The 113911-nt window shown below is 62.7% G+C and carries 98 protein-coding genes and 1 riboswitch (2 of these 99 only partly in view); of the genes, 52 read left to right on the top strand and 46 right to left on the bottom strand.

All coding sequences use genetic code 11. From position 1 onward, the window contains the following. On the top strand, positions 1–289 hold the final stretch of the coding sequence (locus ACCQ08_RS11790; RefSeq protein ID WP_239809487.1) for a LysR substrate-binding domain-containing protein. It extends 686 nt beyond the left edge of the window; only the last 289 of its 975 coding nucleotides appear in the window; its start codon lies beyond the left edge, outside the window; it ends in the stop codon at positions 287–289. Between the two features lie 155 nt (positions 290–444). Continuing rightward, positions 445–1428 (top strand): tripartite tricarboxylate transporter substrate binding protein, encoded by a 984-nt coding sequence (locus ACCQ08_RS11785; protein ID WP_312461539.1) that lies wholly within the window; start codon positions 445–447, stop codon positions 1426–1428. A gap of 221 nt (positions 1429–1649) precedes the next feature. Here ACCQ08_RS11785 and tyrS read toward each other — a convergent pair whose 3' ends face one another. After that, the gene (gene tyrS, locus ACCQ08_RS11780; RefSeq protein WP_312461538.1) at positions 1650–2882 is read right to left on the bottom strand and encodes a tyrosine--tRNA ligase; all 1233 of its coding nucleotides are present in this window, start codon (positions 2880–2882) and stop codon (positions 1650–1652) included. Between the two features lie 247 nt (positions 2883–3129). Between tyrS and ACCQ08_RS11775 the strand changes: the two genes are divergently transcribed. Together ACCQ08_RS11775 and ACCQ08_RS11770 are read left to right on the top strand one after the other, a co-directional pair. After that, positions 3130–4494, top strand: coding sequence for a peptidoglycan DD-metalloendopeptidase family protein (locus ACCQ08_RS11775; RefSeq protein WP_373449874.1), 1365 nt, complete (start codon positions 3130–3132; stop codon positions 4492–4494). A 78-nt stretch (positions 4495–4572) separates the two neighbouring features. Beyond that, entirely contained in the window at positions 4573–5694 is a 1122-nt protein-coding gene (locus ACCQ08_RS11770; protein WP_373449873.1) for an anhydro-N-acetylmuramic acid kinase, read from the top strand. 3 nt (positions 5695–5697) lie between these two features. Here ACCQ08_RS11770 and mdtD read toward each other — a convergent pair whose 3' ends face one another. The 4 genes from mdtD to rplM all read right to left on the bottom strand — a co-directional run bounded on the left by mdtD (position 5698) and on the right by rplM (position 8613). After that, a complete protein-coding gene (gene mdtD, locus ACCQ08_RS11765; protein WP_313335310.1) occupies positions 5698–7122 on the bottom strand; it encodes a multidrug transporter subunit MdtD in 1425 nt (474 codons plus the stop codon). 100 nt (positions 7123–7222) lie between these two features. After that, the gene (gene erpA / locus ACCQ08_RS11760) at positions 7223–7588 is read right to left on the bottom strand and encodes an iron-sulfur cluster insertion protein ErpA (protein ID WP_021026899.1); all 366 of its coding nucleotides are present in this window, start codon (positions 7586–7588) and stop codon (positions 7223–7225) included. A 192-nt stretch (positions 7589–7780) separates the two neighbouring features. Continuing rightward, entirely contained in the window at positions 7781–8173 is a 393-nt protein-coding gene (gene rpsI / locus ACCQ08_RS11755) for a 30S ribosomal protein S9 (protein WP_021026900.1), read from the bottom strand. Positions 8174–8184: 11 nt separating this feature from the next. Further along, complete coding sequence (gene rplM / locus ACCQ08_RS11750) at positions 8185–8613, bottom strand: 50S ribosomal protein L13 (protein ID WP_230780412.1); 429 nt, start codon at positions 8611–8613, stop codon at positions 8185–8187. Positions 8614–8947: 334 nt separating this feature from the next. Here rplM and ACCQ08_RS11745 point away from each other — a divergent pair, with 334 nt between their 5' ends. Then, positions 8948–9835: a 23S rRNA (adenine(2030)-N(6))-methyltransferase RlmJ gene (locus ACCQ08_RS11745; RefSeq protein ID WP_312410947.1), complete on the top strand. Its 888-nt coding sequence runs from the start codon at positions 8948–8950 to the stop codon at positions 9833–9835. An 85-nt stretch (positions 9836–9920) separates the two neighbouring features. Here the strand turns inward: ACCQ08_RS11745 and ACCQ08_RS11740 are convergent, their stop codons facing one another. The 5 genes from ACCQ08_RS11740 to ACCQ08_RS11720 form a co-directional block, all read right to left on the bottom strand. Continuing rightward, positions 9921–10763: a septal ring lytic transglycosylase RlpA family protein gene (locus tag ACCQ08_RS11740; protein WP_373449872.1), complete on the bottom strand. Its 843-nt coding sequence runs from the start codon at positions 10761–10763 to the stop codon at positions 9921–9923. Between the two features lie 71 nt (positions 10764–10834). Next, positions 10835–11662 (bottom strand): methylenetetrahydrofolate reductase [NAD(P)H], encoded by an 828-nt coding sequence (gene metF / locus ACCQ08_RS11735; protein ID WP_373449871.1) that lies wholly within the window; start codon positions 11660–11662, stop codon positions 10835–10837. A 23-nt stretch (positions 11663–11685) separates the two neighbouring features. Continuing rightward, positions 11686–12888 (bottom strand): TlyA family RNA methyltransferase, encoded by a 1203-nt coding sequence (locus ACCQ08_RS11730; protein ID WP_373449870.1) that lies wholly within the window; start codon positions 12886–12888, stop codon positions 11686–11688. A 394-nt stretch (positions 12889–13282) separates the two neighbouring features. Beyond that, positions 13283–14713: an adenosylhomocysteinase gene (gene ahcY, locus ACCQ08_RS11725; RefSeq protein WP_312410961.1), complete on the bottom strand. Its 1431-nt coding sequence runs from the start codon at positions 14711–14713 to the stop codon at positions 13283–13285. A gap of 74 nt (positions 14714–14787) precedes the next feature. Next, positions 14788–14885, bottom strand: a riboswitch (S-adenosyl-L-homocysteine riboswitch). Positions 14886–14903: 18 nt separating this feature from the next. Then, positions 14904–15608, bottom strand: a complete 705-nt coding sequence (locus ACCQ08_RS11720) for a response regulator (protein WP_239809496.1) — start codon at positions 15606–15608, stop codon at positions 14904–14906. A gap of 112 nt (positions 15609–15720) precedes the next feature. Between ACCQ08_RS11720 and cobG the strand changes: the two genes are divergently transcribed. From cobG to cobJ, 4 genes are read left to right on the top strand one after another with little or no spacing between them, the layout of a single operon-like run. Then, on the top strand, positions 15721–16995 hold the full coding sequence (gene cobG / locus ACCQ08_RS11715) for a precorrin-3B synthase (protein ID WP_373449869.1): 1275 nt from the start codon (positions 15721–15723) through the stop codon (positions 16993–16995). Further along, positions 16995–17624, top strand: a complete 630-nt coding sequence (locus ACCQ08_RS11710; RefSeq protein ID WP_312410968.1) for a precorrin-8X methylmutase — start codon at positions 16995–16997, stop codon at positions 17622–17624. Before cobG ends, ACCQ08_RS11710 begins: the two co-directional genes overlap by 1 nt. Further along, on the top strand, positions 17614–18375 hold the full coding sequence (cobI, locus tag ACCQ08_RS11705) for a precorrin-2 C(20)-methyltransferase (protein WP_373449868.1): 762 nt from the start codon (positions 17614–17616) through the stop codon (positions 18373–18375). Before ACCQ08_RS11710 ends, cobI begins: the two co-directional genes overlap by 11 nt. Next, a complete protein-coding gene (cobJ, locus tag ACCQ08_RS11700; protein ID WP_312463510.1) occupies positions 18369–19172 on the top strand; it encodes a precorrin-3B C(17)-methyltransferase in 804 nt (267 codons plus the stop codon). Before cobI ends, cobJ begins: the two co-directional genes overlap by 7 nt. Here cobJ and ACCQ08_RS11695 read toward each other — a convergent pair. Beyond that, positions 19142–19900, bottom strand: a complete 759-nt coding sequence (locus ACCQ08_RS11695) for a cobalt-precorrin-6A reductase (protein WP_373449867.1) — start codon at positions 19898–19900, stop codon at positions 19142–19144. The genes cobJ and ACCQ08_RS11695 overlap by 31 nt on opposite strands. On the opposite strand from ACCQ08_RS11695, the gene cbiE reads away from it, so the two are divergent. The 4 genes from cbiE to cobF are packed head-to-tail and all read left to right on the top strand — an operon-like array spanning position 19899 to position 23249. After that, on the top strand, positions 19899–21092 hold the full coding sequence (gene cbiE / locus ACCQ08_RS11690) for a precorrin-6y C5,15-methyltransferase (decarboxylating) subunit CbiE (protein WP_373449866.1): 1194 nt from the start codon (positions 19899–19901) through the stop codon (positions 21090–21092). The two genes, ACCQ08_RS11695 and cbiE, sit on opposite strands and share 2 nt — an antisense overlap. Beyond that, positions 21089–21568 carry a cobalamin biosynthesis protein gene (locus ACCQ08_RS11685; RefSeq protein WP_312463507.1) on the top strand — a complete coding sequence of 160 codons (480 nt, stop codon included), beginning with the start codon at positions 21089–21091 and terminating at the stop codon, positions 21566–21568. Before cbiE ends, ACCQ08_RS11685 begins: the two co-directional genes overlap by 4 nt. Next, positions 21565–22413, top strand: coding sequence for a precorrin-4 C(11)-methyltransferase (gene cobM / locus ACCQ08_RS11680; RefSeq protein WP_373449865.1), 849 nt, complete (start codon positions 21565–21567; stop codon positions 22411–22413). The genes ACCQ08_RS11685 and cobM overlap by 4 nt, the downstream gene beginning before the upstream one ends. After that, positions 22410–23249 carry a precorrin-6A synthase (deacetylating) gene (gene cobF / locus ACCQ08_RS11675; protein ID WP_373449864.1) on the top strand — a complete coding sequence of 280 codons (840 nt, stop codon included), beginning with the start codon at positions 22410–22412 and terminating at the stop codon, positions 23247–23249. The genes cobM and cobF overlap by 4 nt, the downstream gene beginning before the upstream one ends. On the opposite strand, the gene ACCQ08_RS11670 is transcribed toward cobF, so the two are convergent. The 5 genes from ACCQ08_RS11670 to kdpF form a co-directional block, all read right to left on the bottom strand. Further along, complete coding sequence (locus ACCQ08_RS11670; protein WP_373449863.1) at positions 23231–25921, bottom strand: DUF4118 domain-containing protein; 2691 nt, start codon at positions 25919–25921, stop codon at positions 23231–23233. The two genes, cobF and ACCQ08_RS11670, sit on opposite strands and share 19 nt — an antisense overlap. Before the next feature lie 25 nt (positions 25922–25946). Then, complete coding sequence (gene kdpB, locus ACCQ08_RS11665; RefSeq protein WP_373449862.1) at positions 25947–28034, bottom strand: potassium-transporting ATPase subunit KdpB; 2088 nt, start codon at positions 28032–28034, stop codon at positions 25947–25949. Then, entirely contained in the window at positions 28031–28729 is a 699-nt protein-coding gene (gene kdpC, locus ACCQ08_RS11660) for a potassium-transporting ATPase subunit KdpC (protein WP_369459699.1), read from the bottom strand. Before kdpC ends, kdpB begins: the two co-directional genes overlap by 4 nt. Positions 28730–28808: 79 nt before the next feature. Then, positions 28809–30518, bottom strand: coding sequence for a potassium-transporting ATPase subunit KdpA (gene kdpA / locus ACCQ08_RS11655; RefSeq protein ID WP_373449861.1), 1710 nt, complete (start codon positions 30516–30518; stop codon positions 28809–28811). Positions 30519–30638: 120 nt separating this feature from the next. Continuing rightward, positions 30639–30734 carry a K(+)-transporting ATPase subunit F gene (gene kdpF / locus ACCQ08_RS11650; RefSeq protein ID WP_027010947.1) on the bottom strand — a complete coding sequence of 32 codons (96 nt, stop codon included), beginning with the start codon at positions 30732–30734 and terminating at the stop codon, positions 30639–30641. 246 nt (positions 30735–30980) lie between these two features. Here kdpF and ACCQ08_RS11645 point away from each other — a divergent pair, with 246 nt between their 5' ends. Both ACCQ08_RS11645 and ACCQ08_RS11640 read left to right on the top strand, forming a co-directional pair. Next, positions 30981–31979 carry an acyltransferase family protein gene (locus ACCQ08_RS11645; protein ID WP_373449860.1) on the top strand — a complete coding sequence of 333 codons (999 nt, stop codon included), beginning with the start codon at positions 30981–30983 and terminating at the stop codon, positions 31977–31979. Between the two features lie 216 nt (positions 31980–32195). Continuing rightward, positions 32196–33821: a peptide chain release factor 3 gene (locus tag ACCQ08_RS11640; RefSeq protein WP_312463609.1), complete on the top strand. Its 1626-nt coding sequence runs from the start codon at positions 32196–32198 to the stop codon at positions 33819–33821. 946 nt (positions 33822–34767) lie between these two features. On the opposite strand, the gene ACCQ08_RS11635 is transcribed toward ACCQ08_RS11640, so the two are convergent. Next, positions 34768–35793, bottom strand: coding sequence for a hypothetical protein (locus ACCQ08_RS11635; RefSeq protein ID WP_373449859.1), 1026 nt, complete (start codon positions 35791–35793; stop codon positions 34768–34770). A gap of 1577 nt (positions 35794–37370) precedes the next feature. Between ACCQ08_RS11635 and ACCQ08_RS11630 the strand changes: the two genes are divergently transcribed. The 8 genes from ACCQ08_RS11630 (at position 37371) to ACCQ08_RS11595 (ending at position 48507) form a co-directional block, all read left to right on the top strand. Beyond that, a complete protein-coding gene (locus ACCQ08_RS11630) occupies positions 37371–39179 on the top strand; it encodes a GBS Bsp-like repeat-containing protein (protein ID WP_373449858.1) in 1809 nt (602 codons plus the stop codon). Between the two features lie 90 nt (positions 39180–39269). Next, positions 39270–40991, top strand: coding sequence for a hypothetical protein (locus ACCQ08_RS11625; protein WP_373449857.1), 1722 nt, complete (start codon positions 39270–39272; stop codon positions 40989–40991). 74 nt (positions 40992–41065) lie between these two features. Then, positions 41066–43207 (top strand): hypothetical protein, encoded by a 2142-nt coding sequence (locus tag ACCQ08_RS11620; RefSeq protein ID WP_373449856.1) that lies wholly within the window; start codon positions 41066–41068, stop codon positions 43205–43207. A gap of 280 nt (positions 43208–43487) precedes the next feature. Then, positions 43488–45212 (top strand): hypothetical protein, encoded by a 1725-nt coding sequence (locus ACCQ08_RS11615; protein ID WP_373449855.1) that lies wholly within the window; start codon positions 43488–43490, stop codon positions 45210–45212. A 23-nt stretch (positions 45213–45235) separates the two neighbouring features. Continuing rightward, positions 45236–46210 carry a glycosyltransferase family 2 protein gene (locus tag ACCQ08_RS11610; protein WP_373449854.1) on the top strand — a complete coding sequence of 325 codons (975 nt, stop codon included), beginning with the start codon at positions 45236–45238 and terminating at the stop codon, positions 46208–46210. Further along, complete coding sequence (locus tag ACCQ08_RS11605) at positions 46210–46617, top strand: GtrA family protein (protein ID WP_373449853.1); 408 nt, start codon at positions 46210–46212, stop codon at positions 46615–46617. Before ACCQ08_RS11610 ends, ACCQ08_RS11605 begins: the two co-directional genes overlap by 1 nt. Positions 46618–46695: 78 nt before the next feature. After that, on the top strand, positions 46696–47703 hold the full coding sequence (locus ACCQ08_RS11600) for an acyltransferase family protein (RefSeq protein ID WP_373449852.1): 1008 nt from the start codon (positions 46696–46698) through the stop codon (positions 47701–47703). Positions 47704–47724: 21 nt separating this feature from the next. Then, the gene (locus ACCQ08_RS11595; protein ID WP_373449851.1) at positions 47725–48507 is read left to right on the top strand and encodes an HAD-IIB family hydrolase; all 783 of its coding nucleotides are present in this window, start codon (positions 47725–47727) and stop codon (positions 48505–48507) included. A gap of 106 nt (positions 48508–48613) precedes the next feature. On the opposite strand, the gene ACCQ08_RS11590 is transcribed toward ACCQ08_RS11595, so the two are convergent. Further along, positions 48614–49060: an energy transducer TonB gene (locus tag ACCQ08_RS11590; protein WP_373449850.1), complete on the bottom strand. Its 447-nt coding sequence runs from the start codon at positions 49058–49060 to the stop codon at positions 48614–48616. A gap of 295 nt (positions 49061–49355) precedes the next feature. On the opposite strand from ACCQ08_RS11590, the gene ACCQ08_RS11585 reads away from it, so the two are divergent. The 3 genes from ACCQ08_RS11585 (at position 49356) to ACCQ08_RS11575 (ending at position 53959) form a co-directional block, all read left to right on the top strand. Beyond that, positions 49356–50798, top strand: a complete 1443-nt coding sequence (locus ACCQ08_RS11585; protein ID WP_373449849.1) for an NAD-dependent succinate-semialdehyde dehydrogenase — start codon at positions 49356–49358, stop codon at positions 50796–50798. Between the two features lie 378 nt (positions 50799–51176). Next, complete coding sequence (locus tag ACCQ08_RS11580) at positions 51177–52481, top strand: hypothetical protein (protein ID WP_373449848.1); 1305 nt, start codon at positions 51177–51179, stop codon at positions 52479–52481. Positions 52482–52648: 167 nt separating this feature from the next. After that, positions 52649–53959 (top strand): hypothetical protein, encoded by a 1311-nt coding sequence (locus tag ACCQ08_RS11575; RefSeq protein ID WP_239809520.1) that lies wholly within the window; start codon positions 52649–52651, stop codon positions 53957–53959. Between the two features lie 110 nt (positions 53960–54069). Here ACCQ08_RS11575 and ACCQ08_RS11570 read toward each other — a convergent pair whose 3' ends face one another. The 3 genes from ACCQ08_RS11570 to ACCQ08_RS11560 form a co-directional block, all read right to left on the bottom strand. Beyond that, positions 54070–55104: a hypothetical protein gene (locus ACCQ08_RS11570; protein ID WP_239809521.1), complete on the bottom strand. Its 1035-nt coding sequence runs from the start codon at positions 55102–55104 to the stop codon at positions 54070–54072. A gap of 438 nt (positions 55105–55542) precedes the next feature. Then, a complete protein-coding gene (locus ACCQ08_RS11565) occupies positions 55543–56499 on the bottom strand; it encodes a lysylphosphatidylglycerol synthase transmembrane domain-containing protein (protein ID WP_373449847.1) in 957 nt (318 codons plus the stop codon). Between the two features lie 12 nt (positions 56500–56511). Further along, entirely contained in the window at positions 56512–57549 is a 1038-nt protein-coding gene (locus tag ACCQ08_RS11560; protein WP_373449846.1) for a glycosyltransferase family 2 protein, read from the bottom strand. Positions 57550–57769: 220 nt separating this feature from the next. Here ACCQ08_RS11560 and ACCQ08_RS11555 point away from each other — a divergent pair, with 220 nt between their 5' ends. Genes ACCQ08_RS11555 through ACCQ08_RS11545 form a run of 3 tightly spaced genes read left to right on the top strand, consistent with a single transcriptional unit; the run spans position 57770 to position 61649 of the window. After that, positions 57770–59305: an ArnT family glycosyltransferase gene (locus ACCQ08_RS11555; protein ID WP_373449845.1), complete on the top strand. Its 1536-nt coding sequence runs from the start codon at positions 57770–57772 to the stop codon at positions 59303–59305. Beyond that, positions 59302–60312 (top strand): NAD-dependent epimerase, encoded by a 1011-nt coding sequence (locus ACCQ08_RS11550; protein ID WP_373449844.1) that lies wholly within the window; start codon positions 59302–59304, stop codon positions 60310–60312. Before ACCQ08_RS11555 ends, ACCQ08_RS11550 begins: the two co-directional genes overlap by 4 nt. Further along, the gene (locus ACCQ08_RS11545; RefSeq protein ID WP_239809526.1) at positions 60309–61649 is read left to right on the top strand and encodes a UDP-glucose/GDP-mannose dehydrogenase family protein; all 1341 of its coding nucleotides are present in this window, start codon (positions 60309–60311) and stop codon (positions 61647–61649) included. Before ACCQ08_RS11550 ends, ACCQ08_RS11545 begins: the two co-directional genes overlap by 4 nt. Before the next feature lie 87 nt (positions 61650–61736). On the opposite strand, the gene ACCQ08_RS11540 is transcribed toward ACCQ08_RS11545, so the two are convergent. The 3 genes from ACCQ08_RS11540 to ACCQ08_RS11530 all read right to left on the bottom strand — a co-directional run bounded on the left by ACCQ08_RS11540 (position 61737) and on the right by ACCQ08_RS11530 (position 65459). Then, complete coding sequence (locus tag ACCQ08_RS11540; RefSeq protein ID WP_239809527.1) at positions 61737–63233, bottom strand: amino acid permease; 1497 nt, start codon at positions 63231–63233, stop codon at positions 61737–61739. Positions 63234–63367: 134 nt separating this feature from the next. Beyond that, on the bottom strand, positions 63368–64237 hold the full coding sequence (locus tag ACCQ08_RS11535) for a D-hexose-6-phosphate mutarotase (protein ID WP_373449843.1): 870 nt from the start codon (positions 64235–64237) through the stop codon (positions 63368–63370). A gap of 157 nt (positions 64238–64394) precedes the next feature. Further along, on the bottom strand, positions 64395–65459 hold the full coding sequence (locus tag ACCQ08_RS11530) for a type II asparaginase (RefSeq protein WP_373449931.1): 1065 nt from the start codon (positions 65457–65459) through the stop codon (positions 64395–64397). 469 nt (positions 65460–65928) lie between these two features. Between ACCQ08_RS11530 and ACCQ08_RS11525 the strand changes: the two genes are divergently transcribed. Together ACCQ08_RS11525 and ACCQ08_RS11520 are read left to right on the top strand one after the other, a co-directional pair. Further along, positions 65929–67773, top strand: a complete 1845-nt coding sequence (locus ACCQ08_RS11525) for an ABC transporter ATP-binding protein (protein WP_373449842.1) — start codon at positions 65929–65931, stop codon at positions 67771–67773. 8 nt (positions 67774–67781) lie between these two features. After that, positions 67782–68060, top strand: a complete 279-nt coding sequence (locus tag ACCQ08_RS11520; protein WP_239809530.1) for a DUF2164 domain-containing protein — start codon at positions 67782–67784, stop codon at positions 68058–68060. 79 nt (positions 68061–68139) lie between these two features. Here ACCQ08_RS11520 and ACCQ08_RS11515 read toward each other — a convergent pair whose 3' ends face one another. From ACCQ08_RS11515 to ACCQ08_RS11505, 3 genes are read right to left on the bottom strand one after another with little or no spacing between them, the layout of a single operon-like run. Beyond that, positions 68140–69117 (bottom strand): zinc-binding dehydrogenase, encoded by a 978-nt coding sequence (locus tag ACCQ08_RS11515; RefSeq protein ID WP_312463160.1) that lies wholly within the window; start codon positions 69115–69117, stop codon positions 68140–68142. Positions 69118–69128: 11 nt separating this feature from the next. After that, positions 69129–69806 carry a type 1 glutamine amidotransferase domain-containing protein gene (locus tag ACCQ08_RS11510; protein WP_373449841.1) on the bottom strand — a complete coding sequence of 226 codons (678 nt, stop codon included), beginning with the start codon at positions 69804–69806 and terminating at the stop codon, positions 69129–69131. Positions 69807–69823: 17 nt separating this feature from the next. Further along, positions 69824–70459, bottom strand: a complete 636-nt coding sequence (locus ACCQ08_RS11505; protein WP_373449840.1) for a TetR/AcrR family transcriptional regulator — start codon at positions 70457–70459, stop codon at positions 69824–69826. Between the two features lie 248 nt (positions 70460–70707). On the opposite strand from ACCQ08_RS11505, the gene ACCQ08_RS11500 reads away from it, so the two are divergent. Next, entirely contained in the window at positions 70708–71199 is a 492-nt protein-coding gene (locus ACCQ08_RS11500; RefSeq protein WP_373449839.1) for a nuclear transport factor 2 family protein, read from the top strand. 61 nt (positions 71200–71260) lie between these two features. Here ACCQ08_RS11500 and ACCQ08_RS11495 read toward each other — a convergent pair whose 3' ends face one another. Beyond that, positions 71261–71917, bottom strand: a complete 657-nt coding sequence (locus ACCQ08_RS11495) for a TetR/AcrR family transcriptional regulator (RefSeq protein ID WP_373449838.1) — start codon at positions 71915–71917, stop codon at positions 71261–71263. A 144-nt stretch (positions 71918–72061) separates the two neighbouring features. On the opposite strand from ACCQ08_RS11495, the gene ACCQ08_RS11490 reads away from it, so the two are divergent. The 8 genes from ACCQ08_RS11490 (at position 72062) to ACCQ08_RS11455 (ending at position 79341) form a co-directional block, all read left to right on the top strand. Beyond that, entirely contained in the window at positions 72062–73408 is a 1347-nt protein-coding gene (locus ACCQ08_RS11490) for an NAD(P)/FAD-dependent oxidoreductase (protein WP_373449837.1), read from the top strand. Then, the gene (locus tag ACCQ08_RS11485; protein WP_373449836.1) at positions 73405–74157 is read left to right on the top strand and encodes a DUF1365 domain-containing protein; all 753 of its coding nucleotides are present in this window, start codon (positions 73405–73407) and stop codon (positions 74155–74157) included. Before ACCQ08_RS11490 ends, ACCQ08_RS11485 begins: the two co-directional genes overlap by 4 nt. Further along, positions 74154–75425, top strand: coding sequence for a class I SAM-dependent methyltransferase (locus ACCQ08_RS11480; RefSeq protein ID WP_373449835.1), 1272 nt, complete (start codon positions 74154–74156; stop codon positions 75423–75425). Before ACCQ08_RS11485 ends, ACCQ08_RS11480 begins: the two co-directional genes overlap by 4 nt. Next, a complete protein-coding gene (locus tag ACCQ08_RS11475) occupies positions 75418–75987 on the top strand; it encodes a chalcone isomerase family protein (protein WP_373449834.1) in 570 nt (189 codons plus the stop codon). The genes ACCQ08_RS11480 and ACCQ08_RS11475 overlap by 8 nt, the downstream gene beginning before the upstream one ends. A 12-nt stretch (positions 75988–75999) precedes the next feature. Continuing rightward, positions 76000–77289 (top strand): MFS transporter, encoded by a 1290-nt coding sequence (locus ACCQ08_RS11470; RefSeq protein WP_373449833.1) that lies wholly within the window; start codon positions 76000–76002, stop codon positions 77287–77289. Between the two features lie 2 nt (positions 77290–77291). Beyond that, positions 77292–77867 carry a DUF3833 domain-containing protein gene (locus ACCQ08_RS11465; protein ID WP_239809541.1) on the top strand — a complete coding sequence of 192 codons (576 nt, stop codon included), beginning with the start codon at positions 77292–77294 and terminating at the stop codon, positions 77865–77867. After that, positions 77867–78658 carry an SDR family NAD(P)-dependent oxidoreductase gene (locus ACCQ08_RS11460; RefSeq protein WP_373449832.1) on the top strand — a complete coding sequence of 264 codons (792 nt, stop codon included), beginning with the start codon at positions 77867–77869 and terminating at the stop codon, positions 78656–78658. Before ACCQ08_RS11465 ends, ACCQ08_RS11460 begins: the two co-directional genes overlap by 1 nt. 134 nt (positions 78659–78792) lie before the next feature. Beyond that, complete coding sequence (locus ACCQ08_RS11455; protein ID WP_239809543.1) at positions 78793–79341, top strand: lipocalin family protein; 549 nt, start codon at positions 78793–78795, stop codon at positions 79339–79341. A 122-nt stretch (positions 79342–79463) separates the two neighbouring features. Here the strand turns inward: ACCQ08_RS11455 and ACCQ08_RS11450 are convergent, their stop codons facing one another. Next, positions 79464–80054, bottom strand: a complete 591-nt coding sequence (locus tag ACCQ08_RS11450) for a DUF3617 family protein (RefSeq protein ID WP_312411101.1) — start codon at positions 80052–80054, stop codon at positions 79464–79466. A gap of 260 nt (positions 80055–80314) precedes the next feature. On the opposite strand from ACCQ08_RS11450, the gene ACCQ08_RS11445 reads away from it, so the two are divergent. From ACCQ08_RS11445 to ACCQ08_RS11425, 5 genes are all read left to right on the top strand, one after another. After that, on the top strand, positions 80315–82279 hold the full coding sequence (locus tag ACCQ08_RS11445) for a cytochrome c/FTR1 family iron permease (protein ID WP_373449831.1): 1965 nt from the start codon (positions 80315–80317) through the stop codon (positions 82277–82279). 130 nt (positions 82280–82409) lie between these two features. Beyond that, on the top strand, positions 82410–83648 hold the full coding sequence (gene sbcD, locus ACCQ08_RS11440) for an exonuclease subunit SbcD (RefSeq protein WP_373449830.1): 1239 nt from the start codon (positions 82410–82412) through the stop codon (positions 83646–83648). After that, the gene (locus tag ACCQ08_RS11435) at positions 83645–87085 is read left to right on the top strand and encodes an AAA family ATPase (protein ID WP_373449829.1); all 3441 of its coding nucleotides are present in this window, start codon (positions 83645–83647) and stop codon (positions 87083–87085) included. Before sbcD ends, ACCQ08_RS11435 begins: the two co-directional genes overlap by 4 nt. Positions 87086–87206: 121 nt before the next feature. After that, entirely contained in the window at positions 87207–88985 is a 1779-nt protein-coding gene (locus tag ACCQ08_RS11430) for an NAD(P)/FAD-dependent oxidoreductase (RefSeq protein ID WP_373449828.1), read from the top strand. Positions 88986–89241: 256 nt separating this feature from the next. Further along, positions 89242–89826: a hypothetical protein gene (locus ACCQ08_RS11425; RefSeq protein WP_373449827.1), complete on the top strand. Its 585-nt coding sequence runs from the start codon at positions 89242–89244 to the stop codon at positions 89824–89826. Positions 89827–89875: 49 nt separating this feature from the next. Here the strand turns inward: ACCQ08_RS11425 and ACCQ08_RS11420 are convergent, their stop codons facing one another. The 4 genes from ACCQ08_RS11420 to pyrC form a co-directional block, all read right to left on the bottom strand. Next, positions 89876–90235 carry a hypothetical protein gene (locus ACCQ08_RS11420; RefSeq protein ID WP_312462962.1) on the bottom strand — a complete coding sequence of 120 codons (360 nt, stop codon included), beginning with the start codon at positions 90233–90235 and terminating at the stop codon, positions 89876–89878. Between the two features lie 334 nt (positions 90236–90569). Next, a complete protein-coding gene (gene htpX / locus ACCQ08_RS11415; RefSeq protein WP_312411123.1) occupies positions 90570–91448 on the bottom strand; it encodes a protease HtpX in 879 nt (292 codons plus the stop codon). A gap of 100 nt (positions 91449–91548) precedes the next feature. Then, positions 91549–92337: a DUF3025 domain-containing protein gene (locus ACCQ08_RS11410; RefSeq protein ID WP_373449826.1), complete on the bottom strand. Its 789-nt coding sequence runs from the start codon at positions 92335–92337 to the stop codon at positions 91549–91551. A 20-nt stretch (positions 92338–92357) separates the two neighbouring features. After that, on the bottom strand, positions 92358–93401 hold the full coding sequence (pyrC, locus tag ACCQ08_RS11405) for a dihydroorotase (protein ID WP_373449825.1): 1044 nt from the start codon (positions 93399–93401) through the stop codon (positions 92358–92360). Positions 93402–93554: 153 nt separating this feature from the next. Between pyrC and ACCQ08_RS11400 the strand changes: the two genes are divergently transcribed. After that, positions 93555–94460 carry an amino acid ABC transporter substrate-binding protein gene (locus tag ACCQ08_RS11400; protein WP_312411130.1) on the top strand — a complete coding sequence of 302 codons (906 nt, stop codon included), beginning with the start codon at positions 93555–93557 and terminating at the stop codon, positions 94458–94460. Positions 94461–94636: 176 nt separating this feature from the next. Here ACCQ08_RS11400 and ACCQ08_RS11395 read toward each other — a convergent pair whose 3' ends face one another. The 5 genes from ACCQ08_RS11395 to ACCQ08_RS11375 form a co-directional block, all read right to left on the bottom strand. Next, positions 94637–95374: an amino acid ABC transporter ATP-binding protein gene (locus ACCQ08_RS11395; protein ID WP_230780669.1), complete on the bottom strand. Its 738-nt coding sequence runs from the start codon at positions 95372–95374 to the stop codon at positions 94637–94639. Positions 95375–95398: 24 nt separating this feature from the next. Continuing rightward, complete coding sequence (locus tag ACCQ08_RS11390) at positions 95399–96070, bottom strand: amino acid ABC transporter permease (protein ID WP_239809555.1); 672 nt, start codon at positions 96068–96070, stop codon at positions 95399–95401. A gap of 1 nt (position 96071) precedes the next feature. After that, on the bottom strand, positions 96072–96827 hold the full coding sequence (locus ACCQ08_RS11385; protein WP_239809556.1) for an amino acid ABC transporter permease: 756 nt from the start codon (positions 96825–96827) through the stop codon (positions 96072–96074). Between the two features lie 124 nt (positions 96828–96951). Further along, positions 96952–97851, bottom strand: a complete 900-nt coding sequence (locus ACCQ08_RS11380) for an amino acid ABC transporter substrate-binding protein (protein WP_312411139.1) — start codon at positions 97849–97851, stop codon at positions 96952–96954. Positions 97852–98145: 294 nt separating this feature from the next. After that, positions 98146–99084 carry a LysR substrate-binding domain-containing protein gene (locus ACCQ08_RS11375; protein WP_239809558.1) on the bottom strand — a complete coding sequence of 313 codons (939 nt, stop codon included), beginning with the start codon at positions 99082–99084 and terminating at the stop codon, positions 98146–98148. Positions 99085–99364: 280 nt separating this feature from the next. Here ACCQ08_RS11375 and ACCQ08_RS11370 point away from each other — a divergent pair, with 280 nt between their 5' ends. From ACCQ08_RS11370 to ACCQ08_RS11360, 3 genes are all read left to right on the top strand, one after another. Then, positions 99365–99949, top strand: coding sequence for a TRAP transporter small permease (locus tag ACCQ08_RS11370; protein ID WP_312836545.1), 585 nt, complete (start codon positions 99365–99367; stop codon positions 99947–99949). After that, positions 99946–101244: a TRAP transporter large permease gene (locus tag ACCQ08_RS11365; RefSeq protein ID WP_373449824.1), complete on the top strand. Its 1299-nt coding sequence runs from the start codon at positions 99946–99948 to the stop codon at positions 101242–101244. Before ACCQ08_RS11370 ends, ACCQ08_RS11365 begins: the two co-directional genes overlap by 4 nt. A gap of 90 nt (positions 101245–101334) precedes the next feature. Beyond that, positions 101335–102372, top strand: coding sequence for a DctP family TRAP transporter solute-binding subunit (locus ACCQ08_RS11360; RefSeq protein ID WP_239809561.1), 1038 nt, complete (start codon positions 101335–101337; stop codon positions 102370–102372). A gap of 104 nt (positions 102373–102476) precedes the next feature. Here ACCQ08_RS11360 and ACCQ08_RS11355 read toward each other — a convergent pair whose 3' ends face one another. Continuing rightward, the gene (locus tag ACCQ08_RS11355; RefSeq protein WP_373449823.1) at positions 102477–103457 is read right to left on the bottom strand and encodes a Bug family tripartite tricarboxylate transporter substrate binding protein; all 981 of its coding nucleotides are present in this window, start codon (positions 103455–103457) and stop codon (positions 102477–102479) included. Positions 103458–104041: 584 nt separating this feature from the next. Here ACCQ08_RS11355 and ACCQ08_RS11350 point away from each other — a divergent pair. Both ACCQ08_RS11350 and ACCQ08_RS11345 read left to right on the top strand, forming a co-directional pair. After that, positions 104042–104341, top strand: a complete 300-nt coding sequence (locus tag ACCQ08_RS11350) for a hypothetical protein (protein WP_239809563.1) — start codon at positions 104042–104044, stop codon at positions 104339–104341. A 226-nt stretch (positions 104342–104567) separates the two neighbouring features. Then, positions 104568–106808, top strand: coding sequence for a protein-disulfide reductase DsbD family protein (locus ACCQ08_RS11345; RefSeq protein ID WP_373449822.1), 2241 nt, complete (start codon positions 104568–104570; stop codon positions 106806–106808). A gap of 71 nt (positions 106809–106879) precedes the next feature. Here ACCQ08_RS11345 and ACCQ08_RS11340 read toward each other — a convergent pair whose 3' ends face one another. The 5 genes from ACCQ08_RS11340 to ACCQ08_RS11320 form a co-directional block, all read right to left on the bottom strand. Further along, on the bottom strand, positions 106880–108838 hold the full coding sequence (locus ACCQ08_RS11340) for a family 2A encapsulin nanocompartment cargo protein cysteine desulfurase (protein WP_373449821.1): 1959 nt from the start codon (positions 108836–108838) through the stop codon (positions 106880–106882). A 14-nt stretch (positions 108839–108852) separates the two neighbouring features. Further along, complete coding sequence (locus ACCQ08_RS11335) at positions 108853–109785, bottom strand: family 2A encapsulin nanocompartment shell protein (protein WP_239809565.1); 933 nt, start codon at positions 109783–109785, stop codon at positions 108853–108855. A gap of 61 nt (positions 109786–109846) precedes the next feature. After that, positions 109847–110125, bottom strand: a complete 279-nt coding sequence (locus tag ACCQ08_RS11330) for a helix-turn-helix domain-containing protein (protein ID WP_021028780.1) — start codon at positions 110123–110125, stop codon at positions 109847–109849. Continuing rightward, positions 110122–111060, bottom strand: a complete 939-nt coding sequence (gene epsC, locus ACCQ08_RS11325) for a serine O-acetyltransferase EpsC (protein WP_239809566.1) — start codon at positions 111058–111060, stop codon at positions 110122–110124. The genes ACCQ08_RS11330 and epsC overlap by 4 nt, the downstream gene beginning before the upstream one ends. Before the next feature lie 48 nt (positions 111061–111108). Then, entirely contained in the window at positions 111109–111582 is a 474-nt protein-coding gene (locus ACCQ08_RS11320; RefSeq protein ID WP_239809567.1) for a rhodanese-like domain-containing protein, read from the bottom strand. Between the two features lie 342 nt (positions 111583–111924). Here ACCQ08_RS11320 and ACCQ08_RS11315 point away from each other — a divergent pair, with 342 nt between their 5' ends. After that, positions 111925–112479: a hypothetical protein gene (locus ACCQ08_RS11315; RefSeq protein WP_312530348.1), complete on the top strand. Its 555-nt coding sequence runs from the start codon at positions 111925–111927 to the stop codon at positions 112477–112479. A gap of 6 nt (positions 112480–112485) precedes the next feature. On the opposite strand, the gene ACCQ08_RS11310 is transcribed toward ACCQ08_RS11315, so the two are convergent. Both ACCQ08_RS11310 and ACCQ08_RS11305 read right to left on the bottom strand, forming a co-directional pair. Next, a complete protein-coding gene (locus tag ACCQ08_RS11310) occupies positions 112486–113823 on the bottom strand; it encodes a sulfatase (RefSeq protein WP_373449820.1) in 1338 nt (445 codons plus the stop codon). A gap of 41 nt (positions 113824–113864) precedes the next feature. After that, positions 113865–113911, bottom strand: the final stretch of a protein-coding gene (locus ACCQ08_RS11305; RefSeq protein WP_373449819.1) for a Bug family tripartite tricarboxylate transporter substrate binding protein. It continues 937 nt past the right edge of the window; the window shows 47 of its 984 coding nt (coding positions 938–984); the start codon falls outside the window, past its right edge; it ends in the stop codon at positions 113865–113867.

Raw genomic sequence — 113911 nt, 5'->3', positions numbered from 1 at the left:
TCTGCAGCCCAAGCGCTGGCTGTTCCTCAACTATGCCCACCAGATTGCGCAGGCCGCCCTGACCGGCCAGGGCCTGGCGCTGGCGCGCATGCCGCTGGTCGCCGATGCGCTGGCCAATGGCGACCTGGTCGAGGTGCTGCCCGAGTTCCGCATGGATTCCCCCCTCGCCTACTGGCTGATCATTGGCCCGCGCAGCCAGCAGCGCCCCGAAGTCACTGCCTTTTGCGCCTGGCTGCAGTTGCAGGCCGCCGCCACGCGCACGGCCATTGGCGATACCTCCGGCAACTGATGGGGGCTGGGGAAAGCCAACGCTGATACGCCCACCCTCTCAGCCCCGGCCAATTCACTATTAGACAAGGCAGAGCACCCTCCCTACAGTCAAAGCGGCTGCCTGCGCGTTCCATACCCGCAGGCAGCCACCTATAACGACACAAGGAGACTGCCATGTTCCACCCTCGCTTTGGCCGCCGGCGGGCGCTGGCGCTGTGTGCGGCGCTGCTCGCTGGCGCGGCCAGCCCGGCGCTGCAGGCCCAGGACTTTCCCAGCAAGCCCATCAAATTCATCGTGCCCTTCGGGCCGGGCAGCGGCACCGATACGTCAGCGCGCTATTACGCCAAAAAGCTGCAGCAGCTCAGCGGCCAGCCGGTGGTGGTGGAGAACAGGCCGGGTGGCAATGGCTTCATAGCGGTCAAGCAGGCCTTGTCGGCCCCGGCGGATGGCTACACGGTCTTTATCGGCAGCAACTCCACCCTGGCGGTGAACACGGCGCTGTTCAAAGCGCTGCCCTATGACCCGCAAAAGGACTTTGCGCCGCTGACGATGATGATGCGCGCGCCGGCCATCGTCGTGGCGCCGGGCGATGCCGATACCAAGCAGCTCAAGGATCTGGTGGCCAAAGCCCAGGCCAGCCCCGGCAAGATCAACTTTGGCGCGGGCTCGGCCGGCTACCAGCTGATGGGTGAGCTGTTCAACGATGTGGCCAAGGTGCAGACCGTGCACGTGCCTTTCAAGGGCGCGGGCGAGGTCGCCACCGCCGTGGCCGGCCATACGGTGGATTACGCCTTTGCCGAGGCCACCTCGGTGCAGGAGCTGATCAAGGCCGGGCGCCTGACGGGCCTGGCCGTCGCTTCCGACAGCCGCGTGGCCGCGCTGCCCAACGTGCCCACCGCCCGCGAAGCGGGGCTGCCTGGCATCGAGGCCTACACCTGGGTGGGGGCGATGGTCAGCAGCAAGACGCCCGAGGACATCAGCGCCAGGCTGGCGGGTTGGTTCATGCAGATTGCAGCCGAGCCCGAAACCCAGCAGTTCTATGCCAACCTCGGCGCCACCGCGATGAGCGGCGGCCCGGCGCAGATGCGCCAGTTCCAGGCCGATGAGATTGCGCTGTGGAAGCGCATTGCGACCCAGGCCAAGATCGAGCTGCAGTAAATCTGCAGGCCGCCTGGCCTAGGGGCGCGGCCCCGGGAACCTGACTGCTCAGCGGCTGGGGCTGGAAGTCAGGCTCACAGGGCTGAGGCCATCCTTGCGGGCTGGCGCATGCCAGCCGCTGCCAAAAAGAGCCATTCAGAAAAAAGAGCCGTTCCCCCACAAAGGGAAGCGGCTCTTTGATCGAACAGCCAGCCCGGCAAGCCCGGCTGGGCAACCCCGCTTTACGCCAAGGTGACCCGGGCAAACTTGCGCTTGCCCACTTGCACGACAAAGGTGCCGGCGGGCAGCTTCAGGCCCTTGTCCTCGATGACCACACCATCCACCCGCACACCGCCGCCATCGATCAGGCGGTTGGCTTCACTGGTGGAAGGGGCCAGGTTGGCCTGCTTGAGCAGCGCGCCAATGCCCAGCGGCGCACCGCTCAGCGCGACGTCGGGGATGTCGTCCGGAATGCCGCCCTTGCTGCGGTTGATGAAATCCTGCTCGGCCGCATCGGCCGCTGCTGCGCTGTGGAAACGCGCGGTGATTTCCTTGGCCAGCAGCACCTTGGCGTCCTTGGGGTTGCGGCCGCCTTCGATCTCCAGCTTGAGCGCAGCGATCTCCGGCAGGCTCATGAAGGACAGCAAGGTGAACCAGTCCCACATCAGATCGTCCGAGATCGACAGCACCTTGGCAAACATGGTGTTGGCGTCTTCGGTGATGCCGATGTAGTTGTTCTTGGACTTGGACATCTTGTGCACGCCGTCCAGGCCCACCAGCAGCGGCATGGTCAGCACGCACTGGGATTCCTGGCCGTACTCGGCCTGCAGATGGCGGCCCATCATCAGGTTGAACTTCTGGTCGGTACCGCCCAGCTCCAGGTCGCTCTTGAGCGCCACCGAGTCATAGCCCTGCAGCAGCGGGTACAGGAACTCGTGCAGGCTGATGGAGCTGCCTTCGTGGAAACGGGTGTGGAAGTCGTTGCGCTCCATCATGCGCGCCACGGTGTACTTGGCCGACAGCTCGATCATGCCGCGTGCGCCCAGCTTGTCGCACCACTCGCTGTTGTAGCGCAGTTCGGTCTTGCTTGGGTCGAGCACCTTGTAGGCCTGCTCCTTATAGGTCTCGGCATTCACCTGGATCTGCGCAGCGGTCAGCGGCGGCCGGGTGCTGTTGCGGCCCGAGGGGTCGCCAATCAAGGTGGTGAAATCGCCGATCAGGAAGATCACGGTATGGCCCAGGTCCTGCAGCTGGCGCATCTTGTTGAGCACCACGGTGTGGCCAATGTGGATATCCGGGGCCGTAGGGTCCAGGCCCAGCTTGATGCGCAGCGGCACGCCCGTCGCCTCGGATTTGGCCAGTTTTTTGACCCATTCCTCCTGTGGCAGCAGCTCATCCACCCCACGCAGACTTACCTGCAAAGCCTCTTGCACACGTTCGGTAACAGGGTAAGTTGTAACAGTCGATTGATTCATATGGGGTTTCTCAGGTTGCCAGCAAAGCCGAGGGCGTTATACTGCGTCCCTTGCGTTGCAGCGTTTTATTCTAGCCGCGTCTGTCAGACGATGTCCCAAGGGGACTTCATCCAGGCCCGCGAACGCTGCACATGAAGTTTTTTTTGTGCCTTCTTGTTAAAAAACCACCCACCGCGCCTGCAGACGCGGTTTGTTTTGGCTCCGTAAACGCAGCCGGCAAGAGGCATTCCATAACCGGGATGGAACATTGAACAACGGATTCATCACCGCTGGCAGCCTCGTCATTCGCCAGTTGGTCAATACCGCCCAAGCACACCCCAAGCGTCTCGCTGCAGCACTGGCCGTCATGTTGATGACCGGTGGCGGCGCCGCTTTCGCTGTGGCAGAGCTGGGCCCCAATCCGTCCGACATGCCTGTGCAGACCGTGGAATACCCCGTCGAGTCGCTGGCTTCGGACATTTCGATTGCAGACCTGGTCGACGGACCGGGTTTTTCTTTGTACCGCACCGACGAGGTGCGCAGCAACGACACGCCAGAGTCCCTGCTGCGCCGCCTCGGCGTGGCTGACCCGGCTGCCGCGGCCTTCATCCGCAGCAACGCCAAGGCCCGCAGCGCCATCATTGGCAAGGCTGGCCGCCAGATCACCGCCGAGACCACCCAAAGCCATGAGCTGACGACCCTCACGGTGCGTTGGGCGGGCGAGAACAGCGATGTGTTCCAGCGCTTCAGCATCCGCAAGGCCGACGGCAAGTTCGACACCTTGACCGAATTCCTGCCGCTGACCCGTGGCACGCGCCTGTCGGGTGGCATCATCCGCAGCTCGCTGTATGCGGCCACCGATGCCGCCAGCCTGCCCGACAACGTCTCGAACCAGATGGTCGAAGTGTTTGCCGACAAGATCGATTTCCGCCGTGCGCTGCGCGCCGGTGACCGTTTCTCGCTGGTCTACGAAACGCTCGAAGCCGATGGCGAAGTGCTGGGCACCGGCCGTCTGCTGAGCGCCGAGTTCCGCAACAACGGCAAGACCCATGAGGCGCTGTGGTTCCAGGACTCCCCCAAGGACAAGGGCGCGTACTACAACTTTGCCGGCGAAAGCGGCGAGCGCAGCTACATCGGCTCGCCCGTCAAGTACACCCGCGTCTCCAGCGCATTCGCGATGCGCGTGCACCCCATCCACAAGACCTGGTCCGCCCACAAAGGCACCGACCTGGCAGCCCCCCAAGGCACGCCGGTGCGCACTGTCGGCGATGGCCTGGTGACCTTTGCCGGCGTGCAAAACGGCTACGGCAATGTGATCTACATCGACCATGGCAACAAGCACGAAACCGTCTATGCCCACCTGAGCCGCATCGCCGTCAAGCAAGGCGCGCGCGTGGGCAAGGGTGACGAAATCGGCGCCGTCGGCCAGACCGGCTGGGCCACGGGGCCCCATCTGCATTTTGAGTTCCGCGTCGCCGGCGAGCAGCGTGACCCGCTGGCGATGGTGGCCGAGAGCGAAACCAGCAAGCCCATCAGCCGCCAGGCCCGCGCCAAGTTCGACAACCTCGCCAACAGCATGCGCCTGGCCCTGAACGACCAGATGCTGATGCTCGAGACCAACGCCAACCAGTAAACCGGTAAGGCGCCCCCGCCCCCAGGCCCCCACAATCTTGGTATTGTTGGGGCCTTTGCTTTTGCAGGCTTAACAACAATGACTGAACGCTTTATTGGCCTGATGTCCGGCACCTCGCTGGATGGTGTGGATGGTGTGATTGCCCAATGGCAGGACGGCCGCATGGAGGTGCTGCAGTACGCCAGCACCGGCTTTGCCCCCGAGCTGCGGGCCGAGCTGCTGGCGCTCAACAGCGCTGGCGAGCATGAGCTGCACCGCGCCGCGCTGGCCGGCAATGCACTGGCACGCAGCTATGCACAGGTGGTCGATCGGCTGCTCGCGCGCAGCCAGCTGCAGCCCGGTGATATCACCGCCATCGGTGCCCATGGCCAGACCGTGCGCCACCAGCCAGGCTTGTGGGATGGCACCGGCTATACCTTGCAGCTGAACAGCCCCGCGCTGCTGGCGGAGCTGAGCGGCATCACCGTGGTGGCCGATTTCCGCAGCCGCGATGTGGCTGCAGGCGGCCAGGGTGCGCCGCTGGTGCCTGCCTTCCACCACAGTGTGTTTGGCGGTGCCGGCGCGCTGGGCAGCCCACGCTGGGTGCTCAACATCGGGGGCATCTCCAATATCAGCCGCCTCGAAGGCGACGACATCCGGGGCTGGGACTGCGGCCCCGGCAATGCGCTGATGGACCACTGGTGCCAGCTGAACACTGGCGAACCTTATGACGACGGCGGCCGCTGGGCGGCCAGCGGCCAGGTGATTCCGGCCCTGCTGGCGGCCTTCATGGAAGAGCCCTTTTTCCAGCTGCCGCCTCCCAAGAGCACCGGGCGCGACCTGTTCAACCCCGCCTGGCTGGCCCCGCTGCTCGAGCGCCATGCGCCCGGCGCAGCGCCTGCCGATGTGCAGGCCAGCCTGGCCGCCTTCACCGCGCTGGCGATTGCGCAGGACATGCAGCGCCACGGCGCAGCCGAGGGTCAGACCTTGATCGGCTGCGGCGGCGGGGCGCTCAACCAGCATCTGTTGCAGCGCCTGGCCGATCTGCTGCCCGGCATCGCCGTGGACAGCTCGGCCGAGCATGGCCTGCCTCCGGTGCAGGTCGAGGCCAGCGCCTTTGCCTGGCTGGCCCGCCAGTGCTGGCAGAGCCTGCCCGGCAACCTGGCGGCGGTCACCGGGGCGCGCGGGCCCCGGGTGCTGGGCGCGATCTACCCGCGCTAGCGGTCAGGCATCCCCGCCGTCGGGCGCCGGCTTGACCGGCTCATCCTTGTCAAGCTGGCTGAACACCAAGGTGGCAGCCAAGGTCATCAAGGCCACGGTCAGGAAGGTCGCGTGGATGGCGCGCAGCGACTTGTCCGGGTCGGTGACCCAGCGGTCGGCGTAGCCCGACAGCAGCGCGCCGGCCAGGGCCACGCCAATGCCCATGGCCAGCATCTGCACCATCGACAAGAGGCTGTTGCCGCTGCTGGCAAACTCGCCATCCAGGTCCTTCAGGGTGACGGAGTTCATCGCCGAGAACTGCATGGAGTTGAAGCCGCCGAACACAAACAGCTGCAGCAGCAGCAACCACGGCGGCTGGCTGGCGCTGGCCCAGGCAAAGCTGGCCAGCATGAGCGCGACCATCACCGAGTTGACCTGCAGCACGCGGCGGTAGCCGAAGTGCTGCACCGTCTGCACTGCAAAGCGCTTGACCAGCATGCTGCCCAGCACGGTGGCCAGCATCATCATGCCGGCGTTCATCGGTGCCATGCCCAGGCCCACCTGCAGCAGCAGCGGGATCAGAAACGGCGCAGCCCCCGTGCCGAAGCGGGCAAACAGATTGCCCAGCAGGCCCACGCGCAGCGAGCGGACACGAAACAGCATCGGGGGAAACAAGGGTTCGGGCACGCGCATCGCATGCATCCAGTAGCTGGCCAGGCTGGCCAGGCCAAACACCATCAGCACCACCACCAAGGCCATGCCCAGGCCCATGCCGGACATGCCATCGAGCGCCACCGAGATAGCCACCATGCCGAACGACAGCAGCGCATAGCCCAGGCCGTCGAACTTGCGCGGCACCGACCAGGTGGTCTCGGGCATCCAGCGGCGCGCCGCCCAGACGCCGAACAGGCCGACCGGCACATTGATCCAGAAGATCCAGTTCCAGGTGGCGACCTCCACCAGCCAGCCGCCCAGGGTCGGGCCCAGCAAGGGTCCGATCTGGCCGGGAATGGCGATGAAGCTCATCGCGCGGATGAAATCCCCTTTCGGGTGGCTGCGCAACACCGCCAGGCGCCCCACCGGCAGCATCATCGCCCCGCCCACGCCCTGCACCACGCGCGCAGCAATCAAGAAGCCCAGGCTGGGCGAGAGCGCGCACAGCACCGAGCCCAGCACAAACAGCGCAATCGCCCACATGAAGACGCGGCGCGTGCCAAAGCGGTCGGCAATCCAGCCCGATGCTGGAATCAGCATGGCCGTGGTGAGTGAGTAGGCCACGATGACCGACTGCATCTTCAGCGGGCTTTGGCCCAGCGAATGGGCCATCGCTGGCAGCGCAATGTTCAGGATCGTGGCATCGAGCGACTGCAGAAAAAAGGCAATCGCCACCAGCCAGAGCAGGCGCTCCTTGTGGGGCGCGACGGGGCGTGGGGTCAGTTCAGCGGACATGGGCAAAACAAAAGCCGCTGGTCAACAGCGGCTTGAGGCAAAGGGTGGTGGACCAGAAGGCAAGCAGCAGAGCCATGCCTTCCATCACGTGCTGCGCGGCTTATACCGAGAAGCTCGATCCGCAACCGCAGGTGGTCGTGGCGTTCGGGTTCTTGATCACGAACTGTGCGCCCTGCAGGTCTTCCTTGTAATCGATCTCGGCGCCCAGCAGGTACTGGTAGCTCATCGCATCGATCAGCAGCGACACGCCGTTCTTGGTCATAGTCGTGTCGTCATCGTTGGCGATCTCGTCAAAGGTGAAACCGTACTGGAAGCCCGAGCAACCGCCGCCTTGCACGAACACGCGCAGCTTCAGGTCCGGATTGCCTTCCTCGGCAATCAGATCGGCCACCTTGGCCGCTGCGCTGTCGGTAAAGACAATCGGGGTGGGCATTTCCGTCATGGTGTTTTCTGCAACTTCGCTCATGGGAGACGACTCCTGTCTTATTTGATGTACTGCAAAGAATGGTACTCCAATCGCCACCTTCACGCAGCCCGCCCGCCGGGTGACGCCAATTGCAGTGTGGGAATACCCCGATCGGTTCCGAGAACGTGTTGACGGTCTCAACAGCCATAAAAAAACCGCCCCGAGGGGCGGTTCTTGGCAAGTAGCCAGCAATTAACGCTTGGAGAACTGCTTTGCGCGGCGTGCAGAGTGCAGACCGACCTTCTTACGCTCGACTTCACGTGCGTCACGGGTCACGAAGCCAGCTTGGCTCAGTTGCGACTTCAGTGCTGCGTCGTAATCGATCAGAGCGCGGGTGATGCCGTGGCGGGTGGCACCGGCTTGGCCGGATTCACCGCCGCCGTGCACGTTGACCTGGATGTCGAAGGTTTCGACATTGCCGGTCAGCACCAGAGGCTGCTTTGCAATCATGATCGAGGTTTCGCGGCCGAAATATTGTTGAATGTCCTTGCCATTCACAACAATCTTGCCGGAGCCCTTTTTCAGAAACACACGGGCGACGCTGGATTTGCGACGGCCGGTGCCATTGTTCCAATCACCAATCATCTCGGGACTCCTTAGATTTCCAGCACTTTAGGCTGTTGGGCGGTGTGAGGATGCTCATCACCACCGTAGACCTTCAGCTTCTTGATCATGGCGTAGCCCAGAGGACCCTTGGGCAGCATGCCCTTGACAGCCTTCTCGAGCGCACGGCCAGGGAACTTGGCTTGCAGGTCGCGGAAGTTGGTGGCAGTGATGCCGCCGGGGAAGCCCGAATGACGGTAGTACACCTTGTCCGTGTTCTTGGTACCAGTGACCTTGAGCTTGGAGGCGTTGATGATGACGATGTAGTCACCGGTGTCAACGTGAGGTGTGTAAATGGCCTTGTGCTTGCCGCGCAGACGGAGTGCCACTTCGCTGGCGACACGTCCGAGCACCTTATCGGTGGCGTCAATCACAAACCACTCGTGTTGCACCTCAGCGGGTTTTGCGCTGAATGTAGACATGAGTTTTCTCTTTCAATAGAGGGTTTGGCGAATCCTTTTCCGCGGTCGGTGCTTCTTCTAGACGCGAGGAACTTGCGCAGGAAGCCTCTTAGGCGGGATACCCGGTTGCCGCGTAACCTTGCGGGCCCACTGCAACCAGTCTTCGCCGCGGGATTCATAAAAATCGCTGCGAAGCTCTCCATTATAAAAGCTTTTGCGCAAAGCGTAAAGTGCCTCCTCACATTCCCCAAAGGGCCGGGTTCGGGCGTATTCCGGGGTTTTTTGGCGTCCATAACCGCTGCCGCATGCCCCTTTGGCGCCGTAGCACGGCGCATATCGCTACCATTGGCGCCCTATGTTCAGTTACCGCCACGCCTTCCATGCCGGCAATCATGCCGATGTGCTCAAGCACACCATCCTGATTGCATCCCTGCAATACATGACGCAAAAAGAGGCGGCATTGGTTGCACTGGACACCCATGCCGGGGCGGGCCTGTACCGCCTGGACGGCGACTACGCCACGACCAGTGCCGAGGCCGACGAAGGCATTCGCCGCCTCGAAGGTGCCAAGGACCTGTGCCCCATGCTGCAAGACTATGTGGACATGGTCAAAGCCTTCAACACCAGCAGCACCTACAAGGTCTACCCGGGCTCGCCCTTCATCGCGCAGCGCCTGCTGGGCGACCGCGACAAGCTCAAGCTGTTTGAGCTGCACCCTACCGACTGCCGTTCGTTGACGGGCAACATCGCGCAGTTGAAGGCCGGCCGCCAGGTCCAGGTGCTGCTGGAAGACGGTTTTGAAGGCGTGAAGAAGTTCCTGCCCCCGCCATCGCGCCGCGCGTTCCTGCTGTGCGATCCGAGCTACGAGATGAAGACCGACTATGGCCGTGTGCTCGACATGGTGGCCGACAGCATGCAGCGCTTCCCCACTGGCACCTATGCGGTCTGGTACCCGATCATTCCGCGCCAGGAAGCCCATGACCTGCCGCGCCGCCTCAAGACCCTGGCCAACAAGTTTGGCAAGAGCTGGCTCAACGCCGAGCTGACGGTCAAGAACAGCAAGATCACCACGGCCATGCGCCAGGGTGAGGAAAAGCGCCCCGGCCTGCCTGCCAGCGGCATGTTCCTAATCAACCCGCCCTTCACCCTGAAGGACCAGCTCAAGACCGCCCTGCCCCAAATGGCCGAGCTGCTGCAGCAAGACAGCAATGCCGGCTATGTGCTGGAGAGCGGCGGCAAGTAAGCACCGCCAAGCCAGTCAGCCGCCATCGCAAAACGCAGGCCATCCATCGGATGGCCTGCGTTTTTTGCTTTTGTGCGCTGAGGCTTTATCTTTTGCGCCGTGCTGCAGCCGCTGCCTTGCCAGGCTTGGCCTGTGCCTTGGTGGCCGGCACCATGGCCCGCACACGGCCACGGTGTGGCACCGCCGCCTTCGCTGCCGGCTGGCCGCGCGCACCATTACCGGCCAACGCACCGCTGCCGCGCCGCCCGGCCAGCACAAACGATGGGCAGTCGTCGTCATCGTCATCCAGGGTCCACAGCTCCACCGGCTTGATGCCCAGGCCCAGCATGCCCAGCTCCTGGGCAGCGCCCTGGCTCAGGTCGATGATGCGGTCGCCGGCATAAGGGCCCCGGTCATTGATGCGCACCACCACCGCCTTGCCGGTGACCATGCTGCGCACACAGACCTGGGTGCCAAAAGGCAGGGTTTTGTGTGCTGCTGTCAGGCCTTCTTTGTCAAAGCGCTCGCCATTGGCCGTCTTGCGGCCATGGAACTGGCCGCCATACCAGGAGGCCATGCCTTGCTGGTCGGCTGATCGGTAAGGGTCTTGCTTGAGGGCGGGAGGAATGTCGGGCACATCCCAGGGGCGGGACAGCCCATCGATACTGCTGAGCGGTGCCGACGGCGGCAGCACCAGGCCCAGGCCACGGCGCTCACCGGCCAGTGCCAGTTCCTCTGGCGCGGTCGAGGTGATGGCCGCCTCTGTGGCGGAGCGCTCCGGCGGGATAAACGCGGCTTCGGGATGCACAGGGCCGGGCGCGGTGCTGTCTGGCTGCGCCGGCGGCGCGCTGTCGACATCGCTGGGCACATGCACGCAGCCACCCGCCAGCGCGGCCAGGCTGACAGCGGCCAGCCAGCCTCGGCATCGCGATCGTGTGGATGTGGGCAACAGCAACTCCTGGTCTTTCCGCGCTTGGGCACATTCGAGGCCACCACGCTGCAAGACCACAGCGCTGTTGGCTACAGCCCCAGCCGGTCGCAGATCGCCAGTGTGGCTGCGCTTTGGTTCATGGTGTAGAAGTGCAGACCGACGGCACCACGGCGGCGCAGGTCCTCGCACATCTGGGTCACTACATCCAGGCCAAAGGCACGGATGCTGGCAACATCATCTCCATAGCCTTGCAGTCGCAGACGAATCCAGCGCGGGATCTCGGCACCGCAGGCATCCGAAAAGCGCATCAGCTGCGTCGATCCGGTGATCGGCATAATACCCGGGATGACCGGCAGGTCCACACCGCGTTTTTGTAAATCTTCTTGAAATCTGCAAAAGGCATCGGCGTTGAAGAAGTACTGCGTGATGGCCGAATCTGCCCCGGTTTTCACCTTGGCCAGAAAGGCCTGCAGGTCCGCTTCCGGGCTGCGCGCTTGCGGATGCATCTCCGGATAGGCGGCCACTTCGATGTGGAAATCCTGGCCGAATTCGTCGCGGATAAACGTCACCAAATCGCTGGCGTAGTGGAACTCACCGCCCAGGCCGTAGCCACTGGGCAGGTCGCCGCGCAAGGCCACCAGGCGCTTGACGCCCATGTCCTTGAGCTGCTGCAGCTGCGCGCGCACCGTTTGTTTAGTGGCGCCCACACAAGAGAAGTGCGAAGCCGCATCCACGCCCTCGTCGAGGATGGCCTTGACCACGCCAAAGGTGCCCTCTTGCGTGGAGCCGCCCGCGCCATAAGTGACCGAGCAAAACTGGGGCTTGCGCGCATACAGCGCCTGGCGCACCACGCGCAGCTTCTCAGCGCCTTCGGGCGTCTTGGGCGGGAAAAATTCAAAACTGATCGGAAAAGACATCGGCGTCTCCAGGTCCTCAACACTTAACGTTCGTTGCGCTTTTTCTGCTTCGAGCGCGCGGGCCCCGGCTGTCCAAAACTGGCCGCTTCGGGGTCCACGTACAGCTCCTGCAGATCACGCTTGGCACGCATATCGGCACGCGAGGGGCGCTTGGCAGCGGCCTTTTTCGCAGGCGCTGCAGGGGCATCCGCACTGGCATCGGCAGCTGCAGGCACGGGCGCCTTGACGACCGCGCCTTGCTGGGCATGCACAAAGAACTCATGGTTGCCGTCGCCGCCATCAATGGCCGAATCCATCCATTGCTTGACCTCCAGGCCCAGCTCGGCGAGGCAGGCGCGGATGCGCTGTTCCACCTCGGCATACAAGGCCTTGTCGCGCACAATGCCGCCCTTGCCAATCTGGCCGGGCTGCAGCTCGAACTGGGGCTTGACCAGCATCAGCAGCTGGCCGCCAGGCTTGAGCACGCTCACCATCGCTGGCAGCACCAAGGTCAGCGAGATGAAGGACAGATCGCCGGTGACAAAGTCAAACTCGGGGCGGATATCGATGTTCTCGGTACCGGGTCGGCGGCGGCGCTCGACGGGGGCCGTGCCCTCCGCCTTGGCGCGCTGCTTGGCACTGCGCTCAGCCTTGAAGTCCTCGATCTCCTGCTCTTTGGCGTCCTGGCTATCGTCGTATTCGTCATCGACCTGGCCGCCATTGCGCATCCAGGCATAAGGGGCCACCGGCTGGGTGTCGTTGTCCTCTTCTTCCAGCACGATCTCGGTCAAGGCCAGATCGCAGGCCGCTTCCAGGGATTCAGGCGTCAGCGCGCGGGCATTGAAGCCCTCGACACAGACCACGCGCTCATCGGCGCGCAGGCGCTCATGCAGTTGGCCCGTACCCACATCAACACCGATCACCTGCCGGGCACCCGCCTGCAGCAGGCAGTCGGTAAAGCCACCGGTGCTCTGGCCCACGTCCAGGCAGCGCAGGTCCTTGACCACCAGGCCGGTCGCCGCCAACGCGCCTTCCAGCTTGAGGCCGCCACGCGAGATGTACTTGGCTTCCGAGTCATCGAGCAGCTCCACATCGGCGCCTGCTGGAATCTCGTCACCGTTCTTGGCCACCTTGATCCAGGGGGCCAGCGAGGTGGTGCGCCACTGCACACCCGCAGCAATCAGGCGCTGCGCCTGCGAGCGGGTCGACGCCAGGCCCGTTTCCACCAAAAACACATCTGCGCGCATGCGCGTTCCTTCAATCAAAACGACCGGCCGGCCCGCCAGGCGGGGCAGCCAGTCTTCACAACAAATGCCCTAGGGACCCTCTGCAAAACTCCCTGCCGTGGTCTGAACGCGGGCTCGGGCAATCCGCTTCGTTGTCTTCCTTGCCAATAGCTACGGCTATTGACTGCAAAAGACGCCTTGCGTCTCATCCCGATCCGCGTCCATCCCGCTTGGCGAGGGTTTTGCAGAGGATCCCTAGAGGGCTGCAGCGCCAGGCGGCACACAAGGGTGTCACCAGGCGCTGCCCCAGAGGCGCCAAGACGGCCCATGAGACGAGGCGCAAAGCCGCAGGCAGTACAAGCGTACGACAAGGCGAAGCAACGACGTATCAGGGGCCGTATTAGCGGCTCCTGGCTTAGTAGCGGTAGGTTTCGGGCTTGTAAGGGCCTTCCTTCTTCACGCCGATGTAGTCCGCTTGCGCCTGGGTCAGTTCGGTCAGTTGGGCGCCGACCTTCTTCAGGTGCAGGCGTGCGACCTTCTCGTCCAGCACCTTGGGCAGCACATAAACCTTGCCCACTTCGTAGGCGTCGGGGCGGGTGAACAGCTCGATCTGCGCCAGGGTCTGGTTGGCAAAGGAGTTGGACATCACAAAGCTGGGGTGGCCGGTGGCGCAACCCAGGTTCACCAGGCGGCCCTTGGCCAGCAGGATGATCTTCTTGCCATCGGGGAAGGTGATGTGGTCGACTTGCGGCTTGATCTCTTCCCACTCGTACTTCTCGATCGATGCGACATCGATTTCGTTGTCGAAGTGACCGATGTTGCAGACGATGGCCTCGTCCTTCATCGCGACCATGTGCTCGTGGCGGATGATGTCCTTGTTGCCGGTGGTGGTCACGAAGATGTCGCACTTGTCAGCAGCGTACTCCATGGTCACGACCTTGTAGCCTTCCATCGCGGCCTGCAGGGCGTTGATCGGGTCGATCTCGGTCACCCAGACCTGGGCGCGCAGCGCAGTCAGCGCCTGGGCGCAGCCCTTGCCCACGTCACCGTAGCCAGCGACCACGGCCACCTTGCCGGCGATCATCACATCGGTTGCGCGCTTGATGCCGTCCACCAGCGATTCGCGGCAGCCGTAGAGGTTGTCGAACTTGGACTTGGTCACCGAGTCGTTGACGTTGATCGCGCGGAACAGCAGCGAGCCGTTGGCCGACATTTCGTTCAGGCGGTGCACGCCGGTGGTGGTCTCTTCGGTCACGCCCAGAATCTGGGCCGACTTGCGGCTGTACCAGGTCGGATCGACGGCCAGCTTGGCCTTGATCGCAGCAAACACGATCTTCTCTTCTTCGCTGCCGGGGTTGGCCAGCACGGAGAGGTCCTTCTCGGCCTTCTTGCCCAGGTGCATCAGCATCGTCGCATCGCCGCCGTCGTCCAGGATCATGTTCGGGCCTTCGCCTTCGGTGCCCTTGGCGCCGAATTCAAAGATCGCGTGGGTGTAATCCCAGTAGTCCTTCAGCGACTCGCCCTTGATCGCGTACACGGGCACGCCGGTTTCGGCGATGGCGGCAGCGGCGTGGTCCTGGGTCGAGAAGATGTTGCACGATGCCCAGCGCACTTGGGCACCCAGGGCCGTCAGCGTCTCGATCAGCACGGCGGTCTGGATGGTCATGTGCAGCGAGCCGGTGATGCGCGCGCCCTTCAAGGGCTGGGCAGCAGCGAACTCTTCACGCACGGCCATCAGGCCAGGCATTTCGGTTTCGGCAATCTTGATTTCCTTGCGGCCCCAAGCGGCCAGGGAAATATCGGTAATCGCAGAGTCAGCGGGATTGAAGCGAACAGCAGCGTTCATGGTTTTCTCCAAAAATTGAATGAAAAACCACGTTCCGCGGAAGAAGGGGAAAGACCATCTCACCGCACAGAAAGCGTGGGTGAGCGTCGTTGCGAGATGAAATCCGAGCCTCACGCCCCGTGGTGGTCTGGCGCCTGCCAGACTGGGAAACGCTGCAACGCTCCTCGGATGGAGTGCGATTATAAGGGCATCAGCCCTGTAACCCCACCAGGCGGTAGCCCACTTGCAACTCGGTGAGCAGATGCCGGGGCTGGGCCGGCTCGGCCTCGATCTTCTGGCGCAGGTTGGCCATGTGCACGCGCAGGTAATGCGGCCGGTCCAGGTACTCCGGCCCCCAGACCTGCAGCAGCAACTGGCGGTGCGTCAGCACCCGGCCCTGGCCGGCAATCAGCGCCGCCAGCAGCCGGAACTCGATAGGGGTCAGGTGCACGGCCACGCCCGCCTGGCGCACCTCATGCGTGGCCAGGTCCACCTCCACATCGCCAAAACGCACCGTGCTGCCGGGCTTGTCGCCCCCGCTGCGCTGGCCCCGGCGCAGCATCACGCGCAGCCGCGCCAGCAACTCGGGCACGCCAAAGGGTTTGCTCAGGTAGTCATCGGCGCCAGCGTCCAGTGCGGCCACCTTTTCCTCTTCCTGGTCGCGGGCCGAGAGCACCAGCACCGGCAGCCCACTCCAGCCGCGCAGCTCGGTGATCAAGGTCTTGCCATCGGCATCGGGCAGGCCCAGGTCCAGCACCAGCGCATCGGGCTGGCGGCTGGCCGCCTCGATCAGACCGCGCCGGGCGCTGTCGGCTTCAAAGACCTGCCAGCCTTCGTCCTCCATGGCCAGACGCACAAAGCGGCGGATATTGGGATCGTCGTCCACCAGGAGGATGCGGGGGGCTGCAAGCGTCATGCGCCCGATTGTGACAAAAAACCGGGGTGGTTTGCGCCTGTGTACCGAGAGGAAGCGGGCACTTCGCTACACTTCAGCACCCTGGCACTGCCGCTGCACTGCCGCCTGCCCCATGTTTGCAAGCCCACCTTCTTCCCCTCCACAGACCCAAGGCTGGTGCCCTGGCGCCTGGCAGCCCATGGCCTCCGGCGATGGGCTGGTGGTGCGGGTGCGGCCGCCGCTGGGCAGGCTGTCGGCCGCGCAGGCACTGCGTCTGGCCGAGCTGGCAGAGGCGCATGGCGCCGGCCTGCTGGAGCTCACCAGCCGCGCCAATATCCAGCTGCGCGGCGTGGCCCCCGATCAGCACAGCAGCCTGCTCGATGCGCTGGCCGCCCAGGGCCTGCTGGACCCAGACGCGCGCCAGGAGCAGCTGCGCAACCTGGTCATCGACCCGCTGTGCGCACCCGATGACGGCGTGCTGGCACTGGCCGAGGCACTGCAGCAGGCGCTGGTGGCCGACACAGCGCTGGATGGCCTGCCCGCCAAGTTTGGCTTCTCGCTGGCCAGTGGCCGCCATGGTGGCCTGGCCGAGGTGGCCGCCGATGTGCAGCTGGTGCGCGATGGCACCCAGGGCTGGCGGCTGCAGGTGCCCGGCCAGCCCGTCGCCTGGCAGGCGGACAGCGCACCCCTCACCGTGCAAGCCGCGCTGGTACTGGCCCGCTGGTGCGCCGCCCAGGCCCGCGCACGGCGTGCGGCGGGTGAACACCCGGGCCGCCTGCCCCAGCTGCTGCGCCAGGCGCAGGCCCAGCCAGGCGCATGGCCGCTCTTGGCCTTGCCCGCTGGCCTGCGCGAAGTCCCCTGTTATCTGCCTGCCGATGGCAGCCCAGCACCTGGCTGGCAATGCGGCCTGGGCCTCTTGGTGGCCGCGCCGCTGGGCCGGGTCACTGCCGGCGCATTGGCGCGCCTGGCCCGCAGCGGCATCCGCAGCCTGCGGCTGACCCCCTGGCGCATGCTGCTGGTCGAAGGCCTGGCGCCTTCCGGCAGCGCAGTGCTGGCAGCGGCAGGCCTGGACGACCCCGCGCACTGGATCCGCGATCCGCAAGATGCCCGCCTGCGCGTGTCGGCCTGCAGTGGCGCGCCCGGCTGCCGCCAGGCGCTGGCGCCTACGCAGGATCTGGCGCTGGCGCTGGCCCCCCATGTGCCCGATGGCGCGCACCTGCATGTCTCGGGCTGCGCCAAGGGCTGTGCACGCCAGCTGCCGTCGACCGTGACCTTGGTGGCGCAAGCGGGCCCGGATGGGCCCGTGTTTGGCTACGCCCGCGATGCGACGGCCCAGGCCGCCCCCGATTCCCGCTGGAGCGCGCGCAGTCTGCGCGACAATCCCGGGCTGATGTTTGAAGAAATCTGATGGTTCATACCTACGAAACCAATGGCGCCGAGATCTATCGGCAGTCTTTCGCCACCATTCGCCGCGAGGCCGACCTGCAGCGCTTTACCCCCGGTGAGGAGCGCGTAACGGTACGCATGATCCATGCCGCCGGCATGGTCGAGCTGGCCGCGCATGTGCAGTTCTCCGCCGGTGTCGTGGCCGCCGGCCAGCGCGCGCTGGAAGCGGGCGCTCCCGTGCTCTGCGATGTGCGCATGGTCAGCGAAGGCATTACCCGCTCGCGCCTGCCCGCAGGCAATCCGGTCATCTGCACCCTGCACGAGCCCGGTGTGGCCGAGCTGGCGCAGAAGATGAACAACACCCGCAGCGCCGCTGCGCTGGAGCTGTGGCGCCCGCACTTGGCCGGCGCCGTCGTGGCGATTGGCAATGCGCCGACCGCCCTCTTCCACCTGCTCAACATGCTGCAGGACCCGGGCTGCCCTCGCCCAGCGGCCATCATCGGCTGCCCGGTGGGCTTTATTGGCGCAGCCGAATCCAAGCAGGCGCTGATGCAGGACCTGCCGGTGCCTTCGATGATCGTGCGCGGCCGCCTGGGCGGCTCGGCGATGACCGTGGCCGCCGTCAATGCGATGGCCAGCCATGTTGAATAAGTCCCACCTGGCCGCCCCGGGCCTCATCTGCGTAGGCCTGGGCCCGGGCGACCCCGAGCTGATGAGCATCAAGGCCGACCGCCTGGTGCGTGGCGCCCGCCATGTGGCCTTTTTCCGCAAAAAAGGCCGGCCCGGCAAGGCCCGCCAGCTGGTCGAGGGCATGCTCAGCAGCGAGGCCGCCGAGTACCCGATGGAGTACCCGGTGACCACCGAGATCCCGGTGGACAGCCCCGCCTATGTGCAGCAGCTGGCGCAGTTCTACGATGACTGGTGCCTGCGCCTGGCCGCGCTGGCCAAGCAGGAGCAGGTGGTGGTGCTCTGCGAGGGCGACCCCTTTCTCTACGGCTCCTTCATGCACCTCTACACCCGGCTGCGCGCGCGCGGCGATGTGGACCTGCAGGTGGTGCCCGGCATCCCCGGCATGGTGGGCTGCTGGCATGCCACCGGTGAGCCCATCACCTGGGGTGACGATGTGCTGAGCGTGATGACCGGCACCCTGTCCGAAGACGAGCTGGTGCGCCGCATGGACACGGCCGATGCGCTGGTGGTGATGAAGGTGGGCCGCAACCTGCCCCGCATCCGCCGCGCACTGGCCCGCGCAGGCCGGGCCGATGCTGCCTGGCTGGTGCAAAACGGCACCACCGAGCAGCAGCAGGTGGCGCGCCTCTCAGACGTGGGCGACGAGGTCTGCCCCTACTTTGCGATCGTGCTGGTGCATGGCCAGGGCCGCCGCCCGGAGGCCGCATGGTAGGCCGCGGCCAGCTGACCATTGCCGGCCTGGGCCCCGGCGGCCTGGAACAGATCACGCCCGCCGTGCTGCAGGCCTTGCTGGCGGCCGACGCGGTCGTGGGCTACTTTCCCTATGTGGCGCGTGCGCAGGCCCTGGTGGCGCAGAGCGCGCCGGCGGGCAGCCGCCAGCCCCAATGGCTCGCGTCGGACAACCGGGTGGAGCTGGAACGCGCCCAGCAGGCGCTGGAACTGGCAGCCCAGGGCCGCCAGGTCGTCGTGGTCTCTTCCGGTGACCCGGGTGTGTTCGCGATGGCATCGGCGGTGTTTGAAGCCTTGGAGCGCGCGCCAGGTGCGCAGGCCGAGCGCTGGCTGGCGCTGGATGTGCAGGTACTGCCCGGCGTTACCGCGATGCTGGCCGCCGCCGCCCGCGCAGGCGCGCCGCTGGGCCATGATTTTTGCTGCATCAATCTGTCGGACAACCTCAAGCCCTGGCCGGTGATTGCCCGCCGCGTGGCACTGGCGGCCGAGGCCGATTTTGCGATGGCCTTCTACAACCCGCGCTCGCACAGCCGGCCCGAGGGCTTCAACCGCCTGCTGGCCCTGCTGCGCGCGCATTGCGAGCCCGAGCGGCTGCTGGTGTTTGCCCGCGCCGTCTCCACGCCCGAGGAATCGCTGCAGGTCTGCAGCCTGGCCGAGGCCCAGCCCGAGATGGCCGATATGCGCACCGTCGTGCTGGTGGGCAACCGCCTCACCCGCCGCGTGGGGCGCTACACCTACACGCCGCGCTATTACGGTGATGTGGACGGCAAGGCGCCATGACGGAGCCAATGCATGACCGCCGCCACGCTGTCGGTGCGCGGCCGCAGCGGCAGTGCCGGGCGCTGCACCATCACGACCGGCAGGCCCAGCGCACGGGCAGCGTCGATCTTGCCCTGCGTGGCGGAGCCGCCGGCATTCTTGGCCACCAGCCAGGCGATGCCGTGCTGCTGCAGCAAGGCCAGGTCGTCTGCCATGCTGAAAGGTCCCCGGCCCAGCACCACCGTATGCCGGGGCAGCGGCAAGCTGCCGGGCTGGGGTGCATCGACCAGGCGCAACAGGTAATGGTGCTGCGGGCAGGCGGCAAAGGCATCGAGCTGTTTGCGCCCCACGGCCAGAAACACCCGGCTGGGCGCCTGGGGCAGCGCGCTGGCGGCAGCGGCCATGCTGGCGACGTCGGTCCAGCGGTCGCCGGGCTGCGCCTGCCAGGGCGCGCGCTCCAGCGCCAGCAAGGGCGTGCCGGTGGCTTCGCAGGCCGCGCAGGCGTTGCGGCTCATCTGCGCAGCAAAGGGATGGGTGGCATCCACCACATGGCTGATGCCCTGGGTGCGGATAAAGTCCGCCAGGCCCTGGGCCCCGCCAAAGCCGCCGCTGCGTGTGGGCAGCGGCTGGGCCAGTGGTTGCTGGGTGACCCCGGCATACGAGAAGCAGGCCCGCACACCCGCCTGGTGCAGGGCCTGGGCCAACTCGCTGGCGCCGCTGGTGCCGCCCAGCAGGAGAACATGCGTCATGACTGATCCCTGGTTGACGTTGATAGGTCTGAACGAGGATGGATTGTCAGGCCTCAGCGCAGCGGCTCAGCTGGCATTGGACCAGGCTGAGCTGGTATTTGGCGGCCCCCGCCATCTGCAGCTGGCCGCCATCGATGCGCGTGGCCGCCCCTGGCCCCAGCCTTTTGATGTGGCCCCGGTGCTGGCCGCGCGGGGCCGGCGGGTGGTGGTGCTGGCCTCGGGCGACCCCTTCTGGCATGGCGTGGGCGGCAGCCTGGCCGCGCATCTGCAGCCTGATGAGTGGCGCTGCCATGCCCAGCCCTCGACTTTTTCACTGGTTGCCGCCCGCCTGGGCTGGCGGCTGGAAGCCTGCGACTGCCTGGGCCTGCATGCCAGCCCCATTGCGCAGCTGCTGCCCCGCCTGGCGCCTGGCCGCCAGCTGATCACCCTGCTGCGCGATGGCGACGCCGTGCGGCAGCTGGCCGATTGGCTGCGCGAGGAAGGCTGGGGCCAGAGCCCCTTGTGGGTGATGGAGGCCGTGGGCGGCCCGCGCGAGCGCTGCCGCATGCTGCGCGCCGATGAGGCCGCCACTGCGTTGCAGGCCGACCCGGCGCAGGCGCCCGTGACCGTGGCCTTTATCGCCCAGGGGGGCCCTGCCTTGCCGGCCGTGCCCGGCAGGCCGGACGGCTGGTATGCCCACGATGGCCAGATCACCAAGGCACCGGCGCGTGCGCTGACCCTTGCCACCTTGGCCCCCCGGCCGGGCGAGCGGCTCTGGGACATTGGCGGCGGCTCGGGCTCGGTGGCCGTGGAATGGTGCCTGGCCGGAGGCCAGGCCATCAGCATTGAGCAGCATGCCGCGCGCGTGGACAACATCCGCCGCAATGCCGAGCGCTTTGGCCTGCAGGCCCGCATGCAGGTGGTGCACGGCCTGGCGCCAGAGGCTTTGCAAGACCTGCCCGCGCCCCAGGCCATCTTTGTTGGCGGCGGTTTTGACACCGCGCTGTTTGCCGCACTGCGGGCCCACATGCCCACAGGCTGCCGCCTGGTGGTGAATGCCGTGACCTTGGAGACCCAGGCGCTCTTGGTGCAGCTGCATGGTGAGCTGGGCGGCCAGCTGCTGCAGCTGGAGCTGTCCAGCGCGGCAGCGCTGGGCCGCATGCGCAGCTGGAAGGCCGCACGCCCGCTGGTGCAGTGGAGCTGGCAGGCATGACGGCAGCAGCGCCGCACCGCTGCGTGGTGCTGGGCATGGGTTTGCGTGCCCAGGCCCAGGCCGCCGACCTGCAGGCGCTGTGGCTGCAGGCCCGGCAGGACCAGCCCGCGCTGGCCGAGTTTTGCGCGGTGGCGGTGCTGCAAGGCAAGGAGCAGCGGCCGGCGCTGCAGCAGTGGGCCGCGCAGCTGCCGTTTGCGGTGGCGATAGTCGCGGTGGCCGAGCAGGCCCTGCCCGCGCAAGCGGTGGTGACGCAGTCGCCCCGCCTGCTGGCGCGTTACGGCACCGGCAGCGTGGCCGAGGCCGTGGCCATGTCTGCGGCTGCACCCGCCCCCCGCTTGCTGCTGGCCCGCCTGGTGGCCGGCGACGGCAGCGCCACCCTGGCCGCCGCACTGCGCGAGCGCGGCACCACCCCCTATTGTTGTCTGGCAGCGGGCCTGCGCCCGGCTGATCCACAAACCCAAGGAGTTACGGCATGACCGTGCATTTCATCGGCGCCGGCCCCGGCGCTGCCGACCTGATCACCGTGCGCGGCCGCGACCTGATGGCCAGCTGCCCCGTCTGCCTCTATGCGGGCTCGCTGATCCCGCGCGAGCTGCTGGCCCATTGCCCGCCCGGCGCGCGCATCGTCAACACCGCGTCGATGAGCCTGGACGAGATCATTGAAGAGATCCGCGCGGCCGATGCGCAGGGCCAGGATGTGGCGCGCCTGCACTCGGGCGATCTGTCGGTCTGGTCGGCCATGGGCGAGCAGCTGCGCCGCCTGCGCGCGCTGGGCATTGCCTACAGCGTGACGCCGGGCGTGCCCTCGTTTGCCGCGGCTGCCGCCACCCTGGGCGCCGAGCTGACCCTGCCTGGTTTGTGCCAGTCGGTGGTGCTGACGCGTACCTCGGGCCGCGCCACGGCGATGCCCGAGGGCGAGCAGCTGGCCGCCTTTGCCGCCACCGGCGCGGTGCTGGCGATCCACCTGTCCATCCATGTGGCCGAGAAGGTGCAAAGCGAGCTGCTGCCGCACTATGGCGCGGACTGCCCGGCTGCCATCGTCTGGCGCGCCAGCTGGCCCGATGAAACCGTTGTGCGCACCACTGTCGGCCAACTGGCCCAGGCTGTTGCGGCCAGCATGGAGCGCACCGCCATCATCCTGGTGGGCCGCAGCATCAGCGCCGAGGACTTTGGCGAGAGCCGCCTCTACGCCACCGACTACGACCGCCGCTACCGGCCCCAGGGCACCGAGCCGCGCTTTCCGGCGCCGCAGGCGGCGGTGGATACTGCCACCGACCGGCCGCTCGCAGCGGCGCCAGCGGACAGCGAAGGCCAGGCATGAGCAGCAGCTTGCCGCCGGTCGCGCTGAGCCTGATCGGCATCGGCACCGGCAACCCCGACCACCTGACCCGCCAGGCCATCGCGGCGATGAATGCAGCCGACCTGCTGCTGCTGCCCCACAAGGGCGAGGACAAGGCCGAGCTGGCTGCGCTGCGCCAATCGCTGTGCGACGCCGTGCTGCAGCAGCCCGCGCCGCAGACGGCCGGCTTTGACATGCCCGAGCGCCGCAGCCAGGGCGATGACTACCTGAACCAGGTCGATGAATGGCATGCCGCGATCACCCTGCGCTGGCAGGCCGCGATTGCGCAGGCGCTGGAGAGCGGCTTGGTGCCGCGTGCGGATAACGGCGTGCTGCAGGTGGCGCTGCTGGTCTGGGGCGATCCATCGCTCTACGACAGCACCTTGCGCATTGCCGCGCGCATGCAGCCCGCGCCGCTGCAGGTCACGGTCATCGCCGGCATCACCTCGATGCAGGCGCTCACGGCCGCACATGCAATCGCCGTCAATGACATTGGCCAGCCCTTTACCGTCACCACCGGCCGCCAGCTGCGCGAGCAAGGCTGGCCGGCCGGGGTGGACACGCTGGTGGTGATGCTCGACGGCCAGTGCAGCTTCAACAGCCTGCCGGCGGCGCAGGCCCGCGATGTCTACATCTGGTGGGGTGCCTACCTGGGCATGGCCCAGCAGTGCCTGGCGCATGGCCCTCTGGCCGAAGCGGCCGAGCGCATTGTGGCCATGCGCGCCGCAGCGCGCGCCCGGCATGGCTGGATCATGGATATCTACCTGCTGCGCCGCCTGCCCGGTGCAGCACCCTCCGGTCAATCGAGCGCAGGCTGAGGCAGCACTGGCAGCGCCAGGCTGAACACGGCCCCCGGCCCGGGCTCGGCCGCAGCGGCATGCAAACTGCCCCCATGGGCCTGCACAATGCGCTGCGCCAGCGCCAGCCCCAGGCCGATGCCGGAGATGCTGGACTCGGCATGGCCCCGGCTGAAAGGCGCAAACAGTTGATCGGGCGCCAGGTGCGCGGGCAGGCCCGGCCCACGGTCCTGCACCCGCAGGAGCAATTGGTCGTGCTCGGCCTGCGCCGTCACCAGCACGGCGGTGCCTGCCGGTGTGTACTTGCTGGCGTTGTCCAGCAGGTTGACCAGCACCCGCTCCATCATCCCGGCATCTATCCACAGCAGCGGCAAACCGGCCGGCAGCTGCAGCTGCACCGGGTGCTCGGCCAGGCGCCCAGCCAGCTGGCGCAACGCGCTGCCGACCAGCTCATCGACGGGGATCCAGGCGCGCTGCAGGTGCACGCCATCCTGCTGCAGCCGGGCCATCGCCAGCAGGTTGTCCACCAGCTGCTGCAAGGCCTGGGCCTGGTTGCGGATCTGCACCAGCATGTCCTGCGCGGGGCCAGGCGGCGCATGCGGCAGCCCGGCCTGGGCGGCACCCAGGATGCTGGTGAGGGGTGTGCGCAAATCATGCGATACCGACGACAGCAAGGTATTGCGCATGCGCTCGCCCTCCATCGCCACCTGGGTCTGCTGGGCCACCTCGACAAAGTGCACCCGCTCCAGCGCCAGCGCGATCTGGCTGGCACAGGCGTCCAGCAGGCGGCGCTCCTCGGGCACCTTGAGGCGATCGGGCGTGCGCAGCTGCAGCACCAGCACGCCGCGCGCCCGCACCGGCGCCATCAGCGGCACGTAGAGCGCCTCCGACGCCGCCAAGGTGTCCGTGCCCCGGCCGGCCATCTGGCTGTGCTCCATGCTCCAGCGGCCGACACTGCTGTCTATCGCCGCCTCGCTGCCAGGCGCTACCTGCAACTGCTCTTGCGCATCGGGCAGCAGCAGGCCCGTGCGCGCATCGAACACCCCCGATACCGTCGTCAGCGCCGTCTGCACAACCTGCGCCTGCGTCAGTGCGCCCGACAGATCACGGGCCAGGCGCGCCAGCGCACCGGCGCGGCGCTCGCGCTCTGCCGCCACCCGGGCCTCATGCCGCAGCCGCGCCATCAGCTGGCCGCAAACCAGCGCAACGCCCAGCATCAGGCAGAAGGTGAAGATGTACTGCGTGTCATTGACGCCGAAGGAGTTGCGCGGCGGCACAAAGCAAAAATCAAACAGCAGCACCGACAACAGCGCCGCCCAGGCGCCCGGCCCCCGGCCCCAGCGCAAGGCCGACAGCACCACGACCAGCAAAAACAGCATCACCACATTGGCGGGGTCAAACACCTGCAGCAGTGCCTGCGCCAGCAGCGCGGCCGCGCCGCAAGCCAGGCTGGCCCCCAGGTAGCCGCGCCAGGGCCACGGCGCCTCCCGCACCGGCGCGGGCTCGGGCCGGTTGCGCGGCCGGGGCACGGACAACAGCAGCACATCCAGGCCCGGATCCAGCCGGGCAATCTGCTCGGGCAGGCGCGATGAGGCCCAGGGCCACCAGCGCCGCGCCGCCGGCGGCACGCGGGCCAGCACCAGGTGGCTGGCATTGCGCTCACGCGCAAAATCGACCAGGGCCGCAGCGACCTGCGCACCCGGAATCGTCGCGGTATCCGCCCCCAGGCGGCCGGCCAGCGCCAGCGTTTTGAGCACGGCCTGCTGTGACTGCGCAGAGCGGTGCTGGCGCGCCGGTGCATCGACATACACCACCATCCAGTCTGCCTCCAGCCGCCGGGCCAGCCGTGCCACCTGGCGCACCAGCGCGTCGTCCCCAGCCTGGCCGCTGACGGCAACCAGCAGGCGCTCACGCGTCGGCCAGACATCGCCGATGGCGCGCTCGCGCCGGTAGTCGCGCATGTCCTCATCGACCCGGTCAGCGGTGCGGCGCAAGGCCAGCTCGCGCAAGGCCAGCAGGTTGCCCAGGCGGAAGAAATGGTGCGAGGCCCGCTCGGCCTGCTCCAGCGGGTAGATCTTGCCAGCCTTGAGGCGCTTGAGCAGCTCCTCGGGAGGCAGGTCGACGACGATGACCTCGCTGGCGTCGTCAAAGATATGGTCGGGCACGGTCTCATGGACCTGGATGCCGACAATGCCGCTGACCACATCGTTGAGGCTCTCCAGGTGCTGCACATTGAGCGTGGTCCAGACGTCGATGCCGGCATCGAGCAGCTCCTGCACATCCTGCCAGCGCTTGGGATGGCGCGACCCAGGCGCATTGCTGTGGGCCAGCTCGTCGAGCAGCAACACCTGCGGGTGGCGTGCCAATGCGGCATCCAGGTCAAAGGCCTCGCGCTGGCGGCCCTGGTGGGCCAGCATGCGGCGGGGCAGCAGCTCCAGGCCGTGCAGCTGCTGCACGGTCTCGGCCCGGCCATGGGTCTCCACCAGCCCCACCAGCACCTGGCGGCCCGCCTGGCGCTCGCGCTGCGCGGCCGCCAGCATCGCATAGGTCTTGCCCACACCGGCATTGGAGCCAAAGTAGATGCGCAGCTTGCCCCGCGCCGCTTGCTGCTGGTCGGCCTTGAGCTGGGCGACCAGCGCGTCCGGGTCGGGCCGTGCAGCGGCTGCGCTGGGGGTGTTGCTGAGGTTGGGCATGGTGGCGCTATTGTGGGGCAAGCCCTTAGACCAAGCCAGTGGCGGTCAGCAGCATGTCGATCAGCTTGATGCCGGCAAACGGCACCAGCAAGCCTCCCAGACCGTAGATCAGCAGATTGCGGCGCAGCAAGGCAGCCGCTCCCACGGCCCGGTAGCGCACGCCGCGCAAGGCCAGCGGCACCAGCGCGATGATGATCAACGCATTGAAGATGACCGCGCTCAGAATGGCCGAATCGGCACTGTGCAAACCCATGATGTTGAGCGATGCCAGCTGCGGGTAGGTGGCAACAAAGGCGGCCGGGATGATCGCAAAGTACTTGGCCACATCGTTGGCAATGCTGAAGGTGGTGAGCGCGCCGCGCGTCATCAGCATCTGCTTGCCGGTCTCCACCACCTCGATGAGCTTGGTGGGGTTGCTGTCCAGGTCGACCATGTTGGCCGCTTCCTTGGCAGCCTGGGTGCCACTGTTCATCGCGACCGCGACATCGGCCTGGGCCAGAGCCGGTGCATCGTTGGTGCCGTCGCCGGTCATGGCCACCAAGCGGCCAGCGGCCTGGTGGCTGCGGATCAGCTGCAGCTTGTCCTCAGGCCGGGCCTCGGCCAGGTAGTCGTCCACGCCGGCCTCGGCGGCGATGGCGGCGGCCGTCAGGGGGTTGTCGCCGGTCACCATCACGGTCTGGATGCCCATGCGGCGCAGCTGCGCAAAGCGCTCGCGCATGCCGGGTTTGACAACGTCCTTGAGCTCGATGACGCCCAGCACCTGGGCGCCCTCGGCCACCACCAGCGGCGTGCTGCCCTTGCGCGAGACGCTCTCCACCGCCAGCTGCACGGCCTGCGGAAACTGCCCGCCCAGCGACTCGACATGGCGGCGCAGCGCATCGGCCGCGCCTTTGCGCAGGCTGCGCGGGCCTGTGGGGCCGGCCAGGTCCAGTCCGCTCATGCGCGTCTGGGCGGTAAAGGGCACCGGCTGTGCCTGGGCGGGGTCGAGCGCTGCAGGGTTCAGGCCATGGCGCTCATGGGCCAGGGCCACCACGCTGCGGCCTTCCGGAGTGTCATCGGCCATCGACGACAGCAGCGCGGCCTCGGCCAGCAGCGCAGCGCTCACGCCAGGCGCTGGCAAGAATTCGCTGGCCTGGCGGTTGCCCAGGGTGATGGTGCCGGTCTTGTCCAGCAGCAGCACATCCACATCGCCTGCGGCCTCGACCGCGCGGCCCGAGGTGGCAATCACATTGGCCTGCATCATGCGGCCCATGCCGGCCACGCCAATGGCCGACAACAGGCCACCGATGGTGGTCGGGATCAGGCAGACCAGCAGCGCCACCAGCACGGCCACGCCGACTGCACTACCGCTGCCCGATTGCGCCACCGCAAAGACCGAGAACGGCCAGAGCGTGACGATGACCATCAGAAACACCAAGGTGAGCCCCACCAGCAGAATGCCCAGCGCCAGCTCGTTGGGGGTCTTCTGGCGCTTGGCCGATTCGACCATGGAGATCATGCGGTCCAGAAACGATTCACCCGGGTTCACCGTGACCTCGACCACCAGCCAGTCGGACAGCACGCGCGTGCCGCCGGTCACCGATGAAAAATCGCCACCGGCCTCGCGCACCACGGGGGCCGATTCGCCGGTGATGGCGCTCTCATCGACCGAGGCCACGCCTTCGACCACGGTGCCGTCGAGCGCAATCACATCGCCGGCTTCCACCAGCAGGAACGTGCCCTTGGTCAGGCTGCTGGCGGGCTGGGCCGTCCAGGCGGCGCCATGCTGCGCCTGCTGCAGCACCTTGGCGACCGTATCGCGCTTCATGCCGCGCAGGCTGGCGGCCTGGGCGCGGCTGCGCCCTTCGGCCAGGGCCTCGGCAAAGTTGGCAAACAGCACGGTGAACCACAGCCAACCGGCAATGGCCAACGTAAACCCGCTGCTGCCTTGTGCCGTCAGCAGATTCTGCAGCCACAGCAGGCTGGTGAGCCAGGCGCCCAGGTAGACCACAAACATGACCGGGTTGGTCCATTGCAGGCGGGGCGAGAGTTTGCGCAGCGCATCCCAGGCAGCGGCCTGCAGCAGTGCCAGATCGCCGAGGCCAGCCGATGCCGTCAGTTTTTTCGTGTTCATGGTTGGCTCCGGGTTGGCAATGCGTCCAGCGCCATGTTGAGCGCCAGCACGTTCACGCGCGGCTCACCGAGCAGGTAGCCGGTGCGCTGCTGCGTGGCCTGGTCCAGCAACTGCTGCACCTGGGCGGGGGGCAATTGCCGCTCGCGTGCCACGCGGGGCAGCTGCAACTGGGCATTGGCGACCGAGATATGCGGATCCAGGCCCGAAGCCGATGCGGTGACCGCATCCACCGGCACAGCGGCATCGGCAGCCAGGCCGTTGGTGCTGCGGTACTGCGCCACACGTTCGGCCACACTATCGGCCAGCCCCTGGCTGCTGACGCCCTGGTTGCTGGCGCCGGACAGTCCGGCGTTGTAGGGCGCAGCGATGCTGGCCCCTTCCTGCTTGGGATCGGGCGCCGTCGTGGCGCTGGGCCGGCCATGGAAGTAGCGGGCGCTGTCAAACTGCTGGCCAATCAGGGCCGAGCCCACGATCTGGCCGTCGCGCAGCACCAGCGAGCCATTGGCCGCATGGGGCAGCAGCGCCTGGGCCACGCCGGTGGTGGCCAGCGGGTAGGCGACGCCGCACAGCAGCAGCACCAGCACGGCGGCGCGGGCACTGCTGCCCAGGGTGCGGCCCCAGCCTGCGGCGGCGGGGACAGCAGCCTGCTGCGCGCCGGGCGCTGGCAGGCGTTTATCGGAATCAAGGCTTGTCATGTTTTTCTCCTGCGGGCACGGCCTGGCCATGCCCCGGTTCGCTTCACATCAGTTGCAAGTTCGGGTCAAAGGCGGGGGCTCAGGGGTAGAGCTGCCCAGCCAGCATCTGCAGGTGCTCGACGACCGGCCCCAGCGCCAGCGCTGGCAAAAAGGTGAGGCCACCGACGACCAGCACCACAAAAACCAGCAATCCGGTGAACAGCGGCGTGGCGGTGGGGAAGGTGCCGGCACCGGCGGGCACGCTGGCCTTGCTGGCCATGCTGCCGGCCACCGCCAGCAGCGGCAGCAGGGTCAGGTAGCGTCCCATCAGCATCGCCAGGCCCACCGTGGTGTTGAAGAAGGGGGTGTTGGCATTGAGGCCCGCAAAGGCCGAGCCGTTGTTGGCGGTGGCCGAGGCATAGGCGTAGAGAATTTCCGAGAAGCCATGCGGGCCCCGGTTGTTCAGGCTGTCGGCAGCGCCCGGCCAGAGCATGGCCAGCGCCGTCCAGCCCAGAATGCAGGCGGGGTGGGCCAGCACCGACAGCATCACCAGCTTGATCTCGCGCACCTCGATCTTCTTGCCCAGGAACTCCGGCGTGCGCCCGATCATCATCCCGGCCAGGAACACCGTCAGGATGGCGTACTGCAGCAGGTTGATAAGGCCCACACCATCGCCGCCAAACACACAGTTGAGCATCATCAGCGCTAGGGGCGTGATGCTGCCCAGCGGCGTGAGCGAGTCATGCATGGCATTGACCGAGCCGGTGGTGGCAGCGGTGGTGGCCGTCACGAACAGGGCGGTATCGGTGATACCAAAGCGCAACTCCTTGCCTTCCATATTCCCGCCCGATTGGGTGGCGCTCCATTGTTGATCAGCACCGGCGCGGGCCAGCAGGCTGCTGCCGTTTTGCTCGCCCACCCAGACCAGCGCCAGAAAGCCCACGAAGATGACGAGGCTGGCGCCAAAGAATACCCAGCCCTGGCGGCGCTTGAGCAGCATCGCGCCCAGCGCATAGGTCATGCCGGCAGGGATCAGCAGCATCGCCAGGACGTGCAGCATATTGGTCAGTGGCGTGGGGTTTTCGAAAGGATGGGCCGCATTCATGCCGAAGAACCCGCCGCCATTCGTGCCCAGGTGCTTGATGCTCTCGAGGCTCGCGACCGGGCCCATCAGCAGCTGCTGGGTGCGGCCACCATCGATGGTGTGGGCCAGCACCTCGGTGCCCAGGGTTTGCGGCACGCCCTGCCAGACATAGACCAGCGCCAGCAGCAGCGACAGCGGCAGCAGCACGCGCCAGAGCATGCGCACAAAATCCACCCAGTAGTTGCCGATGTCCCGGCTGCCTGCACGGGCCAGCCCGCGCACAAAACCGGCAGCCGCTGCCAGGCCGGCAGCGGAGCCCGCAAACATCAGCCCGGTGATCACGACCATCTGCGTGGCATTGCTCAGGCTGTTCTCGCCCGCATACGCCTGCCAGTTGGTGTTGGTGATGAAGGATGCGGCGGTGTTGAACGCCAGGTCCGGCGTCTGCGCGGCGTTCTGCAGCGGGTTGAGCGGCAGGCTGCCCTGCAGCCGCAGCAGCAGGTAGCCCAGCAGCATCAGCAGGCCGTTGCTGAGCACCAGCACCGCGCCGTAGCGCTGCCAGCCCATGCGCTCTTGCGGATCCACGCCCATGGCGGCGTAGGTCCAGCGCTCCAGCCGGCTGTCGTGCGCACTGGTAAAGCAGCGTGCCAACCACCACCCCATGGGGATGGTGAGCAGCACCAGCACCGCCACGAAGGCGGCATATTCGATCCAGACTAAACCCATGTCAGCCCCCGCTCAGATGCGCACCAAGGCGCGAACAAAGCCCAGCAGGCCCACAAAGCAGGCCAGCGTGAGGCCGACGAATACGAGGTCTTGCAGCATGTACATGGCCCTCTCCCTTTTTCAGAATTTTTCGGGCCGCAACAGCGCGTAACCCAGATAGACAAACAGCGCAGCACTGACCAGCGCGGCCAGCACCTCCACTCCATGGATCCACATGGTCTTCTCCTCATACGCCGATGCCAGGCCACCCAATGCGGCCCGGCGCGGCGTGGTGTTGCACAGGCAAAACGCCTGCAGTGGAGTCAATGTAGGTTTGGGCGCATCAAGCAGGCGCTGAGAATGCGCGGGGGGATATCAAGATGGCATCAAGATGGCGACGCCCAGAGGTGATCGGCAGCCGCCCAGGCCATGTATAGTGGTGCCGCGCTTGACCCCACCCCCTTATGCCTACGCCCTCCGTCCATGCCCCATCGCAGCAACTCTTTTGACATTCTTCGCATCTGCGCGGCGCTGGGCGTGATCTTTTGCCACCACTACTACATCAGCGGCCGAGAGGGCCCTGCCTGGATGAATGTGGGCATGATTGGCGGCGTGTCGGTGATGACGTTTTTCACGATCAGCGGCTACCTGGTGACCACCAGCTGGCTGCGTGAGCCGCAGGTGTTCAAGTTCTGCGCCAAGCGCCTGCTGCGCCTGTGGCCCGGCATGATTGCGGCGGTACTGCTGAACATCTACGTGTTTGGCGTGGTGTTTACCGATCTGCCTGCACGCACATTTTTGACCCATGCCCAGACCTTGGAGTACTTCAAGAACCTGCTGCTCTACCGCGCCTACGTCAACCTGCCCGAGGTGTTTTCCAGCAACCCGCTGAACAACTTGATGAACGGGCCGCTGTGGACCATTCCGATCGAGACCATGTGCTATGCCGCGTTGGCCGTAGCCGGCGTGGTGGGCGTTTTTCGCTACCGCTGGCTGGCCAGCCTGGTGCTGGTGGCCTACATCCTGCTGTTCATTGTGCGCTACAACGCCGACTTCACCGGCACGATGATGCATTGGTGGGAGTACCCGGCCTACTTTGCCTGCGGCGCGCTGATCGCGCTGCACCGGGACCGTTTCCTGGCCCATGGCGCCGCCATCACGTTCGGGCTGATTCCCGTGGCCTTGTTTTTCTGGCTGACGGGCTTGCAACATACGTCGGGCCTGGTGGTACTGCCGGCCTTGCTGATCTTTCTGGGCAGCTGCAGTTCGGCTTTCTCTGGCGCGGTCAGCCGCCTGGGTGATCCTTCCTATGGTGTCTACCTGTCGGGCTGCCCCATCGCCCAGGCGGTGTTTGCCTTGTGGCCGGGCATGAACTTCTATGCCAGCATGGGGCTGTCGATGCTGCTGTCGATGCTGCTGGGCTATGTGCTGTGGCATTCGATTGAATCACCTGCCTTGCGCTTGAAGCGCTATCTGCGCTAGGGACCCGCTGCAAAACTCCCTGCCGTGGTCTGAAAGCGGTCCCGGGCGATCCGCGCCCCTACCGGTTGGCGAGGGTTCTGCAGAGGATCCCAAGCCTCACCCCCGCATGCCCGGATAAACGCTTTCCGTTAAAATGCCCGCAGTCCCAGCCAGCACCTGCTGGCTTTGTTTTTTGGCAGCCCGGTCCCGGGTCTGCGCTCATTGCTCTTCCGTACTGTGTCCTACGCTCCCGAAACCCAACGCCGCCGCACCTTTGCGATCATCTCCCACCCGGATGCGGGTAAGACCACCCTGACCGAAAAGCTGCTGCTGTTCTCCGGTGCGATCCAGATCGCGGGGGCGGTGAAGGGCCGCAAGGCCTCGCGCCACGCGACCTCGGACTGGATGGAGATTGAAAAGCAGCGTGGTATTTCGGTGGCCTCGTCGGTGATGCAGATGAGCTACCGCGACCATGTCATCAACCTGCTCGACACCCCCGGCCACAAGGACTTCTCGGAAGACACCTACCGGGTGCTGACGGCCGTGGACTCGGCGCTGATGGTGATCGATGCGGCCAACGGTGTGGAATCGCAGACCCGCCGCCTGATCGAGGTCTGCCGCCAGCGCGATACGCCCATCATCACCTTCGTCAACAAGATGGACCGCGAAGTGCGCGATCCGCTGGACATCATGGACGAGGTCGAGCGCGAGCTGGGCATGCCCTGCTGCCCCATCACCTGGCCCGTCGGCCAGGGCAAGAGCTTTGGCGGCATCATCAACCTGCTGACCCAAAGCATGACCGTGTTTGCGCCAGGCAGCGACCGCGGCCCCAAGGATTTCGAAGTCATCCCGCTGAGCGAGAGCGAGAAGCTGCGCAGCCGCTTTGGCCAGGCCTTTGACGATGCGCTCGATTCGATGGAGCTGGCCCAGGGCGCCTCTGCCGAATGGAACCATGCCGACTTTCTGGCCGGCAAGCTGACCCCGGTGTTCTTCGGCTCCGGTGTGAACAACTTCGGTGTGATGGAAGTGCTCGACGCGGTGGTGGATATGTCGCCACCGCCCGGCCCCCGCATCGCCTACACCGAGGTCAACCGCAACCGCGAAGAAAAGACCATCCATCCGGAAGACAGCAGCTTCTCGGGCGTGGTGTTCAAGGTGCAGGCCAATATGGACAGCAACCACCGCGACCGCATCGCCTTTGTGCGCGTGGCTTCGGGCAAGTACACCCCCGGCATGAAGATGAAGGTGCAGCGCACCGCCAAGGAACTGCGCCCCACCAGCGTGGTGACCTTCATGAGCCAGCGCCGCGAAGCGGTGGACGAGGCCTATGCCGGCGACATCATCGGCTTTACCACGCACGGCGGCGTGCAGCTGGGCGACACCATCACCGATGGGCCCAATCTGCAGTTCACCGGCCTGCCGTTCTTCGCGCCAGAAATGTTCATGACCGTGGTGCTAAAGAACCCGCTGCGCACCAAGCAGCTGCAGCAGGGCCTGATGCAGCTGGGCGAAGAAGGCGCCATCCAGGTCTTCAAGCCCGATGCCGGCGGCAACATGCTGCTGGGCGCCGTGGGCCAGCTGCAGTTTGAAGTGGTGCAGCACCGCCTGAAGACCGAGTACGACTGCGAAGTGCGCCTGGAAGGCTGCCAGTACACCGGCGCCCGCTGGATCACCGCCGACACCCCCGCCGAACTGCGCGAGTTCGAACACGCCTACCCGCTGCGCCTGGCGCATGATGCGGCGAATACCCTGGCGTATCTGTGCACCAGCCCGTATGACGTGCGCCTGGCGCAGGAGCGATTTCCGAAGATCCACTTCCATCCGCTGCGCGAGCATGCGGGGTTGGAATTGCAGACGAGCTGAAATCCCTCTCTGCACAAAGCAGCCTTTGTAGAGGCTGACTCGCTGGCTGCAGCACCTCTTGCCCGGCTCACCGCCCTGCCGGGCAAACTTAACCCAGCGGATAACGCCCGATGCAATGCATCGGGCGTTTGCGTTCATGTGATAGCTTTCTACCGCTGTACATCTGAAAGGCGCCTAGGACATTCCTGTAAAAACGGGAGTTATTACGCTGCAAAAACTAAGAGATGGAGCTAATCTCTGCAAAAAATGCCGAAGGGATTAGTCTTCACACCGTTTACAAATGGTGAAAGCGATTTTCCATGCCCAGGTATGAAGGCTTGATCAATAGGAGCTTACGCTGCAGCGAGCACAAGCAACCATGGACACCGAATTAGCGCACCGCACAAGGTGTCATAGACGCGAATGCAGACCATGTAGCCCATTGTCCAGATCATGTACTAAAAGTGCAGGAAATAACCTTCAAGTGTTTGACCACAAACAACGGTTTAGCCTACCGCTTCAAGCTATTTATACACCCCTGCCAAGCCCTGGATATCAAACGCACGTTTAACAACTCCTCACCACCAAAAACCAATGGAGGAGCAGAGCGCTCCATGCAGAACTGCTGGCGTGGGGGCTTGCGAGCGCATGCGAGAGCCCCCAGGAGCGCACTGCTTTATTACCTCCACTCTCGTTTTACTATCAGGTCCGAATACCTCGCACGGCATTATCCTATTCAAGCAAACGGTTTGTGATAAAAATCTTCGGATTTCGCACCATTTCCGACATGGGAATTGCGACATAGAAAGTTGACTCATTCACAACCTATTCTGGGCTAAGCGGGTGAATTCACATACTTTGTTCAATGTGCAGCAACAATATAATTACAATTCCAAAGACCCTGCAAATTCTGGACTCCTTTCCACCTTTACCTACATTAAATCAATGATAAAAGAATTTATCCACCTCAATAACCTTGGCTATATAGCCCATTAACTATACTCCGAATCGTATCCAAGTTTCCCACGACAATGTGAGGCATTAGAGTCTCACTACCGGCCACAGGAATTACAGGTAAAGTCTGGTCTAGCAAATTAAGCGCACTTATTCCGTGACCGTCTGAAGCCGTATTGAGAATTCTGCTACTCGCTGAGTAATTCGGGCATTGACCATTCTGACTGGTTAACTCCATTACAACAGGACCAGCGCAAGTCTGAGACAAAGTCCAACCGCCATAGACTGCGACACCCCAGCCGCTGGTATCGTTTATTGTGTCTGGAGTCGCCCACGCCATAGCTTTAAATCTATAATAAGATGCATTATCCCCATGGGTACTAACGCTGTCTGTCACATCAACCCACTCCATTCCATCCATTGATAAACCATATAGCCTATTTAGAACACTCGCCCTGAATACCATAGCAGGTGCATAAGGAACGAGATTAGGAGTATTCCAATGAAGATAGTGTAGTGGATTTATTGATTGTGTTGTAGATTTATAAGTATATAACAAGCGCGCCACATATTTTGAATTCATATATGGGAGAGGGCCAATTTTATGATTACCGAAAATCTGAAACCCTGCAGGCCTGACCCCTGCTGCAGACCAATCTAGTGGAGTTGTAGCAACATTGACCTCTCCGCTTTCTATAGCACCAGCGTCTCCCCCCCATGTCGGAGACGGATTTCCACATACATCGCCTCCCTCTTGCGGATTCAACCACTGAGGTAATGTTGCATTGGCACAAGGGACATAAACTCCAGTTTCTTGTCCGGCATCAAAAAAAATTGAAGTCTGAATTAGTCTACCTTGATCAAATGAATCAACGGTTTCGACATTGCCAAACTTAAGTGACGAAATTGCACCTCCATGCACTCCAGGCGTAATGGACATTGATATCACTCCATTATTAACAGTTTGATTTATAGCTTGCGCACCAGCATCAACAGTTAGCAGATCAGCCAAAAAAAATATCACGATAGACTTATTCATCTTCACTCCTTTTAAATAACACCATCAAATAGCGTTTGTTTGATATGGAGTCTAAATTAATTCAACGCGACAAGGCAATCTCAATCACAATTCTTACTTGACAAAACTTAAGTCGCAATATGTACCACACATATAGCCAGCCTAAACATCTCCCAAGCCTGCGACACCGCCACCTTTAGAGCAGTATATAGATATAAATTAAATATCATATAGTTTTTACAAAAAATTGATTAGTTGAGGTCCAACATACCTCAGCAGTAGTTTGTATCCCAAATTCAAGCATTGAAGTTGATGAACGGACTCGTCTCACTAGCGCTGCTGGTTGAATGGCGAGCAACGTGGACTCGCGATCTTGCTGCAGGGTAATAGACCCTTATCCACACGTGAGGTCTAATATATCCAATACAGCTCAATGGCTGTTTTGTTGCCTAGATCATTACAACATAGTTCAAACAAATAGCTGATAACGCTCGATGCAATGCACACAGCCTTCGCATTCGTGCAATACATCGCTTGTTGCGCTGATACATCTCAGCCGTATTAGGCACACGGCCCGCCCTAGAAGATATGCGCAGTCTTAAGCAGTCCTACTGTTCGAAAATTTCGCAACCACCCACTAGCTTATTCTGGCTTCTAACATCTAAGACATCTGTTGCATACCAGTGTCATGTAGACGATGGGAATCTCATTTCCATTTACAGACTGTGCCTAGCAATGCCTGCAGGCAAGACCCCATGGCCCTCTCTATCCATGGTTCACAGCGAGAGCAGCTTGCTAATGCACGGGCTGCGCTCTACCGATGACCTCAACCTTTTTCAGCCTGAATGCGGTCGTTAGAGATGCGTTTTTACAACGTCCAATCGCAATTTACATCGCCTCTTTAGGCCACCTCTGCTTGTCTGAGATTCGTTGATTTGCAAATCAGGTTGGCTTGATACGCCGCTGTCGTGTTAGCAGGTATTAAGAAGACATCTCACGGGCTGCCATAGCGCCGGTGCTTCAACTTAATCTGTATCACTCGCAGCACTCACAGGATGACTACTTCAACCATCATTCCTGAAATTTCAGTTTGCAATATTGGTATCTCTTTCACATACATCTTGGGCAAGGTATTGCCTTGACCATCAACTTTATTGATATCAATCCAACCTGAAATGTCCTACACCCGCACCCTCAATCAAATAGAACGCCCTTGATCACATTAAAAATAAAACGGCATTCAGCAGGTATTCAGTCAACACACATTTATCGCATATACGCCGTCCAATACCATGAATATCTATATGCATATTCATGGCATCTCATACAAAAACATTTCACTATTATGAAAATTATTTATAACAAGATCATGGAGAAAACAAACGCTCATATCAGAATTAGTCAATCCGGCGCTTACCCGCATATAGATTTCAAACCAAGGGACAAAAATAACCACACCCCCAAGACTTCACATCTAAAAAATCGATACATCTATTTAAATTACTTCAGTCAGACTACTTATAGAAACCCATTAATTGCAAGCATGCGATACAGCCCAACCCCCTTTACACCCACTAATATCGAAAAAATTCAGAAAAATGCCAAATTTTTTCAAAACCATTATCATTTACTTATTTTTCTTAACACCTCTATCAGCCTTATCTCAGACTTGCCATGTTTCCCCCGAAGCTGAGCAAACAACTAAAACATCTGGAACACTTAGAATTTATGCACATGGGATTGCAGCTGATATAACAGCCACCAGGTTTCCTACTTGGGGAGAAGCTGAAGGACAAGATGACCTATTTTGGTATGAAGGTATAAACCAAGGCAACGGCACTTGGTATACCGACATTGATATGTCACGACACAAGCCCAACAGTCCAGAATACGGCAGATTCGATACCCATGTTTGTGTGAAAACGTCCTCTGGAGGGGAGAGCGCTTGTGGGGGGACAACATGGACAAGGGTTTCTAACCAGCCAAGTTGTGGGGCAGTTGAGCCCAGTGCTAAAACAACTGTCGCGCATGAAGGCTTTTTGCGGATATATGCACGAAATGTTTTAAATGCCCAGAAGGTTCAATTCCCCACATGGGGAGAAATGAATGGACAAGATGATGTAACTTGGTACGAAGGAATTGATGCAGGATCGGGGACCTGGTACGCAGACATTGATCTGGCGAAGCATAAACCGGGAAATCCTGAATATGGAAGATTTAACACACATGTTTATGCAACCTCACCTGAAGGCTCGATAGCTTTTTGCGCAACAGAATGGCAGCGACCTCAAATAATAGCATTCTCCACAGGCAACACTTATCCCGATTGGCGAGACACTAATATCTTACCAAATGGCCAATTGGCAATGGCGGAAGATATTCGCAATGCATTTTGCAACCCAATTTGTCCAGACGGGCGCTTCAGAATTGGCATGAAATACACCTTGGATTTGATGCAAGATAATCCAGGAATAAAAAAGCACGAGGCTTTAATTGAACTTAAAGCATTAATCACTAGCGCCAAAATAAATAATTTTTACTTTTACATTCACGCCAATCACGAATGGATTCTTCCCATCAATGCAAATCCATTTAAAGCTGACACCATGAACTGGGCCGAATACACGGACTGGGGAACACCATTAACCACGTTCAGCAATGGCTGGGGGCGCAATGAGAACAATGAATACTCACCCAATGGCTTAAAACCAAATTTCGAGAGCTCCATCGTTCGAGGAAAAATAAAAGAAGATATAAATTTTATTTCTAACTTTATTAAATCCAACATATATACTGATCCAGTAGCCAATAATTTATTCATGGGACTGGACTTTGGCTGGGAAACGGAGGTAGCCCCTTCCGTCATACCGTTTGACCCTACACCAATCGGATATGCCGCTCTAGCGAATCGCATCAACCCCATAAATGGTCAAAATTACGGACCAAGCAATCCGCCCAGCGACAAAGATTTTCACAGAATCCTCGGAGACGTCTCTAGAGATTTTATATTATTCATTGCTAACGAGTATGAAAATCAGGGGATTTCAAAATCAAAATTATTTACACACATCACTACAAACACCCTTCCAATGCCAAACGAAAAATCAGAAAATACTATACTAAGAAGGCCATATGATGCCAGTTCAATTTCCGGCACCAACTTTGGTGTTTCTTGTTTCTGTGGAGCTTCCTTTGATTTTGAGCGCATCAATACAGAAAGAAAACAAAAAGCATGGACGATCACAGAGGCGGATCCAATTACGGCCCTCGCCTCTGTAAACGGAGGAAGCGGCTCACCGCCTCCGGCAGGGATTATTGTATACAACTGGTCTGACACCATGCGTCGACCCTTTGGTGTGCCGCCAGAAGATATGATCCCCAAATTTAGAACATTATTTAATAATTAGCCCTGAGTTGTGCCAACGACGGCAATTGCACAACTATCGGTGAATAGCCCCATCTCCCAAAACCTTTAGCATCCGCTGCCGAAGATTTAAATGAAGAACCAACTCAATTCCACATCCATTTTCTGGTCAGGTATTGTAGTGATCGGAATCCTCTCTCTATGGATCCGAATGGCATTTCCTATCCACGCAGTCAGCTGGGCTTCACACGATGACCTTTTGTTTGTGAAGCATGCTGTAGACATAGGACTGGGAAACTGGCTGGGCGATTACAACAGTCTCACGCTCTCCAAAGGAATCGGCTATTCCCTGTTCATGCTGGTCAACCATGCAACAGGGCTTCCCCTCAAATTCAGCGAGCACGTTCTCTACCTAGCCACTGCCGCCTACTTTTCAGTCACCGTCGCTCAGCTTTACCGCTCACGTGCCGCTTCCTTAGTCTGTTTTTTCCTGCTAGCCTTCATCCCCACCGCCTGGGTGGCCGGAGCAGGTGGGCGTGTGGTACGCGAGGGTCTATACATTTCCCAGTCACTGCTGCTGCTTACCTTGGGTATCCGTTTCTGGGTGTTGCCCCATACCCAAACAGTGATGAGCCAGATAAATAGACAATGGCGCACACTAATAGCGCTTGGCTTGGTTGCGGGCTGGTTCTGGATCACCCGTGAAGAGGGAATATGGCTAGCCCCTTCGACGGTGTTGATGATGGGGTATTGGCTGCTACGCCAAGCGGATTGGCGCTCGCAATGGCGCGCCATTCTGGGTTTTCTGTCAATTCCTCTGCTAGCTGCATCGCTCGTGGTCATGACCATCAATACGGTCAACTATGCGGTATATGGCACTTTCCGCAACAACGACTTTCGCTCCAGCGACTACCAAGCTGGCTATGGCGCCTTAACGCGCATTCGCCATGACAACTGGCAGCGCTATGTGCTGTTTCCCAAAGATGCGCGTGAAAAGGCGTATGAGATGAGCTCCGCAGCGCGCGAACTCAAGCCATTTTTTGAAGGCAATGTTGGCCAGCATTGGCTCGCTGCGGGATGCAACCAAACCCAAACGTCTCCCTGCCCAGAGATTCTTTCCGGATGGTTCATGTGGGCACTTCGTGACGCCGTAGCCCATGCAGGACACTACAACAGCGCTCGTGATTCCAGGGCGTTCTACCGCCGGCTCTCTGCCGAGATAGAGAAAGGATGCAAACAGCGTCCGGGCGACTGTTTGCCTATGCGGAAAACCCTGTTACCCCCGTGGCAAGTAGGCTATCTCGGCGATACCCTTGAAGCCTCTTGGGCCGTTTTCCAGACGCTTGCTACATTGGGAAAGATACCCGCACACACACAGGCCAGTGAAGGGGACAACAAGCACTTGGCCTTGTTCGATGCGGTCACTAACGGGACGTTAACTCCTGCAGGTGCATCTAAAGGCGCATGGGGCGAACATACACTGAAGTCTCCGCGCGACGACCTAAGAATGCACTGGGCTCAGCGGCTGACCACGGCAATCACTACGCTCTCTACCTATGCCCTGCCCTTGGCATTTGTGGTTTGGTCCTTGTGGTCAGCGGCTGCAGGGCTACAACTTCTGCGCAAGCGGGTGCTGCCATCTGCAGCATGGTGGGCCACATCGGCAGTCGCGGCAGGGATTATCACGCGCGTCGTCTTGCTAGGTTTTTTGGAAGCGACCTCCATCCCCAGCAACAATATGCTCTACCTCTTCCCGCTGGTTCCTTTCTCTCTCGCGATGCCTCCCTTGGTTCTGTGGGGCATGCTACGCTCGCTTCCCCATGAACCAGAACATGGTGAAAACCCCGCCAATTGATGTGATACTCGCAGTCACCAACTCTTGACGGCTGTCGATGTGTTGATATTTCAATATTCATATTAAGGTTTTCAATGCAAAAAATGGGCAGGCGTTGTGTATTTTTAGGGCTTTGGATCATTTTCGGACTGGTATACGTTGGCAACGCCTGGTCGCCTTCATCGTACGCATACCCCTTAAAAAATATCTACGCCTACCAGGATATCGAGCCTACTCTCGGTAAGGCGAGATCCATCCGTGCAGATGAGTGGGCCGTGGTAACACCGCTGACGCAAGCCACCGTCCGCAACGGTTTTGAACGCTATAACAAAACATCGCTATACCAAGAAGACTTGCGCATCAACTACGGCTTACCCATCGCAGATTGGGGCATGGCATTCAAACCCACGATGTGGCTCTACGGGTGGGTAAACCCGGCGTACGCATATTCGTTCCACTGGTTTGCCATATTTGCACTCTTCATCACGGGCTACGCATTCCTGTTCAAACGCTTTGGTGCCAGCAACACCACAGCCCTGCTGCTGTCTTTTGGCCTGTATTTCACCGGATTCAGCCAGTTCTGGTGGAACGAGAAGGGCCCCATCCTTGCGATATTCCCATGGGTCATCATGCCCTTTTGGCTGAATTTGCGCTTGCACTGGCAGCTCATCTGGTTCTATTACGCGGCCGTCTTCTGGCTGCTGACCAACTTCTACCCGCCAGTTCAGATTTCGCTGGCCTTTGTGGGCCTGGTGCTCTTGGTCGCTGGCAAGCCCCGACTCTTTCAGCCGCGCACCCTTGTCTGGGTAGGCCTTGCCGCAGCCTTGGCCGCCGGCACAGCGGGTCTGTATCTCTACGACTATCTCTCGGCCACCAGTGCCACCATTTATCCGGGAAGCCGACACTCCATGGGCGGCGGGGTCGGCGATCGCTTCATGCTCTCGTGGATCTTCCCGTCAATCAATTTCAGCTGGGTTTACAACAGCCTGATTGGCCTCAACATGAGCGAGATCGGAACCGTAGGGATGTATTACTACGTCGCTGTGCTGTTCTTCCTCGATTACCGGAATATGGCTGCGCTGTGGAGTGATACCAGCAAGCGCAGAATATTCCTGGTATTGCTCGCAGGGTTCATGGTTCAGTTTGTCTGGATGGTGCTGCCAATCCCTTCAGTATTTGGCAAAGTACTGCTGTGGGACCATGTAGAGCCAGCACGTATGCAGTACGCAAGCGGCGTACTCTTAACGATCATCGTCTTGTACTTAGCCAATGTGCTGGGTTTGATGTTGTCGCTCAGCCGATTGCTTCTGCTCAGCATCTTTATCGTCGCCGGGTGGTGGTTGTTCAAGTTTCCGCTGGGAACCCATCGAGGCGAAGATCTGTTTTTCCTGTTTCCACTGGCCTTGCTGTACCTTCTCGTACGCAAGCACAAAAGCCATACCCATGAAGCGCTGGCTCTGGCCTCATTGATTTTTGGTGCAGTGCTATTTGGCCGTTTCAATCCGCTGCAGTCTGCTTGGCCCATCTTCAACCTTCAGCCGAACGAAGTGGTCAAATATCTGCAACAGCAAGAGAAGAAAAACGATGGTGTTCTGGTTTTTCCACAATTACATGCAGCCACTGCCAACGGATTGGGATTTCGCTCGCTCAGCCACACCAATGCAGTGCCGCCAATGGCATTTTGGGAAAAGCACTTTGCAGATATTCCGGCAGAAGAGCGCAATCTGATCTTCAACCGCTACGCGCATGTGGTCCCCGATCTGATGCCTCATCCTCGCCTCCAGCAAACTGATGCGGTGCAGGTACCAATGGACCGCTTTATGCAAATAGCGCATGCGGATGTGGTAACCGGCTATGCTGACACACTTCCCACCGATGGAGGCTTTGAGCGAGGTACGCAGTACCCAACTGCCTTGGTGCTTCATGGCTGGGCTGGTTGGACGAGTGACCCCGACGCGCATGGAATGGAAGTCATCACAGAGCCCATCACAAAGGGAAACGTTCAGCTGACCCCTATAGTTCGCCCAGATCTTCCGCAAAACACCCAAAACAGAGTGTCGGTACTGAATGGCTTCAAGATCATGATCCCCCATCCAGACCAAGCGCCTCCTCATTGCATCACACTGATTTCATGGGACAAACGGACTGGAGAACGCAAACTGCTGAACAATCCTTCCGATGTGCCTTCATGCGCCTCCGATGTCATAGCGTTGTCAAGCCTTGGCAGAGCGCCATGATGTTTACGGCCTAGAGGACTGCCTGTGGCGCTACAAAACTGTGATGAAGCTCGCTTGGTTCTTTTACTAGACATGCTCAGGGAAATGGAGCCAGGCAGTTGTATGTCAAAATCCGCACCGAACAAACCTAGTCGGACTGGCGGCACTGGCACTGATATTTCATTAAGGACGCCCATTAGTGCTTCACTTGCCTTCGATTTATTTATTTTCCCAGTTCCCAACCTGCGCAGAGCTTCGTACCCCAAGAAACTGCCGTCAGAAGCCAGCAATCACGAGATAAATGACAGACAAGAATCTGAAGCTACCGCGTAGCCATCTCTACACCTTTCTCGCGCTAGCGGTCCTGTCGCTGTGGCTGCGCATGGCCTTTCCCGTTTTTGCAGTGGGATGGGCGTCCCACGATGATTTGCTCTTTGTACATCTGGCTGCCGAAATAGGCAGGGGCAGTTGGCTAGGACACTACGACAATTTGACACATGCCAAAGGCGTTGGCTACCCGCTGTTCTTGCTGTTCAACCACGCAACCGCGCTGCCGTTGAAGTTCTCCGAGCATGCGCTTTATTTGGCCTCTGCAGGCTTTTTCGCTTACATCGCCGGCCAGTTAATGCGATCACGCAACTTGGTCCTGGTGCTGTTTGCTGTGCTGGCCTTCCAACCAGCAGCCTGGATGGAGCAATCCGGCGCAAGGGTGATGCGTGAGGGTATTTATATCTCGCAGACCTTGTTCTTGCTGGCGCTGGGCGTTCGCTGTTGGTTGCTAGCCGATGCCAGCTTGGCGCCTGCAGCACAACTCCGTCTGCGCTGGCCATCGCTGCTGGCAATGGGATGTGTGGGGGGTTGGTTCTGGCTGACCCGTGAAGAAGGCGTGTGGCTGCTGCCCGCACTAGGGCTGATGCTGGGCTACTACTTGTGGACGCAACGCAAGGCTCTACGCGCATGGAAAGCCTTGCTGGCTTACATGACCTTGCCTGTGGTGATTGCGACATTGATGGTGGCTGCGGTTAATACGATCAACTACGTCAAGTACGGCGTCTACCGCAATAACGACTTTCGCTCCGCTGATTTTCTCTCCGGCTATGGCGCACTGACCCGTATACGCCATGACCACTGGCAACGCTATGTATTGTTCCCTAAAGATGCGCGAGAACGCGCCTACGCGATGAGCGCTGCTGCTCGCGAACTCAAGCCCTATTTCGAGGGCGAGCGTGGCGAAGGTTGGCGCAAAACCGGTTGCGAGCAGACTCAGACATCCCCATGCCCTGAAATCTTGTCCGGCTGGTTCATGTGGGCAGTTCGCGGTGCAGTGGAAGAAGCCGGCCATTACAGCAGTGCTAGAGAAGCCAGCAAGTTCTACCAACGTTTGGCCCAAGAGATCGATGCAGGATGCAAGCTGCGCCATGATGACTGCCTGCCCCCCCGCGCCACCATGCTGCCACCGTGGCGAGAACACTATGCCTGGGACTCTGCCAAAGCCACTTGGGAGGTGTTTGGCACCTTGGCGAATTTGGATCGGGGTACGCTCAAGCCATATCAAAGCCTGGGCTCCCTCCTGCATCTGAAGCTGTTTGACGTGGTGACCAACGGCCCGCTAGCACCCACGGCTGACAGTCCCGTTTTTGAGATGGACATGACCTCACCTCGGGACAAATTGCGTTGGGGAGTGGCGCAAGCTATAGCTACCACCATGAGCAAAATCTCGGAAGTGGGTCTACCTCTATCTTTTGTCATCTGGTTAGTTTGGTCAGCCAGCACGCTATTCCAATGGATCAGACACGGATCTCTTCCCAATGGAGCCTGGCTATTAACTACCGTGATGGCCGCAGCCATCGTCACCCGTATAACATTGCTAGGTATTTTGGAAGCCACTTCCATCCCCAGCAACTACATTCTGTATATATTCCCAGCGGTTCCTTTGTCGCTGGCGATGCAGGTCCTGGTCGTCTGGCAGGTTGCAGGCATGCTGCGCTCCAAACTCAAACACGGGCACAATGCGGCAGCCGTGTGAATGATTAAAAAATAATTCCTGACATGACCGAATTCCCATCCAGCCTCTACCGCAACCAGCGCATCGCCGTCATCCTCCCCTGCCACAACGAAGAACTGACCGTACGCCCCGTGGTGGAAGGCTTTCGACAGGCGCTGCCCGAGGCGGAGATCTATATCTTCAACAACCTCTCGACGGACCGCACCGCCGAGATCGCCATTGAAGTAGGCGCGCATCTGCGCAATGTCAATCTGAAGGGCAAAGGCAATGTGGTGCGCCGCATGTTTGCCGATGTGGATGCCGATATCTATGTGATGGCCGATGGCGACGCGACCTACCACGCGCCTTCAGCACGCAAGCTCATCGACATGCTGATTGACCAGCAGCTGGACATGGTGGTGGGCGCGCGCGTGGAGGTCGAACCCGCACCGGGCGACACAGGCATCACCTACCGTCCCGGCCATCGCTGGGGCAACAAGCTGTTGACGGGTACAGTGCAGCAGATTTTTGGCGGCAGTTTCCGTGACATGCTCTCAGGCTACCGGGTGTTCTCGCGGCGCTATGTCAAATCCTTCCCTGCGCATTCGCATGGCTTCGAGATCGAGACCGAGCTGAATGTCCATGCGCTGGAGCTGCGCATGCCTTGTACCGAGGTCGATACGCCTTACGGCGCCCGGCCTGAAGGCTCCGCCAGCAAGCTGTCCACCTACCGCGACGGCTGGCGCATCCTCAAGACCATTGGCCGCCTGGTAGTCAGCGAGAAGCCCCTGCAGTTCTTCGGCTGGCTGGGCGCTGCGCTGTCACTGATCGCCATTGCACTGGCCGTACCCATCGTGATGGAGTACAGCCATACCGGCATGGTGCGGCGCTTTCCCACCTTGGGTTTGGTAACCGCCATGATGGTTTGCGGAGGCGTATCCTTTGTCACCGGCCTGATCCTGCAAGCCATTACCTTAACGCGGCGCGAGATCAAGCAGTTTGCATACCTGGCATCCGTGGCCAATACACCGAGCAAGTGATGGATTTCAAGATCAAGCGCTCGGTGCTCTGGTTTCTGATCGCCGGTTCGCTCGCTTTCGTTGTTGATGTCGTGGTGCTGACCTTGCTGCGGGATACGCTGGGGGTGTATGCCGCAAGAGCCGTATCATTCTGGCTGGCCGCTACCACCACTTGGCTGATCAATCGCAATATTTCCTTTGCGGGCCGCAGCGCTTCCGGGAGCCTGCTGACCGAGTACCTGCACTATCTGGGCTTGATGCTGGGCGGGGGCGCAGTCAACTTGGCGGTGTACTCGTTGCTGGCCTGGATCTTTCCCCAAGGCCCACTGTGGCTGATGCTGTATGTAGCAGCGGGTACCCTCGTCGCGATGACGGTGAACTACCTCAGCATGACCCGGCTGCTGTACCGCCAGCGCAGCGAACACTGAGCTTACCCAGCTGGCTAAGGCTTGCACCGAATGCATCTTGCCAGCACATGCAAGACAAATTCTTAGACTGAAGCACGCATGAAACCGCAGCGCCTGCACCAGGCCAATAATTTTGACGCACTGCGCTTGGCGGCTGCCTTGGCCGTGCTGTTCAGCCACCAGTATCCGGTGACGGGGACTACACCGCCTGAATGGATGAATGTGGCCATGGTAGGTGGTGTCGCCGTGATGGCTTTCTTTGTTATCAGCGGCTACCTAGTGACGCTCAGCTGGTTTTCGCAGCCACGCTTGTGGGTGTTTTGTGCCAAGCGTGCGCTGCGCATCTGGCCGGCCTTGGCTGCGGTCGTACTGCTGGCCATATTTGTGCTGGGCCCAAGCCTGACGACGCTAGCTCTGCGCGATTACTTCCATCACCCCATGACCTGGGACTATCTGCACAACATGCTGCTGCAGATTCGCTGGAGCCTGCCTGGGGTTTTTGAGAACAATGCCTTGCCCCATACGGTGAACGGATCGCTATGGACCACTCCCATGGAGGTGAGCTGCTATGCCGTACTGGCTGCAGCCGGGGTTTTGGGTTTGTTGCGCTGGCGTTGGGTATGGGCTTTCTGCTGCCTTGGCTACCTGCTGTGGTTCCTCACCCAAATGACCATGGACCTGCGGGGCGTCATGACGCACTGGTGGGAGTTTCCTGCGTATTTTGTCTTTGGGTCGCTGATCGCTACTGTCAGCGACTGGTTTTTGCGCTACCGCTTGGCCTGTTGCGCTGCGGCCTGTGTTGCCGGCGGGATGCTATGGGCATGCGGCTTCAGCTATTCGGCATTGCTGCTGTTTCTGCCCGCCGTTCTGGTGGGCGTGGGCACCCTGTCCTGGCCGGTGCTTCGCCAGGCAGGAGGCTGGGGTGATGTATCGTACGGGGTTTATCTGTACGCTTTCCCGGTCCAACAGACGGTTCGCTATCTCTGGCCTGAATGGGGTTTTGCCAGCAGTCTGGCACTGGTGACCACATTGACCTTGCTGGCCGGCTGGCTGTCCTGGCTGTTGGTAGAGGCGCCCACCCTGCGCCTCAAACGCTTTTTACGCTAACCTCTCGCTGTTTCCTTCTCTATGCTTGCTCTGAACCAATGGCAGCCGGCCACCCCCATCCTCGGCCTGCTGACCGATATCGACGACACCCTGACCACAGAGGGCGCCGTCCCTGACAACGTGGTGCAGGCCATCGCTGCCCTCAAGGCCAAGGGCCTGGCCGTGATCCCCATCACCGGCCGGCCGGTGGGCTGGAGCGAGCCCTTTGCCGCTGCCTGGCCGGTTGATGCCATCGTGGCCGAGAACGGTGCCGTGGCGCTGCGCCGCAATGCCAGCGGCGGGCTGGACAAGCTCTACCAGCAGGACGAGGCCACGCGCGTCGCCAACTTTGCGAAGATGCAGGCGGTGCTCGCGCAGATCGAGCAGACGGTGCCGGGTGCGCAGCGCGCCACCGATTCGGCCGGGCGCGAATGCGATATCGCCGTGGACCACAGCGAGTTCACGCAGATGCCGCAGGCCGATATCGACCGCTGTGTGGCGCTGATGCAGGCGGCCGGCATGAATGCCACCGTCAGCTCCATCCATATCAATGGCTGGTTTGGCGGGCACAACAAGCTCGAAGGCGCGCGCTGGATCGTCAAGACCTTGTTCGGTCGCGATCTGGACGCGGAAATCGGGCAGTGGTGCTATATCGGCGACTCCACCAATGACCAGCTGATGTTCCAGCATTTCGACAACAGCTTTGGCGTGGCCAATATCGAGCGCTTTGTGCCCCAGCTGCAGCACCTGCCGCGCTATGTGACGCGCGGCGAGCGCGGCGCTGGCTTTATCGAGCTGGCCGGACGCATCTGCGCGCTGAAGTAAGCGCTGAAGCGGCGAACCGGCCGCCCCGCACGGCAAAAACGCCCGCGGCACCTGAGGTGCAACGGGCGTTTTGTCATGCGGAACGCGTGGAAGCGCTATGTCTGCATCAGGGCTTGAAGTCGAACTGCTGCTGCAGGATGACCTTCATCGGCTGGTTGTTCTTCATCGCAGGGCGGTACTTCCACTGGCGCACTGCGCGTTCCACCTCGGTCGCCATATCGCGGGAGGTGGTAGTCAGGGTCTTCACATCGCTGACGGCGCCATCAGTGTTGACGACGAACTGCACGCGCACGCTGGCCGGTTGGGGCTGGGCACCAGCCGGGTAAGGGAAACGGGGGGAGGCACCCGTCAGCAGCTGGGGCGCGGTGTCGCAAGCGTTGTCGGCACAGCCGGCCGCCACAGGGGCTGCATTGGCCGCAGGGGCGGTGGCCGCAGGGGCGGTGGCCGCAGCAGCGGCAGCATCAGGCGTGGGAGCCGACTGGTTGGTGGCGCAGCCCGCCAGCAGTGCGGCAAGAACGGTGACAACGGCAGAACTGGTACGGATCAATGACATGGTCTGAAGCTTCCAAAAGTCTCGTGGTGGTGCGGCCCAGGCCAACCTGGCGTGCACAGGGCGCGGTACAACAACGCTGCCCGCGCAGCAAACCCCATGTTTTACCACGGGCCTGCGGCCCCATTGTGGAGAAATCCGGTACATGCCCGCTCCCGCATGTCGAAATTGCCGTGGGTGACTACGCGCATTGGCACTAGCGGTTAGGATTTGAAGCTGATCGCCTGCAGCCATCCTCCGGGCTGCCGGCGACGGCCCGACCACTGGATACCTCCAAGACACGCAAGGAAAAATGGCAATGACCACTGCATATCCGGATACCCGACTGCTGATCAACAACGAATGGCAAGATGCCTCCGATGGCAAGACCATCGATGTGCTGAACCCGGCCACCGGCAAGCCCATCGGCAAGGTCGCTCATGCCACCAAGAAAGACATGGACCGTGCATTGGAAGCCGCTCAGGCGGGTTTCCTGGTCTGGCGTGCAACCCCTGCCATCGAGCGCGCCAACACCATGCGCCGTGCTGCCGCGCTGCTGCGTGAGCGTGCCGAGCAAATTGGCCGCCTGCTGACCCAGGAGCAAGGCAAACCTTTTGCCGAAGCCAAGGGCGAAGTGCTCGCTGGCGCCGGCATCATCGAATGGTTTGCCGATGAAGGCCTGCGCGTCTATGGCCGCATTGTGCCCGCCCGCGTGCCCAATGTGCAGCAGCTGGTGATCAAGGAGCCGGTCGGCCCCATCGCCGCGTTCACGCCCTGGAACTTCCCGGTCAACCAGGTGGTGCGCAAGCTCGGCGCCGCACTGGGCACCGGTTGCTCCTTCCTGTTGAAGGCGCCTGAAGAAACCCCCGCATCCCCTGCCGCGCTGCTGCAGTGCTTTGTCGATGCCGGCCTGCCCAAGGGCGTGCTGGGCCTGCTGTTCGGCTCCCCCGCCGAAATCTCCGAGTACCTGATCCCCCACCCGATCATCCGCAAGGTGACCTTCACCGGCTCCACCGCCGTGGGCAAGCAGTTGGCCGCACTGGCTGGCTCGCATATGAAGCGCGTGACGATGGAGCTGGGCGGCCACGCACCGGTGATCGTTGCCGAAGACGCCGATGTGGAACTGGCCGTCAAGGCCACCGCTGCGGCCAAGTTCCGCAATGCCGGTCAGGTCTGCATCTCGCCCACCCGGTTCCTGGTGCACGCCGATGTGAAGGACGCCTTTGTCAGCGCCTTCGTCAAGCACGCCGAAAGCCTGAAGCTGGGTGATGGCCTGAGCGACGGCACCACCCTGGGCCCCCTGGCCAATGCCCGCCGCCTGACCGCCATGGCCCAGGTCGTCGAAGACGCCGCCGCCAAGGGTGCCAAGGTCGCCACCGGTGGCGCACGCGTGGGCAGCGAAGGCAACTTCTTCGCCCCCACCATCCTGGCCGATGTGCCGATGAACGCCTCGGTGTTCAACGACGAGCCCTTTGGCCCGATTGCCGCGATCCGCAGCTTTACGAAGCTCGAAGACGCGATCACCGAAGCCAACCGCCTGCCTTTCGGCCTGGCGGCCTACGCCTACACCCGTGCGTACAAGAACGTGCAGCTGCTGTCGAACCAGATCGAAGCGGGCATGGTCTGGATCAACCAGGCTGCCACGCCAACGGCCGAGTTCCCCTTCGGCGGCGTGAAGGACTCCGGCTACGGCAGCGAAGGCGGCCCGGAAGCCATGGAGGCTTACCTGAACTCCAAGGCTGTGTCGATCACGGCGGTCTAAAGACAGTCCGAGGGCTTTTCTGGCGACTTTCGCTACGCAAATCTCCGTCTTTTAACCTGAGCCCCAAAAAATTGGATGTAAATCCAATTTTTTGGGGCTTTTTCATGGCGAAAGGCAATAACACATGCAATTTTATATTTCAATCACTTGCGTCAGCTAGCTAGGCGTCGCTCTATGCATTTATCGCTGTCAACAAAATTTAATATTTAAAATTAATTCAATTGATATTTCTTGATATTCAATATATCAAATTCAACACAGCCAGACACAAAATAAACTCCAACAACTCAATTCATTTAATACATCGTAAGATTTGCGTAAGTTTCGAGAAATACCCTTCACGTGAGCCTTTTCACACCACCAACCAAATCAGACAAGATGAATACCACAAAATTAAAAGCTGGCGTATTTGCCATCACTATTACATTAGCAGCTCCTGGCTTTGCCATTGAAGTAGCGGAAGGGTGCACAGGATCACAAGCTGCCGTTGATAAGAACATATTCAATTGGCGATACTATTTAAACTCCAATGCTGATGTAGCAGGAGCTGGCGTTAAAACTGCTAGTGCAGCATGTACCCACTGGCTGAATCATGGTCTACCAGCAGGCAGACAAGCCCATCCGGGTTTTCACTCCTCTCAATATCTGGCAAGATATCCAGACCTACTCGCAGCATTCGGAAAGACAAATTATATCGCAGCTGTGAATCATTATATTCAATCAGGCATACCCGAAGGAAGAATTGGATACCAAGATAACGGCATATCACTTGGCTATCAAACCACGACAATCAGCAATCAAGTCGATACCTCGAAGATATTCATGGGCATCAGCAAAAGAACCGCTGGCGCAGTCGATAGCCTTATGTTTGATAATGTCGAATTTATAAATGCAACAGATCACGGCCGAGAGCTGCAAATCGCCGGGGTCTCTTCATGGGAAGAAGGATACAACCCTACGGAAGCAGGATCTTGCAACGATGGATCGGGATATGCTACATCAAGCAGTCTGAACACCCTTATATTCAAACCCAATAGTCTTTTCACCTCTGTAACCCCAGCATTTTGGCGAAAACCCGGCAATACCCTTTGCGGACTTGGAAATAATACAACTACATCAGCCGAAAATTATAGGTTTCATAAGAATATATCAATCGGCGAGATACCAGGAATGCCTAATGTAATACATTACGCAATCCAGGTAGACATCAATGAACATGTACCGCAAGACCCTCGGAATTCATACATGCGATTTGAACTCCCAACCGCGTATCACGGGGGTGATTTCAACAGAATGTTTCAGTTCAATAAGGAAAACTCAACACTGATAGAGATTACAAATCTTTCGTGCATGATAGGCGGCGCGTGCGCATCCGAAAACTCACTAATTTATGCGACTGCCAATTTATCGCATGCACTAGGAGTGTGTGCAGGTCGAGAGGCAGGCGCCGACTTTGCAGCAAGAGAGAGGTATCTAGCCTTTGGAAATCTCGACAATAGCAGCCCTTTCGCATCAACAACGAAATGGTCTGTAGTGAGATACATTCACGGCAATGTATCCCCTGGAACCGTACTAAATTTCAATAGCTATCTAGCAATAGCAAAAACGCTGGACAATGTTTCGGCTGTCGATAGAGTCAAACTCAACCTAAATGAATTACACCAAACTGGACACTGCATTTAATGACACCTAAAATGCAATATTTTCGGAATGTAGCATATGGTTCTAATGATTAAGAATGCAAACCTAGCACCTTACATTAGTAGCAAGCATCCAAATATTAACCTCAATTAAATGTACTAATCCAGCAACTCTTTCACTAGTAGTGAATATGGCACATAGGAATCATAATGAGAAAATTGAATATTCATCAAATTCTAGGATCTTTTCTCTTTATAGCTACGCTACCAGCATATGCAATTGATATCGCCGAAGGCTGCGTGCAGCATCAACATGCCACAGATAAAAATGTATTTAATTGGAGATATTATTTAAATATAAATGCTGATCTAGCTATAGCCGGGCTGCAAACTCCAGAGGAAGCTTGTAATCATTGGCTAATTAACGGGATACGCGAAGGACGTCAAGCACACGCTGGATTTCATTCAATTCAATATTTAAATAGACATACCGATCTATTAGAAGCGTATGGCAACGACTACGCCGAATCCATAGTACATTTCGTAAATCACGGAAATAAAGAAGGTCGCATGGGATATCAAGAAAACGGTATCCTTTTAGGCCAACTAACTACCACGATAAGCTCACTCGCACAAGATGGAAAAATTTTCATCGGAACTAGCCAAAGAAATGCCGGAGCCATAGATAGCTTGATTTTTGATAATGTTGAATTTATAAATGCAACAGACCATGGTCGGGAGCTGCAAATAGCTTATTCATCAAACTATGGCGGGAGATACAACCCTACTGAAGCTGGCTCATGCGCCGATGACTTAGGATATAGTACATCAGCAATTTTGCGATCAATTTCCGCATCGGAAGGAAATATGAGCACTACTAATAACCCAGCGTTTTGGTTCAATCCAGGGAATGATGAAAATTGCGGTGGAGGCGTTAACTCAAATGTGACTGCAAACAACCATATAATTAATAAGAATATTTCAATTGGCATACCCAAGTATCCTAATGCTGTAAAATTCACTGGGCAAATTCAGGTGAATGAAGTTCCGCATCAAGACCCACTTGATGCTACGGGTCCGAAATTACTTTTCGAGTTGCCAACAGGTTATATGGCCGGAGAGTTTAATAGAGTCTATCAATACAATCTATCTAATTCCGTAATAAAGGAGATCACCAATTCGAGTTGCATGATTTTGGGATGCTGGACTAACGACCCTCTTATTTATGCCACAAAAGATCTCTCGCATGCAATGGCGGTATGTTCAGTAAATGCATCGGGCGCAAGCTTTACAAATATTCCTGCAAAATATATTGCATGGGGGCCATTAGGTAGCACAGTACCTTTTCATGCCACAACTAAATGGTCCGTTATTCGACTAATTAATGACAACATCACCTCCGGAACGGAAATCAATTTCAGCACGTTATTGCTAGTAGCAAAAAGTTCAGATAATACAAATGCCGTCGATAAACTTAAAAATGACTTAAGTAATCTTCAGCGCGATGGCTATTGCATATAACACACTTATTCATCGGGAATATTACGGCTTGGCATTATATAAAGCAACATCGGAGAATTTAATACAATTTAAATTCTCCGAAAGATAGCATCAAATTATAAAAAACTTAATTAATATCCCTGATCTGAGAGACCGTTGATTATACTTCGAATGGTATCCAGATTACCAACAACAATATGGGGCATTCGGGTCACGCTGCTATCAGCCTGAATCGTTGTCAGTGTTTGGTCAAGCAATGAAATATTATTTGTCCCGACTTTATCCGACGAAGCTGTAGTAGGGAACCTCTGTGCAGCGTAATTCGCACATTGCCCAGCTTGGGCAGGCAACGTCATTGTTACAATTCCGGAACATATCTGATTTGTTGTCCAACCTCCGTAAATCGCAACACCCCACCCATCACTGGGACTGCTGGTGTCATCAGTTGCCCAAGCCATAGCTTTAAAGCGATAGTACGAAGGTTGGTAGGCGGTTGAAATTGGAGCGTTAACTGAGGAAGTTACTTCTGTCCAGGTGGAGCCATCCATTGAAAGCCCATACAGCCTATTCAACAACGATGCCTTGAAATATATCGCCGGTACAAATGGACCAAGATTGGGCTCTCCCCATGGCAAGTAGGTCAAGGGATGGACAGTCTGGTCGGTTGTCTTAAATGTATACAAAAGGCGCGCGACTTGATTCAGATTCATATAAGGCAATGGACCTAATTTATGATTCCCCCCAATTTGGAAACCCACCGGTCGAACTCCCAGGCCTCCCCAATCCAGCGGCTCAGTAAGTACATTAACTTCACCACTTCCTACATGACCAGGGCCACCACCAATAGTCGTGGAAGTGCGATTGCAATTATCACCTGCTTCTTGAGGATTCACCCAAGGTGGAGAGTTGCCACCGTTGCAAGGCACATATGCTCCGGATTCGGATCCAGCATTAAAAAACAAGGAGGCCTGGAGCAGTCGACCATGATCATGGGTATCCAGAGTTTCAACTCCAGAAACTTTCAACGACGTTATTGCCCCACCATACTGCACCGGATTTAGGCTGATTGAAATAGTTCCATTATCAGCTGTTTGGCTAACAACTTGAGCTCTTACATGCTCCCCCAAAAGTACAGTGAGAGCAATTCCTATAGCAATATTTTTCATGACTTACTCCTCTTAGATCTTACGCAACGTCGAACCGCTGCGCATCTAGTCTAAAAATAGTTATGTCATACTGGCAACTCAAATTACGAAACCATTTTCAATGTTACCAAGTGAATCTCAAACCGAAAACAGCGAAAACAGCGAAAACAGCGAAAACAATATAGCGTGGATGGTGAGGCGACCGATCATGAGTTCATACAACGATGAGAGACTTATACATATGGGTTGTATTTGCAAATAGAATCCATATATATTCCAAGACCATCCCCGAAGCCACCAATCAAAAACTCATGACTTCAAAATCTTGAGGTCCACATAGTAGACGTTGAGGATATTTGGCATCAATCTATCCGATGCTATCCCAGCTCTGGACATCGGCTGAACAGAGGCAATTGATTCGCGATAATGACAACCTAATACGTCGAAGTTGTCCGCAAGCTATAGAGATGCTGTATCCGCCTCACGCTCGCGCCGGCTGGGCAGACCAAAGGCAATGGCACCCAGCGCCCCTTGCACCAGCGCATACACGCCATAGATCAGCCCCACACCGACGGCCAAGGCTGCTGGCACGCCAAAGGGAGCCAACGCCGCCGCACTGGCCGCTTCACGCGTGCCCCAGCCGCCCACGCTGACAGGCAAGGCCGCCATCAGAAAAATGGGGGCCATCGCAAAGGCCCAGGCGGCCAGGTCCAGATGGATGCCCAGCGCCAGCCCGCCCAGCGCCAGAGCAGCGGCAGACAGCAGCTGCACCAGCGCAGAAGAGCCTGCCTGTACCAGCATCTGGCGGTTGAAGTCTGGCCGTGCAGCGGCCTGCAGCAAGGGCTGCAACCAACCCGGCAGGCTGGCCGCCTGGCGCTGGCACAGCCACCACAGCAGCAGCCAAGGCAGCGCAATCCAGACGATGACGCCGAGCACCATCAAGACCTGCAGCGCCAGCGGAGAGATATGCAGCACAGGCGCCAAGGCGCTGGCGGACAGCGCCGCGCCGATGGCGCCAATCGCACAGAGCATCCACAGCCCGCTGAAGCGGTCGAGCAGCACCGACAGCGAGGCAGCGGCCTTGCCCTGGCCACTGCGCTGCAGCACCACCGCGCGGTACACATCGCCGCCCACCACCGCGCCGGGCAGCAAGGCATTGAGGCCAATCGCCTGGAAATACCAGCGCAGCGCATCGGGCCAGCGCATCGGTGCGCCCAGCCACTGCGCCAGTGCACGCCAGCGCCAGGCAGACACCACGTTCGACGCGATGGCTGCCGCCAGCCCCGCCAGCAGCCAGCGCCCGTCAGCGGCACGCAAGCGGGCCCAGAGGGCGGCAGGGTCGGCAAAGTAGGCCACGGCGCCGAGCAAAGCGGCGCCACACAAGGCCTTGATGCAGGCTTTTTGTGTACGGTTCACACCAGGCGGCGCTTAAAGACTCGGGGCGGCAGCGGGCTGCACAGCCTGCTCGCGCGCTGCATGGGCATCCAGGCGCACCATGCGGGGGGTGCCGCGGGTCTCGTAGATCACATAGTCGTCCGCATAGTACTGGCGGCCACCACCGGACTCGTAGTAGATGCGGGTCAGCAGCTCACCGATCAGGCCGGCGGCGACAAAGGTCATGCCCATCAGCACCAGCATCACGCCAATGATCAGCAAGGGCCGCCCGCCAATGCTCTCGCCCATCAGCTTGACGATGAACAGGTAGGCCAGGATCAGAAAGCCCGGCGTAGCCAGCCACAGGCCCAGTCCGCCAAAGGCGTGCAGCGGGCGCTGGCGGTAGCGCATCAGGAAGACCATCAGGATCAAATCCAGAATCACGCGGAAGGTGCGGTCAATGCCGTACTTGGAGACACCCGCCGTGCGGGCGTGGTGGCGCACTGGCACTTCGGTGATGCGGGCACCGGCATCGCGTGCCAGCGAAGGGATGAAGCGGTGCAGCTCACCGTAGAGGTGCACGCGGTCGATGATGTGGCGCCGGTAGGCCTTGAGCGCGCAGCCGTAGTCGTGCAGCTGCACGCCGGTGGCGTTGGAGATCAGACGGTTGGCAATCTTGGACGGCAGCTTGCGCGAGATGGCGGCATCCTGGCGGTCCTTGCGCCAGCCGGAGACCATATCGACGCTCGGGTCGGTCTCCAGGCGGTTGAGCAGCAGAGGAATGTCGTCGGGCTCGTTTTGCAGGTCGGCGTCCAGGGTCACCACATAGCGGCCCTGCACCCGGTCAAAACCGGCCTGCAACGCGCTGGACTGGCCATAGTTGCGCGCGAGGATCACCGGGCGCAGCCAGGGGCGCGTGGCAGCCAGCTCCAGCAGGCGCTTGGCGCTGTCGTCCTTGGAGCCATCGTCGACGGCAATCAGCTCATAGCTCAGCGGCTGCGAGCGCATGGCCGCGTCAATCCGGTCGACCAGGGCGATCAGATTGTCGAACTCGTTGTAGATGGGGACGACGATGGAAACAGCAGGGGACATAAAGGGCACATTGCAAAAAGCCGCTCAAACAGGCGGCTGGACCGGTACCGGAAACGGTGTGCGGCGCAGCCCAACCGGGGTGGGCGACTCTTCTGGCATTGGTAAAACAGCGGTCGCCTATACTACCTGATCCGCTTTTTCCTCTGCTGCTGATGCGACAGGCTGGTGCCGCGCCTTGGGGCTGCGGGCCCTGTATGCACCAGCATTTCGTGTTTCTGCCATGACGTCTGCGTCCCCCTCCCCCGCCAAAGATTGGCAGTCCCAGCTCTACCGCCACCCCTTGGCCTGGGTGCTGGTGCTGGCCTGTGCACATGTCATCTCGCGCGTGGCCATCTCGGACGGCATGAAATGGGACGAGTCCGAACAAATCCTCTGGTCCCAGCAGTTTCTGTTGGGCTACGGCGCCCAGCCGCCCGCCTACAGCTGGCTGCAATGGCTGGTGGGCCAGCTGCTGGGCCCCACGGTGCTGTCGCTGTCGCTGGTCAAGCACAGCCTGATCGTGCTCACCTATGTGCTGGCCTGGCAAACCGGCCGCGCGCTGCTGCCGGCCAAGGGCGGCTTCTGGGTCGCTGGCGGCCTGCTGCTGATGCTGCCGTTTGGCTGGGACAGCGTGCGCGACCAGACCCACACCATTCTGGTGACCGCGATGACCTTTGGCGCCTGGTGGATGGCCTTGCGCCAGGTGCGCGCACCGGCGCTGGTCAATTTTGTCGGCCTGGGCATCTTCTGCGGCGTGGGCATGCTGGCCAAATACAGCTTTGCGATGCTGATCGCCGTGTTTGCCGTGGCCGCCTTCAGCGTGCCCCAGGTGCGCCGGGCGCTGCTGGGCCGGGGCTGGTGGCTGGCGCCCTTGATTGGCCTGCTGATCTTTGCGCCACATGGCTACTGGCTGCTGCACCACTGGCGTGAGGCCACGACCGAAACCATCCACAAGATGGACATCTCCACCCAGGTGTCCCACCTCAAGGGCCTGGGCGCCTTGGCGGCCGCCGTGTTCTCGACATTGGGCCTGTGGCTGCTGGTCAGCCTGGCCAGCTACCGCAGCCGTTTGTGGAAAACCGAGCCCGCTGCAGATGCGCCCCTGCCGGAATGGCGTGTCTGGGCCTGGCCGCTGCTGTGGCGCTATCTGGCCCTGGTGTTTGCCATCCTGGTGGGCATGGTGCTCGTGGGCGATGTCAGCAGCTTCAAGCAGCGCTGGGTGCTGCCGCTGACGGCTGTGGCGCCGCTGGCCTTGTATGTATGGCGCCCGCGCCTGCTGGCCGATGGCGTGGGCCGGGGCTACACCACCACGGTGCTGGTGTTTGCGCTGGTCTTTCTGACCCTGGCCACCGTGCGCCCCTGGCAGTCCAACCTGCGCAAGGATCCGGACGAGCTCAACCACCCCGTCGCGCAGCTGAGCGCGTCGCTGGCTGCTGCTGGCTACGACGGCCAAGGCGTCATCGTCGGCTCGGACAACATGGTCGCGGCGATGCTGCGCTCGCGCAACCCCCGGGCCTATGCGACGGCCTGCACGGCCGAGTTTGGCCGCATGGCCGACTGCCTCGCTCAGGCCCGCGCCAAGGCCGCGCAAACCGGCAGCGGCCTGCTGTACATTGCCCGCATGGACAAGGCCACGCCTGCCTGGTGGGAGCCGGTGCTGGCCACGGCGCCCGGCGCCGCCATCCAAGATCTGACCCTTCCGTTTTCCCATATGCGTGCCAGCACGCCGCCCATGCACTACCAGTTTGTGTGGCTGCCCGCACCCATCACACCATGAAACCTGTTCTCGTCACCGGCGCTGCCGGCTTTATCGGCATGCACTGCGCCTTGCGCCTGTTGGAGCGGGGCCTGCCCGTTGTCGGCATCGACAACCTCAACAGCTACTACGACGTCGCGCTCAAGCAGGCCCGGCTCGCGCAGCTGCAAAGCCATCCCCATTTCCGCTTCATCCAGCTCGATCTGGCCGACCGCGCCGGCATGGCCGCGCTGTTTGACGAGATCAAGCCCCAGCGCGTGCTGCACCTGGCCGCCCAGGCAGGGGTGCGCTACTCCATCGACCAGCCCGACGACTACACGGATTCGAACCTGCTGGGCTTTGGCCATGTGCTGCAGGGCTGCCGCAAGCACCAGGTCGCGCACCTGGTCTATGCGAGCAGCTCCAGCGTCTACGGCGGCAATGCCAAGATGCCTTATGCAGAGAGCGATGCGGTCGACCACCCGATCAGCTACTACGCGGCCACCAAGAAGGCCAACGAGCTGATGGCGCACACCTACTCGCACCTCTACCAGATGCCCACCACCGGGCTGCGCTTTTTCACGGTCTACGGGCCCTGGGGCCGGCCGGACATGGCCTTGTTCAAGTTCACCAAGGCCATGCTGGCGGGCGAGACCATCGACGTCTATGGCAATGGCCAGCTGGTGCGCGATTTCACCTTCATCGACGACATCGTCGAAGGCATTCTGCGTGTGCTGGACAAACCCGCCACGCCCGATGCCAGCTATGATCCTCTGCAGCCCAACCCGGGCACCAGCACCGCGCCCTACCGCATCTTCAACATCGGCAACAGCCAGCCCACCGTGCTGATGGACTACATCGCAGCACTGGAATCCGCGCTGGGCATGCAGGCCCACAAGCGCATGCTGCCCATCCAGCCGGGCGACATGCACAGCACCTCGGCCGACACCCGGGCCTTGCAGGCCTGGGTGCAGTTCGCCCCTTCTTTCACTGTCACAGACGGGATCCAGCGCTTTGTCGACTGGTACCGCTCGTTCTACCGCGTATGAAAGTCACTGTTTTTGGAACCGGCTATGTCGGTCTTGTTCAAGGTGCCGTGCTGGCCGATGTCGGCCACCAGGTGCTGTGTGTCGATGTCGATGCGGCCAAGGTCGCCGCGTTGCAGGCCGGCCAGATCCCCATCCATGAGCCGGGCCTGGACAAGCTCGTCACCAGCAACCATGCCAACGGGCGGCTGCGCTTTACCACCGATGCGGCCCTGGGCGTCAGCCACAGCGAGGTGATCTTCCTGGCCGTGGGCACGCCCCCCGATGAGGACGGCAGCGCCGACCTGCAGTACGTGCTGGCCGTGGCCCGCACCATTGCCCAGCACATGGATGGCCCGCGCATCGTCATCAACAAATCCACCGTGCCGGTAGGCACCGCCGACAAGGTGCGCGCCGTGATCGCCGAGGGCCTGGCCGCAAGGGGCGCCAGCTACGGTTTCGATGTGGTGTCGAACCCGGAATTCCTCAAGGAAGGCGCCGCCGTGGCCGACTGCCAGCGGCCCGACCGCATCATCATCGGCACCAGCAACCCCGCGTCAGAGGCACGGCTGCGCGAGCTGTATGCGCCCTTCAACCGCAACCACGACAAGATCGTGGTGATGGATGTGCGCAGCGCCGAGCTGACCAAGTACGCCGCCAACGCGATGCTGGCCACCAAGATCAGCTTCATGAACGAGATCGCCAACCTGGCCGAGCGCCTGGGCGCCAATGTGGAAGCGGTGCGCCGCGGCATCGGCAGCGACCCGCGCATTGGCTACCACTTCATCTACCCCGGTGTGGGTTATGGCGGCAGCTGCTTCCCCAAGGATGTGAAAGCCCTGGTGCGCACCGCCGAGGAAATCGGCTTCGACCCCTTGCTGCTCAACGCCGTCGAGGCCCGCAATGCCGCCCAGCGCCATGTGCTGTTCGAGCGCATCAGCGCCTTCTACGGCGGCCAGTTGCAGGGCAAGACGGTTGCGCTGTGGGGCCTGGCCTTCAAGCCCAACACCGATGACATGCGCGAGGCGCCCAGCCGCACCCTGCTGGAATCGCTGTGGGCCGCAGGCGCCCGCGTTCAGGCCTATGACCCCGTCGCGATGCAGGAGGCCCAGCGCATCTATGGCGCGCGCAGCGATCTGGTGCTGGCCGCCGACCCCGAGGCCACCTTGCAAGGCGCCGACTGCCTGGCCATCGTCACCGAGTGGCAGATCTTCCGCGCGCCCGATTTTGGCCAGTTGGCCCAGCGCCTGCGCGACCGCATGATTTTTGATGGCCGCAACCTCTATGACCCGGCGCTGGTAGCCGGTTATGGCCTGGGCTATGTGTCCATCGGCCGCCAGCCGGTCCCGCGCAGCGAATAAGGCGCCCGCTGGTCAGCCCCAAAAAAAGCGAGTCTTGGCACTCGCTTTTTGCTGGCTGAAGGGCTGTCATAGCAGCCCGCAGCCCGCTTATTTGTCGCCCGCCACCTGGCCATCAAAGCGCATGTCGGCATAGGCCACGGTGCGGCTGCCTTTGGCCAGGCGGTAGCCCCACCAGATCAGCAGGAACACCGGCAGGCCGATATAGGTGGCGACCACACCGCCCCAGTCGATCTGGTCCTTCAGGAAGGCCTCGTAGTTCTGCCCCAGGGTGATGACCAGGCACAGCACAAACGCAAAGATGGGGCCGAACGGGAACCAGGGCGAGACATAGGGCAGCTGCGACACCTGATGGCCCTGCGCCAGAAAGCCCTTGCGGAAGCGGTAATGGCTGATCGCAATGCCCAGCCAGGCGATGAAGCCGGTCATGCCCGACAGGTTGAGCAGCCACAGGTAGACCGTCTGCGGGCTGAACAGAAAGCTGAAAAAGCACAGGCCGGCCATCACCGTGGTCGCCAGCAAGGCCATCACCGGCACGCCGTGGCGCGAGAGGCGGCCAAAAATGCGCGGGGCCATGCCCTGGCAGGCGAGGGTGTAGAGCATGCGGGTGGAGGCATACATGCCCGAGTTACCGGCCGACAGCACCGAGGTCAGCACCACCGCATTCATGATGACGGCCGCCGACAGCAGGCCTGCTTTCTCAAACACCAGGGTGAAGGGGCTGACGCTGATATCGCCCACATCGTTGCGCAACAGGTGCGGGTCGGTATAGGCAACCAGCGAGCCGATCACCGCAATGGCCAGCACATAAAACAGCAGAATGCGCCAGAACACCTGGCGCACTGCGCGCGGAATGTTCTTGGCCGGGTTCTCGGACTCGGCCGCTGCAATGCCGATCAGCTCGGTGCCCTGGAAGGAAAAGCCCACGATCATCGCCACACCGATCAGGGCCGCAAAGCCACCGGCAAACGGCGCATCGGCCACCTGCCAGTTGGCAATGGCGCCCCAGACGCCGTCGGTCGGGCCGCCTTTGAGAATGCCAAAAATCATCGCCACACCCAGCGCAATGAACACCAGCACCGTCGTCACCTTGATCGCCGCGAACCAGTACTCGGCCTCGCCAAAACCTCGCACCGAGATGGCATTGAGGGCCACCATCAGCATCAGGAACAGCGCGCTCCACCAGTAGCCCGGCACATCGGGGAACCAGTAGGCCATCACCAGCTGCGAGGCCACCAGGTCCACCGCAATCGTGATCGCCCAGTTGTACCAGTAGTTCCAGCCCAGCGCGAAGCCAAAGCCCTCGTCCACGTAGCGCGCGCCATAGGTGGCAAACGAGCCCGACACCGGCATGAAGGCCGCCAGCTCGCCCAGGCTGGTCATCAGGAAGTAGACCATCAGGCCGATGACGCCATAGGCCAGCAGCGCCCCGCCGGGCCCCGCCTGCGCAATGGTGGCACCCGATGCCACAAACAGCCCCGTACCGATGGAGCCACCAATGGCAATCATCGACAAATGGCGTGCCTTGAGATCACGGCGCAGTTCATTGACTGGCGCGCAAGAAGAGGGAGACCCAGAACCCGGCATAAACAAAAAAGCATGGCCGCAAGCGCCATGCCGACAATGACAAGGCCGCCATTATCGGGTTTTCCCCTGGCCTGCGGTAGTGGCCGCCCACAATTCCGCTACAGGGCCTGTGTTTCCCTTTCGCGGTCCAGGTCTCAGGCCAAGGTCAGGGTCTGGCTGATCGACCACGGCTGGCCCGGCGCCAGCAGCACCGGCGTGTCGATGCTCGCGGCCTCCACACAGAGCATCTGGCGCCAGCCGTCATCGGGCATATCGGCCAGGCTGTGGCTCAGTCGTACGCCCGGGTTCCAGACCACCACCTCGCTGGCCGTGCTGCTGTGGGCAATCTCCAGCCTGCGGCCGCCGGGCAGATCGCGCTGCTCAAGCTGCAGCACCGTGCCCGCTGCGCCAGGCGTGGAGAACACCCGGTCAAAGCCCTGCTCAGTGGTCGCGGCAAAGCCTACATCGCCCGGCGGCTGCACAAAGCGGGTATCGGCCAGCGCATCCCAGCAGGCCAGGCCCTGCAGACCGGAAAGCGCCGTTTGCGCCACATCGTCGACCTGCAGGTAGCTGTGCAGCGCGCAGGTCATCGACCAAGGTACCTCGTCGGTGTTCTGTACATCCAGGCCAATGGTGAGCTGGCGGGCATGCACCGTGATGCGCAACCGGGCATCAAAGGCATGCGGCCAAAAGGCCCGGGTGGCCGCGCTGTCCGTCAGCTGCATCACGATACCGTCTCCATCGGCCTGCAGCATCTGCCAGCGCAGGTTGCGCGCAAAGCCATGCTTGGGCAAAGGCCCGCGCACATTGAACTGTGGAAAGCACACCGGCACGCCGCCGCGAATGGCGGCCTGGCCATCGCGCAGGCTGGCGGGGCTCAGGTACAGGTGCTCGCGGCCATCAGCCGTCTTCCAGGACAACAGCTGCGCGCCCTGCTCCGCCACCACGGCCGACGATCCATCGGCCCACTGGGCACACCAGGCGGGAAAGCCTTCGTAGCTGATTTGGGTCCACGCATGCGCCATCTGTTTTGCTCCTGTGAAGGCAGCCATTGTGACATTGGCAGCGGCCCTGGCCGCCGCTGGCAAGCCATACAGCGGACAGTAAAAAGGACAGCCGTAGCTGTCCTTGGTAGATGCGGTATTGAAGCAAGTGCCCCGCCGCAGCCGGGCACGCTGGCTATCAATATTCCCAGAAAATGCGCTGGATTTCCTTGGGGTCGTTGGTCTTGGTCAGTGCCAATGCGGCCAGCAGACGGGCTTTTTCGGGACGCAGGTCATGCGCAACCACCCAGTCGTACTTGTCATCCGGCTGCTCTGCATTGCGCAGCACAAAGCCATAAGGCACACGTGCCGAGCGGATCACCTGCACGCCCTTGCTGCGCGCTTCCTGCAGTGCAGGCACGATGCGGTCTGCCACCGAGCCATTGCCGGTGCCGGCATGCACGATCGCCTTGGCGCCGGTGCCGACGAAGGCATCGATCGCGGTGCGCGGCACATTGCCGTAGCTGTAGACCACTTCCACCGCCGGCAGGCTGGTGATGGAGTCGATGTTGAACTCGGACTGCATCGTGTGGCGCTTGACCGGGGCACGGAACCAGTAGTTCTTGCCCTCGACCACCATGCCCAGCGGACCCCACTGGCTTTGGAACGCGCTGGTCTTGATGTTCACATCCTTGTTCACATCACGCGCGGTCTGGATCTCGTCGTTCATCGTCACGACCACGCCCTTGCCTTCGGCATCCTTGGAAGCGGCGACGCTGACGGCGTTGACGAGGTTCAATCCGCCATCGGCCGACAGCGCCGTGCCTGGGCGCATCGAACCGACCACGACGATGGGCTTGTTGGTGTGCACCGTCAGGCTCAGGAAGTAGGCCGTCTCGGCCAGGGTGTCGGTGCCGTGGGTGATGACCACACCGTCGACATCCGGCTGCTTGACCAGCGCGGAGACGCGCTTGGCCAGCACCAGCAGGTTGTCATTGGTAAAGCTCTCGGATGCAATCTGGAAGACCTGCTCACCGCGCACCTGGGCCACCTTGGACAGCTCCGGCAGGCCTGCCAGCAGCTTGTCGACCGGTACCTTGGCGGCACTGTAGGTGGCGCTGTTCATCGCCGATGCACCGGCGCCAGCAATCGTGCCACCGGTGGCCAGCACGACGACATTGCGCTGGCCTTGCTGTGCGGGCTGGCTCGCAGCTGCGGGAGCAGCGGCAGCCGCAACGGGAGTCGCAGGAGCGGACTCCACCATCTTGGTGGATTGCGGGCTGCTGGCGCAGGCGCCCAGGCTCAAGCTGATCGCCAGGGTCACGGCACTCAGTGCGGGAAGCCTCCAGCGGGCGTTCTGGGATGAATGGGTCATCGATTGGGATGGCATCAGTAGCACCTCGTGTCAAAAGCCGCTATCTTAGAAACTGTGTGTGGGCCGCGCATTGGTGAACACACCTATGGTTTTTTGCAAGCCCATAGGCTCCAAGATTGACGCCCAGGCGACGATTCGCCGACACAAAGACACAGACATATCTAGGGCTATGTTGGCCGCCGGCCAAGGGGGTTGCCAGCGCCGCTAGACTTGCCGGATCGGGGTTGTTACCACTGTCAATATCAACAGGTTCTGGCGTTGCGCAAGCCGCAGCAGCCAAGCCGCAGGTCTGCGCGGTGTGCCTGCCTGTTGCGCACGGCACAGGCACGGCCGCAGGCCCATTGCAGGAGAAGAGTGCATGTTTTCGTTTTTCGAGCGGCGGGTGCCGCCCTATCCCAGCGCCGAGCCCCAGGTTCCGCCCAAGGGGTTTTTTGCTTTTATGTGGGCCTGTACGCAGGGCATGCGTGGCTGGATCGGCCTGCTCACGGCCACATCGGCGCTGCTGGCCGTCTATGAAGCGATGCTGTTTGCGGTGATGGGCCATGTGGTCGACTGGCTGGCAACGATGTCGCCCAACAACTTCTGGACCGAGCAGGGCGGCACCGTGCTGGGCATTGTCGGCGTGCTGCTGGGCAGTGTGCTGCTGCTGGCGCTGCACACGCAGGTGATGCACCAGGTGCTGGCCATCAACTTTCCGATGCGGCTGCGCTGGGTCTTCCACCGGCTGATGCTGGGCCAGAGCATGTCCTTCTACGCCGACGAGTTTGCCGGCCGCATTACGACCAAGATCATGCAGACGGCGCTGTCCGTGCGCGAAGTGGTGTTCATGATTGTCGATGTGCTGGTCGGCGTGAGCGTCTACATGATCGGTATCCTGGTCCTCGCAGCCAGCTTTGAATGGCGGCTGATGATTCCGTTCCTGCTGTGGCTGCTGGCCTATATCGGCGCCTGCTTCTTCTTTGTGCCGCGCCTGGGCAAGATCGGCAAGGCCCAGGCCGATGCGCGCTCAATGATGACCGGCCGCGTGACCGACGCCTATACGAATATCGCCACCGTCAAGCTGTTCGCCCATACCAAGCGCGAGGCCGAGTACGCCCGCAGCGCGATGGAATCCTTCAAGCAGACCGGCCATGCGCAGATGCGCCTGGTGAGCCTGTTCGAGATCACCAACCACCTGATGATCACCCTGCTGCTGCTGGGTGCCTCGGGCACCGCGCTGTACCTGTGGCTCAATGGCCAGGCCAGCGCCGGCGTGGTGGCCGCCGTGATCGCGATGGCACTGCGCCTGATGGGCTATTCGCACTGGGTGATGTGGCAGATGACGGGGCTGTTTGAAAACGTCGGCACCATCCAGGACGGCATCAACACCCTGACCAAGCCGCGCAGCATCGTCGATGCCAGCGACGCCAAGCCGCTGGTGGTGCAGCAAGGCCGCATCGAGTTCGACAACGTCAGTTTTGCCTACAAGGATGCCGGACGCCCGGTCATCGACCAGCTGAACCTGACCATCAACCCCGGCGAGCGCATCGGCCTCATTGGCCGCTCGGGCGCCGGCAAGTCGACCCTGGTCAACCTGCTGCTGCGCTTCCACGATCTGGCCGGTGGGCAGATCCGCATCGATGGGCAGGACATCGCCAAGGTCACGCAGGACAGCCTGCGCAGCAATATCGGCATGGTGACGCAAGACACCTCGCTGCTGCACCGCTCGATGCGCGACAACATCCTGTATGGCCGTCCCGATGCCAGCGAAGAAGACATGCGCCGCGCCACCGAGCGGGCCGAGGCCTCGGACTTCATCAGCACCTTGAGCGACCGCTTTGGCCGCACCGGCTACGACGCCCAGGTGGGTGAGCGCGGCGTCAAGCTCTCGGGCGGCCAGCGCCAGCGCGTGGCCATTGCCCGCGTGATGCTGAAGGACGCGCCCATTCTGCTGCTGGACGAGGCTACCAGCGCGTTGGACAGCGAGGTCGAAGCCGCCATCCAGGAAAGCCTGGACAGCCTCATGCATGGCAAGACCGTCATCGCCATCGCGCACCGCCTGTCCACCATCGCCGCGATGGACCGCTTGATCGTCATGGACAAGGGCCAGATCATCGAGCAGGGCAGCCACCAGCAACTGCTGGCCCAAGGCGGCATCTATGCCAAGCTCTGGGCCCACCAGAGTGGCGGCTTCCTGGCCGAGCCGGTCGATGGACCTTTGTAGGCAACACCATGACCATCGAGCTGAAAAAGGACGTGCACGACCGTGCCGTCCAATCCATCGAACGCTACTTCGAGCAGACCCAGGGCGAGCGCATCGGCAACATGACGGCCTCGGCCCTGCTCGGCTTCTTCCTGCAGGAAATCGGGCCCAGCCTCTACAACCAGGGCGTGGCCGATGCCCAGGCCCGTATGCACGAGCGCCTGCAGGAGCTCGACTACGAGGTGCATGAGGACGAGTTTGGCTATTGGAAAAGCCCCGCAACGCCCAAACGGGGATTGCGGGGCTGAGCGGCCTCGCAGCACCCGCCTGCGCGGACAGCGCCGCCCGTTACCGCTGCGCTGAAGGGCAGGCGCGGTGGCAAGGCGCTCAGGGTTTGAGCAGCACCTTGCCTTTACGGCCGGGCTGCAGGCTGGCCGCTGCGGCCTGGGCCGCATCGGCCAGGTCATAGATGGCTTCGGTCGGCAGCTTGAGCTCCCCGCCCAGGATGCGCTGCATCAGCTCTCCCAGCAAGCGCCGCTTGTCCTGCGCGGACATGGCCTCGCTCACCTTGCTGCCCCAAAAGCCTTTGACGGTGGCCTGTTTGAATATCATCGCGCCCGAGTCGATCTGCATCGGCTCGCCCGCCATGGTGCCGAATGACACCAGGGTGCCGCCCTCGCCCAACAATGCCAGCAGCGCGGCGCTGGCCGCTCCGCCGATCGAATCAACGGCCGCATGGGCGCCGCCCGGACCCAGCAGAGCGCTGGCGCTTTGCTGCCAGCCGTCCTGTGCGGTCGACAGCACATGGGCGATCCCCAGACCGCTCAGCTCCTGCACACCCGCGTCGCGGCGCACCAGGTTGAGCACCTGCACACCGCGTGCGCTCGCCAGCATCGCCAGTGTCTTGCCGACCGCGCCGTTGGCCGTGTTCTGGGCAATCCACTGCCCCGGCGCGACCTGCAGGAACTCCAGCAGCATCAGCGCGCTGAGCGGCATCGCGATGAGCTGTGCCGCCACGTCGTCGGGGATGGCGTCAGGCACCGGCACCAGCTGGCGTGCGGGTGCCAGAAAGTACTCCGCCCAGGTGCCGTGAACCCCGGCGACGGCCACGCGCTGTCCCACGGTGACGCCCTCGACGTCCGGCCCCAGCGCCTCGACCATACCGACCGCCTCACTGCCGCCAATCGCCGGCAACTCGGGCTTGTAGCCATAGCGGCCCCGGATGGTCCACAGGTCATGGTTATGGATAGGCGCCAGCAAGGTCTGGATGCGGACTTCGCCAGCAGCCGGCTCGGGCTTGGGCAGGCTGCCCAGGCTCAGCACGTCGGAAGGCTCGCCAAAGGTGGTATGCATCGCACTGCGCATGGTGTGTCCTTTCAAGCCAGTTGGGTGAGCAAGGCCTCGGCCACCGCTTCGCTGCTCGCAGGGTTCTGGCCGGTGACCAAGGGACCGTCCACCTCCACATGCACCTGCCAATCAGCGCCTTTGCGGTAATCGCCGCCCAAGCCTTTGAACGCATCTTCCAGAAGAAAGGGCACCACAGCCGTCAAGCCGACCGCCTCTTCTTCGCTGTTGCTAAAGCCGGTCACGCGCCGGCCCGCCACCAGCGGTTGTCCACCGGCGGTCTTGACCTTGATGAGTGCACCCGGGGCATGGCAGACCAGACCCAGTGGCTTGCCTGCACGCGCAAAGGATTCCAGCAGCGCGATGGAGTGCGCATCCTGGGCCAGATCCCACAGCGGGCCATGGCCGCCAGGGTAGAAGACGGCATCGAAGTCATCGGGCTGGATCTGTGCCAGTGGCGCGGTCTTGGCCAGCGCCGCCTGGGCCTGCGGATCCTTGCGGAAGCGCTCGGTGGCAGGCGTGTGGGCATCGGGCTCGTCACTCTTGGGGTCCAGAGGCGGCTGTCCGCCCAGCGGAGATGCGAGCGTGATCTGGGCACCCGCGTCCTGGAAGACGTAATAGGGCGCGGCAAATTCTTCGAGCCAGAAGCCCGTCTTGCGGCCCGTGTCGCCAAGACGGTCGTGCGAGGTCAGTACAAACAGAACTTTCATGGGGAACTCCTTGGAGGTTAATGCGCAGGGGTGGAGGAGGATGCAGAGGCCGCCGCCTCGCAGCGCAGCAGGTGCACGGTCGCAAGCCGCGCCTGTTGCAGTGACGATCGGTCCTGGCTCAGCTTGGCGAGCAAGGCTGCGCCCAGCCACATCTGGTACAGCACGTGCGCCAGGCCCAGCGACGGCGCACCAGCGGGCAAGGAGCCATCGGCCCTTGCCTCGTCAATCCATGCGGCAATCCGGGCCAGCAGGCGCTGCACCCCGGTGTCCAGCACCCGCCGCATGTCTTCGGACAGATCGGCCACCTCGGCTGCCAGCTTGACGACCAGGCATTCCTCGGCCCAGCCGCAGCCGGCATCGCCGGGTGCTTCGATCCAGGCATCCCAGTAGCGCATCAGGCGTTCATAGCCCGTGCCTTCTGCGGCCTGCAGCCCGTCAACTTTGCGGCCATAGCCATCGACATACTGCTTGAGCAGCGCGCAGCCAAAAGCCTCTTTCGACGGGAAGTAGTGGTAGAACGAACCCTTGGGGACGTTGCAGGTCTTCAGGATTTCCAGCAAGCCCAGGGCAGCAAAGCCTTTGCGCAGCACGAGCTGGTGACCGGTATCGAGGATGTGCTGGCGGGTCGCTTCCGCCTTCTTGGTCAGGGTCATGTGCTGCATTGTAGTTAAAAATAGACCAGTCGTCTATTTCTTGTGAATCTAGACCTGCCAAAAGGCGGCAGCAGATGCAGCCACACGGTCCACAGCTCCCCCACCAAGGCGCCACCCGCATCCGGCCCGCCCTGCGCATCCGGCGGCCACTGACAGCCGATCCGCGCCAGCGCCCGCCCCAGATGCTGCGGCATGTCTTAAGCTTGCAGTCTTGCCTTAGCGCGCCAGCCCCACAGAAAGCCTGCCCGATGACCGATCTCTCTTCGATGCCCGACCCCGAGGCAGCCGTGCAGCGGCTGGTGCAGTTCTATCAGCAGCTCGCGCCTTCCGATCTTGACAGGCTGGGCGACTACTATGCGGCGGATGCCTTCTTCAAGGATCCATTCAACGCGGTGCGCGGCGTGCCCGCCATCACCGCCATCTTTGTGCATATGTTTGCGGCCTTGCAGGAGCCGCGCTTTGTCATCACACGCACACTGGCGCGGGACCGCAGCGCAGCGCTGGAATGGGAATTCCACTTTCGCTTCCAGTGCTGGCGCCCCCAAGTGGCGCAGTGCATAAGAGGTGTGTCGTGGCTGAGCCTGGATGCCCAGGGGCGCGTCTCACACCACCGCGATTACTGGGATACCGCCGAAGAGGTGTATGAGAAATTGCCGGCACTGGGCGTGCTGATGCGCTGGCTGCGCCGCAGTGGCTCGGCGCCAGCGGCCAACGCGGGCGGTCCGCCGGGCGGCGCGTGACCGGTGCGCGGCGTGCCGTGCCGAGTGCGGTGCGGACGGCAGCGCCGCAGACGCGCCCGCCTCAGCGCAGGCCAGGTGCAGCGGCTGCGCCCGTCAGGCCGTCAAAGGTGGTCCCGGTCACCCAGTCAATGATCTGGTCATGGGTGTACTGGCCCAACTCGTTGAGCAGGCCCAGCACCGGATCGCAGGCACGCGCAAACAAGGTATAGAGCACCAGCTCGGCAGGCAAGGCCGCTGGCAGTTGGCCGCCGGTCTGCGCCTCGGTGATCCAGATGCTGAGCCGGTTGCTCAGCGCAATGAGGCGGTCCATGTAGGCATCGTTGGATTGCAGCGACGCGCTGAGGTTAGAGTTTTGCGCCGGCAGCGAGGGCATTTGCCCTTCCAGCTGGGTGCGCATGGCCCAGCGCACCACCGCCTTCAACTGCTCCAGTGCCCCAATGGGCTCGCCGGACTCCGCCGCCTCTTCGGCCGCAGTGCGCAAGCCATCGACAAAGGCCAACGCGCGGTCCAGCACCCCGACCATCGCAGCGCCGGCCAATTCCTCCTTCGACGTGAACAGCTTGTAGAGACTGGCCTTGGCCATGCCCGCTTCCGCCGCCACCTCGTCGACGGTCATCGCGTCGTAGCCCTTGGTCGCGAGCAGCCGGTTGACCGCCGTCACGATGGCCTCTTCACGCACACGCTGTATTTGTTCCTTGATGGCAGACCGAGCATTCATGCCGCCATTTTATGACGTCGAAGGTCAGGAAGAAAACTAAATGGTGCAAATTTGATATTTGTGGTTTATAGTGTGAACTCATCAGTTCAACAATTGATCTTTGAGGTTCAAACGTTTGGCTGTTGTATCTACAAGGGGTCTTTCATGCAACGCATCGCTGTCATCGGATCGGGCATCTCTGGGCTGGCCGCTGCCGCCCACCTGGCCCGCTCGCAGACATCGCACCGGGTCTGCCTGCTGGAGGGCGGCAGCCATTTCGGCGGCCATGCCAACACGGTGGACCTGCGCCTGAACGGCATCACGCACGGCGTGGACACCGGCTTTCTGGTGTTCAACCACCGCACCTACCCCTTGCTGACCCAGCTCTTCCAAGACCTGGATGTCGATACGGTCGCCTCGGAGATGTCGTTCTCCGTCCAGGTGCCCGGTGCCAACGGGGCATCCGCGCTGGAGTGGAGCGGCCGGTCCCTGGCCAGCGTGTTTGCCCAAAAACGCAATCTGCTGCGCCCGCGTTTCTGGGGCATGCTGCAGGACATCGCCCGCTTCAACCGCCTGACCACCGGGATCGCCGAGCGCCAGGCCGAGGCAGAGATGACGGCATCGATCGCTGATTTCCTGGACCAGCACCGCTTCTCTGCGGCGTTCCGCAGCGACTACCTGCTGCCGATGCTGGGCAGCATCTGGTCCTGCCCGACGGACCAGATGCTGCGCTTCCCCGTCGCCACGATGATCCGCTTCTGCCACAACCACGGCCTGATCCAGGTGCGGGACCGGCCGCAGTGGTACAGCGTGCGCGCAGGCTCGCGCCAGTATGTGCGCCGCCTGCTGGCCCGATTCACGCAGGATGGCCGCCACGAGGCGCGGCTGAACACGCCGGTGCTCGGCCTGCAGCGCCACCCACAGGGCGTCATGGTGCAGATGGCCCAGGGCGCCGAATGGTTTGATGCCGTGGTTCTGGCCTGCCACAGCGACCAGGCCTTGCAGCTGCTGGGCGACGGCGCGACGGCCGCTGAACGCGCCGTGCTCGGCAGCATCCGCTACCAGCCCAACGAGGCGGTCCTGCATACCGACAGCAGCGTGCTGCCCCAGCGCCGGGCGGCCTGGGCCGCATGGAACTACGAGCGCGCAGCCGCCTCCAGCGCGGAGCAGGCGGGCGTCTGCCTGCACTACCTGATCAACCAGCTCCAGCCCCTGCCTTGGCAGCAGCCGGTGCTGGTGTCGCTCAACCCGGCGCGCCCGATTGCCGCAGACCAGGTACATGCCCGCATTCATTACAGCCACCCGGTGTTTGACCAGGCGGCCATCCTGGCCCAGCGCCAGCTGCCCCAACTGCAGGGCCAGCTGAGCACCTGGTATTGCGGTGCCTGGTGCGGCTATGGCTTCCACGAGGACGGACTGCGGTCCGGCCTGGCGGCCGCTGAGAGCCTGTGCCAGTCGCTGGCCGGCGCAGCGCCAGCCGTGCAAGCACCTATGCTGGAGGAGGCCGCATGAGCAACCGCTCGCTGATCGGCTTTGGCCACGTCTGGCACCAGCGCTTGCGCCCGGTGGTGCATGCCTTCCGCTACCCCGGGTACTTCTTCCTGCTGCCTTTGCGCAGCTTGCGCGACCAGCCCGATGCGGTGCTGCGTCGCAACCGGCGCGCGGCGATCAGCTTTCATGACTGCGACCATGGCGACGGCAGTGCGGACTGCCTGGCCTGGTTTGACCAGCTGCTGCAGCAGGAAGGCATCGGGGACGCGGTCGGCGAGGTCTGGCTGCACACCTTCCCGCGTGTGCTGGGCTATGCGTTCAAACCCGTCAGCTTCTGGTATGCGCACCGCGCCGATGGCTCGCTGGCCGCAGTGCTGGCCGAGGTCAACAACACCTTTGGCGAACGCCATGCCTACCTGCTGGCCGGGCCCGATCTGGCCTGGGGAACAGAACAGGTCGCGGCCAAGTGCTTCCATGTGTCGCCGTTTTGCAATGTGCAGGGCGAGTATCGCTTCCGCTTTGTACGCAGCGACAGCCGCAACCTGGTGCAGGTCGATCTGCATGACGAGGCCGGGCCGCTGCTGCGCACCGGCGTCGCAGGCACGCTGCAGCCCTTGACCCGCACCACCGTGCGGCGCGCATTCTGGGGCATGCCCTTGATGACCTGGGGCGTCGTGTTCCGCATCCACTGGCAGGCGCTGCGCCTTTGGTGCAAACGCCTGCCTTTCCACCGCAAACCCTCCGAGCCCAAGAGCCTCGTCACACGATGAACTCCACCACTGCACCCCTGCCGAGCCCGTCCGCCCCAGCCGGACGCTCCACCCCCCGCAGCGCGCGCCAGGTGCTGCAGCTGCTGGAACACCTGCCCTGCGGCCAGCTGGACCTGCAACTGCCCGATGGGCGGGTACGGCACTTCCGCCAGCAGGCCACGGCCCAGGCCGATGCACGCTGCGTCATCCACGACTGGGATGCGCTGGACCGCGTTCAGCGCTCGGGCGACATCGGATTGGCCGAAGGCTATATCGACGGCCAATGGGACAGTCCGGACCTCAGCGCGCTGCTGCGCCTGTGCATCGCCAACCGTGATCACCTGGAGCAGCTGGTGTACGGCAGCTGGTGGGGGCGGCTGGGCTTTCGGCTGCGCCACCTGCTGCGCCGCAATACGCGAGCGGGCAGTGCCAGAAACATCCATGCCCACTATGACCTGGGCAATGACTTCTACCGCCTGTTTCTCGATCCGGGCATGAGCTACAGCGCAGCCTGGTTTGTCGGGCGCGACGCCCCGGCACGGGCCCAGGCCGACCTGGGCCAGGCCCAGGATGCCAAGATGCGGCAGGCGCTGCGGCAAACCGGACTGCAGCCGGGCCAGCGCCTGCTGGAGATCGGGTGTGGATGGGGCGGCCTGGCGCAGATGGCAGCCGAGGCATTTGGTGCGCAGGTTACCGGGGTAACGCTGTCGCGCGAACAGCTGCTGTGGGGACGGCAGCGCATCGCCGATTCGGGACTGGCGCATCAGGTCGATCTGCGCTACCAGGATTACCGCGACCTGGCGGCCGAGCACCAGGCGCAACCCTTTGATGCCATCGTGTCCATCGAGATGTTTGAAGCCGTGGGGCATGAATACTGGGGCAGCTACTTCCAGACGCTGCGCCAGTGCCTCAAGCCCGGTGGCCGGGCCTGCGTGCAGTCGATTACCTTGCGCAACGACCTGTTTGCACGTTACCTGCACTCGACCGACTTCATCCAGCAGTACATCTTTCCCGGGGGGTTGCTGCCCAGCACCGAAGCCTTTGAGCAGGAGGCGCTGCGGGCCGGACTGGTCGTGGAACACAAGCTGCATTTTGGCAGCGACTATGCCGAGACGCTGAGGCGCTGGCGCGACGCTTTCGAGCGCCAGCTCGATGCCGTGCGGGACCAGGGCTTTGACGAGCGTTTCATCCGTATCTGGCGCTTCTACCTCGCCTACTGCGAGGCATCGTTCGACATGGGCAATACCGATGTGGTCCAGTTCACGTTGCGCAGGCCCGACCATGCCTGACCTGCGCCGACGCCAAACCCTGTGCTGGGGCGCCAGCCTTGTTGCTCTTTCCATTACTGCCATGACCCACGACCTCCTCGCTGCCACACCTGCCATCCCTGCCGAGCTGGGCACCGCCTTGCCCGGCGCGCGCCTGGTCGGCACCGGTGTGCTGCGGTTTTTTGGACTGCGGGTCTACGAGGCGCGGCTGTGGGCGCCTGCCGGCTTCAACCCGCAGGACTACGCACGCCAGCCTTTTGCGCTGGAGCTGGTCTACGACCGCAAGCTCGAGGGTGAGGCCATTGCGGAGCGCTCCATTGCCGAGATGCGCCGGGTGGCGCCCTTCTCGGAGGACCAGGCCCGCCAGTGGCTGCGCATGATGAAGCAGGCCTTTCCCGATGTGGTGGCGCAGGACCGCCTGCTGGGCCTGAACGGCGGCACAGGCAAGGTCGTCTTCCTGCACAACGGGCGCGAGACCGCCGCCATTGACGATGCGCTGTATGCGCGCCTGTTCTTTGGCATCTGGCTGTCGGAGCAAACCTCCGCACCGGCACTGCGCGCTGCGCTGCTGGGCCAGGGCTGAGGACGGTCCGCCATGAACGCCATCCCTGTTCAGCAAGCGCTCTCCTGGCGCACGGGGCTGGCCTATGGCGCGCTGGCTGCACCGCTGGCCTTTGTATCGCTGCCGTTGTATGTGACCCTGCCCCACTACTACGCGGCCGAGGCCGGTGCGCCACTGGCCGGCTTGGGGGCCGTGCTGCTCGCCACCCGGGCGTTCGATGCGCTGCTGGACCCGGCGCTGGGCCGCCTGGCAGACCGCCTGCTGCAGCGCGGGCGAGGTGCCGCCTGGCTGGCGGCGGCGCTGGGCAGTCTGGCCATGGCCCTGGGGTTTTTTGCGCTGTGGCACCCGCCCGCCAGCCACCCGGTCCAGATGCTGGGCTGGCTCGCAGCCTGCCTGCTGCTGAGCACCTTGGCCTACAGCGCCGTTGCCATCCTGCACCAGACCTGGGGCACCCGCTGGGGCGGCCAGGCAGCCTGGCGCACCCAGGTGACCGCCTGGCGCGAGGGCGCCACGTTGGTGGGCGTACTCACGGCCAGCGTCTTGCCCAGCCTGCTGGGCGTGGATGCGACCAGTGCGGTGCTGCTGGCCGCGCTGGGCCTGGGTTTGCTGGGCTTGTACCGGCTGCACGATCCGCGCGCGGGCGATGCAGATGCGGTTGCACGGGCCGCACCGCGCGGTGGCCTGCCCCAGGCCTCGCCGTGGCGCGATGCCGCCTTTCGCCGGCTGCTGTCGGTCTTCATGCTCAACGGAATTGCGGCGGCCATACCGGCCACGCTCTTGCCTTTCTTTGTCGTGGACCGGCTCCAGGCGCCCGAGCTGCTGCCGCTGTTCTTGCTGTGCTACTTCGCCGCTGCAGCCCTTGGCCTGCCGCTGTGGGTGAAAGCCGTTGCCCGCTGGGGCCTGGCGCCCAGCTGGCGCGCCGGCATGCTGGCCAGCGTCATTGCATTTTTCTCGGCGTCCCTGCTGGGCGCGGGGGATGCCTGGGCCTTTGCCGCCATCTGCATCGCCAGCGGCCTGGCGCTGGGCGCAGACCTGGCGGTGCCTGGTGCGCTGCTGACCGGTGTGATCCACGAATCTGGCCATGGGGGATCCGGCGACGGGCGTTACCTGGGCTGGTGGGCCTGCGCCACCAAGCTCAACCTGGCTCTCGCCGCCGGGTTGTGCCTGCCGCTGCTCGCCATTGCGGGCTACCACAGCGGCAGCACCGCCCCCGCCGGTCTACAGGCGCTGGCCTGGGCCTATGGCGGTCTGCCCTGCCTGCTCAAGTTGTTGGCCCTGGCCTCACTCTGGCGCGCTGAACGCCTGCAACCCTCCTGGAGGTAATGATGACATCCCCACCCTGCACCCACCGGTTCCTGACCCTGCGGCGCGCCGGAATCGGCCTGGCCTTGGTCGGCACGATCGCTGTGCTGAGCGCCTGCGCCAGCCCCCCGGTCGAAGACTACGCCCAGGAGCGCCCGGCGCTGGACCTGCGCCAGTACTTCAACGGCCCGCTCACGGCGCATGGCATGTTCACCGACCGCCAGGGCAAGGTGGTCAAGCGCTTTACCGTGCACATGACCGGCAGGTGGACGGGCAATGACGGCGTGCTGGAAGAGCACTTTGTCTACAGCGATGGCACGACGCAGGAGCGCACCTGGCACATCCAGTACCTGGGTGAAGGGCGCTATAGCGGCCAGGCAGGGGATGTGGTCGGCCCGGCCACGGGCCAGGCTGCCGGCAACGCGCTGCACTGGAACTACGTGCTGGCCTTGCCGGTGAACGGAAGGGTCTGGAACGTACGGATGGACGACTGGATGTACCTGATGGACGGGCGCACGATGCTCAACCGCACCGCGATGAGCAAGTTCGGCATCCACCTGGGCGATCTGACCATTGCATTCACCAAGGAGCCGGGATAATGCCGCTGCTGCAAGCCAGGCTCAATCTGCCGATGCCCGACTGGCAAGGCCGATCCGCTTGGGTGATTGGTGCCTCCACCGGCATTGGCCGGGCCACGGCGGAGGCGCTGCATGCACGGGGCGCACGCGTTGTCGTATCGGCCCGGGATGGGGCAGCGCTGCAGGACTTTGCCAACAGCCGCCCTGGCTGCCTGGCACTGGCGCTGGATGTGAGCCAGCCGGGCACAGTCGCCGCAGCCGCGCAAGCCGTGCATACCGCCTTAGGTGCTGCGCCCGACCTGGTGCTGTACTGTGCAGGCTATTACCGGCCACTGCGCGCCACCGCATTCGACCTCGAAGAGATGCAGAAACACCTGGCGGTCAACTATGTCGGCGTGCTCCATGTGCTGGACGCCGTGCTTCCGATGCTGTTGCAGGCGGGGCAAGGCCATATCGCGCTGGTCGGCAGCGTTGCCGGCTACCGGGGGCTGCCGATGTCGCTGGCCTATGGCCCCACCAAGGCGGCGCTCAACAACCTGGCAGAAAACCTCTACCTCGACCTGCACCCCCAAGGGCTGGGCGTGTCCATCATCAACCCCGGCTTTGTCGAGACCCCGCTGACCGCCCAGAACAGCTTCCGGATGCCGGCACTGATCAGCCCCGCCGAAGCGGCGCAGCACATCCTGCAAGGCTGGGCGCGCGGACAGTTCGAGATGAACTTCCCCCGCCGCTTTACCCGCTGGATGCGGCTGCTGCGCTGCCTGCCCGACCGCTGGTACTTTGCCAGCGTGCGCCGCATCACCAAGGCCTGATGCGGGGGCTGGGACGACAGCAGCACGGCATGCGCGCCCATTGCCGGTAGCCCCGCAGTGGGCCAGTCTTGCAGCAGACCTGTTCATCCACTTCTCCCGTTTGGCCCTGCCCTAGACACAAAAGGAAATCTACGATGCCTTTCTGCACAAGCGCTCTCATCCGCGCCACGGCCATGGCGCTGGTCATCACCGGCACTGCCGTCGCGCTGCCCGGTTGCGCCGTTTCCGTTCCCCCAGGTGTTCAGCCGGTCAGCAACTTTGACGCCAGCAAATACATGGGCACCTGGTATGAGCTGGCACGCATTGACCACCGCTTTGAAAAGGGCCTGACCCAGGTGACTGCCACCTACAGCCTCAATGCCGATGGCAGCGTGACCGTGCTGAACCGCGGCTATGACCCTGTCAAGCAGCAGTGGAGGGAGGCCCAAGGCAAGGCACGCTTCCTGCGCCAGGCCGATGAGGCTGCGCTGAAGGTCTCGTTCTTCGGCCCTTTCTACGGCGGCTACAACGTGGTCAGCCTTGATGACCAGTACCAGACCGCCTTGGTCATCGGCAGCAGCGTCGATTACGTCTGGATCCTCTCGCGCAGCAAGACCATTGCGGAGGCGCAACGGCAAGCCCTGCTTGAGAAAGCGCAGTCGCTGGGTGTCGATTTGGCGCAGGTGATACGGGTGGAGCAGTAACCGTGCCTGGATGGATTGACCCTGTTCATGGGCGCCCATAAAAAACGCAGCCCCCAGGCTGCGTTCTTACATTCAAAAGCTCCACGCGCCACCGCCCAAGCAGCGGCGCACGAGCCTCTTTATCAGCAGTCGCCCACGCGCTTGCTGGTCACCGTGGTGGTCATCCCCTGACCGCCCATGTCCATCTTGCTGGTGACGGTGTTCTCAGTGGGCGAGACGTAGACGGCCTCAAGGTCCATGCTCATCTTGCCGTCGCCGCAGCTAAAGCGCATCGATTCCTTGTTGCCATCGCTCTTGACGTCGGCGGGGCTGCAGCCTGGCATGTTCTTCAGCTGCGCATCGGCCAGCGATTGCAAGGTCTTGCCCGCCATCTCGGGGGTGATGCACATCTCTTGCACCAGCTTGCCGCCTTCGACCTTGGCATTGTCCAGGTTGGCGGCCTTCTTCTGCTCTGGCGTCATGGTCTTGAAGGCCTGCTCCATGCCGGCCAGCGCCTGCTGGCCCATGGGGCCGCTCATTTCGGTGATGGCTTGCCACTTGCCCGGCTGCACCTTGGGTGCCGCCGCAGCGGGTGCCGGTGCCGGGGCTGCAGCAGGCGCCGCTGCCGGAGCGGCTGCTGGCGGGCTGCTGGGCGTCTCTTCCTTCTTGCTGCAGCCGATCAGTCCGGCACACACGACCACGGCCACAACGGCCATTCCTGTTAGTTTTTCCATGTTGTATCTCCTCATTGCGGCACGGCACGGGCATGCGGCGTGCGACGCGTTGCCCTCCCCATGAGCACAAGCGCGTGGCCGCAGTGTATCGATCCAAGGCGTAGAAATGGTTACCAATTGCGTTTCCAGCAGCGCCCCACCACGCGCGCCGAGCCGGTCTGCAGAGCCGTTCTGGCGCTTCCGCCCCGCTGGGCGACTGCGGCAGTACAGAATGTAAACAAGCATAAAATACCGCGAATAATTCTTATTCATAACATTCCATGCGTTCTTCATTCAGCTGGACACTGGCGCTGCTGGCCGGTTTGCTCAGCGGCCCTGCCCTTGCCCAAACGCCCGCTGCGGCGCCTGCAGCGACCACCACGGCTCCCGAAGCCACCGACGCCCGCCAGCTCTGGCAGCTGCTGGACTATGTCGCCGTGGACTACGGTGGCGCGGTCGAGAACGGCCAAATCGCCAGCGAGGGCGAATATGCCGAGATGCTGGACTTCAGCGCCAATGCGCTGCAGCAGGCGGGGGCCCTGCCTGCACATGCCGACAAGGCCCGGGTGACGGCCCTGGTCGGCCAACTGCGTGCGGCCGTGCAGGCCAAGGCGTCTGCCGATGAGGTGGCCCGGCTGGCCCACCAGGCGGCCCAGTTGCTGGTGGCGGCCTACCCGATGCCCGTCGCCCCGGCGAAGGCTCCCGATATAAAAAAAGGCTCTCAACTCTTTCAGCAAATCTGTGCAAGCTGCCATGGCGCCACCGGCGGCGGCGATGGCCCTGCGGCGCAAGGTCTGGATCCGCAGCCGATTGCGTTCAGCGATGCCCAGCGCGCCAATGCCCGCAGCCTGATGGCCTTGTACCAGGTGACCTCGCAAGGTGTGGAAGGCACGTCGATGGTGGCCTTTGGCGCACTGCCCGACGACGACCGCTGGGCACTGGCCTACTTTGTCGGCGGCCTGTCGTACAACGACGAACTGCGCGCCACCGGCAAGGCGCTGTGGCAGAACGATGCAGGCCTGCGCGCCCGCTTTGCCGATCTGGCCGCCCTCAGCACCACCACCGCGCAAAGCCTGACTCCGGCCATGCCGATCGAACAGGCCCGCGCGGTGCTGGCCTATCTGCGCGCCAACCCCGAGGTCATCACCGAAGGCAAGGCCAGCGGCGTGGCGCTGTCACGCCAGCGCCTCGCGCAAAGCCTGGTGGCCCTCAAGGCCGGTGACCGCAACCAGGCGATGAAGCTGGCCCTGTCTGCCTACCTGGACGGCTTTGAGCCGCTGGAGCCCACCATTGCCGCGCGCAACAAGACCTTGATGACCCAGGTCGAATCGGCCATGGTGCAGTACCGTGCCACAGTGGCCAGCGGCACGGTGCAGCAGGCCGAGGCCGCTGCCCGGCAGTTGCAGACCATGTTTGACCAGGTCGAGGCCGAGCTGAACGCAGGCGCGTCGGACGCCACCGCCACCTTTGTCGGCGCGCTCACCATCTTGCTGCGCGAAGGGCTGGAGGCCTTGCTGATCGTCATCGGCATGGTGGCGCTGCTGCGCAAGGCCGGCCGCCAGGATGCGCTGCGCTATGTGCATGCCGGCTGGAGTTCAGCCCTGGTCGCCGGCGGCCTGACCTGGGCCGCCGCCACCTACCTGGTGGAGATCAGCGGCGCCAGCCGCGAGGTGACCGAGGGCCTGGGCTCGGTCGTGGCAGCGCTGGTGCTGCTGAGCGTGGGCCTGTGGATGCACAGCAAGAGCAGCGCCGGCCGCTGGCAAAGCTATTTGAGCGAGAAGCTCTCGGCCAGCATGGGCCAGGGCTCCATGTGGGGCCTGTTCGCGCTGGCCTTTATCTCCGTTTACCGCGAGGTGTTCGAGACCGTGCTGTTCTTCTCGGCCCTGGCCTCGGACGGTCACCACGCCGCCTTGCTGGGCGGCGGCCTGGCTGCGGTGGCGATTCTGGCGGTGATCGCCTTGGTGCTGCTGCGCACCAGTGCCCGCATGCCTGTGGGCCGCTTCTTCTCGGCGACGTCGATCCTGGTGGCCGTGCTGGCCGTCGTGCTGGTGGGCAAGGGCGTGTCCTCGCTGCAAGAGGCTGGCTGGGTCGGCGCCACGCCGCTGGCCGCGCCCCGCATCGAGCTGCTGGGCATGTTCCCCACAGTGGAGACCCTGCTGGCCCAGGCCCTGGTGCTCGCACTGGTGGTGTTTGGCTTTGCCTACAACCGCGCTGCGGCGCGCAAGGCGCTGGGCGTTCAGAAGTAAGTACCGCCTCATCGGCTGCCAGACCTCGCCCGGGTGCAGACCCTGGCGAGGTCTTTTTCTTTGACCGGCGCGGCGCGCAGCGACTACCATCGGCAGGGTTCCCGCGATCTCTCCATCCCTCCCCCCCACCATGCGCATCATTCACACCTCGGACTGGCATCTGGGCCAGTATTTCATGGGCCAAAGCCGCCAGGCAGAGCACAGTGCGCTGATCGACTGGCTGCTGGAACAGGCAGCGGCGCAAGCCGCCGATGCGGTGCTGATCGCTGGCGATATTTTTGACACCGGCGCGCCACCGAGCTACGCCCGCGCGCTCTACAATCGCCTGGTCGCGCGCCTGCACCAGGCCGGTGTCGCGCTGCTGGTGCTGGGCGGCAACCATGACTCGGTCGCGGTGCTGGAAGAGAGCCAGGGACTGCTCCAAGCGCTGGGCACCCAGGTGATTGCCGCCACCGGCGCTGCCGAGCAGCATGTGCGCATCCTGCCGCTGCGCGATGGCACCCCTGGCTGCATCGTCTGCGCGCTGCCCTTCATCCGCCCCCGCGATGTGCTGCAAAGCCAGGCCGAGCAAAGCGCGCAGGACAAACAGCTGGCCTTGCAGCAGGCGATACAGGCCACCTACCAGCAGGTGTATGCGGCGGCACTGCAGCAGCAGGCGGCGCTGCAGGCCAGCCTGGGGCGGCAGTTGCCCATCATCGCCACCGGCCACCTCACCACCGTGGGCGCGAGCAGCAGCGAATCGGTGCGCGAGATCTATGTCGGCGCGCTGGAGGCCTTTCCGACCCAGGCCTTTCCGCCGGTGGATTACATCGCGCTGGGCCATATCCACCAGCCGCAGACAGTGGGCGGGCTGGCGCACATCCGCTACAGCGGCTCGCCGATCGCGCTGGGTTTTGACGAGGCGCGCCAGACCAAACAGATGCTGCTGGTGGAACTGGGCGCACCAGGGCTGCAGTCGGTGACAGCCCTGCCTGTGCCGGTGTTCCAGCCCATGATGGCATTGCGCAGCCGCCTGGCGGCCTTGCCCGCCGCGTTCGAGCAAGCCACTGCGCTGGCCCGGGCCGACAAAAAGGTGTGGCTGGACATCACGATCGAAGAAGATGACTACCTGGCCGACCTGCCACTGCGCGTGCAGGCACTCGCCGACGGCTTGCCGCTACAGCTGCTGCGGGTCAAAAGGCTGCGCGGTCGGGCAGCAGCACAGTGGAGCGGCCCGGACGCCGAGGCGCTGGATGCGCTGACCCCTGCACAGGTGTTCGAGCGCCGCCTGGCGCTGGAAACCATGGACGCCGAGCTGCAGCAGGCGCTGACCGCGCGCTACCAGAGCGTGCTGCAGTCGCTGGTCAACCCCAGCGGGGAGCCGCTATGAAGATACGCAGCCTGCGCCTCAAGAACCTGAACTCGCTCAAAGGCGAGTGGCGCATCGATTTCACCGCAGCGCCCTTTGCCGACAACAGCCTGTTTGCGATCACCGGCCCGACGGGTGCCGGCAAATCGACCTTGCTCGATGCGATCTGCCTGGCGCTCTACCACCAGACACCCCGGCTGGCGACCATCAGCGCCGGCAGCAACGACCTGATGACGCGCCACACGGCAGACTGCCTGGCCGAGGTGGAGTTTGAGGTCAAGGGCACCGTCTACCGCGCCTTCTGGAGCCAGCGCCGTGCCCGCGACAAGGCCAGCGGCGCGCTGCAAGGGCCCAGGGTAGAGCTGGCGCGCGTAGCCGATGGCGAAATCCTGAGCACCCACAGCAGCGACAAACTGCGCCAGATGACCGAGATCACCGGGCTGGATTTTCAGCGCTTTACCAAATCGATGCTGCTGGCACAGGGCGGGTTTGCGGCCTTTTTGGAGGCCAAGGCGAATGAGCGGGCCGAGCTGCTCGAGGAGCTGACCGGCACCGACATCTACAGCCAGATATCGCAAACCGTGTTTGAGCGCGCCCGCGATGCCCGCCAGGCGCTGGAGCGTGACAAGGCCCAGGCGGGCGCTGTGCAGCTGCTGCCCGAGGCCGAGCGCGCGCAATTGCAGGCCGACGCACAGCAACTGCAGGATGCACTGGCCACACTGCAAACCCGCCATGCCGCGCTGCAAGCCCTGCAGCACTGGCAGCAGCAAACCGCACAAGCGGCGCAGGCACAGCAACAGGCCCAGGTGCGCCTGCAACAAGCCCAGCAAGAACTGCAGGATGCCACTCCCGATCTGCTGCGTCTGCAGGCCCATGGCCCTGCGCAGTCGATTGCTCCACTGCATGCAGCCTGGCAGCAGGCGCAAGCGGCCACCGCTGCAGGCCAGGCCGTCCTGGCCCCCTTGCAGGGCCGCCTGGCCGATGCCCACAGCCGCCAGTGGCAGCTGCAGCAGCATGCCAGCACGCTGGCACTGCATGCCCAGCAGCAGGCTGAGCAGGCACTCCAGCAGCTGCAAAACCAGCAGAGCGATCTGCAGCACTGGCTGCAGCAGCACCAGGCCCTTGCCGCGCTGGGCGACCAGCTGAGCGGTTGGCGCGAGCAGCTGGCGCAGCGCCAGCAGCAGCAGCGCCAGTTGGCGAAAGAGCAAGCCATGCTGCAGCAAGCCCGGGAACAAGGCCAGTTGCTGCAGCAGCAGATGGCGGCACAGGCCACCCATCTGCAACAGGCCCAAGCCGCGCAGCAGCAGGCGGATGCCGCAGCGCACGAGGCGCAAACCGCGCTACAAAGCCGCCTGGCGCCCTATGGCGGCAGCCTGGGCCAGTTGCGCAGCCACTGGCAGACCGCCCAGCAGCACCAGCAAGCCTGGCAGCAGTTGCTGCAGCAAGTGCAGCAACGCCCACCGCTGGCGCGGGATGCAGAGCAGCTGGGCGATGCGCTGCAGGCCTGCACCGCACCGCTGGCCCAGCAGCAGGCCACGTTGGCCGCACTGCGCAGCCAGTACAAAGCGCAGAAGGAGCGGGTGAGTGACAAACAGCGCCTGTTGGCGCAAGAAGAGCGCATCCAAAGCCTGGAAGCCCATCGCCAGGCCCTGCAGCCGGGCGAAGCCTGCCCCCTGTGCGGCGCCCATGAACACCCGGCGATTGCTGCCTATGCTGCCCTCGATGTATCAGCCACCGCCGCCGCGCTGCAGACCGCGCAGGCCGAGCTGGAAGCGCTGCAGCACCAGGGCGAGCAGCTCAGCGCCGCGCATGCAGCGGCCCAGAATCAGCAGACCAGTCTCCAGGCCCAATTAACGGCGGCCGAGCAACGGCTGGATGCATGGCAACAGCAATGGCAGACCCTGTGCAACGCCATGGTCCCGCCCATCTCCGCATCTGCCTGGCAGCAGCCGCAAACCCTCGCAGAGGCACAGCAAGCCAGTGCCGCGCAAGCCGCCCAGTTGCAACAGGGCTTGGCCGCAGCCGAAGTTGCAGAGCAAGCACTGCAGCGCGCCAAAGACAGCGCCCATGCAGCGGCCCAAACCCTGCAAGATGCGCAGCATGCGCAAGCGCGCCTGCAGCAGACCCAGCAAGACAACAGCAACCAGCAGCAACGCCTGGTCCAGGCTGTAGCGGATGTGCAAGCGCTGGTCGATGCGGCCGAGGCCGCGTTGCAATCCAGCCTCACCCCGCTGGGCCTGACGATGCCACCCGCCGACGGCCACGATGCCTGGTTACAGGCCCGCCAGCAGGAATGGCAGCAGTGGCAACAGCACCATACGCAGCTGCACACCGTCGCCCAGCAGCTGGGGCTGCAACAGCTCCAGGCGAGCCAGTGCGCGCAAGAGGCCCGGCAATGGCAGCAGCGCCTGGCGCAATCGCCGCCACCGGCGCAGACGGGTGCCGCGGCCATCGCGCTGCCCGCCACGCTGGCCGATTGCGCTGCACTGCTGGAACAGACCCGCCAAGCGCTGGCCAGCCTGGACGGCCAGGCCCGGCAAGCGGGCCAGCAACTCGAGCAGCTGCAGTCGGCACAAGCACTCGCCCTGGCGGCTTGGGACCAGGGCTTGCAGGCGAGCCCCTTTGCCGATGCACAGGCCTTTGCGCACGCATTGTTGCCACCGGGCGAGCTGGAGCGGCTCACCCAGCAGCGTGATGGCCTGCAGCTGGCGCTGCAACGCGCCAGCACGGTGGCCGAGGAAGCGGCGCAACACCACCAGCAACTGCAAGCCCAGGCCCTGACCGGTGAAACACCCGAGGCGCTGGACGCGCAATGGCAGGCCTTGGAAGCAGAGCGCAACCAGACGGCTGAGCGCATGGGCGCCCACCGCGCGCGCCTGGCCGATGACGACCAGCGCCGCAGCGGCCAGCAGGCCTTGCTGGCGCAGATCGCGGCGCAGGAGCGCGACAGCGAGCTGTGGCAACGGTTGGATGGGCTGATCGGCTCGGCCAAGGGCGACAAGTACCGCAAGTTTGCCCAGGGCCTGACCCTGGACCATTTGCTGGCCCTGGCCAACGGCCATCTGGCGCGGCTGCATGGCCGCTACCTGCTGCAGCGCAAGAGCACCGGCGAGCTGGAGCTCGATATCGTCGACAGCTGGCAAGGCGATGTCGCGCGCGATACCCGCACCTTGTCGGGGGGCGAGGCCTTTCTGGTCAGCCTGGCACTGGCGCTCGCGTTGTCGGACCTGGTCAGCAGCAAGACCTCGATCGATTCGCTGTTCCTGGATGAGGGCTTTGGTACGCTGGACGGCGACACGCTGGAAGTGGCATTGACGGCGCTGGACACGCTCAACGCCAGCGGCAAGATGATCGGCATCATCAGCCATGTGGAGGCGCTCAAGGAGCGCATTCCGGCGCAGATCCGGGTGGAGAAGGGCGCGGGAATTGGCTACTCGCGCCTGGAGCTCCACCGCTGAGCGCTGGGCACCGGGTTTGCCAGGGGCTTACCTTATTGCGCCATGGGGATGCGCCCCGCCCGTCCGCCCTGCTGCGGCCATATCAGCTACCATCCATGCCCTTGCTTGATAGGTACAAGCCATGATCCGGATTGCAGAACTCAAACTCCCCCTCTCGGCGGTGCCCTACCACCCCGACAACCACACCGAATACGCGCCCCAGGAGGCGCTCAGCCAGCTGGCCGCCCAGCGCCTGGGCCTGCAGCCCGCCGCCATTGCCCAGCTGCAGGTGCACAAGCGCAGCTTTGATGCGCGCAAGTCCGAGCTGCTGGCGGTCTACATCGTCGATGTGACCTTGGCAGAGCCCGCGCAGGAAGCGGTCTTGCTGCAGCGCTTTGCGGCAGACTCGCATGTGAACCCGACGCCCGACATGGCCTGGCACCCGGTGGGCCAGGCGCCGGCGGACATGCAGGATCGCCCGGTGGTGGTGGGCTTTGGGCCCTGCGGCATTTTTGCAGCGCTGGTGCTGGCGCAGATGGGCTTCAAGCCCATCGTGCTGGAGCGCGGCAAGACGGTGCGCCAGCGCACCAAGGACACCTGGGGGCTGTGGCGCAAGCGCCGGTTGACGCCCGAATCGAATGTGCAGTTTGGCGAAGGCGGCGCAGGCACCTTCTCGGATGGCAAGCTCTACAGCCAGATCAAGGACCCGCGCCACCTGGGCCGCAAGGTGATGCAGGAGTTCGTCACCTACGGCGCGCCGCCGGAGATCCTGTTCACCGCCCACCCGCACATCGGCACCTTCAAGCTGGTCAAGGTGGTCGAGGGCATCCGCGAGGAGATCGTGCGCCTGGGCGGTGAGATCCGCTTTGAGCAAAAGGTCACCGATGTGCTGGTCGAGGGCGATGCACGCCAGCTGGTGGGCCTGCAGGTACTGGACCAGGCGAGTGGCGAGCGCTACACCCTGCCGACCCGGCATGCAGTGATGGCACTGGGCCACAGCTCGCGCGACACCTTTGCGATGTTCTACGAGCGCGGCGTGGCCATGGAGGCCAAGCCCTTCTCGGTGGGCTTTCGCATCGAACACCCGCAAAGCGTCATCGACCGCGCACGCTGGGGCAAGGATGCCGGCCACCCGCTGCTGGGCGCGGCCGACTACAAGCTGGTGCACCATGCGAAGAACGGCCGCGCCGTCTACAGCTTTTGCATGTGCCCGGGCGGCACCGTGGTGGCCGCCACCAGCGAGCCCGAGCGCGTGGTGACCAATGGCATGAGCCAGTACTCCCGCGCCGAGCGCAATGCCAATGCCGGCATGGTCTGCGCGATCAACCCCGAAGACTATCCGCAGGATGCCGAGAGCTTTGCCTGGGCCTTTGGTGGCAAGACCTATGGCGTGGAGGCGCAGGCCCCTGGCGCTTTCCACCCGCTGTCGGGCATCGTGCTGCAGCGCCAGCTGGAATCGAAAGCCTATTTGCTGGGTGGACAGAACTACAGCGCCCCGGGCCAGCTGGTGGGCGATTTTGTCGCAGGCACGCCTTCGACGGCCTTTGGCCATGTGGAGCCCTCCTACAAGCCGGGCATCACCCTGGGCGACCTGCACCAGGCCCTGCCGGCCTACGCGATCGAGGCCATGCGCGAGGCCCTGCCTGCGTTTGGCAAAAAGATCCGGGGCTATGACATGCGCGATGCCATCCTGACGGGTGTGGAGACGCGCACCTCGTCGCCGGTCAAGATCGGACGGGGCGCTGATTTTCAGAGCGATAACACGCGTGGCCTGTACCCGGCCGGGGAAGGCGCCAGCTATGCCGGCGGCATTCTGTCCGCAGGGGTCGATGGCATCAAGGTGGGCGAGGCGGTGGCCTGCGCCATTCTGGGGCGGCCCGTGCCGTCGTCGGGCTCGCGCGGCTCGGGAGCCGCGTTGTAACGTGCGGGGCTGTGGTCCCGCCTGCGGCCCGTGTAGGCCCGCTGGAAGGGGCCGGAGCGCGGGCCCATGCCTGCGCAGCACGCAGCGGGCGGGCCCCTGCCCCGCAGCGCGACAACAATTTACGGCATGTACCGCTTAACAACGGCTTAAAAAACGGCTTCTTACAACTTTGAGGTCCGCACGCCACAAACGAATCCCGACCTCCAGCGCAGCCCCCTAGAATTTTGGATTGTTCTGATGTTGCTGAAGGTTGCCCATGCCCGCGATCCCCTCTACCTTCTGGTCCCGCCGGAACGCTTCTGGCCTGAGTGCTGCCAGCTGGTGTGCGGCCCTGCTCTGTGCGCTGTCCGGCTCTGCCTGGGCAGCCAGCGTCGATGACCCGGATGGCAGCGACAGCTCCGCGCTGTCGGGCTGGACCTTGGGTTACTCCCCCTACACCTACCACTACTCCAACGCCAAGAAGGAGCGTGACTTCGAGCCCGATGACGAGCGGCACAAGTATGTATGGCTGCTCAACGCCGAGAAAAGGCTCGATGACCACCAGGTGGCCGGCTTTGCCTATTTCAGCAATTCCTTTGGCCAGCCCAGCCAGTACGCGTATTACGGCTGGCAGTTCCAGCCGCTGTCCAGCACGCCACAGCTGTTTTTCAAGCTCACCGGCGGCGTGATCCATGGCTACAAATACCCGTACCACCGCAAGATTCCGCTCAACAACCGCAACGGCTGGGGCATCACTGCCATCCCGGCTGTAGGCTGGAACTACAACCAGCACTGGGGCGGCCAGCTCAATGTGCTGGGCAAGTCCGCACTGATGTTTCAGCTGAACTACACGATGCGCTGAGCCGCGCTGCAGACCGGACCCTGGTCAGGGCCTGGCCTGCCGGGCCACTTCAGCGGCGCTCCCAATGCCCGCCACGGGCCTGCCAGCCATGGGGGCCGCGCACCCATTCACGGGGCACCCAGCGGTCACCATGGTGCGGAGGTGCCGCCCATCGGCCTTCACGCCAGACATAACGGCCTCCGCTCCAATCCCAAAAGCCGCCAATCCAGACCTGGGTTGCTATCGGTGCCACCGCTACCGGGACGGGCTCATAACGCAGGGGCGGCGGCGCTTCCGCCGATACGACCACCGCCGCAGGATTGCCATAGGCATAGGGCTCGGCGGGTGCGACAACGCAGCCGGTCACCAGGGCGGCGACCGCCAGGGCCCCGGCCCCCAAAGCAGCCGAACGCCCCGGGATGCTCTGCAAAACCCTCGCCAAGCGCGATGAGACGCAAGGCGTCTTTGGCAGTCGAGCCGTAGCCATTGACAAGGAAGACAACGCAGCGGATCGCCCGAGACCGCGTTCAGACCCGGGCAGGGAGTTTTGCAGAGGATCCCCAGAAGTGGGAGTGTGCGACATGGTGCATCTCCAGTCATTGCAAGAACTCCATTGAAGGAGCGCCGCCTTAACGCCCGGTGAGCGGCGCGTAAATCAGCGGTAAAAGCGGGGCCGCCCCTGCCAGCGCAGCCCGATCCGCCGCCCGGCGCCCATAAAAAAAGCACTGCCGAGGCAGTGCTTTGGTGTGGGTGCGAGCCAAGGCTTATTGCACCTGGTTGTTTTGCAGCGCGGCCACGCGCTCTTCAATCGGAGGGTGCGAGCTGAACAGCTTGCCCAAGCCGCCGGTGATGCCCATGGCCTGCATGCTTTGCGGCAGGGCGCCGGGCTGCATGCCGCCGAGGCGGTGCAAGGCATTGATCATCGGCTGCTTGCGGCCCATCAGGCGGGCGGCACCGGCATCGGCACGGAACTCGCGCTGGCGCGAGAACCAGGCCACGATGATGGCAGCCAGGAAGCCGAAGACGATATCGAGCACGATGGTGGTGATCATGTAGCCAATGCCGGGGCCCGAGCTTTGCTCGTCATTGCGGCGCAGGAACGAATCGACCGCGTAGCCGATGACGCGCGAGAGAAACACCACAAAGGTGTTCATCACGCCCTGGATCAGCGCCATCGTCACCATATCGCCATTGGCCACGTGGGCGACCTCGTGGCCGATGACAGCCTCGACCTCTTCACGGGTCATGCCTTGCAGCAGCCCGGTGGAGACGGCCACCAGTGCCGAATTCTTGAAAGCGCCTGTCGCAAATGCGTTGGCCTCGCCTTCATAGATACCTACCTCGGGCATCTGGATGCCAGCCTGGTCCGAGAAGCGGCGCACGGTCTCGACAATCCAGGCCTCGTCAGCGCTTTGGGGCTGGTTGATGATCTTGACGCCCATGCTCATCTTCGCAATGGGCTTGCTCATCAGCAACGAGATGATGGCGCCGCCAAAACCCATGATGAAGGCAAAGCCGAGCAGCGCCCCGAGGTTCAGGCCATTGGCGGTCAGATAGCGGTTGACACCGAGCAGGCTGGCAACAATGCCAAGCACCACAACGACGGCGATGTTGGTCGCCAGAAAAAGGAACATTCGTTTCATGGGGTCGATTCTCCAAGGAGGGGAACACAGTGCTCGGTAGCTGGGGGCAATGTCTTGGTAATTCAAGACCTTACCTCCACTTTATGGCGACGGCGGGTGCTTATGATGGTTGTGGCCGTCGGGCCGAGCGAAATACGTCTGGGTCATCGTAGAAGGAAACATGCTGGTTGCCCTGGCACCATCCCGGAATGCCCAGCACCGGCAACGGTGTGAAGGGCTTGCCCGCCAGGTGCGCAGCGTCCAGTGCGTCGGCGATGACCTCGTCGATATTGTCCACGATCGGCCAAGGCTGCGCCGGGCAAAAAACATGCGCGGTGATTGGTTTTCTGGGGGTGATGAGCTTTTCCAGCAGCGCATGGCCGATGACGATGAGCTGCGCCTGCTGCCACAGCGGCCGCAGCTCGACAAAGAGCCGCTGCCATTGGCGTTGCTGCAGCGCCTGCCACAGCGCATCGGGCGCAAGCAGCACCGCGCCGTTTTCGTCGAACAGGGTCAGCGCATCGCGCAACGGGCCCCGGCGGGCACCCACACCGCCCGCCTGTTCGATCGCCTGGGCCTGCAAGGCGTTGAGCCCTGCCTTGCTGCGCGCAAAGCGCTGCCAGACCAGGCCGTTGAGCCCGTCGTGCATGTTTTCTCGGGAAGGGATGCAGCCGGTGCGCGCAATGAAGCGCTCGTAGGCCTCACCTGGCGGCAGCGCCGACTGCGGCACAAAACGCCGGCCGCAGTCGCCCAGGCGGTTGAGCAAGTCGGGCATCGCCAGGCCTTGCCGTTCCAGCGCGCTGACCTGCAGGCCCAGCGCCCGGTAGGGCTGCAGCCAGGGCGCCTGCCAGTCCAGCGATGACCAGCCGGGCTCGGGCGGAATGTCTGCAGTGGCCCGGCCGTTATTCACGCATCAAATGACAAAAATGCTCAGTCTGCCAGCTTCCAAGGCAGCGCTTCGCCCGAGCGCAGCGGCTTGAGATCGGCCTGGCCAAAGGGGTAGGACTCGGGCGGGGTCCAGGATTCACGCACCAGCGTGATGCGGTCGGTGTTGCGCGGCAGGTTGTAGAAGTCCGCACCATGCAGGCTGGCAAAACCTTCGAGCTTGTCCAGCGCGCCCGCCTTGTCGAAGGCCTCGGCGTACATCTCGATGGCCGCATGCGCGCTGTAGCAGCCCGCGCAGCCGGTGGCATGCTCCTTGAGCTGGGCGGCATGCGGGGCGCTGTCGGTGCCCAGGAAGAACTTGGGGTTGCCGCTGGTGGCGGCCTGCACCAGCGCCAGGCGGTGTTCCTCGCGCTTGAGCACCGGCAGGCAGTAGTAATGCGGACGGATGCCACCGGTAAAGATGGCGTTGCGGTTGAACAGCAGATGCTGGGGCGTGATGGTGGCGCCGACGAAGCGGTCGGTCTCGGTCACGTACTGGGCCGCTTCGCGTGTGGTGATGTGCTCGAAGACGATCTTCAGCTCGGGGAAAGCGCGGCGCAGCGGCACCATGTGCTGGTCGATAAAGGCCGCCTCGCGGTCGAACAGGTCGACCTCACTGCCGGTCACCTCACCGTGCACCAGCAGCAGCAGGCCTTCGCGCTGCATCGCTTCCAACGTGGGGTAGATCTTGCGGATATCGGTCACCCCGTGGTCACTGTTGGTGGTGGCGCCGGCAGGGTAGAGCTTGCAGGCCACCACACCGGCGGCCTTGGCACGCACGATCTCTTCGGGAGCGAGCTTGTCCGTCAGGTACAGGGTCATCAGCGGCTCGAACCTCAGGCCCTGGGGGATGGCCGCCACGATGCGCGCCTTGTAGGCCTGTGCCAGCTCAGCGGTCGTGACCGGTGGCTTGAGGTTGGGCATGACGATGGCACGGGCGAATTGCCGCGCCGCATGGGCCACCGTGGTAGCCAGGGCGGCATCATCGCGCAGATGGATGTGCCAGTCGTCGGGTCGGAGGATGCTGATGGAGGAGGGTGCGGTGCTCATCCCGCCATTGTCGCACCGGTCATGCGGGCGTCATCGCTGTGACCGAGCATGGCGCAAAAGTAACTCAATGTTAAGGGTCGATGCTCATAGAGTACACAGTCTCTATGCGTATCATAGATGGCTGTAGGAATTCTTAATCAAGGACTGTGCAACATGTGGCTAAACCATATTTTTCGCGGCGCTGTGCTGCTGTGCCTTGCCAGCAGCAGCCTGGCTCAGACCCCTTTGCCCGACAGTTGGGACAAGATCAAGGAGTCGCAGCGCATCACCGTGGGCTACCGCCCGGACGGACTGCCTTTTGCCTACGAGATGGGAGAGACCAAGAAGCCGGTCGGCTACGCCATCGAGATCTGCCAGGCGCTGATCGCCAAGCTCCAGCAGAGCATGGGCCTGGCCAGGCTCGATATCCAGTACCGTGCCATCAACGGCCAGACCCGTTTCACCGACCTGGCCAGCGGCGCCATTGATGTCGATTGCAGCAACACCACCAACACCAAGGACCGGCGTGAGAGCAAGCATGTGTCCTTCAGCCTGCCCTACTACATCGCCGGCGTGCGCATGCTGGTCAGGTCCGACAGCGGCATCAACGATGTGGATGACCTCTCGGGCAAGCGCGTGATCACCACCAAGGGCACCACCTCGCTGCAGGTGCTCGAGCGCCGGGTGGCCGTCAATGGCCTCAAGATCCAGCACAGCGAGTGCCTCACCCATGACGCCTGCTTCAAGGCCGTGCAGGCGGGCACCGCCGATGTCTGGCTGATGGACGACATCCTGCTGGCCGCCCACCGTGCGCAGTCGGAGAAGCCCGAACAGGTCAAGCTGATCGGCAAGCTGATGTCGATCGAGCCGCTGTCGCTGATGATGCGTGACACCGATGTGCGCATGAAGAAGGTCTTCGACGCCGAGATGCGCGTGCTGTCGCAGAACTTCGAGATCACGCGCCTGTACAAGAAGTGGTTCGAGTCGCCGCTGCCGGGCAAGAGCTTTGCGCTGAATGTGCCGATGTCCTACCTGCTCACCGACATGCTGCGCTTCCCCAGCGACAAGTTCGACAACTGATGTCTCCGGAGCCGCATCCTGCGGCCCCTGTCTGCCGGCCCAGCGCTGCCCGCAGCGCGCGCCGCCCAGCCCCAGCGCAGGGTCCACGATGGCGGTCCGCCCCTCCCCCCCCCAACCATCCGCCCATGAAAAATGGCCGCATAAGCGGCCATGGTCGTGTGCGAGAGACGCTGCAATCAGTGTTGCAGGATCTTGCCCAGGAAGTCCTTGGTGCGGGGCTGGCGGGCGTCGGGGTTGCCGAAGAAGTCTTCCTTGGAGCAGTCCTCCAGGATCTTTCCGCCCACGTCCATGAAGATCACGCGGCTGGCCACCTTCTTGGCAAAACCCATTTCGTGCGTCACGCACATCATCGTCATGCCTTCGTTGGCCAGGCCGATCATCACGTCCAGCACTTCGCCAACCATTTCAGGGTCCAGCGCGGAGGTGGGCTCGTCGAACAGCATCACGCTCGGGTCCATCGACAGTGCACGGGCAATGGCCACGCGCTGCTGCTGACCACCGGACAGCTGACCCGGGAACTTGTCCTTGTGCGCCATCAGGCCCACACGGTCGAGCATCTTCAGGCCACGGGCCTTGGCATCGTCAGCGCTGCGGCCCAGCACCTTGATCTGGGCGATGGTCAGGTTCTCGGTCACCGACAGGTGGGGGAACAGCTCGAAATGCTGAAACACCATGCCCACGGTGCTGCGCAGCTTGGGCAGGTCGGTCTTGGGATCGTGGATGGGCGTGCCATTGACCCAGATCTCACCCTTCTGGATAGGCTCGAGCGCATTGATCGTCTTGATCAAAGTCGACTTGCCCGAACCCGAAGGACCGCAGACCACCACCACCTCGCCTTTGGCGATGCTGGTGGAGCAGTCGTTGAGCACCTGGAAGCTGCCATACCACTTGGAGACATTCTTCATTTCAATCATTTGGATATCCTTTGTATTGCAGCATCAACGGATGATGGCGATCTTCTTGTGCAAACGCTTGACGAACCACGACAGCGTAAAGCAGATGATGAAGTAAAGCACGGCGGCAGCCAGATAGGCCTCGACCGGACGGCCGAAGTTCTTACCCGCCACTTCAAAGCCCTTGAGCATGTCGTAGGCGCCAATGGCATAGACCAGCGAGGTGTCCTGGAACAGGATGATGGTCTGCGTCAGCAGCACCGGCAGCATGTTGCGGAAGGCCTGGGGCAGCACCACCAGACGCATGTTCTGCCCATAGGTCATGCCCACGGCCTGACCGGCATACACCTGACCCCGCGGAATGGACTGGATACCGGCGCGCATGATCTCGGAGAAGTAGGCGGCCTCGAACGCCACGAAGGTGATGACCGCTGACATCTCCGCCCCGATGGGCTTGCCGATCAGCAGAGGCACCAGCAGGAAGAACCACAGAATCACCATCACCAGCGGCACCGAACGCATGCCATTGACATAGATGGTCGCAGGCACGACCAGGATCTTCTTGCCCGACAGGCGCATCAGCGCCAGCAAGGTGCCAAAGAGGATGCCACCGAGGGTGGCAACGATGGTCAGCATTACGCTGAACACCAGCCCCTTGATGATGAAGTTCTGGATCAGGTCCCAGTTGTAGAACGAAAAATCAAGATTCAAATTCATCTCAGTGACCTCCGGAGCCGCCAGCGGCGATAAAGCCCGGGATGCGGCTCTTCTTTTCAATGAAGGCCATGATGCGGTTGATCACGAATGCCGAGATCATGTACAGCGCGGTCACCGCCAGGTAGACCTCGATGCCGCGAGAGGTTTCCTCTTGCGCCTGCATCGCGAACAGGGTCAGCTCGGCCACCGACACGGCGAAGGCCACCGACGAGTTCTTGAAGATGTTCATCGACTCGCTGGTCAGCGGTGGAATGATGATGCGGTAGGCCATCGGCAGCAGCACATAGCGGTAGTACTGGAAGGTCGTGAAACCCAGTGCCATGCCTGCATAACGCTGGCCACGGGGCAGCGCCAGGATACCGGCACGCAGCTGCTCGGCAATACGCGCCGACGTGAAAAAGCCCAGCGCCAGCACCACCAGCAGGAACCCAGGCACTTGCTTGAGCGCAGGGAACATCGCAGGCACCACGTGGTACCACAGGAAAATTTGTACCAGCAGCGGGATGTTGCGGAACAACTCCACCCAGGCATTGCCCAGGCGCACGGTCCAGGGCCGGTCCGGCAGCGTACGCAAGGTACCGATGATGGAGCCGACGATCAGCGCGATCACCAGCGCGCACAAGGAAACGGAGATAGTCCATCCCCATGCAGACAACAACCAGTCCAGGTACGTGATATCGCCGTTTTTACCGAAACAGCCCTGCACGACCTGGCGCTCAATCGTGTCTTCACAAAATACTTGCCAATCCCAATTCATAGGACTACCTCTTTTTTTGTCTTTGTAGCAATGTTTGGTACCTGGTTGCAACTGACAGAAACCAGTACCAACAAAAACGCCCCCCCAAACCCCAGGCTGGAAGGGCGGTACCTAAATGGTGTGCTTACTTGACTTCGTAGGCTTCCATGGGCTTGTCGTTCGGGTTGGCCCAAGCATCCTTGGTTGCCGCCGACAGCGGCAGACCCACCTTCACGTTGTTAGGAGGGATGGGTTGCATGAACCACTTGTCGTACAGCTTCTCGAGCGAGCCATCCTTGATCTGGCGCACGATGGAGTCGTCCACGGCCTTCTTGAAGGCAGCGTCGTCCTTGCGCAGCATGCAGGCGATAGGCTCGACCGACAGCACTTCACCGACGACCTTGTAGTCGGCAGGCGCCTTGGACTTGGAGATGTTGGCGGCCAGGATGGAGCCGTCCATGATGAAGGCGTCGGCACGGCCGGACTCCAGCATCAGGAAGCTGTCTGCGTGGTCCTTGCCCATGACTTCCTTGAAGGTCAGGCCATCAGCGCGCTTGTTCTTGCGCAGGGTCTGCACCGACGTGGTACCGGTCGTGGTCACGATGGTCTTGCCGTTCAGGTCCTTGATGCCGGTGATGCCGGAGTTGGCCTTCACCGCGATGCGCACTTCTTCCACATAGGTGGTGAAAGCGAAAGCAGCATCCTTTTGGCGCGACTGGTTGTTGGTGGTGGAGCCGCACTCCAGATCCACGGTACCGTTCTGCACCAGAGGCACGCGGTTTTGCGAGGTCACGGGCTGGTACTTGATGTCCAGCTTGGACAGGCCCAACTGCTTTTGCAGGTCGCCCACGATGTGCTCAGCCATCTCGGTGTGGAAGCCGACGTACTTGCCGTTACCCAGCGTATAGCCCAGGCCCGAAGACTCGCGCACGCCCAGCGTGATGCTGCCAGACGACTTGATCTTGGCCAGCGTATCGCCCGCTTGCGCAAACGCGCTACCTGCCGCAACCGCTGCGACCGCAAAAGCCAGCAAATGTTTCTTCATCATCAGACCTCCAGATAAATCAATTAAGTTGACAACTATGGGCCTCGGAAGACGCCAAAGCGACAACTGACACGCAACGTATTGTGCAGTCCGTCCAGATAATGCCAGCAGACTGAGCGCTGCAATTATCCGGAAAATTACCAATGAATTGCTAACAATTCATAGGCTTTTTCGAACAAATCGCGTACATCTAACCAACTGCAACACGAGCAATCCGCAAGCATTGCACAGAAATTCTGTAACGCATATTAGAAATTACCCTGCAAATTCAGACAATCTATATTCTTATAGATCTCATGGATTCTGCGCAGGGTTCCGGGACACCAGGTAGTCCCACAGTGCCTGGGCGCCGGACTTCACGGCATCGCTGGACTGGGGCTTTTCCCGGTAGGCGCGCACATCCATCGCGACTTCCCACTGGGTGGAGCTGGGGTAGTCGGCGCGCACCAGCTTCTTGGCCTTCAGCTCCTTCTTGGCAGCGCTTTGCGGCAGGAACGCCAGCCCGTGCCCTTCCATCGCCATGGCCTTGAGGCCTTCGGCCATGTCGGTTTCGTAGACGCGGTCCAGATAGGCAGGCTCGGGCGCCTGCTTGAGGGCCAGGTCGGTCACGCGGCTGAGATAGGCACCCGGCGCATAGCCCAGGAACGGCAGCGGCACCTCGGCTGCGCCGGGCAGCAGGAAAAGCGGCAGGCCATCGAGCCCCGGCTTGCAATAAGGCGCCATCACCTCGCGGCCCAGGCTCACCATTTCATAGCGCTGTGGGTCCAGCTGGATAGGCTGGGATTCATGGTGGTAGGCAATCAGCAGATCACAGCCGCCCTCGACCAGGCGCATCACCGCATCGTGCACGTTGAGGGCGATCAAGCGGCTCTTGAACAGGCCGAAGTCATTGCGCAGGCCCGACACCCAGGTCGGGAAAAAGGTGAAAGCCAGCGTGTGCGGGACGGCAAAGTCGATGATGTCCTTGCCCGAGGACGAATGTACCCGCAGCATCGCACGCGTGCTCTGCACCGCCTGCAGGATCTCGATGGCCTGGTTGTACAGCGTCTTGCCCGCTGGCGTCAGCCGCGTTGGGTAGGAGCTGCGGTCCACCAGGTCCGCGCCCGCCCAGGACTCCAGCGCCTGAATCCGCCGCGAGAATGCCGGCTGGGTGACATGGCGCAACTGCGCCGACCGGCTGAAACTGCGCGTTTCCGCCAGACTCACAAAATCTTCAAGCCACTTGGTTTCCATCCGCGCATTATCCACACGCCCATCACCGTTGGGGACAAGTTGCTCGCCGAGATGTGCTGCCTGCACCGGCAACACAGGCGACTGAGAGGGCCCATCCCCGGGAAAAGGATGGCTTGCAAGCCCACCGTTCAGGCCCATAATCGGGCCCCACTGGCCCACCGGCCAGGTGCGGCGCTGCCGCTGATACCGATCTATCCGATACCGATGGTCCGCCCACAAGGCGGTTTGTGTTCTCCGCATCCACCCTTGGCTCTGCCAAGCCCTCTCGCGACCGGTTGTTATGGCATCACCCTCCCCTCATTCTTCGGGCGGCAGCAGCGCTGACCCCTCCAGCACCCTCCCCAGCGAGCCCGCCCCTGCCCGAGGGCTGTGGCTGGAAGACTGGCTCACGGTCGTGATCATGGCGCTGCTGGCGCTCATCACGTTCGCCAATGTCATCGTGCGCTACTTCACCGATGGCTCGTTTGCCTGGACCGAAGAGATCTCGGTGTTCCTGATGATCCTGCTGGCCATGGTGGCCGGCTCGGCAGCCGTCGCGCGCAACCTGCACATCCGCATCGAATACTTTGCCGAACGCGGCGACGCGCGCCGGCGCAAGGCCTTTGCCCGCTTTGGCGCGTTGACGGTGGCCCTGCTGTTTGCACTGATCTGCGTGCTCAGCATCCGCGTCGTGTATGACGACTACCGCTATGAGGAAACCTCGCCAGGCATTGGCGTGCCGCAGTGGTGGTACTCCATCTGGCTGCCGGTGTTCTCCGCGCTGATCACCCTGCGCGCGCTGGGCCTGTTCCTGCGCCAGGGCCGGGCCAGCTTTGCCCATGTGTACTCCGAAGGCGGCGATGCTGCAGCCAAGGAGCACGCATGATTGCCACCCTGCTCTTTATCGGCTTTATTGCGCTGATGCTGCTGGGCGTGCCCATTGGCGCCGCGCTGGGCCTGGCGGGCGCCGTAGCCATTGCGCTGGCCAATGCCGATGCGCAATGGTTTGGCCTGCTGGCCATTCCGCAGAATTTCTATGCCGGCCTGGGCAAGTACCCGCTGCTGGCCATTCCGATGTTTGTGCTGGTGGGCTCGATCTTCGACCGCTCCGGCGTGGCGCTGCGGCTGGTCAACTTTGCCGTGGCCATCGTCGGGCGCGGCCCGGGCATGCTGCCGCTGGTGGCCATTGCCGTGGCCATGTTCCTGGGCGGCATCTCGGGCTCCGGCCCCGCCAATGCAGCGGCGGTGGGCGGCGTGATGATTGCGGCGATGAGCCGTGCCGGCTATCCGGGCAGCTTCTCGGCCAGCGTCGTGGGAGCTGCTGCAGCCACCGACATCCTGATTCCTCCGTCGGTCGCCTTCATCATCTACTCGGTGCTGGTGCCCGGGGCCTCGGTGCCGGCGCTGTTTGCGGCCGGCATGATCCCCGGCATTCTGGCGGGTCTGGCGCTGATCATCCCGGCGGTCTGGATGTCGCGCAAGCACAAGATGGGCGCGCTGGAAGCCAGCCTGCCCCGCCCCGCATTCTGGAAGAGCCTGCGCGAAGCGGCCTGGGGCCTGGCCGCGCCGGTGCTGATCCTGGGCGGCATGCGCATGGGCTGGTTCACACCCACCGAGGCAGCCGTGGTCGCCGTGTTCTACGGTCTGTTCGTCGGCATGGTCGTGCACCGCACGATCGGTATGCGCGACCTGTTCCCGATCCTGCGCGAGGCCGGCGAGCTCTCGGCCGTGATCCTGATCGTGGTGTCGCTCGCAGGCATCTTCGCATTCTCGCTGTCGACCCTGGGCGTGATCGACCCGATCACCAACGCGATCGTCAACTCGGGCCTGGGCGAATGGGGTGTGATGGCGCTGCTGATCCTGATGCTGATCACCGTGGGCATGTTCCTCGACGGCATCTCCATCTTCCTGATCTTTGTGCCGCTGCTGATGCCCATCATGCAGCACTACCACTGGGACCCCGTCTGGTTTGGCGTGATCCTGACCCTGAAGGTGGCGCTGGGCCAGTTCACGCCGCCGCTGGCAGTGAACCTGATGGTCAGCTGCCGCATTGCAGGCGTGCGCATGGAATCGACCGTGCGCTGGGTCGGCTGGATGCTGTTTGCGATGTTCTGCGTGATGGTGCTGGTCATCGCCTTCCCGCAGCTGGCCCTGTGGCTGCCCGCCCAACTGGGCTACTGATCGGAGCCCGGGCTGGGTGCAGGCGCGAACGCCACCACCCAGCCCCCTGGATTTGCAAAATTCCCCCTTGAACCACCCGGAGACAACACCATGAAAACCCGTCAATTCCTTGCCACCGCCTTGGCCGCTGCTGCGGCGCTGAGCTTTGCCGCGCCGGCTGTACAAGCCCAGGGCAACTACAAAAGCGAGTACCGCATGTCGCTGGTGCTGGGCACGGCCTTCCCCTGGGGCAAGGGCGGCGAGATCTGGGCCAACAAGGTGCGTGAGCGCACGCAGGGCCGCATCAACATCAAGCTCTACCCCGGCGTGTCGCTGGTGCAAGGCGACCAGACGCGTGAGTTCTCGGCACTGCGCCAGGGCGTGATCGATATGGCGGTCGGCTCCACCCTGAACTGGTCGCCGCAGATCAAGGAGCTGAACCTGTTCTCGCTGCCGTTTCTGATGCCCGACTATGCGGCCGCTGACGCGCTCACCCAGGGCGAGCCAGGCAAGCGCCTGTTTGCCCGCCTGGAGAAAGCCGGCGTGGTGCCGCTCGCTTGGGGTGAGAACGGCTACCGTGAAATCTCCAACTCCAAGCATGCGATCAAGACCCCTGCCGACATGAAGGGCCTCAAGATCCGCGTGGTCGGTTCGCCGCTGTTTGTCGACACCTTCAGCGCACTGGGCGCCAACCCCACGCAGATGAGCTGGGCCGATGCCCAGCCTGCGATGGCCAGCGGCGCGGTCGACGGCCAGGAGAACCCGGTCGCCGTCTACCAGGCGGCCAAGCTCAACACCGTGGGCCAGAAGTACCTGACGCTCTGGGGCTACATCAACGACCCGCTGATCTTTGTCGTCAACAAGGACATCTGGGCCAGCTGGAGCAAGGCCGACCAGGACATCGTGCGCCAGGCCGCCATCGAAGCCGGCCAGGAAGAAATCGCCATTGCGCGCAAAGGCATGATCGAAGCGGACAAGCCGCTGGTCAAGGAGCTGAGCGCCAATGGCGTCACCGTGACCGAACTGAGCGCCGCCGAGCGCGAAGCTTTTGTGAAGGCCACCCGCCCGGTGTATGACAAGTGGAAGCAGCAAGTGGGCGCCGACCTGGTGACCGCCGCAGAGAAGGCCATTGCGGGCCGCAAGCAGTAAGAACGGCATCCTCCAAAACAAAACCACCGGCTGCACCGCCGGGTGGTTTTTTTGTAGCTGCTGCTTCAGGCGCCGCTTGCGTTCAACGCGGCGGGCCGCAGCCCTTATTCGATCTTGAAACCTGTTGACTTGACCACCTGCTTCCAGCGGTCGGTCTCGGCCTGGATCTCCTGCGCAAAGCTCTCGGGCGTGGTCTTCACGGGGATGTAGTCGTACTGCTTGAGCTTGGCCAGCACATCGGGCATCTGCATGACCTTGTCGATGTTCTGCGACAGGGCGGTCACGATGTCCTTGGGCGTGCCCTTGGGCGCGAGCAGGCCGGCCCAGGAGCTGAACTCCATGTCCTTGACACCCAGTTCGACCAGGGTCGGCACATCGGGGAAGGAGGCAGCGCGCTGGGGCAGCACCACGGCCAGCGCCTTGACCTTGCCGGCCTTGATCATCTCCACGGCGGCAAAGGAGTCAAACGAGAAATCCACCTCGCCGGACACGACGGCCTGCATCTGCGGGCTGGTGCCCTTGTACTGCGCATTGATGATCTGCGGCGCCTTGATCACGTGCTTGAACTGCTCGGTGATCAGGTTGATGATGGCGCTGCCTGACGACGCCGTCAGCGGCTTGTCCTTGTTCTGCGCCAGCGCGATCAGCTCTTGCAGCGTGTTGGCCGGCAGGTCCTTGCGGGCAATGATGATGAAGCCCACCGAGCAGACCTTGGCCACCGGCGCAAAGCTGGCGGCCGCCTCATAGGGCGCCTTGTAGATCACCGGGCTCAGGGTCTGGGCACCGGCGGTGTTGAACAGCAGGGTGTAGCCATCGGCCTGGGCACGGGCCACTTCGCCAGTGCCGATCATGCCGTTGGCGCCACCCCGGTTGTCGATGACAAAGCTGGCCTTCATCAGCTCGCCCATCTTCTGCATCACCAGCCGGGCCACCACATCGGTAGTGCCGCCTGCGGCGAAGGGCACGATCACACGCACCGGCTTACTGGGGTAAGTGGTTTGCGCCTGCGCCCATTGCGGCATGCTGGCGGCTCCCGCAACAGCGGCAACGGTGGTGAGGAAATGGCGGCGCTGGGTCATGTCCATGCAATGTCTCCTGTGTCTAGCTTTGGTTATCGGCCCATTGTGGGCAGCGCTGGCCGGGCTGTCTAATACTTGCCAGCAATCGCACCATTCGCAGCCGCTATGGCGTGATGGTTGCACAGGGCGGGCCCGCTGCTGCCCGGCAGCGGTGGGAGTCTGTCTCCCAGGCGTCTTGGCAAGCGAGTGCTGTGGAGCGGAGGGAGAGGCGAAGGCAGCGGCTGCATCGGGGTGCCGCAAGCGCAGCCGATGCGCTGCAGATCGCAGCGCGGCGGGAGACACTATCTAGTCGATAGTTTTTATCTTCTTAATACCGAATAAACATAGTCAATTTATACCCATGGTAAATACCCTAATTTAGGGTAAATACTAGGGTTAGCTGTCACATATTTGTAAAAGTTCCAAGCTAATTCAGCCAAATTTCGGAACAATCCGTTTGATTTTTGGCTATTTATCGAAGATAGATACCAATATAAACTTCATTCCATCGTTACACAAAAGCTGCACTGCAAGCCGCAAGCGCTGGCAGACACAGTCCAAGACGACGCGAATCGACCACCAGGCCGGACGCAACACCAAAGGAAAGAAAAATGAACGCACGTATTCTCGCTATCGCCGCTACCCTCGCTCTGGGTGCTTCCGTTGCCCAAGCCAACCCTTTTGAAGGCGACCAAGCCATCACCCCTCAAGCTGCTGCGACCAGCGCCGTGAGCCGCGCTGATGTGCAAGCCCAACTGGCTGAAGCCCGCAAGACCAACACGATGATTGCCCAAGGCAACCAGTCGACCGTTAACGCCTACGAACTGGGCAAGGGCCAACTGAGCCGCGCTGAAGTGACCCAGGCCGCCCGCCAGGCACTGGCCAACGGCTCGATCCTGGAAGGCGAATAAGCTTTCTCCCCCTGCCGGCACGCCCCCTGCCGGCACGCCCCCTGCCGGTACGGCATCCACGGGACGGCGCACACACTCCCCGTCCCGCTGGGAACAGGCCACTGCAATGCAGTGGCCTTTTTTGCGCCTGCTTGGCCGCCAGCGCGGAGGGGGCACAGGTTCTATGATGCGGGAACCTCTCTACGTATCTGTCCTCTCACCGCCAGACTCTCAGGTACCACGCGATATGCCCCATGCTTTCCTGCGCCGCTCGATAGGAGCGCTTTTTTTTACACTGCTTGTGCTGGTGCTGAGCGGCATGGCGCCGCCTGCCCAGGCCCAGATCAAGCTGCAGATCGGCAGCGGCGCCAGCGCCGCTGCGATGGACACGGCCTCCAGCGCTGCGGCTGGCAGCGTCGTGACCACCCCCCGGGTGCGGGCCGAGCTGGTGGCACTGGCGCCCCAAGGGGTGGAGCCCGGCAAGAGCATTGCGCTGGGCCTGCTGCTGGACCATCAACCCGAGTGGCACACCTACTGGACCAACCCGGGCGACTCGGGCCTGCCCACGCAGCTCCAGTGGCAGCTGCCGCCGGGCTGGGACGCCGGCGAGATCGCCTGGCCAACGCCCCGTCCGATCCGGGTCGGCAGCCTGGTGAACTATGGCTACGAAGGCCAGGTGCTGCTGCCCGTCACCGTGCAGATTCCCAGCGATTTCTCGGCCGATGCCCGCGATGTGACCGTGCGACTGCAGGCCAACTGGCTGATCTGCCGCGTCGAATGCATTCCGGAAGAAGGCCAGTTCAGCCTGACCCTTCCCACCAAGAGCAGCACCGCGCTGCATGCCGGCACCTTTGCCCAGGCCCATGCCCAGGCACCGGTAGCGCTGCAAGGCAGCAGCCAGGCCCGTGTCGATGGTGAAACGCTGAAATTGCATGTCACCGGCCTGCCCGCTGCGCTGCAAGGCCAGCGCCTGCAGGTGCTGAGCGAGAGCCCCGACACCTTGCACCATGCGATGCAGGACGGCCAGGACTTTACCCAGCAATGGGACGGCGCCGACTGGACCGCCGTGGTGCCGCTGTCGGCCAACCGGGGCCAGACGCCCGAGGACATTGCGCTGGTGCTGACGACCGACAAGCACACGGTCGTCGATGGCGCCGTCGGCTGGCGCACCGTGGCGCCCGTCAGTGGCCAATGGAAGGCCGCCTCCATCGCCCAGGTATCGCCCGAGCTGGCGGCAGCACTGGCAAAAAATGCACAGGCTTCCGCTCCGGCTCAACCCGCCTCTTCCGGCAGCCTCTGGCTGGCACTGCTGGGTGCCCTTGTCGGCGGCCTGATCCTGAACCTGATGCCCTGCGTGTTCCCGATCCTGGCGCTCAAGGTGCTGGGCTTTACCACCCATGGCAGCCAACTGCGTGAACAGCGTGCAGCAGGCCTGGCCTACACGGCGGGCGTGGTGCTTTCGTTCCTGGCGCTGGGCGCGCTGCTGCTGGCACTGCGCTCTGCGGGCCAGCAGCTGGGCTGGGGCTTTCAGCTGCAATCGCCGCTGGTGATTGCGGCGCTGGCAGCGCTGTTTACCGTCATTGGCCTCAACCTGGCGGGGATGTTTGAGTTTGGCAGTTTTGTGCCCGGCAGCGTGGCGGGCAAGCAGGCCAAGAGTCCCATCACCAATGCCTTCCTGAGCGGTGTGCTGGCGGTGGCGATTGCCTCGCCCTGCACGGCGCCGTTCATGGGGGCATCGATGGGCTTGGCCGTCAGCATGCCGGCTGCCGAGGCCCTGCTGGTGTTTGCCGCGCTGGGCCTGGGTATGGCAGCGCCCTATCTGCTGGCCAGCTGGATCCCTGCGGTGGTGCGCTGGCTGCCGCGCCCTGGCGCCTGGATGGACACCTTCCGCCGCGCGATGGCCTTCCCGATGTTCGCCACCGTGGTCTGGCTGGTCTGGGTGCTGGGCCAGCAAAGCGGCATCGATGGCGCAGCCACCCTGCTGGCCTTGCTGGTGCTGCTGGCGGCTTTGGTCTGGGCACTGGGTCTGCAGGGCCGTGCGCGCTGGGGCTTTGCGGTGCTGTCGCTGGCAGGCGGCCTCTACCTGGCCACTGCCATGGGCCACTACCTGACCACGCCCGCCCCCGCACCCGGCCAGCAGGCCAGCGGCGCGCTGTGGCACCCCTGGTCGGCGCAGAAGGTCAGCGAGATCAATGCAACCGGCAAGCCGGTGTTTGTGGATTTCACGGCCGCCTGGTGCGTTACCTGCCAGTACAACAAGCGCACCACGTTGAGCGACAGCCAGGTGCTCGCCGCTTTCGACAATAAGCAGGTGCACCTGCTGCGCGCCGACTGGACACGCCAGGATCCTGCGATCACCCAGGCACTGAACCAGCTGGGCCGCAGCGGCGTGCCGGTCTATGTGCTGTATGCACCGGGCAAGGCGCCGCAGATCCTGTCCGAGGTGCTGAGCGTCAAGGAAGTGGTGGACGCGGTGGCGCAGCTCTAAACCCCATCCCCATAAGAAAAGCGCCGGTTTTGTCCGGCGCTTTTCGTTCCTGCAAGGCTGAAATCAGCCGCTCAGCGCCGCCGCGCCGCGAGCTTGCGCACCTCACGCACCAGCTGGTCCACCTCGTCAAAGGTGTTGTAGAAGGCCAGCGAGGGCCGTACCGCAGTCTCGACCCCGAAGCGGCGCAGGATCGGCTGCGCGCAGTGGTGGCCGGTGCGCACGGCGATGCCCTCGGCATTGAGCGCCTGGCCCACCTCGTCGGTGCTGTAGCCGTCCAAGGTAAAGGCCAGCACGCTGGCCTTGCCGGGCACGGTGCCGATCAGGCGCAGCCCCGCAATGCTGGCCAGCTGCGCCATGCCGTAGTCCACCAGTGCGTGCTCGTAGCGGCTGATCTGCGCAATACCGATGCGCTCCACATACTCCAGCGCCGCGCCCAGGCCCACCGCATCGGCGATGTTGCCGGTGCCCGCCTCAAAGGTGTTGGGCAAAGGCTGGTAGACGGTTTTCTCGAACGTCACATCGGCAATCATGTTGCCGCCGCCCTGCCAGGGCGGCATGGCCTCGAGCACCTCGCGCCGGCCCCAGAGCACGCCAATGCCGGTAGGTGCAAAGATCTTGTGGCCCGAGAAGACAAAGAAATCCGCGCCCAGGTCCTGCACATCGACCGGGGTGTGCGCAATGGACTGCGCCCCGTCGATCAAGGTCGTGATACCCCGGCGCTTGGCGATTTCCACCACCTGCTTGACGGGCACCACCGTGCCCAGCACGTTGGAGACATGGCCGATGGCGACGATCTTGGTGCGGTCGTTGATCAGCTTCTGGTACTCGTCCAGCCGGATCTGGCCCTGGTCATCGACCGGAATCACCCGCAGCCGCGCGCCCTTGGCCGCCGCCAACTGCTGCCAGGGAACGATGTTGGCATGGTGCTCCAGGTGGCTGATGATGATCTCATCGCCTTCGCCCACATTCGCACCGCCCCAGGCCTTGGCCACCAGGTTGATGGCCTCGGTGGTGCCACGCACGAAGATGACCTCGCGCGCGTCGGGCGCATGGATGAAGCGCCGCACCACCTCACGGGCATGCTCATAGGCATCGGTCGCCCGCGCAGCCAGGGTATGGGCCGCGCGGTGGATGTTCGAGTTCTCATGCGCATAGAAATGGCTGATGCGCTCGATCACCTGGCGCGGCTTGTGCGTCGTGGCCGCATTGTCCAGCCAGACCAGCGGCTTGCCGTTGATGCGCTCGGACAGGATCGGAAAATCACGCCGCACCGCCTGGATGTCAAAGCCCGGATGGCGGTCCTGCTGCGCCGCATGGCCCGCCGCCGCACCCGGGGCCGCATGCGGATGCGGTTTGGCCGGCGTGACAAAGCCATTGGGCAGCTGCACCGCATGCACAAAGTAGTACTGCGGCGCAGCACCCGGCCCCTGCAGCGCTTGGCCCGGCAAGGGCGCATCCGCAGCGCGCGGCCCGCGCAGATCGATGCCGTCCAGATGGCTGTCCGGCGCCGCTCGGCGCGCCTGGTCGGCCAGCGCCTGCAACGGTGCATCGCTGGGCGCGGCGGCTGACGGCGCATCCAGAAAGTAATAGCCACTGGTCGCTGCGGGCACAGCGGCCGGCGCTGCGTTCGCAGGCGGCACGCCTTGCACCAGCCCGCCCAGGCGCGGCTCATAGGCGGGCAGCGCGCTGTGCAGAGTGTCAGGCACGCCATTGCCGGCGGCGGCATGGGGCAGCAAGGCCGGGACGCGGTGGGCGAGCGACAGCACCGGCGTGGGCGATGCCGGCAACAGATTGCTGCCCGGCAGCACGCCAGCGGGGAAGGGGGTGCCGGGCACGCTGGGCCCCAGGCCGGCCGGGCTGGCCAACGGCGAGCCCGGTGGTGCGATATTGACCGGTGCCTGCACACCTGGCGGCAGGCCGGCCGGCGCTGCAGGCCGATCGGCCCAGAGCGCCGTGGCCATCTGCGCCAGCAGCTCGGTGGAAATGGGCGCGCCCGATGGCTCGGGCAGGCCGGATACGGAGGAAACCATGGCGGCTCCTTTGCTCACTTGTAGGTATCGGGATAGTCGTGGTACTTGTTGATTTCCACGTCATCGAGCACGGCCAGCGCATCGGGTGTGTGCACTGCCAGCGAGCAGTACAGCGAGATCAGGTACGAGGCAATCGCATGGTTGTTGATGCCCATGAAGCGCACCGACAGACCAGGCCCCTGCTCGCCCGGCAGGCCTGGCTGGAACAGACCCACGACGCCCTGGCGCTTGTCGCCCACGCGCAGCAGCAGGATCTTGGATTTGCCATCGGCCACCGGCACCTTGTCCGACGGGATCAGCGGCACACCGCGCCAGGTGATGAACTGCGAGCCAAACAGGCTGGTGGTGGGCGGCGGGGTGCCCCGGCGAGTGGCCTCGCGGCCAAAGGCGGCAATGGTCAGCGGATGGGCCAGGAAGAATGCCGGCTCCTTCCAGACCTTGGTCAGCAGCTCATCGAGGTCATCGGGTGTGGGCGCGCCTGTCAGCGGGAAGATGCGTTGCTCTTCGGTGACCTGGGCCAGCAAGCCGTAGTCAGGGTTGTTGATCAGCTCGCTTTCCTGGTTCTCCTTGATGGTCTCGATGGTCAGACGCAGCTGCTCCTTGATCTGGTCATGCGGGCTGCTGTAGAGGTCCGAGACACGGGTATGCACATCCAGCACGGTGCTGACGGCGTTCAGGAAAAATTCGCGCGGCTGCGATTCGTACTCGACAAAAGTGCGCGGCAGCTGGTTCTCATGGGTCTTGGCAGTGCAGGCCACCCGGATCTCCTCCGGGTTCTTGACCTGGTTGAGCCGGTAGATGCCTGCCTCGACAGGCACCCATTGCAGCAGGTGGGTCAGCCAGCGCGGGCTGATCGTGGAAAGCTGGGGAACGGTCTTGGTGGCGTTGGCCAACTGCCGTGCAGCACTGTCACCCAATGCGGTCGTGCCGCCTACATTCGCTGTCATATCTCTCTCCGGTTGCGCGTGTGAATAAGCAGGAAAATCATCGCTCTGCAGCGCTGCTGCCTCAACCGGCTATCGCCGCCAAGCGCCGCATATGCTGGGCCCGCACCAGGTAGTGCTGGTGCAGCTCCTCACCGCGCAGCACCAAGGTGGACTGCGGCACCTGCAGCGCCTGGGCCAGCTTGCCGATAGTGGCCAGCGACACCGCCACCTGGCCGCGCTCGACCTCGCCCACATAGGAGCGGTTCAGATCGGCCTGCGCAGCCAGTTGCTCCTGCGACCAGCCCATGGCCTCGCGCGAGCGACGCACGGCCAGCCCGAAATGGTGGGAGAAATCATTCATAGCGCGGCCTCCTCAGCGGGCAACGTGGGTTCACTGCGGGGGCGCTGGGCCGCCGCTTGCAGCGAGGCCTGGGTCACATGGGCACCGGCGGCCACGCTCTGCGTCAGCCAGACATTGCCGCCAATGACAGCGCCGGCACCCAAGGTGACCCGGCCCAGGATGGTCGCGCCGGCATAGATCACCACGCCGTCTTCGACAATCGGATGCCGGGGCTGGCCCTTTTGCAGATGGCCTTGCGCGGTCTGCACAAAGCGCTTGGCGCCCAAGGTGACGGCCTGGTAGATGCGCACCTTGCGGCCAATCACCGCCGTCTCCCCCACCACCACCCCGGTGCCATGGTCGATGAAGAAGCCCTCACCAATCTGCGCACCGGGATGGATGTCAATGCCCGTCTCGCTGTGCGCCAGCTCGGACACGATGCGGGCCAGCAGCGGCAGTTGCAGCACATACAGCTGGTGCGCGATGCGGTGGTGGATCAGCGCCAGCACACCGGGGTAGCACAGCAGCACCTCGTCAACGGTACGGGCGGCGGGGTCGCCCTCGTAGGCGGCCTGCACATCGCTGTCGAGCAGGCGGCGGATGCCGGGCAAGGCCAGCGCAAACTGGCGCGTCAGCGCCTGGGCCTGCTCCTCAGTGCCCGCGGGGCTGCGCTGGGTGTAGCGCAGCTCCAGCGCGATCTGGGTCTGCAGCCGGTGCAAGGCGGCATCCAGCGTATGGGCGACATAAAAGTCCTCGCTCTCCTGCAGCAGATCATGCGGGCCCAGGCGCATCGGAAACAGCACGCCCTTGAGCAGGCCCAGGGTCTGTGCCAGCGCATCGCGAGAGGGGAACTCGCGCCCGCCGGGCTCCTGGCTGCGCTGGTGGGAATCACGCCAGTGGCGGCGCTGCTCGGCCAACTGTGCGGCCACTTCTTGGATGGGGAATGGGGTGGTCATGGGGTGCCTTCGTGGGAGATCAAAGCGCGCGCTGGGTGGCTCAGGACCTCAGTCCTGGACCCAGGGCAGCTGGTGGAAGCGCCAGCCATCGCCATGGCCACGCTGCTGCAACGCATCCAGCTCGCCTTCAAAGCCCTCTTGCACATTGAAGACATGGCGAAAGCCGGCGGCCTCGGCCGCCTGGGCAGCCAGCACCGAGCGTTTGCCGCTGCGGCACAGCAGCAGCGCCACGGCCTCCTTGCCGCCATGGGCAGACAGGCGCGCTTCCAGCTCGCGCACAAAGCGGGGGTTGCGGGTCAGTGCCGTGCCTGTCGCCCAGGGCACATGGATGCTGCCGGGCACATGGCCGACAAATTGGCGCTCTTCGGCCGAGCGCACATCGACCAGCACGGCCTGCTGCTGCTGCACCAGTTGCCAGGCGGCACGGGGGGGCACGCCGCCGGCGTAGCCCAGAGCCTGGTCCTGTGCCGTCTTCCAGGCCGCCTCCAGTACATCGGGCAGGCTGGTATCGGTTGTCGTCATAAATCGCCTCTACGGTCAAATGGATGGGGATAGCCACCAATTTAGGCCGCCAGACGCTGCAGGAACACGAATAAAAATGCGCTTGCACATGCAGTTTTCACATATGCGCAGGCGCAAGCCCTCGGCTCGCGCCTATAGCCACTTGGGCTGAATAGGTCTATATTGAAGTGAAGGTGTAGCGGGTGTGCTGTACCCATCAGCCAACGTCTTCTGCGCCTTGATTGCCGCATTGCAACAGGCCACATCGTGCATGCGGTTCCTTAAAACAGGGCTGCAATGCCCGCTGTGGGTCCTGGCAAGGGGCCTGCGGCCCGCAGTGACAGCCTCCAACAGGAGACAAAAATGGCTGTCATCACCCATGACCATGGATTGCATTCCGCCCCTCGCGAAGGCGCGCACAAGCGCCACTTCAGCGCCAAGCGGATCTGCCTGGGGATCGTGCTTTTGTGTGTAGCCCTCGCCGCTCTGGTGCTGCCGCTGGTCCGTGAAGGCTTGCAGCTGATCCAGACCCAGCTGCACTGGCCTGCCCTCTCCAGCTGGCTGGCCCAGGCCCCCATGGCCAGCTGGCTGATGATGTTTGTCTGGGGCGCGCTGGTGCCGCTCTCGCTGATCGCCATGCTGCGCTACCACCGCAATGCGCTGGGCGTTGTCGTGGCGCTGGCTTTTGCTGCGGTGGCCGTCATCTGGTATGTACACATGCCCGCCCAATCGGGCTGCGCGGCCCAGTACAAGGACAGCATCTGGTGCTCGGTCATCGCCTGGGGCTACAGCCTGAGCCTGGGCATCAGCAACGCCGTCTACCTGTTTGCGCTGGTGATGGCCTTGCTCGGCGGCATCAGCTTTGCGGCGATCCCTGAGGATGATGAAGAAGATACCGGGCAGCAAGCGGCCCAGTGATGATGCTCAACGCTGGGGCATGTCGGCTTCGGTGTAGCACAGGCTCACGGTCGCATCCCCCGGTATCGGTAGCATGCTGGCGTTCCAGGCCTCCCAGGCGGCCACCATGGCTTGCAGGCGCTCCGGCAGCACGCTGGCCAGGTTGGCGCGCTCGCGTTCGTCGGCGCGCAGGTTGAACAGATAGTCCACCCCATCGACGCGCAGGTATTTCCAGTCGCCATCGCGCATCGCGCGCTGGCCCCGGTGGTTCATGCGCCAGAACAGGGGCTGGTCGTCCTGCCATGCCGCGTCCTGCAACAGTGGCAGCAGCGATTGTCCATCCCAGGGGTAGCCGGCAGCAGGCTCGGCCCCGCCAATCTCCAGCATCGTAGCGCTCCAGTCCATCGTCATGCAGGTCTGGCGGCTTTCACCCGCAGGCGCAATCACACGCGGCCAATGGGCCACCCAGGGCACGCGGATGCCGCCTTCGGTCAGGTCCATCTTGCCGCCCACCAGCGGCCAGTTGTCCGAGAAGCGCTCGCCGCCGTTGTCACTGGTGAACACGATCAGGGTGTCGTCGGCCAGCCCATGCGTCTGCAAGCGCTCCACCAGGCGGCCAATGCCTTCGTCCATGTGGTGGATCATGCGTTGGTAGCTCTCGACATTGCCGCCATGCAGGTGGTAGATGGCCTGCTTGTTCTCCACCAGCTCGCGCGACAGCGCCTCGTCGTCCCGGGTTTCCCAGGGCCAGTGCGGCGCCGTGTAGTGCACGCTCAAAAAGAAAGGCGTGTCCTGCTGCGCGCCGGCCGCCATGCGGTCGATGTAGTCCACCGCGTAGTCGCTGATCAGGTCGGTCAGGTAGCCGGGCTGCTCGCGCTCGGCCTCGCCAAACCAGAGGTCATGCTGGCCGTTGGCACCACAGTGGCTGAAATAGTCCACCCCGCCCGACATGGGCCCGAAGAACTCTTCATAGCCGGATTGGAGGGGGCTGAAATGCGGCGGGTAGCCCAGGTGCCATTTGCCCATCAAGGCCGTGCGGTAGCCCGCCGCGCGCAGCAGCGACGGCAAGGTCGGGTGGCTGGGCGGCAGGCCCAGGTCCGGGTTGCCGCGTGTGGCAGTGCGGATCGGCTCCTCGGCCGCACCGCGCAGGCGGTACTGGTAGCGCGCCGTCATCAGCGCAAAGCGCGTGGGCGAGCAGACCGGCGAGTTGGAATAGCCCTGCGTGAGCTTGAGCCCCCCGGCAGCGAGCGCATCGATGTGCGGTGACACGGCGCCGAAGCTGGCGTTGCGGCCGCCATAGCAGCCCAGATCGGCGTAGCCCAGGTCATCGGCCACGATAAAGATGATGTTCGGTCGTTTCAACACGGGGTCTCGCTCACAGTCAGGGCAGTTCAGGGGAAAACGGATCAGGGCTTGTAGCCCGAGGTCTGGATCACCGGGGCCCACTGCTTCT

It is taken from the genome of Comamonas sp. SY3 (assembly GCF_041730275.1).
GTDB classification, from domain to species: Bacteria; Pseudomonadota; Gammaproteobacteria; order Burkholderiales; family Burkholderiaceae_C; genus Comamonas; species Comamonas sediminis.
Note: the sequence above shows the minus strand (reverse complement) of the source record. Positions and strands in the feature narration are given on the sequence as shown.

Excerpts from the sequence above, each read along its gene's own strand:
- kdpF (WP_027010947.1), bottom strand. The coding sequence starts at position 30,734 with ATGTGGATCCATGGAGTGGAGGTGCTGGCCGCGCTGGTCAGTGCTGCG.
- ACCQ08_RS11600 (WP_373449852.1), top strand. The coding sequence starts at position 46,696 with ATGAAACCGCAGCGCCTGCACCAGGCCAATAATTTTGACGCACTGCGC.
- ACCQ08_RS11645 (WP_373449860.1), top strand. The coding sequence starts at position 30,981 with ATGCCCCATCGCAGCAACTCTTTTGACATTCTTCGCATCTGCGCGGCG.
- erpA (WP_021026899.1), bottom strand. The coding sequence starts at position 7,588 with ATGAGCGAAGTTGCAGAAAACACCATGACGGAAATGCCCACCCCGATT.
- ACCQ08_RS11685 (WP_312463507.1), top strand. The coding sequence starts at position 21,089 with ATGACGGCAGCAGCGCCGCACCGCTGCGTGGTGCTGGGCATGGGTTTG.
- ACCQ08_RS11480 (WP_373449835.1), top strand. The coding sequence starts at position 74,154 with ATGAACTCCACCACTGCACCCCTGCCGAGCCCGTCCGCCCCAGCCGGA.
- ACCQ08_RS11385 (WP_239809556.1), bottom strand. The coding sequence starts at position 96,827 with ATGAATTGGGATTGGCAAGTATTTTGTGAAGACACGATTGAGCGCCAG.
- kdpA (WP_373449861.1), bottom strand. The coding sequence starts at position 30,518 with ATGGGTTTAGTCTGGATCGAATATGCCGCCTTCGTGGCGGTGCTGGTG.
- epsC (WP_239809566.1), bottom strand. The coding sequence starts at position 111,060 with ATGACCACCCCATTCCCCATCCAAGAAGTGGCCGCACAGTTGGCCGAG.
- ACCQ08_RS11475 (WP_373449834.1), top strand. The coding sequence starts at position 75,418 with ATGCCTGACCTGCGCCGACGCCAAACCCTGTGCTGGGGCGCCAGCCTT.
- ACCQ08_RS11785 (WP_312461539.1), top strand. The coding sequence starts at position 445 with ATGTTCCACCCTCGCTTTGGCCGCCGGCGGGCGCTGGCGCTGTGTGCG.
- ACCQ08_RS11450 (WP_312411101.1), bottom strand. The coding sequence starts at position 80,054 with ATGGAAAAACTAACAGGAATGGCCGTTGTGGCCGTGGTCGTGTGTGCC.
- ACCQ08_RS11360 (WP_239809561.1), top strand. The coding sequence starts at position 101,335 with ATGAAAACCCGTCAATTCCTTGCCACCGCCTTGGCCGCTGCTGCGGCG.
- ACCQ08_RS11625 (WP_373449857.1), top strand. The coding sequence starts at position 39,270 with ATGAAGAACCAACTCAATTCCACATCCATTTTCTGGTCAGGTATTGTA.
- ACCQ08_RS11470 (WP_373449833.1), top strand. The coding sequence starts at position 76,000 with ATGAACGCCATCCCTGTTCAGCAAGCGCTCTCCTGGCGCACGGGGCTG.
- ACCQ08_RS11510 (WP_373449841.1), bottom strand. The coding sequence starts at position 69,806 with ATGAAAGTTCTGTTTGTACTGACCTCGCACGACCGTCTTGGCGACACG.
- ACCQ08_RS11445 (WP_373449831.1), top strand. The coding sequence starts at position 80,315 with ATGCGTTCTTCATTCAGCTGGACACTGGCGCTGCTGGCCGGTTTGCTC.
- ACCQ08_RS11335 (WP_239809565.1), bottom strand. The coding sequence starts at position 109,785 with ATGACAGCGAATGTAGGCGGCACGACCGCATTGGGTGACAGTGCTGCA.
- cobJ (WP_312463510.1), top strand. The coding sequence starts at position 18,369 with ATGGTAGGCCGCGGCCAGCTGACCATTGCCGGCCTGGGCCCCGGCGGC.
- ACCQ08_RS11610 (WP_373449854.1), top strand. The coding sequence starts at position 45,236 with ATGACCGAATTCCCATCCAGCCTCTACCGCAACCAGCGCATCGCCGTC.
- cobM (WP_373449865.1), top strand. The coding sequence starts at position 21,565 with ATGACCGTGCATTTCATCGGCGCCGGCCCCGGCGCTGCCGACCTGATC.
- ACCQ08_RS11730 (WP_373449870.1), bottom strand. The coding sequence starts at position 12,888 with ATGCGCGCAGATGTGTTTTTGGTGGAAACGGGCCTGGCGTCGACCCGC.
- ACCQ08_RS11490 (WP_373449837.1), top strand. The coding sequence starts at position 72,062 with ATGCAACGCATCGCTGTCATCGGATCGGGCATCTCTGGGCTGGCCGCT.
- kdpC (WP_369459699.1), bottom strand. The coding sequence starts at position 28,729 with ATGACAAGCCTTGATTCCGATAAACGCCTGCCAGCGCCCGGCGCGCAG.
- sbcD (WP_373449830.1), top strand. The coding sequence starts at position 82,410 with ATGCGCATCATTCACACCTCGGACTGGCATCTGGGCCAGTATTTCATG.
- ACCQ08_RS11435 (WP_373449829.1), top strand. The coding sequence starts at position 83,645 with ATGAAGATACGCAGCCTGCGCCTCAAGAACCTGAACTCGCTCAAAGGC.
- ACCQ08_RS11485 (WP_373449836.1), top strand. The coding sequence starts at position 73,405 with ATGAGCAACCGCTCGCTGATCGGCTTTGGCCACGTCTGGCACCAGCGC.
- ACCQ08_RS11585 (WP_373449849.1), top strand. The coding sequence starts at position 49,356 with ATGACCACTGCATATCCGGATACCCGACTGCTGATCAACAACGAATGG.
- ACCQ08_RS11375 (WP_239809558.1), bottom strand. The coding sequence starts at position 99,084 with ATGGAAACCAAGTGGCTTGAAGATTTTGTGAGTCTGGCGGAAACGCGC.
- ACCQ08_RS11395 (WP_230780669.1), bottom strand. The coding sequence starts at position 95,374 with ATGATTGAAATGAAGAATGTCTCCAAGTGGTATGGCAGCTTCCAGGTG.
- ahcY (WP_312410961.1), bottom strand. The coding sequence starts at position 14,713 with ATGAACGCTGCTGTTCGCTTCAATCCCGCTGACTCTGCGATTACCGAT.
- ACCQ08_RS11575 (WP_239809520.1), top strand. The coding sequence starts at position 52,649 with ATGAGAAAATTGAATATTCATCAAATTCTAGGATCTTTTCTCTTTATA.
- cobF (WP_373449864.1), top strand. The coding sequence starts at position 22,410 with ATGAGCAGCAGCTTGCCGCCGGTCGCGCTGAGCCTGATCGGCATCGGC.
- ACCQ08_RS11500 (WP_373449839.1), top strand. The coding sequence starts at position 70,708 with ATGACCGATCTCTCTTCGATGCCCGACCCCGAGGCAGCCGTGCAGCGG.
- ACCQ08_RS11630 (WP_373449858.1), top strand. The coding sequence starts at position 37,371 with ATGCCAAATTTTTTCAAAACCATTATCATTTACTTATTTTTCTTAACA.
- ACCQ08_RS11365 (WP_373449824.1), top strand. The coding sequence starts at position 99,946 with ATGATTGCCACCCTGCTCTTTATCGGCTTTATTGCGCTGATGCTGCTG.
- ACCQ08_RS11560 (WP_373449846.1), bottom strand. The coding sequence starts at position 57,549 with ATGTCCCCTGCTGTTTCCATCGTCGTCCCCATCTACAACGAGTTCGAC.
- ACCQ08_RS11555 (WP_373449845.1), top strand. The coding sequence starts at position 57,770 with ATGACGTCTGCGTCCCCCTCCCCCGCCAAAGATTGGCAGTCCCAGCTC.
- ACCQ08_RS11525 (WP_373449842.1), top strand. The coding sequence starts at position 65,929 with ATGTTTTCGTTTTTCGAGCGGCGGGTGCCGCCCTATCCCAGCGCCGAG.
- ACCQ08_RS11605 (WP_373449853.1), top strand. The coding sequence starts at position 46,210 with ATGGATTTCAAGATCAAGCGCTCGGTGCTCTGGTTTCTGATCGCCGGT.
- ACCQ08_RS11595 (WP_373449851.1), top strand. The coding sequence starts at position 47,725 with ATGCTTGCTCTGAACCAATGGCAGCCGGCCACCCCCATCCTCGGCCTG.
- ACCQ08_RS11745 (WP_312410947.1), top strand. The coding sequence starts at position 8,948 with ATGTTCAGTTACCGCCACGCCTTCCATGCCGGCAATCATGCCGATGTG.
- cobI (WP_373449868.1), top strand. The coding sequence starts at position 17,614 with ATGTTGAATAAGTCCCACCTGGCCGCCCCGGGCCTCATCTGCGTAGGC.
- ACCQ08_RS11460 (WP_373449832.1), top strand. The coding sequence starts at position 77,867 with ATGCCGCTGCTGCAAGCCAGGCTCAATCTGCCGATGCCCGACTGGCAA.
- cbiE (WP_373449866.1), top strand. The coding sequence starts at position 19,899 with ATGACTGATCCCTGGTTGACGTTGATAGGTCTGAACGAGGATGGATTG.
- ACCQ08_RS11355 (WP_373449823.1), bottom strand. The coding sequence starts at position 103,457 with ATGGACATGACCCAGCGCCGCCATTTCCTCACCACCGTTGCCGCTGTT.
- mdtD (WP_313335310.1), bottom strand. The coding sequence starts at position 7,122 with ATGTCCGCTGAACTGACCCCACGCCCCGTCGCGCCCCACAAGGAGCGC.
- htpX (WP_312411123.1), bottom strand. The coding sequence starts at position 91,448 with ATGAAACGAATGTTCCTTTTTCTGGCGACCAACATCGCCGTCGTTGTG.
- ACCQ08_RS11400 (WP_312411130.1), top strand. The coding sequence starts at position 93,555 with ATGTGGCTAAACCATATTTTTCGCGGCGCTGTGCTGCTGTGCCTTGCC.
- ACCQ08_RS11340 (WP_373449821.1), bottom strand. The coding sequence starts at position 108,838 with ATGGTTTCCTCCGTATCCGGCCTGCCCGAGCCATCGGGCGCGCCCATT.
- ACCQ08_RS11720 (WP_239809496.1), bottom strand. The coding sequence starts at position 15,608 with ATGACGCTTGCAGCCCCCCGCATCCTCCTGGTGGACGACGATCCCAAT.
- ACCQ08_RS11425 (WP_373449827.1), top strand. The coding sequence starts at position 89,242 with ATGCCCGCGATCCCCTCTACCTTCTGGTCCCGCCGGAACGCTTCTGGC.
- ACCQ08_RS11535 (WP_373449843.1), bottom strand. The coding sequence starts at position 64,237 with ATGGCGCATGCGTGGACCCAAATCAGCTACGAAGGCTTTCCCGCCTGG.
- ACCQ08_RS11580 (WP_373449848.1), top strand. The coding sequence starts at position 51,177 with ATGAATACCACAAAATTAAAAGCTGGCGTATTTGCCATCACTATTACA.
- metF (WP_373449871.1), bottom strand. The coding sequence starts at position 11,662 with ATGTCTTTTCCGATCAGTTTTGAATTTTTCCCGCCCAAGACGCCCGAA.
- ACCQ08_RS11590 (WP_373449850.1), bottom strand. The coding sequence starts at position 49,060 with ATGTCATTGATCCGTACCAGTTCTGCCGTTGTCACCGTTCTTGCCGCA.
- ACCQ08_RS11495 (WP_373449838.1), bottom strand. The coding sequence starts at position 71,917 with ATGAATGCTCGGTCTGCCATCAAGGAACAAATACAGCGTGTGCGTGAA.
- ACCQ08_RS11430 (WP_373449828.1), top strand. The coding sequence starts at position 87,207 with ATGATCCGGATTGCAGAACTCAAACTCCCCCTCTCGGCGGTGCCCTAC.
- ACCQ08_RS11380 (WP_312411139.1), bottom strand. The coding sequence starts at position 97,851 with ATGAAGAAACATTTGCTGGCTTTTGCGGTCGCAGCGGTTGCGGCAGGT.
- ACCQ08_RS11515 (WP_312463160.1), bottom strand. The coding sequence starts at position 69,117 with ATGCGCAGTGCGATGCATACCACCTTTGGCGAGCCTTCCGACGTGCTG.
- ACCQ08_RS11570 (WP_239809521.1), bottom strand. The coding sequence starts at position 55,104 with ATGAAAAATATTGCTATAGGAATTGCTCTCACTGTACTTTTGGGGGAG.
- rpsI (WP_021026900.1), bottom strand. The coding sequence starts at position 8,173 with ATGATTGGTGATTGGAACAATGGCACCGGCCGTCGCAAATCCAGCGTC.
- rplM (WP_230780412.1), bottom strand. The coding sequence starts at position 8,613 with ATGTCTACATTCAGCGCAAAACCCGCTGAGGTGCAACACGAGTGGTTT.
- ACCQ08_RS11520 (WP_239809530.1), top strand. The coding sequence starts at position 67,782 with ATGACCATCGAGCTGAAAAAGGACGTGCACGACCGTGCCGTCCAATCC.
- ACCQ08_RS11620 (WP_373449856.1), top strand. The coding sequence starts at position 41,066 with ATGCAAAAAATGGGCAGGCGTTGTGTATTTTTAGGGCTTTGGATCATT.
- ACCQ08_RS11550 (WP_373449844.1), top strand. The coding sequence starts at position 59,302 with ATGAAACCTGTTCTCGTCACCGGCGCTGCCGGCTTTATCGGCATGCAC.
- ACCQ08_RS11455 (WP_239809543.1), top strand. The coding sequence starts at position 78,793 with ATGCCTTTCTGCACAAGCGCTCTCATCCGCGCCACGGCCATGGCGCTG.
- ACCQ08_RS11770 (WP_373449873.1), top strand. The coding sequence starts at position 4,573 with ATGACTGAACGCTTTATTGGCCTGATGTCCGGCACCTCGCTGGATGGT.
- tyrS (WP_312461538.1), bottom strand. The coding sequence starts at position 2,882 with ATGAATCAATCGACTGTTACAACTTACCCTGTTACCGAACGTGTGCAA.
- ACCQ08_RS11615 (WP_373449855.1), top strand. The coding sequence starts at position 43,488 with ATGACAGACAAGAATCTGAAGCTACCGCGTAGCCATCTCTACACCTTT.
- ACCQ08_RS11370 (WP_312836545.1), top strand. The coding sequence starts at position 99,365 with ATGGCATCACCCTCCCCTCATTCTTCGGGCGGCAGCAGCGCTGACCCC.
- ACCQ08_RS11315 (WP_312530348.1), top strand. The coding sequence starts at position 111,925 with ATGGCTGTCATCACCCATGACCATGGATTGCATTCCGCCCCTCGCGAA.
- ACCQ08_RS11710 (WP_312410968.1), top strand. The coding sequence starts at position 16,995 with ATGGTTCATACCTACGAAACCAATGGCGCCGAGATCTATCGGCAGTCT.
- ACCQ08_RS11350 (WP_239809563.1), top strand. The coding sequence starts at position 104,042 with ATGAACGCACGTATTCTCGCTATCGCCGCTACCCTCGCTCTGGGTGCT.
- ACCQ08_RS11505 (WP_373449840.1), bottom strand. The coding sequence starts at position 70,459 with ATGACCCTGACCAAGAAGGCGGAAGCGACCCGCCAGCACATCCTCGAT.
- ACCQ08_RS11320 (WP_239809567.1), bottom strand. The coding sequence starts at position 111,582 with ATGACGACAACCGATACCAGCCTGCCCGATGTACTGGAGGCGGCCTGG.
- ACCQ08_RS11345 (WP_373449822.1), top strand. The coding sequence starts at position 104,568 with ATGCCCCATGCTTTCCTGCGCCGCTCGATAGGAGCGCTTTTTTTTACA.
- ACCQ08_RS11540 (WP_239809527.1), bottom strand. The coding sequence starts at position 63,233 with ATGCCGGGTTCTGGGTCTCCCTCTTCTTGCGCGCCAGTCAATGAACTG.
- ACCQ08_RS11530 (WP_373449931.1), bottom strand. The coding sequence starts at position 65,459 with ATGGTGGAGTCCGCTCCTGCGACTCCCGTTGCGGCTGCCGCTGCTCCC.
- ACCQ08_RS11635 (WP_373449859.1), bottom strand. The coding sequence starts at position 35,793 with ATGAATAAGTCTATCGTGATATTTTTTTTGGCTGATCTGCTAACTGTT.
- cobG (WP_373449869.1), top strand. The coding sequence starts at position 15,721 with ATGTTTGCAAGCCCACCTTCTTCCCCTCCACAGACCCAAGGCTGGTGC.
- ACCQ08_RS11330 (WP_021028780.1), bottom strand. The coding sequence starts at position 110,125 with ATGAATGATTTCTCCCACCATTTCGGGCTGGCCGTGCGTCGCTCGCGC.
- kdpB (WP_373449862.1), bottom strand. The coding sequence starts at position 28,034 with ATGAACACGAAAAAACTGACGGCATCGGCTGGCCTCGGCGATCTGGCA.
- pyrC (WP_373449825.1), bottom strand. The coding sequence starts at position 93,401 with ATGAGCACCGCACCCTCCTCCATCAGCATCCTCCGACCCGACGACTGG.
- ACCQ08_RS11670 (WP_373449863.1), bottom strand. The coding sequence starts at position 25,921 with ATGCCCAACCTCAGCAACACCCCCAGCGCAGCCGCTGCACGGCCCGAC.
- ACCQ08_RS11465 (WP_239809541.1), top strand. The coding sequence starts at position 77,292 with ATGACATCCCCACCCTGCACCCACCGGTTCCTGACCCTGCGGCGCGCC.
- ACCQ08_RS11390 (WP_239809555.1), bottom strand. The coding sequence starts at position 96,070 with ATGAATTTGAATCTTGATTTTTCGTTCTACAACTGGGACCTGATCCAG.
- ACCQ08_RS11695 (WP_373449867.1), bottom strand. The coding sequence starts at position 19,900 with ATGACGCATGTTCTCCTGCTGGGCGGCACCAGCGGCGCCAGCGAGTTG.
- ACCQ08_RS11545 (WP_239809526.1), top strand. The coding sequence starts at position 60,309 with ATGAAAGTCACTGTTTTTGGAACCGGCTATGTCGGTCTTGTTCAAGGT.